Here is an 87,861-nt window from a genome sequence, read left to right as displayed (position 1 = left end):
GTCAGGCCGAGGCACAGGCAGGGGCCGCGGACCAGAGCGCGAGCACCCCGCCACCGACGAGCCCGGCTCAGCCGGTGCCACCTACCCAGCAGACCAAGCCTCCCGCGCCGGCGTCGAAGCCTGCCCCACCACCACCGTCGAAGCCGAAGGAGTGACCCTGCGATGGCACGGAAGCACAGTGACCGCGACCGCCGCAACGAGGGCGGCGAGTTGACGCCGGTGAAGTTCTCCCGCCTGACCCGGCGCGGCGTCCTGCTCGGGCTGTCGTTGCCGCAACTCATCACCCTCGGTGCTGGTGTTCTCTCGGTCGTCGGAGCCCTCTACGCAGGCGGGGGCGTCCTGCTCGCCTACACAGCACCGGTGTGGTTGGCCTGCGCGGTGCTGACCTGGGTGCCCATCGGGGGCAGGAAGCTGATCGAGTGGGTGCCGGTCGCGTTCCGTTGGGTCTGGCGTGTCACGGGCGGACAGCTCTTGTATCGCCGGACGGTGGTCAAGCCGCGCCCCGCCGGAACCCTGGCACTTCCGGGTGATGCCGCGAGCCTGCGGGAGTTCCTGGACCCCGAGACCGGGGCGGCGATGATCCACGACCCCCACGCGAACACCCTCACCGCCATCATCGGGTTGAGTCATCCGGCGTTCGTGCTCCTGGACCCCGGTGAGCAGGAACGCCGCGTCACCGCCTGGGGCCGCGTCCTGGCGACTGCCTGCCGCTCCGGGCGCGTCGCCCGCCTCCAGGTCACCGAACGCACCCTTCCCGACTCCGGAACCGGGCTGGCCGAATGGTGGGCCGAGCACGGCACCGACGACGGCTCCTGGACCGCCACCACCTACAGCGAATTGATCGAACGCGCGGGACCCGCCGGGGAACGCCACGCCACCACGCTCTCGCTGGCATTGGACATGAAGAACAGTTCCCGGCAAATACGCACCGCAGGCGGCGGACTCCGTGGAGCTGCCGCCGTCCTACGCCAGGAGATGACCACCCTGGTCGCCGCGCTGCACGCCGCGGACCTCACACCCTCGGAATGGCTGACACCCGGCGAAGTGGCGGTGATCTTGCGGGGTGCCTATGACCCAGCGATCGCGGCCACCCTGGAGCGCCACGGCGAGCTGGGCCGCGATCTGGCCGCTGCCGGACCGGTCGCGGTCACCGAGAGCTGGGATCACCTGCGCTCGGACTCCGCGCACCACGCGGTGCTGTGGATCAGCGAATGGCCGCGCTCGTTGGTCTACCCCGGCTTCCTCGCACCGCTCCTGCTCTCGACGGGCATTCAGCGCACGTTCTCCCTGGTCTGCACTCCGATCCGCTCCGACCAGGCGGCGCGGGACATCCGTAAGAAGAAGACCGAGTACATCTCCGACGCCGCCCAACGCGCCAAGATCGGCCAGATCGAAGACGCCTCCCAGACCGCCGAGTACCACGACGTGCTCCAGCAGGAAGCCGACCTGACCGCAGGCCACGGGGTGCTGCGCTACACCGGCCTCATCTCCGTCTCCGCACCCAGCATCGACGAGCTGGAGGCCGCCGTCTCAGCCGTCGAGCAGGCTGCGATCCAAGCCTCCTGCGAGACCCGCCGCCTGGTCGGCCAACAAGCCCAGGCATTCGCGGTCGCGGCGCTTCCGTTGGCGCGCACTGTGTGACGTGACAGGGGGCCGTGGGCGCACCTGATGAGCAACCCCGCTCACTCAGGAAGGCGCCCACGATGCCCACATTCGACGACCCCACCGCCGATGCCGTTGAGGCATCGGCGGCGCTGCGCGGCTTGGCCCACGCGACCCGTTCCTTCGATGATCCGGCTGATACCTATGCGGTGATCGGTGACCTGCTGGCTGGTGCGCGGTCGCTGCGTCAAGTGCTCGATCAGCTCGCCGCCGCTCATCTTTCCCATCAGGCTCGTGCGCACAGTGACGACGGTGTCCATGCCGCCGGAGCACGCGATGCCCAGGTGGCAGCCGACGAGCTGCGCCAGGCTGCTGCTCTCGTGGACGGCGCCGAGGGACGCCTGAACCGCGCCTCGCAGGCGTCGGGGCGGATCGCCTGGCACCCCGAGCCCGCACCCGCGGCGGATCAGCGGTGGTTGAGGGTGGTGTTCCTGCAGGGCTCCGAGGCCGACCCGGTGCTGGAGATGATCGACAGCGACGGCACCGCCGCGACCATCGACCACCTCGCCGGGTGGGACTACGGCGAGGAGACCACGCAGGCGGCCCTGGAGAACGGTTACGTCTACGACACCGCGCCAGTCGGCCAGTGGGACCGCACTGCCACCAAGGGCGAGTACGCGTTGACCTACGACTACCTGCACGGCCACGTAGGTCTGCTGCGCACTCATGTCCCCGAGCCCGAACAGGCGAGGCCCGAGACGGCGCGGCCCGCGCCAGCAGCGGCGCTCAGCACTGGCCAGGGGTTCAGTCAGCGCCGGGCACCAGAGCGGGTCGACCACGCCGGTGCGGCGGCCGGTCTCGCGGTCCGAGGCGCGGGGGCTGGGACTGTGAGCGCCGAGCGTGAGCGGCTGCACAGCACGGTGCTGGTCGGCCCCAGTCGTGAGCGTCGTCGGTACCGTAAGGCCCGCCGTCGGGCGGCGGTCGCGATCGAGGCCGACGCCAAACGCGCCCGCGCCACCGAGCTGAAGGCCAAGGCCGAGGCCGAGCGCGCCGAGCGCCGTGCCACGACCTACCTGCCCCGTGCCGGTCAGCCCGGCCCGGCGGCGTTGCGCACACCGGGGCGGTTCGGTCTTCCTCGTCATCAGGACACGTCCGCGACGCTGGCCGGGGCGTATCCGTTCTTGGCCGAGGGCGGACTCGGCTCCGAGGGCGTGTTCGTCGGGCAGGATCTCTACTCGGGCGGCAGCTTTGTCTACGACCCGTGGGTGCTGTATCAGCGCGGCATCATCACCGCCCCCAACGTCGTCCTCGCGGGGATCGTCGGCTCGGGCAAGTCCTCGCTGGCGAAGTCCCTCTACACGCGTTCGATCCCGTTCGGGCGCCGCGTTTATGTCCCCGGTGACCCCAAGGGTGAGCACACGCCGGTCGCCGAACTCGTCGGCGGCAAGGCGATCGTGCTCGGTCACGGGCTGGCGAACCGGCTGAACCCGCTCGATGAGGGGCACCGGCCCTCTGGGGTTTCCGATCTGGAGTGGACCACCCAGGTCGCCTCGCGGCGTCGTGACCTGATCGGGGCGCTGGCTGCGACCGTGTTGGAGCGGTCGCTGTCGCCGTTGGAGCATACCGCGATCGACGTCGCCCTGACGGCAGTCGTCGCGGGCAACGACGTGCCGATTCTGCCGATGGTCGTCGACCACATCCTCGCACCGCGCGACGCCGATGACACCGATGGGCGGCTGGCCGAGGACGGGCGCATGGTCGGCCACGCTCTGCGCAGGCTCGTGGCCGGTGACCTGCAAGGACTGTTCGACGGGCCCTCGACGGTGGCGTTCGATCCCTCGTTGCCGATGATCTCCCTGGACCTGTCCCGAGTCGCGGAGAACTCGACGCTCATCAGTGTGTTGATGACGTGCAGTAGCGCGTGGATGGAGTCGGCGCTGCTGGACCCGGCCGGTGGGCAGCGGTGGGTGATCTACGACGAGGCCTGGCGGCTGATGTCCCATCCCGCGTTGTTGAAGCGGATGGATGCGCAATGGCGGCTGGCACGGCATTACGGGATCGCGAACATGCTGATCTTCCACAAGCTCACCGATCTGGACAACGTCGGCGACCAAGGTTCGGCGATGCGCGCGCTGGCCTCCTCGCTGCTGGCGAACGCGGAGACGCGGATCATCTACCGCCAGGAATCGGACCAGCTCGGCGTCACCGCCTCCACCCTCGCCCTGACCGGCACGGAGCAGAAGCTCCTGCCCGGGTTGGGCACGGGTCAGGGGTTGTGGCGGATCAAGGACAGGTCCTTCGTTTGCCAGCACCAACTCCATCCTGCCGAGTTGGAAGCCTTCGATACTCGGCTCCGCATGACCGGAGGCCAGTCATGAGCCGCCCCCGCTACCGCCGCTCCGGCAACCCCGACGAACCCGATGACGGCCGGACAGAGGATCACGATACGGCGACGCCGCCGGTGGTGTTGCCGCACGTTCTCGTGCGGGTCAACGACGACGGCACACTCACCGTCAGGGTGGACGGGGAGCCGTTCGAGCCCGACGAGTTCGCCCCTCCGTGGCGGCGTTCGACGTTCGGGGCGCTGATCGATGCGGTGACCCAGGATCGGCGGGTGCCGGTGCGCGTGGAGGTCCGTGAGGTCGACGGCACCGCGTTCACCGACATCATCACCCCGGCCAAGCGCCGCCGCCCTCAGCCTGAGCCCGAGGAGAAGCGGCACGAGGCGACGGCAGGGGCCTCGTTGGTGGAGGTCACCGGCGAGGGCTTCGTGCCGGGCGAGGACGTCGCGGTCGCGGTCATCGTGGCCCACACCGGCGCCACACCGACCGGCGACGCCCGCGCGCTGCTCGACACCGCCCACCTCGCCGAGGTGGGGCTGACCAGTACGGGGGCGGGTGAGGTGATCCTGCTCGGCCGGGTCTCCGGGACCCAGGTGATCGCGAGGCCGCGATGAGTGCGCCGCGGACGCCGGGAATGGGTGACGGTCTGGCGAATCTGGCCATCGGCGCCCTGATCGGACTGGCGGGACTGGCGGGGGTGCTGCGCTTGGCGGGCACGATCGCGGCGTTCCTCACCGGCGCACCTCAGCCGAAGGCGGGGGTCGCGACCGGGCTCATGGTCCTGGTGCAGCCCGGCGATCCCGGCGACGCGCTGGATGCTGAGGGGCTGAGCGCAGTGGCGTACTGGATCACCGCCGCGATGCTGCTCGTCGGCTTGGGGGCGCTGGCGTGGTGGGTGTTGGGTCAGGTCCGCGACCATGCCCGCCGGGTCGAAGTCGATCCGCGACGACTGTCGGGCACCGCGACCCGTAGTGAGGTCGCCCGCGCCGCCTCCGGGCGTGCGCTGCTGGGGCGCGCGTCGACGTTGCGACCCTCGCTCGACAAGCCCCAGACCGGGGATGTCGGCTACCTGCTGGGCAGGTCCAAGGGCCGGCAGGTGTGGGCGAGTGTGGAGGACTCGATCCTGCTCGTCGGACCGCCCCGTTCGGGCAAGGGCCTGCACGTGGTCATCAACGCGATCCTCGATGCGCCCGGCGCCGTGGTGACCACGAGCACCCGGCCGGACAACCTCACCGCGACGTTGAAGGCGCGTGAGCGTGATGGGCGGCCGGTGGCGGTGTTCGATCCCCAGCATCTGGCTGAGGGTGTGCCGGCGGGGTTGCGGTGGTCGCCAGTTCGCGGCTGTGAGGACCCGTTGACGGCGATGATCCGCGCCACCGGCCTGGCCTCTGGCACCGGTCTGTCGGCTGGTGGTGTGGAAGGTGGCGGGTTCTGGGAAGGCAAGACCCGCGCCGCGCTGCAAGCGCTCCTGCACGCCGCCGCCCTCGACCACCGGCCAGCGTCGGAGCTGTTCCGGTGGACCCTCGATCCCACTACCGCGGCCGAGGCCGTCAGCATTCTGTCGAACTCCTCGCAGGCCGCGACCGGGTGGGCCGAGTCGTTGGAGGCGATGATCGAGGCCGACCCCCGCACTCGCGACTCGATCTGGCAAGGCGTCTCCCTGTCCCTGGCTGCGCTGGCCGACCCGCGGGTGCTCGACGCGGTGAGCCCACGGGCAGGTGAGCACTTCGACCCCGAGAAGTTCCTGACTGGCTCGGGCACCCTGTATCTGCTGGCCACCGGCGCGGGGGCGGGGGCCTCGTCGGCGTTGGTGGCGGCGTTCGTCGAAGACCTCGTGGAGACCGCCCGCCGGATCGCGGCCCGATCGGCTGGCGCGCGGTTGGACCCGCCGCTGTTGCTGGCGCTGGATGAGGTCGGCAACCTCGCACCCCTGCCGTCGCTGCCGACGTTGATGGCCGAGGGTGGCGGGACCGGGATCACCACCCTGCCCGTCCTGCAGTCCCTCGCCCAAGCGCGGGACAAGTGGAGTGAGAACGCCGCGAATGCGATCTGGGACGCCGCCATCGTCAAAGTCATCCTGGGTGGGGCGTCGAACTCCCGTGATCTGGCGGACTTGTCGACATTGATCGGAGAGCACGACGAGTACACCGACTCCACCACCATCGGCGACCACGGCTCCCGCTCCTCGCAACGCTCGGTGCGGCGGGTGGCGATCCTGCCGCCGGACCGGCTCCGCACGTTGCCGTTCGGCACCGGCATCACCATGCTCCGCTCCGCGCCCCCGATCGTCACCGACCTGCGCCCCTGGACGGCCCGCGCTGACGCCAAGACGTTGAAGACCGACCGGGCCGCGATCGAAGCGCTGCTCGGAAGCGAGCAGACGTGAACCGCGGCTACCGGCGTCAGAGCGGGTGGCACTGATGGCCGCCCGCAGGCGCACGCCCCCGCCGGGTCAGCTTGAGCTGGACCTGTGGGGACTGGATGAGGACACCGCCGCCACCACGATCGCCGACGCGTCGGCCACCGCGGCCGGACAGGCCGCGCCCCCGACAGCGGAAGGAGCCAACGATGAACCATTACGCGATCAGGGTCCGGGATCACTGGACCCAGCACGCCCCGGAACGGATGGCCGCGCTGGAGGACCCGGAGCGGTTCTTCAGCGACCTGGGGGCGCAGATCGCCGCCGAAGTGTCGGACCTGGCGGGCAGACTGGAAGAGAACCCGGCGTTGAGCGTGGAGATGCGGCGCTCTTCGGGGCAGACTTACTTGAAGGACGCATCTCGTCGGATGACGGCGCGGAAGATCGCGGAGGAGGTCATGATGAACCAGCACCTGGCCTGGGCCGGCGATCCGAGCCTGCCGCTGGATCAGGCCCGCGAGGAGTGGGAGCAGACCCGAGCCTCGGACGAGAACCTGATCGCCTGGGCCGAGCGGGCACAGGACTCCCCCTACCCGATGCACTCGACAGTGGAGCTGGAGGACAAGGCGACCGAGTGGGCGTTGCCGACCGAGTTCCTGCTCGGGCTCCTGGAGGCGGAGATCCCCAGGGAGTACCTGGAAGCGAACCGGGAGGTTCTCGCGGAAGCGGCAACGATCCGGTTCCTGCGCGAAGTCCACTAACAGCAGCCGGGGGGCCTGCGGCGGTTGCGCCGCGGTTTGTGCCGTCCTCCCAGGAGGATCTGGCCCCTTCGGGCGCGAAGGCACGGTTTGAGGCGAATGTCGCCGCGATCCGCCTCGCCTGCACACTCACCGAAGAAGACCGCTTGGCGTCGGCCGAGGAGCAGCGGGTGCTGGCCCGGTGGTCCTCGTGGGGTGCGATCCCGGAGGTCTTCGATACGACCAAGACGGCCTGGGAGACCGAGCGCGCCGAGCTGCGTGAGTTGTTGAGCGACGCGGAGTGGGATGCTGCCGCGCGGACGACGATCAACGCCCACTACACCGACCCCCTGATCGCTACCCAGTTGTGGCATGCGCTGGGCGCGCTTGGGTTCGACGGCGGGCAGGTGCTGGAACCCGGCTCGGGCGCGGGCACGTTCATCGGTCTGGCCCCCGAACAGGCACAGGTGACCGGGGTGGAGCTGGACCCGATCACCGCGGCGATCAGCCGAGGCCTGTACCCGCACGCGACGATCCGCGGCGAGTCGTTCACCGACACCCGCTTGCCCGAGGGCCACTTCGACGCGGCGATCGGCACCGTGCCCTTCGCCAATGTGAGGCTGCATGATCCGGTGCACAACCCGACGGGTCAGTCGATGCATAACCACTTCATCCTCAAGTCCCTGCGCCTGGTGCGTCCGGGCGGGGTGGTGGCGGTGCTGACCTCGCACTACACGATGGACGCCCAGAACCCCGGCGCCCGCCGAGAGATGAACGCACTGGCCGATCTGGTGGGCGCGATCCGCCTCCCGTCGTGTGCGCACCGGCGGGCGGCGGGCACCGAGGTCGTCACCGACCTGCTGATCCTGCGCCGCCGCGAAGATGGGCAGCCACCGGCCGATGACCTGTGGGAGAGGGTCACTCCGATCACCCTCGACGGGCAGACCATCAAGGTCAATGCGTACTTCGACCACCACCCCGAGCATGTCCTGGGCGACATCAGCATCGGGCAGGGCATGTACGGCAGCGACAGCCTCATCGTGACGGGGAGCCTCGACCGGCTGGAGGCCGATCTGGCCGATGCGATCGACCAGGTGACCTTCACCGCCCGCCGGGCCGGACTGTCGATGACCCCACGAACGGCGGTGCAGGAGTCGCGGCGTGCGGCGTTCGTGCCCTCGCCGCCGGAGCTGTGGGACGGCAGCATCACCACCACCGAAGGTGGCGGGTTCGGCACCGTGGCCGCTGGGACCGTCGAGCCGCTCTCGGTGCCGAAGTCCGCCGCGAGTGAGCTGCGCGCACTGGTAGGTCTGCGCGATGCCGCCACCCGGCTGTTGACGCTGGAGGCCGCGAGCGTCGATGACACCGACGACATCGCCACCGCCCGCGAACAGCTGCGCCGCGGGTATCAGAAGTACCTCGGCACCTACGGACCCTTGAACCGGTACACGCTGCGGCGCACGGGGCGCACCAATGAGGCCGGGGAGGACACCTACGCGCGGATCGTGCCCACCCCGATCCGGCTACTGCGCACCGACCCCTTCGGGGCGCTCGTGATGGCCCTTGAACAGTTCGACGACACCGACCAGACCGCGACTCCAGCGGCGATCATGACCCGCCGGGTCGTCGCACCCCGCGCCGAAGTCCAGGGGGTGGAGACCCCGGCTGATGCGATCGCGGTCAGCCTCGACAAGACGGGCGGGATCGACCTGCCCCTGATCGCCGACATGCTCGGCATGCCCGACGCGGAAGCCCACGCCGCGTTGGAGGGGCTGGTGTTCACCGACCCCGACACCGACGACCTCATCCACGCCCCGGCCTACCTGTCCGGGGACGTACGCACCAAGCTCGACGCCGCCAAGTCTCGCGCCGCCGACGATCCCGCCTTCGGAACCAATGTGGAGGCACTGACCGGGGTGCTGCCCGAGGCCTTGGGTGTGGAGGACATCACCGCCCGGCTCGGCGCGGTGTGGATCAGTGCGGAGGTCCACGAGCAGTTCCTGAACGAGATGCTGCGCACGAACCAGGTGCGGGTCGAGAACCCGCTGCCGGGGGTGTGGGAGGTCCGCGGCGGACGCCAAGGGCTGCTGGCCACCAGCGAGTGGGGCACCGAACGCCGCCCGGCCCCGGACATCGCCCAGGCCGTGATGGAGCAACGCACCCTGCTGGTCTACGACGAGGTCGAAGACTCCGACGGCCGCAAGCGCCAAGTGCTCAACCCGCTGGAGACCACCGCCGCCCAAGAGAAGGCCGACGCGTTGGCCGAGCGGTTCGCCGAATGGGTGTGGGAAGACCCCGAACGCGCGGCGAGTCTGGTGGCCGAGTACAACCGGCGGTTCAACTCCATCGTGCTCAGGGACTACACCGGCGCCGGAGAATACCTCTCCCTACCCGGGCTGGCGGCGACGTTCACGCCGCGACCGCATCAGCGGGCCGCGGTCGCGCGGATGATCGCCGAACCCTCTGCCGGGTTGTTCCACGAGGTCGGGGCGGGCAAGACCGCGGAGATGATCATGGGCGCGATGGAGATGCGCCGCATGGGCCTGATCGACAAACCCGTGGTCGTCGTCCCGAACCACATGCTGGAGCAGTTCGGCCGCGAATGGCTCCAGATCTACCCGCGGGCACGGATTCTCGCTGCCTCCAGCCAAGACCTGACCGCCGAGAAGCGTCGGCTGTTCGTCGCCAGAGCGTCAGCGAACGAGTGGGACGCGGTGATCCTCACCCAGGGGGCGTTCGCGAAGATCCCGCTGCGCGCCGAAACCCAGGCCGCCTACATCCAGGGCCAGGTCGATCAGGTCAAGCAGGTCCTCGACGACGCCCAGGGCGAGGACCGGATGAGCGTCAAGCGCGTCCAACGCAAGCTGCTCCAGTTGGAGAACAAGGTCAAGGCTCGCGTCGACACCGGACGGGACGCGGGAGTGTGTTTCGAGGACACCGGGATCGACTACGTGATCGTCGACGAGATGCACATGTACAAGAACCTCGCCACCGAATCCAACATTCGCGACGCCTCCATCGAGGGTTCTGCCCGCGCATCCGACCTGCACATGAAACTGGACTACCTGCGCTCGCAAGGTCGCGAACGGGTTGTCACCGGCGCCACCGCGACCCCGATCTCCAACTCGGTGACCGAGGCGTACGTGATGCAGCGCTACTTGCGGCCCGACCTGTTGGAGGCCGCCGGGATCGGGGCGTTCGATGCGTGGGCGGCGACCTTCGGGCAGACCGTCACGAGCATGGAGATGGCACCGGCCGGGAACAACACGTTCCGGATGAAGACCCGGTTCGCGAAGTTCTCCAACGTGCCCGAGATGTTGAAGATGTGGTCGATCTTCGCCGACGTCAAGACCGCCGACGACCTCGACCTGCCCACCCCCGACCTCGCCCTCCGCGACGACGGTAAACGCGCCCCGGCCACCGTCGCAGTGCAGCCGACCGTGGAGTTGGAGCAGTTCATCGACCACCTTGGCGCCCGGGCCGAGAAGGTCGCCAAAAAGAGCGTGTCGCCGGATGAGGACAACATGCTGGTGATCTCCACCGATGGTCGCAAGGCTGCCCTCGATGTCCGCATGATCGTTCCCAACACCCCCTCGGGGCCAACGAAGGTCGACGTCGCCGCCGACGCGATCCACCGGGTCTGGGAGCAGACGAAGGATCACGAGTACCTCGACACCCTCACCGGACAGCCCTCACCCGTCCGCGGTGCGTTGCAGCTGGTGTTCTCCGACATCGGCACCCCCAACCCGGAGCGGTGGAACGCCTACGACGAACTCCATGCCCAGCTCGTCATGCGCGGGATACCTGGCGAGTCGATCAGGTATATGCACGAGGCCAAGACCGACGCCGACAAGGCCAGGTTGTTCGCCGCCGCCCGCGCCGGGCACATCGCAGTCCTGATGGGCTCCACGGAGAAGATGGGTGTCGGCACCAACGTCCAGAACCGGGCCGTGGCCTTGTATCACCTGGACTGCCCCTGGCGACCGTCCGATATCGCCCAGCGGGAGGGTCGCATCCTGCGTCAGGGCAATCAGAACGCCGAGGTCGCGATCGTCCGGTTCGTCACCGAGCGCTCCTTCGACTCCTACATGTGGCAAGGCGTCGAGAGGAAGGCCACCTTCATCGCCCAGCTCATGCGCGGCCGGCTCGACACCCGTGAGATCGAGGAGATCGACTCCTCGGCGTTGTCTGCTGCTGAGGCGAAGGCCATCAGCTCAGGCAACCCGCTACTGCTGGAGCACTCCACCATCACCAACGAGGTCACCCGGCTGCGCCGCCTGGAACGGGCCTACCACCGCAATCAGTCCATGCTCGTCCACACCCGCGACCGCGCCAGTGACGACGCCCGCCGCGCCGAAGCCGACATCACCGCCCTACAAGCCGCGCTCCGGAAAGTGCGCGATACCTCGGGCGACCGCTTCGGCATCGACCTCGCCGAGAAGAGCTACACCTCGCGGGCCGATGCCGCCCATGCGCTGGCCGAGTGGGCACACAGCTCGGACCTGAAATGGGCACCGCGCTACCAGGCCCGTGACCACGGCACCATCGGGACCATCAGCGGATTCGGCATCACGCTGAGTACCCGGCCGGCACTCGGTGGCGACCTGGTCGTGAACGTCGCGCTGGCCGGTGTCCCCCACAGCGGGTTCATCGTCACCCGCGAGGCGTTCCTCGAAGGCGGCGTCGGGCTGATCCAACGCATCGAGAACCGCGTCTCCGGCATCCCTGCGCTCTTGGACGCCGCCCGCACCGACCTTGTCGCCGCTGAGGATGCGATCGGTGAGGCCGAGAAGCGCATCGGCCAACCCTTCCGACACGCCACCGCACTAGCCGAGGCCGAAGAAGACCTCGCCCGTGTCCAGACCCAACTCGCCGTCATACAAGAACAGGACGACCCCGACCAACGCCGTCCCGACTCTCCGGACGCCGAGCTGACGGTCGAGGCGGTGCGCGCGCAACGTCCCGCGCTCGGCGTGCGCGCCAACCCGGTCCGCACCACCGTCCCGCGTTCGAGCGGCTTGAACGACTCCCCGGCACCAGTGCGACGGCGCGGCCCCGGCCTGTAGCCATCCTCAGCCCGCGGGCTGGTTTGCGCACCTGTCTGTCGAGACAGCCCGCACGTATCTGGCGGTCTGTCACCAGACAGAACAGGAGCAGACCGATGGCCATCAGAACGCAGCAGTCCCTGACCGGGTTCATCGCGACCGATCCGCAGCTGACCTACACCGAGAAGGGTGAAGCGCGGTTCTATGCGCGGGTCGGGCAGGAGAACTACCGGCGAGAGCAGGACGGGTCGTTCACCAAGCTGGAGCCGGACTTCCACAACCTGGTGATCTACCGCGCCTCGGCCGAGCGGGCCTTCGAGCGTTTCACCAAGGGCGACAGCTTCGTGGCCGAGGGCTACGCCCACGAGTACTCCTACACCCGCGACGGGCAGCAGATCGAGGGCGAGGAGTTCGTGGCCAAGAAGATCGGCCACGACACCGCCCGCACCACCTACGACGTCGCCCGCACCCGCCGTGGCGAGCCCGCCCCGGAACGGGACGCAGGACGTGACGGCCCAGCACGCAGCGCACCGTCGCGCACCGAGGCCTCCCGCGCGAGCAGCGCGAGTCGGCAGCCTGCGCTCGGACTGTGACCGGAGGACACCCGCAATGAGTGAGCACGCACCACCGGTTGCGCCGGACCTGGATGAGCCCGAGCCCGAGGACCTCCCGACCGAACCCGCTGCTGCGGGTGAGAGCGCGGCTGGGGCGCGGGTGCTGGACGAGCCGCCGCACCCGGTGAACTGGAACCTGCTGACCGCCAAGCAGGCCACGATCGAATGGCGTGAGCTGAACGCCTGGGTCGACTGGCTGCGCCACGCCTACGGCCTGCCCGCCAGCGTGGTGCCGCCGTTCTGGTACCGGCACTCCGAGCTGGTGTGGGAGCTGTCCGCGCTACACGTGCATTGGCTGTGCAGCTACGACCCAGAACAAGACGGGTCCGCCGCGATCGGCTGGCACCACGACTTCGCCGAAGCCAGGCTCCGGCTGCGCGACTGGGTCGCCGCCTCCGGCACCCGGGTGGATCGTGACCGGCCGACCCGCCAGGCCGTCTGGCCCGGCGACGACGCTCCCGAGCCGGTAGAGGAGCAGGTGATCGCCGACCGGGATGCAGACTTCGTGGCCTTCGTCAACGACGACCTCGCCCGCCGGCGGGACGCCGAGGCACGGTTCTACGCCTCCCTCAGCGCCCAAGCACCCGCCGCCGACGAGCCGTCCGAGGCCGACGAGTAGGCGGACGAGCTGATGGTGCGTTCCTATGACCGCAAGACCGACCGGGCAGGCGCCGACCGGCCAGTGCGGGTCCGGTTCGTCCGACGCGAGCAGATCGACGCCGAGAAGGTCGCCGAGGTCCTCATCCGCCTCGCCCTGCGCGCCACCGGTGACGGGACCGCCACCGGACAGGCCGGTGAACGCCTCCGGGACCTGCTGGAACCTCAGCGGTAGAATGGCCAGTACGAACGACGATCACGGCGCTCGTTGGCACCAGCCCTAAACCCCACCGGGGTGTTCTTTTCGCAGACTTTGACGTGACCGCCATCCGGCGCCCCAGCCGCCCGACACCCTGTCGGGCATCTGAAAGGCGGTCACCCGATGACGCTCATCGACCAACCCTCCGGCCTCGACCTACACGCCTTGCGCGCTCTGGCCGCGGGCAACCCCGGACAGTCCTCACAAGCCGGTGAGCCGCTGGCCGACGGCATGGTGCCCGCGGTGTCCTATCTGCGGGTCTCGACCAAGGACCAGGCCACCCGCAACGGCCTCGAAGAAGGCCTGTCCATCCCCGCCCAACGTGATGCCGCCGCCAGGAAGGCCGAGCAGCTCGGCGCGGTCATCGTCAAGGAGTTCATCGAACCGGGCGAGTCCGCCAAGACCGCCCGCAGGCGGGCGTTGCAGGAGATGCTCGACTACCTGGCTGCGAACCCGGTGCAGTACTGCATCATCAACAAGGTCGACCGGCTCGCCCGCAACCGCCTCGACGACGCGATCATCCACGCCACCCTGCGCGGGGCGAACATCACCCTGGTCTCGGTCACCGAGAACATCGACGAGACCCCCTCGGGGATGCTGATGCACGGCATCCTCGCCTCGATGGCCGAGTTCTACTCCCTCAACCTCGCCCAAGAGGTCACCAAGGGCATGGTCCAGAAAGCCACCCTCGGCGGCACCCCCACCAAAGCCCCACTCGGCTACCTCAACGTCCGCACCACCGACACCCAGGGCCGCGAAGTCCGAGACGTGCAGGTCGACCCCGAGCGTGCCGAGCTGGTCCGGTTCGCGTTCACCGCCTACGCCACCGGCGAGCAGTCCCTCTCATCGCTGGCGCGGGAGTTGAAGACCCGCGGCCTGACCACCCGGCCCACCCCATCCCAGCCCGCCCGTCCGGTGACGACCACCGCGTTGCACAAGATCCTGACCAACCCCTACTACCAGGGCACCGTGACCTTCCGCGGCGTCACCTACGACGGCACCCACACCCCGCTGGTGGACTCAGAGACCTGGCTGCGGGTACAGACCCAGCTCGATGCGAAGAACGCCGTCGGCGAGCGCCCGCAGAAGTACGACCACTACCTCAAAGGCAACCTCTACTGCTCCTGCGGAGCCAAGCTCATGATCGAACGCCCCCGCGACAAGAACGGCGACCGGTACGAGTACTTCACCTGCTCCGGCCGCAGGAAGAAGACCGGCTGCACCCGCTCCGCCGTCTTGGCGCCACGGGTAGAGGACCGGATCGACCGGGACTACGGCACCAACGGCCTCACCAAGACTGAGGCCGAGCACGTCGCCTCGGTGCTGCACCGGGTGTTCGACCAGCTCGAAGCCTCCAGCGACGACGAACGCCAGCTCCTCCAAGCCCAGCGAGACAAGCTGGAAGCCGAACGCCTCAAGCTCGTCCAGGCCCACTACGCCGATGCGATCCCCCTCGACCTGCTCAGGGCCGAACAGGACCGCATCCGCACGAGCCTGGACGCGATCACGAACCGTCTCGACGGGCTCGCGACCACCTACCGGGATGCCCACGACGGGCTCGATCAGCTCCTCGGCGTCCTCACCGACCTCGGCGATCTCTACGCCCGATGCGAACCTACTGAACGCCGCATGCTCAACCGCGCCCTCTTCAAGCGCATCGTCGTCGACGAAGACGAGAACGTCACGTTCGTCCCTGCCGAGCCCGCGGCGAGCGTCCTGGCCAACGCTCACAGCGGTGGCACGACCGATCCGGGCCCGGACGCGAAACTGCCCCGCCATCAGACGGGGCAGGTTTCGAATTTCTCAACTTACGTGGAAGGTAGTGGAACCAATCCGAACTCCCGACGTCGTCTGGAGAGGCTGGTAGCCGCTTGGGGACAGGCGGAGCGGGGCGATGGAGATGACTCAGAGTTGACCGCGGAAACGGAGCCAGATGTCGTCTCACACCCTAGTCGCCGTAATCGAACGCCGCTGACGGAGAACGAAGTAGAAGCTATTCGAACTGCTCGTCAGGGCGGTGAGAGCGTGCTGTCGATCGCGAAGCGCTTCGGTATTCACCGGGCGACCGTATGGGAACACACACGACGAAAGTCGAAGTAGGTGCGAAAACCTTGTTGGGCTACTCCACGACCCAGGTTGCGGAGAACATGTATCCGAGGGACTCTAGTTCGCCGACTTACGGATGTTGCAGATCAGGTGCGCGAGGACCGAGTTGCTGCGAGTGTGGTCCCCACCCTTCGACAGGGGAACGACGTGGTCCAAGCTCGCGCTCATGGCATCGGGGTGTAGCACTTGTGGATCGACCTTCCCTCCACAGATGCCGCAAGTCCAAGCGTCTCGTTCGTATACCTCCACTGGATCAAACCGCTCGATGGTGGCTTCTGAACGGGCCCGGCGCTCGTGCTTTGCCGCATTGCTGCTGATTCGGCGGCGACGATCCATCTCCGCTCGGTAGCGCGGCGAGTGCATCGGCTCGGGGTAGGCCGGTGCGTCAACGGGGACGGCGGCGTAGCACTCCCAGAAGAAGTAGTCCACGCCGTCGGGCTGTAGATCCGTGACCCGCTCGCGGCGCCATTGACACAGGACGCCGTTGATGTCGAAGGTGTGGCTGAATAGCTGACCCTCAAGGCGTTCGCCTCCTGGACCGTGCGGTCCGATCACCAGGGACGAGTAGTAGCCTTCATCAGTCGCCCCTGCTACGAACATGTCACCGCTCTCGGCAACGGCTACGACGACGCGCGAGGTGAAGTAGCCATCGGGCATGTCCTGGACGAGGTACTGGGTCAAGATGCCGTAGCGCTCGATCACATCACCTGGATGCGGCCCGTACCCCTCCCACTCGATAGGCAGTTCGGGCGGGCGCGCATCCGGGAGGGTGCGGAAGACACGAGGGCCGCTGGTTCGTGGATTCGGTCGCGGCCCGGTGGCTTCGACCGCTGCCGCCACTCGTTCGGCGTTGATGCTCGCGCTTCCGCGACCGTAGCGGCGACGCAGGAGGTTGTTGCACCGTCCGGAGCACACGTGTCGGTCTCGTTGCACCCAGTGGGCGCTCGCCGGCACCGGTTTGCCACAAATCACGCAGGGCTCTCCGCCCTTGGCTCGGCCATCTGGATGTTTCAGTGCCTCATCCATGACGCGGAAGTGAGCGTCTTGATCTGCCATGAGAGTCTGTCTTTGCGTCGGTGCGGTGATGACGTTCGAGTCGCGTCTACTGCGCGAATCTGAAGTCGCGATAGGTGCTTCTCACGTTGAAGCGGCGTCCTTGTTTCCTGCGTTCCAGGAAGCCCGTGATCGTCTCGATGTCGTTGGGCCGCATCTTCAGTTCACGGCATTTGGCTCGAACTTGCTCAACGGTGATGGGGGCCCATCGTTCCGGGCAGTTCATCATGTCCGCCTTGAGCTTGTCTTCTTCGTTCCACTTCAGACCCGAGTCGTATCCAGCTGCCCAAGCCGCGATGTGCTCCAGGATCTCCCCGACGCCGTTCGGCAACGGCTCGGCCGCTTCCACGGGTGCCGGCTGAGGTGCGGGCTGCACAGTCTCACCGGGCAGAAGTCGCACTGGGTTCGTGTCCTCGATCCACGTCGCAGTCTCGGCCCGCCCCCACTCGATGACGACAAGCGCATCTGCGTCGGCGCCCCAAAGATCGTTGAGGTGCTTCCGGCCCGGCCAGGCATAGAGCACACGGTGATTCGCGAGCGAGCCCGTGAACAAGCCGCGCCAGGTGAGGTGTGTGACTCCTGGACTGGCAGCAACGCGCCGGAGGATGTCGCTGTCGAACTGCTTCTGCGGCGTTACGACAACGATGGAACCGCCACGCTGTTCCAGAAGCCACTGGACGGCGCGGGCGTTCTGAGACTCACGCGAGTCTTGCTCGCCCAGTTGCGACACTGCAACAGGGAAGGGGTACTCGGTCGATGACATGCCGTCGCTCCTTGCTCTATCCCGTGAGCGGGACCTGTCGCTCACCATCAGGTATCACTTCGAGAGGTACTTCCGGACGCGCTTCTGCCACTCGGTCAGGCGTTTCAGTTCGCGTTCGAGGTCCGCCGGTTCGGGCGCGACGTAGTTGGTCTCAGCGGCCTTGTCGTGGCGTCTTCCCCAAAGGGATGTTGCACCGTAGCCGTCTTGGACGTCCTGGTTGTCAGCGTCGGTGATATCAGCGAGCAGGCGGAACTTCATCATCCGCACCTGTGAACGTCCGCGGTCGAATACTTGGTTCATGACCTCAGTGGTCACACTACGTTCCCAGGTCTCAGAGAGGTATCCCGCCCATGTGGCAACACGTTCCTCCCACTCGTCCTGAACGAGGCCAGGACGCTCCTTCTTGAGCTTCGCGAGTTCGCTTGTGAGGTGGGTGACGCGCGAACCAAAGTCCTTCGCCTTCCATGGGAAGCTGTCGATGCAGATGCCGGGATCGACTCCGCGGCGTTCCACAGCGCGCTCGGTAAGAGCAACACCTTCTCGCTCTGCTGCCGCGGCAAGGTCGCCCGTGAAAGCGACATCGTGGGTGAAGACCACCACCTGCCGGTCTTGGGCGAGTTGGGCCAGCCGTTCGGCGACCTTATCCCGCCGAACGTGGTCCAAGGACGTGACTGGGTCATCAAAGATGAGTGCCGACTTTGACTGATCGAAGACTGCCTCCGTAAAAAACCCTGCGAGTCCGAGAGCGGTCTGTTCACCCTCGCTGAGCACGGTGTGTGCAGCTACACTCTTGGCGGCACCCAGCAGGCCCGGTTTCTGGTTCAGCTGCCCCTTACGTCCGCCAAGATCCTGCAACGTCACCTTCTGAAGCCGCAGACGCTCGGCCTCTCGGCTGAAACGGTCCAGGATGCGATCGGTGGCGTGCTCGCGAGTGAGCGCAGATGCCTTCTGTGTGATGCTCTTCGTGTCCGCAGCGGTACGCGCCAACTTCAAGTCCTTTAACTCGCCCAAGCGCTGGACTTCGGCCTTGACCTTATCCACCGACTCTGAGAGTCGAACACGTGCCTGCAGCTCGGCCTTCTCATCTCTCAATTCAGTCACCGCGGCTCGGAACTGCGTCACATCAGTTGCGGCAGCACGCTCCAGGAGCTTCTCAGCACGAGCGGTGAGTTTGTCAGGGACGTCGATCGCCGTGAGTGGTGCGGGAGCGGGATCCTCGCTGGTCAGGTGTAGCACGATGGCATCACGCTGATTCTCAAGCATGGTGAGAAGTGCGGTGGCTGCGACGCCGAGCTGGGTGTCGTGCGCTTCCAAGGCGGTGAGAGCAGAGGTTCGGGCAGGTGTCGCGAACTCCAGTACTTGCAGTTCGCTGAGGCTCGAGGCGAAGTTCTGCTCGGCAGTGACGGCGTCGCGTTCAGTGGTGTCGGTCATGTACTGGTCGAACTGACGGAGGCGGGTCTTAGCCTTATCGTCGAGCGTCTGCTGGCATAGCACGCAGACCGCGCCGTCGTCAGTGACCGGGAACTGGTGGGCGTGGTATGCCTCAGCGATCGAGTAGTTACGCGCTGCGCTCCACAGCAGACGCCAGGTCTCCGAACCCACACCGGCCAGTGGCTCATCCTCGAATGAGGATGCTGCCGCGACCGACGCGGCTGCCCGCGCTGCGGCCGATGCAACTCGGAGTTCTGCCCGTGCGGTCGTCTTCTCTGTCCCCAGAACGTCGAGTAACCGAGCCAGATCGTTGCCCAACGTCTTGACTTCGTTCGCGAGCGTGGTCAGCCGCGTTTTTTCCTTCTGTGGGTCGGTCGCTGCGAGCCTCGCCTCTTCCTTGAGCACCTCGGCCAGCCGCTCGTTCGTCCCCTCGGCCAGGGCGGTAGCGGCCTCGACCTGTGTAGTGGTCATGACTTCGGTAAGAGTTGACAGGAAGGCTCCTGCTGTCGTTGTCGGCGGCAAATCCAGGGCGAGAGCCTTAGCTTCATTGGCTTTGATCCGCGTGGCGATTTCACTTCGCACCTCGTCACACACCTGGATGAGGCCGTCCAGGAGAGTCAGTGCCGAGGGACGGTATGAGATCGTCGATTCTTTGGTGAGATACTCTTCCCCGCAATGCTCGTCGTAGAAGCTCATCTTCAGCAGCTCCGGTGGTGGCGTGGCGGGGAACGCGAGCGTGTGATCCTCGCCAGCAACCCGGTAGTGCAATGCACCGGAAGGTTGGTCTGGTGAGTCCTGAAAGACGTTGGGGAGGATGTCGGACCGGTGTCGGGCGTTTACCATTGCCTTGATCAGCCGTGCATACCCGGACTTACCGCTGCCATTGTCACCATAGATGACGGTGATGCCCGTTGTCGCAAAGCTCAGATGCTGGCCGCTCACGAGAGCGTTCACTCCGCACAGCTCAGCGACCGCCGCGAGGTCGACCTGCTTGACCACAGCGGACTTCACCTGGATGCTTTTGGCCTCTTGGCTCGGCGCATTGTTGTTGCCCGCCAACACCTCATCAACGAGGTCCGTGATTTGCTCCGGCTCGTACTGCTCGCCATTGGCGATAGCGACGAGCACGCCTTGTTGCCATCCAGGGCGGTCCAATGCCCAGGTAATGATGTCACTCTCGATCGTCATAACTCATGATCTCACTCTTTGGGGCCACGCAAGCGTCCCTCGCAGCGGATCCGCGCGCCGGATCCACACGTACCAGCTACGACGCTCCAGCAGGTCGCTCTCAGTGACCTCGGGAGTAAAGGGCACGCTGAGGTCGGATGGGACGGGCAGGCGATGAGATACGAAAGGTTCACGAGGAGGCGTGGTGTGATGGAGGCATGGGGTTCGTCCGTGCGGGATCGTAGCCCGCACCGCAGGTGCGGTGCCGGCATGGGTGAGGCGGGACTGCCCGCGGATCTCACGCCCCGGTCCTGGGAACAGCTTTCCGCGCGGAAAGGGCGGGCCGACAAGCCAGCGCTGCTGGTCGATGCGGTCAGCATGGGCATACTCTCGGATCCACGTGAGTTCCGCATCGCGTTGGAGGACACATGGACCGCCACTGAATGGCCCGGACGAGCAGCGACCACGGAGTTGTGGCTGACGCTCTTCCAGATGGTCCTTGAGCCTGGTACTTATCTTGATGACACCGAGCTGCTTCCGATATCGGAGCTACCGGCGACGCTGCCGGTGTACCGGGCTGCAACCGCCGGGTACGAGGACGGACTCTCGTGGACGACGAGCTTGGAGTGCGCTCACTGGTTCGCTACCCGTCTGGGTGCGGCCTCGGGGCGCTCGCACCGGATCTACGAGATGGACGCGCCCCGGGAGACGGTGCTGGCGTTCTTCCATGCCTCTCGCAACGAGCACGAGTACGTCATTGACACCAGCCGGCTCAAGCCCGCGACGCGGCGGGAGGTGCTGCCCGAGGAATGGGAGTACCTCCTTGGCCGGCCCCTGGAACGGCCGCGGCAGCTGGGCGCCTCCGCGGTCCCCGGGGCGGGAATCTGCAAGCTCGACGACGGTGTCAGCGAGGCCGGACAGGAGGGTCTCACGCGGGCGGAAGCGGTTGGTCTGGTGCTGCGCATGTCCGAAGGACTGACCGAGGAAGCGACGGTGGCGGCGCTGGAATCCGTGGAGAGTCGGTACCGGTTCGACGCTCCTGATCAGCGCGTATCACATGTGACGCTCACCGACACGATCGCGGCGGCACACGAGGGCTACCGGCCCTGACCCCCGAGAACCGATGGGCGGTGAAAGGCTGCGAGCTTTCGGTTCAGTTTCGGGTGGGTCCCTCGGCGGATGCCGGATTCCTGTGTGCGTGCTTACGCGCCGTGGCGAAGCCCTTGAGCCCGTTGATGATTAACTTCGCACCGTCATAGAGGAATAGGAAGAACAGCAGGTACAGCAGTTGGGGCAAGCCGAGGTGCACGAGCAGGCTGACGAACAAGGCGCAGGCTAGGAACGCGACACCGTAGAGCATCACCAGGCTCGGCCAGTGGGCGGGGTGGCGGGTGCGAAGCCAGCGCAGGAACCGGTTCGTAGGCGCGTGGCGTTGCACCAGATCGCGGGTGCGGATGCTGAGGTTCAGGAGTGCGGAGAACATGGTACGGGCCTCACAGGCATGACACGGTTCGGGCATGTCGTACTAAGCGCTGCAGGCCCAATGTGTGTTCGTTCTCCCGTCGGCGAGAGGCCATCCGCCCAGGTCATGTTCGCTAGGTCGGAATCCTGTGTTCTTTCCTGCGCTTACAACGATACGCCGGGCCGCACCAGACTTCTAGCGCGTTATCTCTACCAGGCGCGGGGTCACCAGTCCTCAAGGGGAACAGAGAGCGGTCGGAGCAGAGGTGTCACGTCGATGAGTTGATCGGTGTGATATCGAAAGTCGGCTATCTGGTCGGGCCTTCTCGGTCCACGGTGCTCTCTTGTCCGGCTGGGGGTTCGTCGTTCGGGGTGAAGGTGGCCAGATGTGTGGCGGCGCGTTCATAATCGAGACGCTGCGCGTCCGGGCGGAGACAGGAAGCTCAGCCGCGCACTCAATGTCATCGAGATGGTCCGGATGCTCCACGACCGCGACACTCGTTCCTACGTCCACCGGCGACGCATCGAAGGAAAGACCGACCGCGAGATCGGACGCATCCTCAAGCGTTACCACGCCGCCGCATCTACCGTCACCTCAACGCTGTCTCAAACTCCAAATTGTGGTTTGAGATACAGAAGCTTCACAGAGACACACCCCAAGTTTAGTAGTGGAACTGCTACCTACTCATCAAATCCTACGCAAAGCAGTGGTGGGGTTAGGCAACTCGAACGACGTGCCGATGTCGGCCGGGTAGCCGTAGTCGATGCTAGCCACCGTAATCCGGTTGGAGGTGATTTCGCTGATACGGACTTTCACAGGCTCGGGGTGGTCCTCGAGGTCGAGCATCCAGTCCTCCGCGAGGTAGCTCAGTCCAAGCTCCTCGAGGAGCGCCTCGGCGTCGGTCAACTCCTGTGGACCGCCGATCTCGTTCCACATCAGGTCAATGGGAATAAACCGGTCATCCTCACTCATACGCACGTAGCCCACGTGCTCGCCATCAGAGCCGCGGATGTGGGGGAACGTCGTGTCGTCGGCCATACCTGCAGACTATACCCATACCGCGCCCGGAACTCAGGAGGCGGGGCCGGTGTGCTCAAACCAGCATCTGGTGGGTTGCGAAGTCGCGGTACAGGGTGCACCGGTCCACGAGCTCGTCATGTGTGCCCACATCCTGGACCTGACCAGCGTCGAGCACGATGATTTGGTCAGCAGTGACGACTGTAGAAAGCCGGTGGGCCACGATGAGCGTCGTTCTGCCGCGGGACATCTTATCGAGGGCCTCGCTCAACATGGTCTCGGTGGTCGCGTCTACGCTGGCGGTCGGCTCGTCAAAGAGCAGCAGCCGGGGATCTTGCAGGAGTACACGGGCCCAGGCCAGGCGCTGCCGCTCGCCGCCGGAGAGCGCGGCCCCGTTGTCACCGAGTTCGAGCTGTAGGCCTGCCGCCTGGCGGGCGACCAGTCCCTCCAGACCCACCGCGGACAACACTCGATGCAGGTCCTCATCAGTGGCGTCGGGGGCGGCAATACGCAGATTCTCAGCGAGGCTCCCGCCCAGAGCAGGTGCCCCCTGCTCTACGTAGGCCACCTGTCGCCGGTAGGCCTCAAGGTCGGCGTGCTTCAGGTCCTGGCCAAGGCAGCGGACCGTGCCCTCGTCGGGGTCTACGAACCCTTCGAGCAGCGACAAGATCGTGGACTTGCCGGCCCCCGAGGGGCCGACGATCGCGGTGCGAGACCCGGTGGGCACGGTGAAGGACACGCCGCGCAGTACCGGGGGCTCGCCGTAGCGAAAGTGAACGTCCTCGACTACTACAGCGGGCGCGCCGGACTGCCTACGCCCGGCCGCCTCACTGCTGCCACCGGAGCGCTCCACGGGCCGGTCGAGCACCCGGCGGATGCGATCGTAGGAGGCCAGTCCTAGCTGGATCTGGGTGTAGGCGCCCATCGCCTGGGTAATGGGCATCACTAGGAGAAACAGATACATGATGAACGCCATCAGCTCCCCCACCGTCATGGCGCCATGCGCCACACGCAGCCCACCGACCGCTAGGACCACCAGGAAGGCACCCTGAATGCTCAAGGTCATGATGGGCTGGACCCAAGCCTGGATCCGAGCCATTTCGATCCCGGAGGCTTCCGCTCGGCGGGCGAAGCTGGCGACGTGCTCGGCCTGATCCTGGGTAGCGGCGCTGGAGCGCACTAGTACGATCGAGGACAATGCACGATCGGCGGCCGCCGTCATGCGGGCGATCTCTGCCTGGGTGACCTCGCTGGTGCGGCGCATGCGGGCACCCATGACGGTGACGCCCGCGCCGCCGATTATGACCCCGGCGAGAGTGAGGAGGAATAGCAGAGGATCGAGGGAGAGCATGAGCACGACGGCCGCACCGAACATCAGCACCGCTGAGACGAGCTCGAACAGTCCTGAGGTGACGATTGTGCGCACCTGCCCGGTGTCGGAGCCGAGGCGGCTAATCCACTCGCCCTTCGGAGTCTCAGCATAGTCGCGCATAGGCAGCCGCAAGAGATGGCCGATCAACGACCGTCGTAGCCCACCGACGAAGCCCTCTCCCGTGCGCTGGAGCATATAAGACTGCGCGCCCCGCAAGAGGGCCTCGCCCAGAGTGACGCCGACGAGCCACCACAACCAGGGGTTGTCACCGCCGCGGCCTGTGGCGTCGATCATGTGTTGCATCATCAGCGGCTGGGCCACGCCAAAGACCGTGGCGGTGAGGGAGAGCACGGCAACGATCACCAGCGCGAGACGGTGCGGGGCCACAGCGGCGAGGAAGTCGCGGAAGGCACCCTTGGGGGGGATGGTTCGGGGGTGCTGCGGGAGTGCTCCTAGCGGCGGGGCCCCATGGTCGTCGACCGTGGTCGAGTCCTCCCCGTCTGGTGCCGGTGTTGTCAATTCTCCTCCTCGGAATGGAAGCCGGGCGCAGGCCGGGCTAATAGGTGTGGGGGCAACACATGGTCCAGGTGGGTGCCGCCCAGGACAGTTTGTTCCAGGACGTGCCACTTCACCCGGTCGGGCGGGGTACCAATGGGGCCGGTGCGGTCAGCCACCGTACGGGGCAGCCGCTCGGCGTCCAGGGCTTGGGGATCCTCTACCAAGTAGACAGCGCCCCACACGCCGTACTGGGGGTTCGAGTACCAGGCCTTCAGTACCACGCCCGGCAGCCCGTGGTAAGCGGTTGCGCCGGGGCCCTGAGCCCAGGCACGGAGCTGTTCGAGGGAGGCGTGGTGCCGGTGCAGGTCCCATTCGACGTTGACAAGGAAGTACACGGTCGTGGGTCTCCGTTCAGGGGAAGGGATGGGGTAGCACTGGCTCCGAGGGGTCCGCTCCGGGGCGCAAGCCGAGGCGGGCGGGCACCGTGTCGAGACGGGGGATGCCATCGATCCGGCGCAGGTGGTGGCCGAAGGTCATAGTTAGCGACCCGGTCACGAGTACCTTGACGCAGGACAGGCCGCCAGCCCGATGCTCGTCGGTAGTCTGGTCCACGACCAACACCTCCTGGCCCTCCGCGGTGAAGCGCCCGACCATCTCGAGGAGATCCTCGGCCATGGAAGCGGCGGTGAACTGGTTAGGGTTCCGCTCGGCCGTGGCGAAGGAGACCTCGGGTCCCTCGTCCAGGAAGTCGAGGTAATGGCGCATCCGGGGCGAACCGAAAAGCGTGGAGTGGTCCTCCATGGTCTGTACCAGCGAAAAGTCGTCGACCATCCGTTCGGCCCGCTCGGCGAGGGACGGGAAGCGGGCGATGAAGTCGTTAAGGAAGGGCCCTAGCTCGCTGAGGGCGTTGAGCGCGGCCTTCTCTAGGGAAGGGTGCGCGCCGGCTGCGCAGACCAGGGCCGGACGGCCGGTGGCCGAGGGGTCAGGGTTGCGAGCCAGAGCCCACACGGACGGGATGCCGTTCTCCATGGTCTGGTCGTGGAGCTGGACCCGGTACCCGGTCTCCCGCTCGATCATCCGCAGTTGTGCCTCGACGGGTTGGTACCGAGCTGTGGCAGGCCGCAGTCGGGGCAGCGAGAGGCGCCGGTACCAGGCCAGCAGGAACGCGTCCCGCTCGGCGACCTCGAGCAACCCGTGAAGAGCAGCCTCCTCTGTGGTGGCTCCCAGGGCGCAGCCGTTGGAGACCTCGTAGAGGTAGGGGGCGGTACCCGTGTCGTGGGCTACGTAGTAGTAGGCCTGCGACTCCAGCACGAGTCGGGGACGGTCGTGCAGGAAGGAGTGAGCCCACACCCAGCGGTAGGAGGTATGTGCATCGAAGTCGCGGTAGTGGTTGCCGGTGTCTTCGTAAGTGCTCGCAGGGTGGGCACCGAATAGCCGCGGGTCCACCGCATCCTCGCCTAGCTCGGCGAACGGCGCCTCTACGACGGTGCGCCGTCCCCCGGGTTGGACTCCGCCGTAGCGCTCGAGCGCCTCCAGGATTGCCGTGGCCTCGCTCTCGTCGTAACTGCGGCTGCGGCCGAACCCGGGCTCGACCCACTCGTGGCGGCGCAGCTTCATCAGGGCCCCGGCGACGGCGAGCCCGCCCTGGGTGTCACGGCGCAGGGAGTGCAGCACTCCGCAGAATTCGTCGACATAGAGGTCCTTTAGCTCGTCGAGACGTTGGACGGGGTTCTCATACCGGTAGGACCGGGGGCCGTGCTTGGGCCGGTAGCTGAGGACCAGGTGGGCATCTTCGGCGCGGTCGTCGGGTAGGCCTCCGCAGGTCTGGCACAGGGGGTCGGGCAGGTAGCGATGGGTGGTTGGGGCCAAGGACTGCGAGCTCACCTGGACTACGGGTCGAGCCGGGAAAAGATCATCCCGGGTGATCAGCCCTCGGGCTGCGGCCAGGACAGCCTCGGCGAGGTCGGCAGGTTCGGCGGACCGCGTGAGCGGTGGATCGGCGGCAGTCCACTGCGTCTCGGCTGCTTGGACTTCTAGGTGCTTCGGGTTGGCCAACTGGCGGCGAGTGAGCAGGCACGCTGGGCAGCCGGGCCGGCGGGGGTCATGGGGCACTACCAGTGCGGCACCCGGGAGCAGTACCACCGCGAGCTCGGGTTCGGTCGGCGGCTGTCGGTCGGCGGTGAACTCGTCAGCGGTGCCGACCTGCAGGAACCAGTCGAGCCCGCTCGCCCGGAGGGAGGGGGCTTGTTCCAGCAAGTGCTGCTTCACGACTCGGCGGTAACTGGACCAGGTATGCAGCGTGGGCAGGTTGTCGGTCATGAATCAGGCACCTCTGGGGACGAGAAGGACGAGGGAGCGGTGCGGTAGCGCGGCATCGATGGTCGGACCACCATGCAGGGGAATGACCACGGCAGTGCCGTGTTCACTCATGACGGCGTCGAGGTCTGGGGCGACCCGAGGGTGTGATCCGCTACCGGGAGCGGGGATTGCCCAGGTGCGGGGCGCGGCAGCTTCATTGCCCAGGTCCTGCGCCTGGTGGTAGAGCAGCGCCTGGATGACCGCTTCCTTTACCGCGTCTTGCTCGTCATGCGTCGAGACGCCCGCGACTACTGTGCCGGGAGACACCTGTAATGCTGCCAGAGTGAAGGGCAGCCCGGTGGCGACCAGTAGCTGGGTGCGGTCCTGGTGGAGGGCGAGCAGATCCGCCCCGGGGGTGGCGGACGACAGGGTGGCAGCGCGCCACGAGCCCCAGCCCTGCTGCAGAGTGAGGTCGGCAGCGACGCGCACGGCCGCAGCGCGGACGCTGTCGGCGGCGGTGGCCCCGTGGGCGGCGGCCCCGTGCCCCTTGGCCAGCAGGCGTTCGACGTCCGTGCGGTGAAGCTGTACCGGGGCGTCGGAATCCGATGGCACTGTGTCGTTGTACGGGTGGGCTGAGACTTCCGGGGTTAGCCAGGAGCGACCGTGTTCGAGCACGGCCGCTCCGACGGCCCTTCCGCGGGCCTCCTCCAGGGTCCATCCGTGGCCGGTCACTGTGCGGACCGATCCATCGGCCAGACGCACCCGACAGGCGGAGAGCTGCAGGGGCAGCTGTTGCAGGCCACTCTCAGTGGGCACCCCCAGAGGGCTGGTGACGTCGTCAACGAGCGGGGCGCAGCGGCGCGAGAGCACCAGCGGGTCCGCGGGGTCTTCCGGCAGCTGATCCGGGGCGGAAGGTGCCGGCGTGTTCGCTTCGGCAGGAGCGGAACCGTCGAGCACGAGCCGGTGCTCGTCCAAGCGGTAGGGCATCCAACTGAGCCGGACGCATCGGTACCGATGGGGGGTTTCGACGGCCCCGACGAGCAAGGTCCGTGACAGCCACGGCACCCACGCTTCCCAGGGGCAGTCGGCAGGGTCCGGGGTCGTCCCGGCACCGGCACGCTGCACGTGACGGAGTAGCTCGGCCGCAGCGGCGCGGTGCTGGGCCTCAGGTCCCGGGAATAGCCCCAACCACAGCTCCTCTCCGGTGATGATCACCCGGAAGCCGCTCACCGTCCGGGGATCCGTGCCGTTGCAGACCGTGCCGTCCACGCACTCCGGTTCCATCCATTCACCGACGGCGGGGCTCGCGATGCGGCCCACCAGCCGGCCACTCAGCTGTCGGGCAAGCGCGGCGGCAGCGGGGTGCTCACCGTGGGCCAGCCACACGGTGGGTGCCTCGGACTGTGCCGTGTCCGTGGGCGTGGCAACGACGGCACCGTGGGTAGTCAGGGCGTCGAGCAGTCGGCGCATCCGGTCGTGCGCAGCCAAGGGTAGAGAGGCAAGCAGTTCCTCCCTGGGGATCGGTGATCTCAGCCGGGATCGCAGCCAGTCCACCGGGGGGCCGAGACCAGCACCCTTGAGCTGATGGGCACCGCCCTCGTCGTGGACTAGTATGCCCCAGTCGTGAGTAGTGACGATTGCGGTCGTGGACCACTGCAGTGTCTCGGCGCTCATGCGGGACGCTCCTGAAAGCGCTCGTCGGGATGCGGGGTGCCAAGGAGGAACTCCCCAACGCTGGTGCATTCCAGAGGATCGAGCCCGGTAGCGCGCGAGAAGAGGTCGCTGTCTCCGCTGCCGATTGCGCAGGCAGCCAGGCCCATGTCGGTGGCGACGAGATACATGGTCTGCATGAGCACACCGATGTGCTTGAGCATCACGGCGTAGCCCATCTGCTCGTACTTCCACAGGATACGGCCAAAGCGCGGTGCCATGAGCAAGGTCACCTGCGGGAGGGCATCAACGGTCGAAGAGTGGGCAGCTTCGCGCAGAAGTGCCGCGACGTCCGGGTGCTCGAGTCCCTCCCGGACGGGGGCGAGCCCATGCTCGGTGGGGTCGTAACGCCACAGCCCTGGCGCGAGGTCCCGCACGTGGCGGACAAGTAGATAGATCTCGGTCTCGTAGACCGATCCGCCAGAGGGGTAGGGCTTGCTGCCGTAATCCACGCCTTCTACTTCTTGTACAAGCCGCAACCGGGCGGTGCGGTAGAGGAACTCGCCGAGACGGTCCCGGTCCAGAGGCGCATCGTCGTCATGGCGGCGGATTGAGCGGCGGTCTTCGAGGGCCCGGTGCAAGCTCAGAGAGCGAGCACCGAGGGCTTCGAGGTCCGCGGCGGCGAAGCGGACGGTCACAGCTGGAGCTTCCGCGGGCTGCAGCGGCGGGGGCGGGAAGATGTCGCGGGCCCAGAACGTGCCCCCGAAGCCACGCTCGCGGCCATATCGGCGGGAGCGCTCGTGGAACCACAACTCGTGGGCGGACCACTGGCGGTGACTGAGGCGCTCCTGCTCCTCGCGGGGTTCGACCAGGGCCCCGCCCCACAGCAGGACTTGCTCCTCGAGGCTGGTGCGTCCCGAGGTTTCGAGGCATCGGTGGAGCTGCTCGAGATTCGGAAAGAGGAGGTCGCACCAGGAGTGCGGCGCCTCAAGGTGCCAGCCGCTGTCCGCAGGCACAAGCACGGCGTGCCGGGACAAACGCGGCTCCGAAACGGGGGGAAGCGGTCGCTGCGGGGGCTGGCGACGGGGAAGGACGGTGAACACGGGTTCGAAGCCGCTGACGACGGTGAGGGTGAGCCAGCCGTCGTCGAGCAGCTCATCGGGAAGGTGTGTGCCTGGCAGTGCGGGTCCGCCGTCTAGCAGGCCGGGGTCGACCTCGACGCCCTCGGGGCTGCCGAGGCGGGTGAGCAGATCTTCGGTGGTCGCGTCCCACCGGTCCAGGGTCCGGTGATGTGGCCACCGCACGAGCATGGCTCGATCGGCGGAGCGGGCGAGCCAGACACCCGGGGCGAGGCCCAGGCGTAGCGAGGCCGGGGATAGAGCAGGGGGCAAGGGCTGGGGGACGTTAGCAGTCTCAGGCACGGGAGAGGCCCTTCAGGACATCGGAGGCGGTGGTGCGGGTTAAGTCCTGCGCAGCGCGGGTAAGCAGATGGCAAGTGTAAAAGCGGTGGTGCGGACTCAGGCCGAGCTTGCTCAGGTGCCGGTAGGCGAGGTTGACAACGAGCCGGTACCGGGCGAACCACGCGTTGTAGCGGACCGCGTTCTGCCACCCGTGGTTATGGCTCAGTTCCGTGTGGAACTCGGAGGAGGAAAACGCGCCGGTGGATGCGGGCAGAGCGCTTCCGCCGAAGAGCGCCAGCGGGTCGGTGCTGTCGGCGACTGCGGCGAAGACGTCCGTGACCGCAGCGACGTTGGCAGGCAGGGTGCCTTCCGTCGTTTGGTGGATGCGCTGCTCGAGCAGGCGCACCAAAGACGGCTGGTGACGGGCGTAGGCCTCGTCCCAGCGCTCACGGGTGCCGGGTGTAGCGTCCGTGGCGAGGTAGGCCTCGGCGTGGGAAGCAAAAGATGGGTAGGTGGCACGCAGGTCGGAGTCTGTGAAGCGGGTGGCGACGCTGGCTAGCAGGTCCAGTGCGTGGGCCTCAACGCGCAACTCGCCCCTGGCGATCTGGGCGAAGAGGTCAAGTTCGGCCTCCCGCAGAGCGGTGTGCGCCTGCTGGACCGTGAGGTCGAGCTCGCTGCCGCCGCCGTCCTCACGCGGGGGGAGGGGGCGCAACAGAGCCTGTCCATCGGGCAACCAGGGCTCGAGCGGTCCGGGGCGACGCTCATAGCGGGCCAGCCGTTCATGCAGGTCCTGGTGCTGCGCCGGATTGGTCTCCGGGCCCGGGCCGAGGGAGGTCAGCAGCTCCTGTGCCCGGGCCACCAAGCCTGAGGTGCACAGGGTCTGTGCCTCCTCCGGTGAGGCGGGGAAACACACGGACACGTGCGGACCCTGCCACCAGTCCGTATCAACGTAGGTGGGCCGACCGTCAAGGACGTTTTGGCCGAGCAGCGGGGCGACCACGTGCGCCACGACCTGGGCGTGTTCCCCGCCCCAGCGCACCAGGGCCAGTTCCCACCACGGATACTTCGCCATGCTCACGAGAGCGCCTCCAAGTCCGGGGCCACGGCGCTCGAGGAAAGGGCGGCCCAGGCGCTGTGGCGCACGGCCAGTTCCTGCTCGAGGGTCAATCCCAGTCGGTTGCACAACAGGTGGTGGCAGATGTCGGTACCGGTGCGACGCTGCTCAGGGGAGACGCCCTCGTCAGTGAGGGTGTCTAGCAACCGGTCGAGGGAGTCTCGCCACGAACGCGACCAGGCGTCGGCACCTGCCCGGGCTCGCTCCAGCAGTTCGGTAAGCAGCTCTGGGCGGACCTGGGCGGGTCGGCGGTGGTCCAGGGGCTGGACCGAGCCCCATCGGCTGACTAGCTCGTCATGGGACTGTATGCCCGGACCGAGGTCCGGGCGCGTCCAACCTGTCAATAGGAGTGCCACGGCCAGGGAAAGGACCTGGGTCGGGCCCGGGCGTTGGCGCAGGACACGAGCGGCGAGGGCGGAGGAATCCTGGAAGTGGCGCTCGTAGGCGTGCAAGGAAGCTCCGGAGCCGTACTTGGCGGTCTCCGGCTCGTAGCTCTGCTCCCAGACCCGGCCGTGCGGCTGCCATCTCAGCACGGGCCGGTCTCGTCCTTCGCGGGCGGCCAGCTGCGCGGCGATCTGGTCGTAATAGATCTCAGGCGTCTCGTAGCCGGGGTTGTTGTCGGCCAGCCAGGCCTCGGCGCGTTCGCGGACGGCGCGCCGGGCGGTGGCGTGCTCGTCGGTGGGCAGGAACAGTCGCAACCGCACGTGTGGGCCGCCCTCCCAGTAGCGTAAGTAGAACCAGGAGGTGCCGGGGGCGCGCGCTATGAGCTCCTCGGCGATATCGAGAACGGCGGCGCGGAGGAACTCGTCAGTATCTCCATCGCAGCGCAGATGCAGAGACAGCCAAGTGTATTCCGAGCCAGGAGACGTCGGGTAGGTGCTCATGGGGCGGGGGTTCCTTCGTTGTCTGGCTGGTGCGGGGGGACTTCGGCAAGTAGCTCGGTGACCGGCCTGGCCGGGTCGTGAAGGTAAGGGTCAGGCAGCGCCTCGTCAAGCACCACAAACTTAGCCCCGCCGCTGTGGCGCACTAGCTCCGAGACGGTCCACCACGAGTCAAGGTTGAGCAGCATAGGTTTGCGGGACTTGACCTTGTCTCCGCGCAGATCCTCACCCCAGGCCCGCACGTACGAAGTGGACGGCAGCCCGTGCTCGGCGAACCAGTCGCATAGCTCCTCAAGGTAGGCGGCTCCGGACTGAGCCGGGTTCGGTTGCGGAAGCAGCGCAGCGGGCACCACAAAGCGCCGACGCTGGACGATGATGTCGTCGACCTGCACCCGGGGCAAGCGGGTGATGCCTGTGAGGCGGTTCAAAGGTAGGTCGGAGGCGAAGGGCGGGTTGCTGGGGTGCAATAGGTAAGCGTCACCGAAGACGCGTTCAACGAACCGGGCCAGCGGTGGCAACTGGTAGTCGGCTAGCATGCCAATGTGGGCGGGGGCCAGTACCGTGCCGTCGCGGACATCGATGAGTTCGAGGAGACCTGGAATGGCGCCGCGGCGCACGTGCAGGTGGCCCACCGGAATTCGGTGCTGCCCGGCACCGGGTCCGGTGGTGTGCGGGTAGTCCAGCGCTGTGGGCAGCGTTGGACGCCGGGCGTTGAGTGAGGACCCGTGGGTGCCAGTCCACTCGGCCGCGACCGCTCCGGAGGGGCGGGTCGGATGGACGGGGTGTAGGGGAATGGGGTTGAGTCCGGCACAGCGCATGAGATGGTCCGTCCGGGCGCGGCCGCGGCCGTGGCCGCCGTGCAGGACGTTGATAACCCACCGGCTGCCGGCGGCCTGTGTGGCCTGAATGTAGGCGGCCGCCGGTGCACCAGAGCGTAGCAGTTCGGGTCGCACACGCAGTTGCTCCTTTACGAGCTCCAAGGGGATGCGCGCAATCTGCTGTTCTTCGTCGGTGCAGCGGTCGACGAGCTCGGTCCCGCGTCGCCGCTCATCGTGCAGCCTTTGCAACGTGGCGGTGAGCTCGGTGGCGGGGGTGTCCGGGCCGGGCTGGCGGGGTATGGTGGCGAACCAGGTGCGCAAGTGTGCCGCGAGCGGGCCCGTCCCCTGGCGCAGCTCCTGGTGGACGGACCTATAGAGCTCGAGTAGCGGCAGCGATCCCTTCGTCGGCAACAGGGTCTCGGCGTAAGCGGAGACCGCCAGTCGGCCCGGCCATTTTATGTCGAGCACCGATAACCAGGACCGGGCGGTGCCTATGACGTCTAAGTCCTCGACAGTGGGGGTGCTAGGCAGCAGGAGGGGACGGTCGAGGACAGCCGACTCGTGCACCGGTTTGAGATCGGCACCAAGCTCGGCCGGTTTGTGACCCAGGGCTGCCAGAAGGTCCGCGGCGGTTTGGTCGAGCGCACGACGCTCGGCGCGCAGCGTCGACGCGTCCGTGGGCGTCGGGCTCGGCTCAAGTAGCTCGGCAAGCCGGGCCAGGACCGGGAACCAGGGCACGATCGCGGCTAGTTCATGGTGCTCAAGCCAGTGCACGAGGTCGCCGACGGGGCGGTCCCCGTGTTCTGACACCGGGTCCTCCGGCTGAAGGGCACCGGCGCGCAACAGCATGGACACGAGCCCGTTGTCGTCAGCCTCTAAGCCGAGATCCCGCGCGAGGCGCTGGGTCCAGACCTCCGGGAGCACAGGCTCCGGGGGGCCAGCGAGGACTGCCCGCAGCGCAGGGTGCTCCGGCAACATCCGCAGCTGCTCTTGTGGCGGCGGGCCCAGCAACGCAGCCCGAGACAAAGAAGGGAGCCAGACCAGGGAGGGGTTCGGGCGGACCGGCCACATGGCTGCGAGTGCGTCGCGGCTGCGCAGGTCCTGCATAAGTAGGGCCCAAATCTTGCCGTCAAGCTGGCGAACCAGCCGTACGGAATCCGGCCCGGGCAAGGAAACTGCTGTCGGGTCCTCCGCGGCCCCGGATCGCCCGGTGTAGGTAAAGGTCGAGAAGGGGCTGGTCTTAGCAGTTGCGCGGTGGACAAATTGGGCCATACGGGTCGCGCGTTTGTCCGAACAAAGATACTCAGGCCATTTGGCGGTGTCCATGAGGGCCTCGAGGGTGGGGGCCGATTGAAGAATGCCGGTGCGCAAAAGTGGATCCTCGGCTAGGGAAGCGAGCAAGCGCTGGGTACGGTCGCGGTCGGCGGAGAACGCGACCTCAAGGTGTGCATTGGCCTCTTCATAGTCCGCCTGCGCTGCGGTGACCCGCTGCAGCGCCTCGGCCACCGGGCCCGGGAACCCGGCCATGGCCTCGGCGGAAGGGGTTCGCCCGCGGCCCAGTGCCCGCTTGGCTCGTAGGAACTCCTTCGCCAGTTCACTTGGCGTGGTGGAGGCTCCGATCGCCGCGTAGAGGGCTGCATCAGCCGAACTTGTGCATTGTTCGAGCGTGGAGCGGGTACGAACTCGGGCTTCGAGCGCGGAGCGGGTATCGGTAAAGCGCAGCTGTCGGAGAACCCCGGCTGGCAGGGCGGCTACGCGGACGTCGAGAACTTCGTCGTGCGCAGCGGGCTCGCCGGTGTCATACCTGGGCAACGGACGGCCATCGAGCTGGGGAATGGTCATCTACGGGGTCCTTCAGTCGTCGGCCCCGAGAGGGACGGGAACGAAACCAGGACGGTGGGGTGGGCGCTAGGTGCCCACCCCACCGCATTGGGTCAGGCGCTGCTCGACGGAGCGGAGCAGGAGCAACAGGGGTAGCAGAAGCAGTTGGTCGAGGCGCCAACCTCGGTCATGCCATGACCAGCAGTCAGGGACTTAACGTCCATGCCCTGGTCCTCGAGCTCGAAGACGTCCATCGGGAGGTCGAAGTTGTCTGTGCGTTCCATGGTGATCCGTCCTATCTAGCGATTATCCGGCGCCGCTAGCCAGGGGTCTCCCCGACCAACGACGCTTCGCGACGAGCGGCTGCCCGCCTGCTCTACAGTCTTTTGACGCCTGTGGATCATGTCAAGGGTGGTTTCACGGCAACACTTGTGGTAGGGGTCTGCTGCAAGGATAGACGACATCTTCCCTTGCCCCACGAAATTGGCTCCAGTCACGGTCGCCCATTCGCGGCGGGAATGTTGTTGATGTGAGTGTCTCGTATTCGATCGGCGCGCGGTAGCCGACGGCGGAGTTTCGGCACTGGGGGTGGTGGAAGGTCTCGAAGTATTCGAAGATCGCGTTTACAATTTCGACTATTATTTTCCATTTATTCCGGTTCAGAAGTTCGATCTGCATCGATGACAAAAACTTTTCATCATTGCTTTGTCGAACCCGTCGCCCGGCTGTCCCGAACGAGGGCAGAAGCCTGACGGAGCGGACCTTCTCCCCAAAGTGCCAAGACGTGCGTTGCGTTCCGTGGTCCGCGTGAACTATCACTCCTGGCTCTGGACGATGACTCTGGATGGCCATATCGAGCGCGTTGACGAGAAGCGCGGCGTCTTGCTTGGAGTCGATCGACCAGCCGACCAGCCGACGACTGTAGATGTCGAGAACGGCGGCGCAGTAGAGCCAGCTTTCGCGCGTGCGGTGTTGTGTGATGTCCGTGACCCAGCCCTCATGCGGATGTGGCCGGGAGAACTTCCGGCTCACGAGGGCGTCAGCTATTACGACACCGCGGAGTCGTTTAGCCTCGATCCACCGACGGGCCTTCGGGTGATGGGGTTGGTGCTATCGGCGTGAAGTGATGCGCCGTGGGCAAGGGTGCGTTCCGGGCGTCTCATCCCGGTCGTCCACTGGGTTCTCGGTCGTGCCGCAGTCGCGGCGTTGTTTAGCTGGCCGCTGCCGGTGGTGGCGCATGCGTTGCCGTGAAGAGCTGTCCGAACGCGTCCCGCCAAGACCAGGTTTCGGACAGGTGTAACGTGATGCGACCCGCGGATCGTGCCAGTCGCGCCGGTATTGAGACGAGGGTGCGGCGGATGGTCGCGGTTGTGGGCTTGGCGAGCCGAGCTGTGCGGTTCGCGATGAGTCCGGCAGCGCGGGTGAGGTTGAACGCGATCACCGCGAGGATGAGCCAGGCGCTGTTCGCGGTGAACACCCCAGAGGGGAGATGAGCGAACGGTCCGCCCTTCAGATCGGCGTGAACCTGTTAGATGATCGCGTGCGCCTGGTGGATTTGGTCCGCCGCAGCAACGGCTGGGCACTGCTGGTGGGCTGCAGGCGGTGGAGGGCCGCGAGAGCGTCGCGGACGATCTTAGCGGCTCCTTTCGGCGAACCGGTCTCCCCCTTTAGCAGCGACGCGTCAGCGGCGAGATTCTGAAGGACGCGGGAGGCGACGTCGTCGAGTTGGCGGACATGCCCGAACCGGAACTCGCGCAGGAACGATCCGAGCGTCGACAGTGCACACTTCCGAGTAAACCGGCTCATCGCAGATGACCCTTCTATAGATGTCAAGTGGTGCTCGCTGTCGGGGTCAGGGCGTTGAGTGTTCGATAGACCCGCCTCGCGAGGTAGCGCTTGATGCAGCGGCGGATCTCTTTGACCGTGCGTCCTTCAGCGGATCGTTTCTCGACGTAAGCGCGGGTCTCTGGGTCGTGGGCCATACGGTTGATCGATACCATGTGCAGTGCCTTGTTCAAGCGCCGATCCCCGCCCCGGTTGAGGCGGTGCCGGACCATGTTCCCCGAAGAGGCGGGGATCGGATTCACGCCCGCCAGGGATGCGAACGCGGCCTCGGAGCGCACCCGGTCGGGATGTGACCAGGTGGTGAGGCAGATCGCCGCGGTGACCGGCCCGAATCCTTTCTCCTCGAGTAGTGGACCGGCCTCGCTGACGGCGACGAGCTCTCTGATCTGGGCGAGGTTCACAGCGAGGGTGTCATCGAGCTCGATGATGTGCTGAGCCAGCCGGATCGCCTCGGCGCGGGCCACAGACAGCGCGAGGGGTTCGTCGCGAGAACGCCACCGGGACACCTCGGTGATCTGGGTGCCAGTCAATGACCTGCGAGCGTCAAGACCGAGGTTGTTGGCGCGCAGCAGCGCGGTCAGCGTGTTTACCATCCGGGTGCGCTCATCGGTCATCGTCTCCCGAGCAGACACGAGCACCCGCAATGCCTGCCGGACGCCCTCGTTCAGGCGGGGCCGACGCAGTTGATCCTCGCGCAGCGGGAGGACAGCGGCAGCGATCCGGTGGGCATCGAGCGCATCGGACTTCCCCACACCACGGTGGGCTCGAGCGTTCATCCGTGCGGCCTCGGCAGCCTCGTACCCCTGAGCAGTGACGGCGCTGGTGAGCACGGCCCCGTAGGTGGCGGCGCCCTCGATCACCCACAGTGTGTCGGCATCGCCACCGGTCCTGCGTGCGGTCCAGGAGATCGCGCGGTTGATGCCCGCTTTGGTGCTCGGGAACTCGCGGGTATCGAGCAGTTCGCCGGTCGTGGCGACGATGGCGTAGACGTGGTTGCGGGCGTGGGTATCGACGCCGACGACAAACGAGCGTGAATGCGCGACGATAGTCATAGCGGTCGCAGCCTTCCTCTATCGGGACATATGGTCATGGCCGCTGAGGGCCGGTGCCCAATCCGGGAAGAGGTCACTTCGGAACAGCTCTGTGATGAGTCACGCCCGTCTGAGGCGGACAGCCTTCTGATTAAGTTACCGAGGTGGGCCGGACAGGTACCGGCCGACCGCCTGGTGGGTGGACATGTCATCTGCGAGGCACCAATACTGGGCCAAAGGGTGTATGAGCCACAACCACAGGACGGAACGACCAGTACCTACCCTGCCAGCCAGTCCCAGACTAGCCACTACCAAGACTCACAGAGGGTGTAGGTGGGGTCTGAATCCTCCGGCTTCGAGCAGCGATCTCGCGACATAGTTCGTGAGGTTGCGGAATCCAAGGGCGGAGCCGCGCAGGTGCTCGAGCCGCCCGTTGATCGCCTCCGTTGGGCTGTTGCTGGTGCCCGGTCGGTCGAAGAACGCGAGCACGTCGACGGCGCGTTGCTTGAGGGTGCGGCCGAGTCTGCGGATCTCGATCAGCGCGGCGGGGACGCCGCTGCTGATGGCGTCGATCACATCCCGCATCAGCTGCTTCGCCCTGTTCTTGTCGGGTTCCCGGTAGGCGGCGACGGTGCGCTGATAGATGCCCCAAGTCGCTTCGACCTCGACATGCTCTTCCCTGGCGAACACCGCCTCAAGACGGGCGGTCTGCTTGTCGGTGAGCAGGCTGGCGTCGGTGTGGAGGGTGCGCCGGGCACGGTAGAGCGGGTCGCCGGCTCTGCCGCGGTGCCCGAGGGTGTCCTGCTGGACGCGTTGCCGACAGCGGTCCAGTGCGTCGCCGGCGAGGCGGACGACGTGGAACGGGTCCATGACGGGGACCGCGTCGGGCAGTTCTTCCGCGGTCGCGGTCTTGAACCCGGTGAACCCGTCCATAGCGACCACCTCGATCCCGTCCCGCCACGCCTGCGGGCGACCCGCGAGCCACTGCTTAAAGACAGCCTTCGAGCGCCCCTCGACCATGTCCAGCAGCCTGGCGGGGCCGGTTTCCGCGCCGGGTGAGGTCGATGATCACCGTGACGTACTTGTCACCCAGCCAGGTGTGCCGCCAGACGTGCTCGTCGACGCCGATCGTGGTGACCCCGTTGAACCGGCCCGGAGCGTCGATCAGACGCCGCTTCCCCTCGGCGATGATCGCGCTGTTCGCAGTATGCCAGGACACGCCGAGACCGGCGGCCGCACGCGAGACGGTGAGATGGTCGACCACGATCGCCGTCAGCGCCCAGCTCAGCCCACCGCGGGAGATCTTCGCCCGCGGCGCCGCAGCCGCCGTGGTGTCCTGCCGCCACGTCTTCCCGGTGCGACATCGAAAGTGGGTTATCTGGTCGGGCCTTCTCGGTCCACGGTGCGCGCGCGTCCGGCCTGGTGTTCGTCGTCGATGGTGAAGGTGGCCAGATGGGTGGCGGCGCGTTCATAGTCGAGACGCTGCGTGTCATCGTCCGGGGCGGGCCCGAGAGGGTCGCTCCCGGTGACCTGCCAGCGATCTCGGTAGGCGGCGACCACGACGAGTGCGTGTTCTTGGTCCAGGTCTTGGGGCTCGGGCAGCTGCTGGATCCAGGGCTCCTGCTGGCTGCGTGCTCGGGTGACGAGTTCGCGGGCACGCTGTTCGATGAGGTCTTCGCGCTCATCGAGGGCCTGCCGGTCATCGGGGTTGAGAGTGCCGTAGGCGCGTGGGATGAGTCCAGCGATGAGACCGGGCCGGGCCGGCTGTGCAGGGGTAAACCGGTCGGCGAGCCGGGTGAGGCGATAACGCAGAAGCGAGCCGATGTCCTCCACGTCGTCGAGCCGACCTGCGCGGGTGACGGTGGCCAGGAGCTGGTCGACGTTGTGGCCGACCGCTTCGAGGCGGCGCAGCTCGGCGGAGAGCACACCGAAGCTGTCGGCATCAATGAGCCCGGTGAGCTGTTCGGTGGTGAGCCCGGCTTCGGCGAGCAAGGTGACCCAGCGGCGGGTTTGGGCTTCGACAGCGATGGTCTCGTACTCGCCGACAAGTTGCCCGATCGAAGAGGCGTCCTCGTGTTCGCGGAGGATCGTCTCGTGTGCGGAGATCTCAGCGCCCTCGTGCTGCAGGATCCCGTAGAGCACGGACCGGGCGCTCATCATGAGGTCCTCACGGAGCTGGTGCTCCTCAAGGTGGGCCTGGTCGAGGGCGACATAGACGTGGTTGGCTTTCCGGCCCCGGGTCATCGACACGTACAGGCTCTCCCTTGTCATCTCCGGGGAATGCACGATTGCGTGCGCCGTATCGACAGTGGCGCCCTGAGCGCGGTGCGCGGTCGTGGCGTAGGCGAGCTCGAGATACTCAGAGACGTAGTCGGCAGGCAGAATCATGGCGGTGCGCCACTTCGAGTGCTCTCGACGAACCGTGACGGACCCGTCCTCCCGAGTGCCGGTGACAATCCACCGGTCACCGTTTTTCACCCACCCCCGGCCGAGCGCGAGCCGACGGTCGTTCTTCCGCGTGACCACCACGTCACCTTTGGAGGCCTGGTTCCCGTCATGGAGGCTCACACCAGGTTCGTCGGTGACGTGACCGGAGGCGATGCGGTCAGAACGGGCGCGGGCGTTGAGCGCGGAGACGGTCTCGAGGGTCTCGGCGATGAGCAGGGAGGTCTTCCCGTTGTCCCGATCGGTCCGCCAGGCGAGGTAGGCCTGTTCAAGGATCTTTTCGTAGTCGCCGCCATGGACCCGGTCCTGGCCGATGTAGGTATCGATCGCGTCTGTCTTACCCGTTCGCAACGCCAGCGAAGCCTTCTTCTCCCAGTCGTGGCGGAACCGGTGCAGCTCCGCGAGTCGGGGTGCGTCGGGGCGGTCGCGGACCAGGAGACCGAGCGCGCCACCGGCGTCAACAGCGGAGAGCTGCTGCGGGTCGCCGACCAGCAGGAGTTTCGCTCCGACCTCTGCTGCGTGGGTGGCGATCTCATCGAGGGCGAGGGTCCCGGCGAGGCTTGCCTCATCGACGATGACCAGCTGGCCGGGCGTCAGGTTCCAGGTGCCGTGCGCGTGTTCGTGGCGCCACTTGGCTGTGTTCTCGGTATTGATCTGCAGGTCTTCGGCCAGCACGGCTGCGGCCGCTGCCGAGGGGGCAAGGCCGATGACGGAGCCGGTGCCGTGCTCGGCTTCCCAGGCCCGGCGTAGCGCATGCATGGTCGCGGTCTTTCCCGCGCCTGCAGGGCCGATCAGTGTGTCGACGATCCGTCCGGAGACTCCGATGCGAGAGATGGCTTCGACCTGATCCGGGGAGAGCACTGGCCCGTCGGGACGGGGTGGGGTCGCGGCGGCGTGTTCAATGAGCGCTAGCGACGTCGTCGGTGCGGTGCGGGTGCGGGAGGCGGTCAGTAGACGGTCCTCGGCTGCGAGCACGTGCTCGGAGGAATAGACGGTCGCGTGGCGGGGGCGGAATGCGCTCGAGCCATCGCTGCGACGGAATCGTGTCGGTGTGGAGGCGAGTTCCGGCGGGGTGAGTGCGAGGGAGGCGCGTTCGGCTGCGTCGGTGATGAGGCCGACGATCTGGGTGCGGTCCTCGGCGGATGCGAACCGCCACGGCATCGACTGACGGACCGCTTCGGCGTGCAGGTTCCATCGCCGCCACGTCGAGCGGCGATCACCCACCGCGTCGATCACCATGTCCGCGAGTTCCTTGATGGTGTCTTGCGGGAGATCATCGGTGCGCAACAGGGGTTCGTCCTCGGCCTCTGCGACCATGCTGGTCGCCCAGGCGACAGGATCCTGATCGAGCATCTGCTGCGCGCGCTGTCGCCATCGGTTAGTCAGGTCGGCGAGCGAGTGGCTCTCCTTGGCAGGGCGGGTTTCGAGAGTGGCCTGTTGGCGGATCTGCCACAGCACCTTCTTCGAGGGCTGGCGCCCGTGCTTGGCCACATACTCTTCGACGAGGCGCTCCTTCGCGTCCTCGATATCTCGGGTGCGGGAGGAGAAGGCATCCATGAGCTCCTGCGGGACACCGGCGATCTCCCACGCCGTCGACCGTCCCGGGCCCCGTTCCCTGGCCTCCCACCTTGCGGCAAGCGCGCGTACGAGATGATCGGACAAGACGGCGTTGTAGTGCTCTGAAAGGCCGGTGACGGCGTTATGCAGCGCGCGGGAGTCCAGGGTGCGCCACTTCCCATCCCGGGCAGCCTGGACCCGGTTGGCGATCACCAGATGCGTGTGCAGCTGCGGGTCCGAGGACCTGGAGTCGTAGTGGTCGTACGCTGCGGCGAGTACACCGCGCACCTCGACCTGCGCGACCGCGCCCCTCGGACCAGCCGCGCCGACACGAGTCATCGCAACATCGCGCTCGATGATCTCGAGCACATCGGATATCGCCGCGTGATGCGCCTGCGCAATCAGCGACTGCGTGCCCGCATCCGAGACTGCCCACAGCGTCGACACCGACTTTGGCACCGAGAACGTCAAGTCGAAGCCCGCCGTCGGCGCCACCGAGGGCTTCGCAGCTTCCTCTGCCTGGATCAGCGCCGCGTGCTTCTCCCGCTCTGAGGCGGAAAGCGACTCGGGCAGTTCCTTCAGGCGTGCCGTGACACGCTCGGACTCGGTCGAGAACGACCGGTAGGGCCGACCAAGCTGCTCACCGGTGGTGGGGTCCTGCCCATGCCCGAGGAGACGTTTCAACTGCGCCTCACTCACGTCGGTGCCCGGCTCGATCGGCTGCTCGAGACCTGCGAGGCCGGACCCGTACCAGCGTCCGGGAGGCGTGCCTGTCTGCTCGTAGTACCTCGTCAACGCGGTCGCGGCGTCACGGTCCCCATCACCCACGACGACGCTGTTGAGCAGGTACCGGTAGCCCTGCCCAGCCGTCATCACCCTGATCGAGACCGTCACGCTCTGCAGGTACGCCGAACGAGTACACAGGATTCGGCTGGATACGGCGGTCGTCCTGGCCGAGTGCAACTAAGGCGTGTTGATCAAGTTGGTCTTGATCCAGATCAGCGTGGCGGCGAAGCAGATTGCTGCGCGGTAGTTGCGGGCGAGCTTGTCTGAACGCATCGCAACGCCGCGCCATTGTTTGAGCCGGTTGAAGCACCGCTCGATGACTCGAACGACCTGTTCGTTAGCGCTCGCGTAGAACACACCTCGGGCGCAATACCGGGAGGAATGTAGACGCCCGTCCGGGCCTGGTTGCGCGCGCCCACCGAGTACGGAACCGACGCCATAAGGCGACGTTCGGGGGCGCATGAGTGGAACGGAAGCTAGGTGAACGGTCGACACGACGGACCCACAGCGATCTGCACATCGCTCTTGACGCCGTCACGCCCGGGGTGCCTGGCATGTATGGCGTTGTCCGCGATTCCACCTCACTGCAGTCAGCAGCGACCAGTGTCTGCCGCTGGGGCAGCGCTACTGGACCATTCGCTTGCTCACAGTGCTCGTGGATGCACTGAGTCCGCATCGGTTTGAGTCGACTATAGCGACACACGGTTCCGCGGAGGGCGGCCTGAGCAACGTGTGTTCTTGAGCAGGCCGATCCGTGAGAGGTTAGGGACGTTGCAAGGTGTGCTCAACTTGAGAGAAGGTCATCTCAGCCGTGGAGCGCAATTCATCGGCTGAAGCTCCATCGCGACCCCGTTGGGCCATACCTTGCAATACGGTCCCGACGAAGCCGGCGACGGCCACAGGATCAACTGCTTCGGAAATTCGCCCTGCCTCGAGGTCGGTTCGCAAGACACCTTCAATGCGCCTGATATTTGAGTGACGATGCGCCTCGAGTTTCTCTTCAACATCGCGGTTCGCATCCGTTACACAGGTTGCAGCGCTGACGATCAGGCACCCCCCCGGCCCACTTCTATCGGCATACTCATTCGCTGCCTCAAAAAGCAGTCGGTGAATCAGAGAGAGAGAGTCCTTCTCCTCCTCAAGGGCAAGTGAAGTGAATCGCCCCTTGGTGTTCAAGTAGCGTTCTACAACCTGATCAAAGAGCTGGCGTTTGCCCTCAAAGGCTGCATAAAGACTCGATGCCGTAATCCCGATCGCTCGCGTTAAGTCGGAAATAGAGGTGCCTTCATATCCGTGTCGCCAGAAGACTTCCATCGCATCATCTAGCGCCGCCTGGGTGTCGAACCGTCTACCTTGACCGCGTACGCCGGCCATAAGGGACCGCCTCTCATCGCATGTCATCGAGCGACACAATCATACGCCGCTTCCTTGGAGATGTATGTGATGCCGCCGTAGGGTCAGGATCGTCACACTCCTGTAGCGATCGTCCCACGAATGATGTTAGCCTCGTGCAGGCGGGAGGTTCCTGCGCCAGCCGGACCCCGCTCCCTGAGTAGACAACTGTCGGCGACGTCGTACTACGGCGCCTGAGCACCCCATGCCCCTGGCGTGCGGCGTAGCTCGAACATCAACAGACTTGGAGACCCAGATGGCAGAACATCACTCAGAAGGACTGTCGCGATCGACCACCAGAGACGGCGTCGACCGCTGGACCGTGCGAGCAGTCCACGAGGTCACGTACGACGTAGTCGCCACACAAGCGCTCTTTGACGTCACGAACCCCACACTGGCCACAGCCGGTGCGATCCCCGCCGCCACCGAGCACTCGCGACGACTCATCGTCATCGACGAAACCGTCGAACAGCTCCATGGAAACCAGATCCGCGGCTACTTCACCCACCACGGCGTGCAGGCCACGTACCACGTCCTCGAGGCCCACGAGATGGTCAAAAACTGGGACTCCGTCGACTCGGTGATCCGCACGATGGCCGAGGCTGGGATCGACCGGCGCAGCGAGCCCGTCATCGCAATCGGTGGAGGGGTACTGCTCGACATCGTGGGCTTCGCCGCCAGCATCTACCGCCGGAGCACGCCCTACATCCGTATTCCGACCACATTGATCGGCCTCGTGGACGCCGGCGTCGGTGTGAAAACGGGAGTGAATTTCGGCACGGGAAAGAACAAGATCGGCAGCTACGCCGCCCCGGCCGTGACCTACGTGGATCGTTCCTTTCTGCGCTCACTCAATCGACGGCACCTGTCCAACGGTATGGCAGAGATCCTCAAGATCGCGCTCATCAAGTCCCGCCGCCTGATGTCGCTCCTGGACATGTATGGACGCGCCGTCCTCGACGATGGATTCGTCGGCAGCACCCCTGCCCTCGCAAACGCGGCAGACGACATCATCGGAACATCGATCCATCTGATGCTCGAAGAACTCCAGCCCAACCTGTGGGAAGCAAACCTGGAGCGGTGCGTCGACTATGGCCACACCTTCAGCCCGACCGTGGAGATGAAGGCACTGCCTGAGCTTCTTCACGGGGAAGCTGTCTGCATCGACATGGCGCTGTCCAGCGTCCTGTCGTTCCGCCGCGGACGTATGACGCGCCACGAGTTGGCCCACGTGCTCGCCACGATGCAGGCTCTTGACCTGCCCATTTGGAACAGTTCACTCGAAGAGCCCGGTGTCCTCCACGTCGCTCTGGCCGACACAGTGCGTCACCGCGGCGGACAACAGAGGATCCCGCTTCCCGTCGGAATCGGCGATCACGAGTTCGCCAATGACGTGTCCGCCGACGAAGTTGCGCACGCTCTGCACACGCTGCGAACGGCCGCCGGCATGAAAGCAGGAGAAATCGCCGCAGCGCCAGAGCCCGAGCACGACATGGTCTTGAAGGTATGAGGTGGGACAGCCTCTACATCGGAGGCCTCGGAAGCTACCTGCCCAGCACCCTTGAAACAGCCGTCGACGCTGTCACAGCTGGGCGTCTAGCCCATGAAGAACTGGAGAAATCGCGACAAGTCAGCGCCGCCGTGGGACAGCCCGAGGAGTCCGCTCCGGTGATGGCGGTTCGTGCAGGCCGCGTCGCACTTGAAGAGTACGGCGCAGAGTTCCCAGCAGAAGCGAGCCCGGAGCTCATCGTTCACGCAGTCGCCCTCCATACCGGCCTCGAGGCATGGAACGGGGGTGCCTACATCGGTAATGAGCTCGGCTTCCCCGAGGCTCTCGCTATCGAGATCCGCAACACGTGTGCCGGCTCCATCGTCGGCATCGACCTGCTCGCTAGGCGCCTCGACAACGAAGGCTACGGCCTGCTCACTGCATCAGATGTGTGGCGTCTGCCCTTGTTTGACCGGTGGGCCACAGACTCAGGCCTGGCGTACGGTGATGCCGGCGCTGCCATCGTTCTCTCGAGATCCGCTGGACCGTTCCAGGTGCTGTCGACCGCGCTGACACAGAACTCACGCTTCGAACAGATGCATCGCGGTAATGCTCCGCTAGATCTTCCGGAGTACCGAGAACCGCTCCCGTTCAGCATGCGCGCCAGGTCAGCCGACTACGCACGCATCTATGGCCTCGAATCGTTCTGGAAGGCAAACGCCGAAGGACTCCAACGATCTGTGGACCAGGCCCTTAACGACGCTGGCGTCGACCACGCCGGTATCAGCGCATGGGCGGTCCCGCATTTCGGTGAGACGCTGCTACGCCGACAGTGCCTCGAGCCGCTCGGCCTCGCACCCACGGACACAACCAGCCAGTTCGGCGCTCAGATCGGACACACTGGCGCGGCTGACCCCCTTCTCGGCCTGCAGCACTTGCGGAGCGAGTCCGCACTCACGCCCGGCGACCACGTCGCTCTGATCGGAATTGGCGCAGGTTTCACCTGGGGCTGCGCAGTTCTTCGTTATCACGGATAGGAGAACACATGAACTCACGACCTACCGAGTCCACGACGAGTAAGGCCCCGGTCAATATCAACCTCGCCATTACCTGGATGCTCCTGGGCGTCTTCGGAGTCGGAACCGTCGAGTACCTCGTGGCCGGCGTCCTTCCTCAGATCTCCAGCGATGTCGCCGTCACGGAAGCGACCGCCGGACTCCTCGTGACCGTCTACGCCCTCACTGTGGTCATAGGCGGCCCGCTTCTGACGATCATCACCTCCCGCGTCCGACGCATCCCCCTGGTCCTCGTGCTCATGGCGTTGTTCATCGCCGGCAACATCTTGACAGCCGTTGCCCCGAACTTCCCGGTGTTGGTCATCGCTCGGGTGATGACCGCGCTGCCCCACGCGACGTTCTTCGCACTCTGTCTCGTTCTCGCGACCACGCTTGTGGAGCCGGAGTTCCAGGGGCGTGTCATCTCCCGCATCACGCTCGGACTCAATCTCGCGACGGTGCTGGGCGTTCCTCTGGGGACACTGATTGGCAACCAGTACGGATGGCGGTCGTCGTTCCTCATAATCGCTGGCATTCAGACGCTCGTCACTGTCGCCCTGGTGCTGACGACGCGGCGAGCACCAGAGCGTACCTCCGGCAGCATCTCGGCCGAAGTGCGAGTCTTCGGGCAGGGCGAGGTCCTCAAGGCTCTCGGCCTGACCATGTTGAGCCAGTCCGGGCTCTTCGTGCTCTTCACCTTCATCGCACCGTACCTCGGGCAGCATGCTGGATTCAGCCCCAATGCCATCACCGTTCTCCTCTTCGTGTTCGGCGTGGGTTCCATCGTTGGCAACATGCTCGGCGGCTACTTCTCAGACCGAAACATGAGTGCGACGCTGTACATCGCGTTGGGTTCGCTCGCGCTTTCCCTGCTCCTCCTCTTCCTCTTCGGCAACCATGCCTGGTTCGCCGCACCGTGGATGTTCGTGGTCGGGGCAGCCGGGTTCTCCATCATTCCACCGCTGACGTCGAAGCTGATCGGTGCGGCAAGCAATGCCCCGAACCTTGCCACCACGGTGAACATCGCCGGGTTCCAGCTCGCGAACGCCGCGGGAGCCTGGATTGGCTCCACCGCTCTGTCATTCGGATTCGGGATCGGTGTGCTCCCGGCCCTCGGCGCCGTCCTCGCACTCGCAGCTGCGGCGCTTCTATGGATCACCAATCGTGCGGGCACCTCTCGTCTGAGTGACGGGAGCGCAGAATGAAGGCGGCGCTCCTCACGGGCATGCGAGCTGCAGTACCGCGCGAGATTCCAGATGCTGTGTCGGCGAGCGCAGATGAAGCGCTGATACGGATTGCCTACGTGGGTCTCTGTGGCTCCGATCTCGAGCTCTACCACGGGACGTCGAAGTACCTCCGCACCGGGCAGGCCGCTTACCCGCACCACTTCGGTCACGAGTGGGTCGGCACCATCGAAGAGCCCCCGACCGGTTCGAACGCAGAACACCTCACGCGCGGCACGGTCGTCACCGGTAGCACCATGCTGTCCTGCCACACCTGTACCGCATGCCGATCCGGCCACAAGAATCTCTGCCTTCGTGTCAGAGAGGTCGGTTTGTACGGTCACGCCGGCGCCGCGGCAGAACTCCTCACGATGCCGGCACCCGCACTCACGGTCCTCGACGACACGGAGACCGCAGAACCCCGCCCTGGCCACGTCCTCGTCGAACCACTGGTCACTGTCCTCGAAGGAGCCGTGAAACTGTGCCCCTCACCGGGCAGCCGCATCCTGATCATCGGTGGAGGAACCATGGGCAGCCTCGCTGCGCTCGTGCTCGCGAGCTACCCCGTCGAGGTTGCCGTCCTCGATCCTGCATCACCACCCCACCTCGCGCGTCTCGGCATCAAGACCGTTGCCAACCTACCCAGCACCGACGACGGCCTTTACGACGCGGTGTGGGAATGCTCAGGAGCCCAGAGCGCAACAGAAGAGGCACTGAAATACCTCAAGGTCGGCGGCCGTGCCGTGTTCATCGGTGTCCCGTCCGCAGGCACGCGGCTCAACGTCTCCGAACTCGCGCTCAACGGTCAGAGCATTCTTGGCATCCGGCACGGCGTCGACCACTATCCCGCGGCAGCCGAGTTCATCCGAGAGCATCCACAGCAGATCGACCAGCTCGTTGACCGCGTCTATCCGCTCACCGAGGTCAGCGCGGCATTCGATCGGCTCGAGCAGCCTCGCGAACGCCCGAAGGTGGTGCTGAAGATTGGATGAGCAGCGTACGGCACTCGTCACAGGAGCGAGCAGCGGGATCGGAAGTGCCATCGCCCGACGACTCGTTCACGACGGCGCCCGAGTGCTGGTTGGCTACCATTCTGGACGCGCGCGGGCGGAGCAGCTCTGCGACACCCTGAATACCAGCGACGTGGATCAGGCAGTTCCGATACACATCGATCTGACCGACCCGCAGAGCATTCCGGGTCGATTTGACGAGCTCACGACAATACACGGACCTATTCACCACCTCGTCAACAATGCAGGGATTAATGACCGCTCGCCAGCGCTGGCGCTCGACCACGTCCGCCTGGAAGAGGTCATAGCCGTCAACCTCTCCTCGCCCCTTCTACTGTCCTCGGCAGCAGCACGCTATTTCGTGGCCAACAACGTCGGCGGCTCCATCGTCACCGTCACATCAGTGCACGACCAGATCCCTATAACGGGAGGTGCACTGTACTGCGCTTCCAAGGGCGGGCTGGCAGTAGCGTCGCGTGCCCTGGCTCTCGAGTTCGCCGAGCATGGCATCCGCCTGAATCTGGTGGCGCCCGGAGAAACAGCGACCCCGATGAACGGAATCCCGCACGGCGCTGACAATGAAATCGTCGAACGCCCGGCAATCCCGATGAGGCGAGCTGGCCAACCGGCCGAGATCGCCAACACAGTCGCGTGGCTCCTCAGCCCCGAGGCGTCTTACATGACCGGAGCGACGCTCTACGTCGATGGGGGCCTCATGCTCACCGCCGCGGAAGAAAACGCTAAGGCCGCACCCCACACCGGTCACTTCCTCGAAAGGTCACTCTCATGAAAGCAGCAACAATCCACCGCACAGGATCCGCCTCGGAGATCCAGATCACCGACATCCCGACACGGGACGTCGGCCCCGGAGACATCCGAGTGAAGGTTGCGGCGGCGGCCGTCAACCCCGTCGACGTGAAGACCCGATCCGGGTTCCTGAACATGGACCTGGACTTTCCTGTCATTCTCGGCTGGGATGTGGCCGGAACTGTCGATGCTGTCGGTACCGACGTGTCACGGTTCCGTGAAGGAGACCAGGTCATGGGTATGGTCGCGCAACCGGCGCGGGGCCAGGGAACATACGCCGAGTACGTGAGCGCACCCCAGGAGCTGTTTGCGCCCGTCCCCGCCGGGGTCAGCATGCAGCAGGCCGCCGCTGCGCCCCTGACCGTGCTCACGGCCGCGCAGATGCTGAGCAAGCTCGATCTGCCTGATAAGGCACGCGTTCTCGTCACGGGGGCGGCCGGAGCGGTCGGACGAGTCGCTGTGCAATGGCTACTGCAGGCTGGACACCAGGTGGCCGGACTGGCGCGTCTCAGCGACACCGCTGATCTCACGGCCCTCGGCACCGAGGCTGTCTACGACTCCACGGACAGCCTCCCTGACGCTACATTCGACGCGGTAGTCGACACCGCCGGAATCGCAGATGCCATCGCGAGCGTGCGCGATGACGGTCAGTTCATCTCCATTGCCGACAACACCCAGCCCCAGCCCGAGCGCGGAATCGCCCCGACGAAGAGTTACGTCCAGGAAAACGGTCGACAGCTCGCCGAAATCGCTGATCAGCTGGCGCAGGGGACACTTTCTGTGCCCGTGGGCCGGACTTATCCACTCTCGCAAGCTGCCGCCGCTCATAGCGATTTCGAGCGTGGCGGGCTCCGCGGAAAGGTGCTGCTGATCCCATGAGCCAATCGCAGCAGATCACGCTGGCCGTTCCTGATGTCGACGCCGCCGCTAGGTGGTTGGCCTCCATCGTCGGAGAACCAACAGGTAGTGGACCCGTCTTTGTGTTCGATCCGGGCGTGGAAGTCAGGCTCACGGCCTGCCTAGCAGCACACAGAACACCGCCGTCGATCACCGATCTGGGAACGCTCCACCTATGCTTCCGTGTCGACGCGATCACCGAGGTCGTGGACCGGCTCAATGAGCTCCCCGGCACCGAGGTGCTCGGCGACATCATCGAGACACCCGACGGTCCGATCCAGGGCAATAAGTGGATCTACTTCCGGTCGCCCTGGGGAAGCCTCTTCGAGCTACAGGAGTGGCCGGACCCACCCGCCTACACGCGAGACAGCGACGTGCGTCTTTATCACGAGCACCCGCGACAGCGGGTCGGGGCGCTGCCCGGCGTCCGCGGTCTCGACCATGCCGGATACAGCGTCGCGAATCTCGACTCCACCATCGCCAACCTGACGGAGAAGGCCGGTGCCCAGTACGTGCTCGGCACCGCACTGACAGTGGACGAAGCGTTCACCCGTCGCCAGTTCGGCATCGAAGTGGCCTGCACGTCGACCATGGCCATGGTCGCCGCTGGCGGTCTCAACATCGAGCTCTTCGAACACGGTGTGGGCGAACAAGAGCCCCCTCGAGGCATCGATGAGGTCGGTGGACACTCACTCGTGCTCTCCGGCACACCGTGGGCGACAGACGTTGCAGACGTGAAGGCGATATAGCTCCGATGACCCATTTGGAATGCTCTGCGCTACTGTTTGACCTCGACGACACACTTGTTCTTTCAACACCGTCTATCGAAGCAGCGTGGTGCGGGTTCGCAAAACGGCACGGCCTCGACTTCGATAAGGTCCGCACGCTGTTACCCGGGCGGCGAGGCCGCGACATCCTAGCTGCCGTCATGCCGAGGATGACCGATGCCCAGGCCGCCAACGAGCTCGACATCATCCGCCAAAGCGAGATCGCTGCATCCGAGACGATCATGCCGGTGCCGGGAGCAGAAGCCCTCACGCATATGCTTCCCAAGAATCGGTGGGCAGTCGTGACAGCGGCTCCAAGAATGGTGATGGAAGCCCGGCTCCGCGGCGCAGGGCTGCCTACCCCCGCAGTCACGATCTGCGCCGAGGACGTAGTCGACGGGAAACCATCGCCGGAAGGCTTCCTTGCGGCCGCGGGCGGCCTCGAATTCGACCCTCGACACTGCCTGGGCTTCGAAGATTCGACCGCAGGATTCCAAGCACTGACGGAAGCGGGAATCAAGACGGTCGCAATCGCTAGACACATGACCGTCTATGAAGGGACGGTCGTTTGCTCCATTGGGGACTACGAAGACGTAACCATCGAAGTAGCGGGCGACCGCATTCGAATCGAGATCCCATGAACGCCTTCCTTGTTGACATCGGAGGGACCTGGACCCGGTTCCGGAACGGTTCCAACGTCGAGCGGGTTGCAACGCCCAGCAAGCTGCGTCATCCTCATCGCGCCAGCAGCGCGCTCGCCCGGGAACTGGTTCTCCTCCTAGCAGAACGCGTGCCGACGAATACCGATGCACATGTTTCACTCGGCGCAGCCTACGACCCGGAAACCGATATCGCCTACGGCTCTGGACCCCTTTGGGGAACAGGACGCCACGATATCCCCTTCCGTCGCCTCCTCGAACGACAGCGTCCCGATGTGCGGTGGACAGTCACCAACGACGTCACAGCCGGCCTTGCACACTTTACGAAGATGTACGCTCGGTCAGCGGACCGACAGGTAATGTACGTAACAATCAGCAGCGGCATCGCGCTCCGAACCGCGCAGCTCCCCTCACGGCGCATCCACGTTAACGCGGAAGGTCTCCAGGGTGAAGTCGGACATCTGCCCGCTACCTCAACTGCAATTGAAGCAGTCCGCGGACTGACCTGTGAATGCGGAGGATTAGGACACATCGCCGCAATATCTGCCGGCCCTGCCATACCGCACGTGGCCGAAAAGCTCGGCCTCGACGGTTACAACCAGCCGAGAAACTCAGAGGATGGTGCGCCCACCGAACTGGACGAAAGACTACTCAGAGTCATCGTTGAGCCGATCGCGAATCTCATTCGTACGGCAGTGGCTCTTCAGCCTCATATTGATCTGATTGGAATCGGTGGTGGAGTTCCCTCTGGAATTGGAACTCGCTATAAGCATGAACTCCATCGCCAGCTTTCCACAGCTCAGTCGTATGTGGACAGACAGCCCAACGAGGGCCCAAGGCTGCTTTTAGTTTCCCCGGACCAAGTCCGCCCTGAGAATGGCGCGGCTCTAATGGCGCAGGGATACCTCGAAAACGTGAAGTAGGAGAAAGGTCTTCAGGCCCATGATGAAGCACAAGGCCATTGTTCGGCGTGGCAATCAATGCGCACTCGAGTACTTGCATGAAGGCGCAGCTGGTATTGGGGAACTTATTGTCGCGCCGGAGAAAGTCAGCATTTGTGGCACCGACATCCAGATCCTCCGAGGCCTGCGTGATGATCCGGCACTGGTCGTCGGTCACGAAGGGCTTGCAAAGGTCGTTGAAGTCGGTGCGGGAGCAGTCGGGTTCGCGGTGGGCGACCGCGTCACCATCAATCCTACTCACCCGTTTGATCCGGACTTCCTGCTGGGTCACAACATCAACGGTCTCCTTCAGCAGCGGGTTCGCATACCTAGGACGGCCGTGTCTGGCGGCTTAGTTTCCCACGTTTCGCCGCGAATTCCCGCAGCGCGCGGAACCCTTATCGAGCCTTTAGCGGTGGTCACGTACGCACTGGAGTGTCTCCGCCTCGAAGACCCCGACAGTCTTCTAGTCGTGGGAGATGGCCTCATAGGAAATCTTGCAGCGATCACCGCACCTCGCGTGCTTGGAGAACAAGTGCCGATCGGCATGGTGCACCGGACAGAACTCGGTCGCGAGTGGACGCAGACCCATGAGCCGCGCGTCGCCAACGGCCGTACAGTCAGGGAACTCGAACCCGCCCTAGGGAAACGCATCGCAGTGCTGTCAGCGACGCATCGGGCCGGAACAGCACTGGGATTGACCGAGGCGGCACAGACGCTCGGCGCACGTGTCGTCGCCGCACATCTCGTGGGCGGACTCGCCTCCGGGACTATCAGCCCGGAACTCCCTGGTGTCGATCTACACGGCGTGCGCGCCGCGAACACGGGCGGCCCTTGGCCTCCGGCGCGAGTTAGCTTCTCCAGTTCAGAGCGTTCAACGGCCGTAACTGGAAACCGTGGTGTGCCCAATAGGAGACTGGAAGCAGCAGCGATTCTGCTTGAAGAACCTGATTTCGGCGATAGAGCTGATCACCTTATTACCCATGATCAGCCGCTTTCGAAGGGTGTCGAAACTCTCAATAGCATGCTGTCAACCGGAAGTCGAGTGGTGGACGGCGAACTGGTGATTCGCCTCGTGATCGGCATGTCTTGAAGTTGTGAAGGAACTTTGGCCTCACCCCCAATCCCTCCCGCGAAATGCGTGCATTTATACCATCTCAGGGCACGGCCCCCCATTTCCCCTCCCGTCAGTCTGATCGCCGCCTCGCTGTGACTGACCGGATTCGGAAATGGCCTGGTCCTCCCGATGCTCATCGGCCTCGCCCCTCTAATGTCCCTCCGATGAAGGCCGGGCTTGGCAGTGGAATCGTCACCGAGGATGAACATCTTCTCAATGATCCGAAGGCATACTCTGGCGTGGCCGACGCAATCTACCCCTACGGGGACGGCCACGCGACGGCCCCCTCGATCGATGCCATCGCCGAGTTTCTGGCCGTGCCGCAGCCAAGCTCTAACGCCCCGGTCACGCTGCGCCTGACGCGCGGTGTGCGGAGACGGGACACCACCGGTTCCGCAGACTGCGACTGGATCCACTAGCAGGCGCCGTTGGGACAGACGGGCACAGAGACTGCCTGCACACGGGGGAACTGCCACCGTGAGAATTGTCCTGCCCTCGTCGGCAACCCCCAAGAGACAACGAACGGGGAACAAAGTCGCCGTCTCTGTCAGCCGCTCGGCCTACCATGGAATGAGGGTGCTGATGCCATCCGGTCGACATTCGTGAGTAAGCTGCAGCTGCAGAAGTCGAGCAATCACGTCCGGACACCGGTGATCGTGCGCGAACGCACCGATTTCACCGCCACCGGGGCCGGGCCTGACGAAAGGGTGCGCGTTGTCTTCGTCCTCAACGGATGGGCGTACCTCGACGCGGAGGCACGAAGCGAGAGGCTCTGCTGCGGCAGCGTCGTGACTATCCCGGCTGACACTGCACCATGGCTCCGCCCCCATGGCTTGGTTCGGACCGCAGTCTTCCACCTGCACCGGACCTATGTCGCAGATCAACTACGATGGTTGTCGCGCCACCATCCGCTCGTGCACCATCTGCATCGCAGCTTGCAAGACCCCTTGACGCTGGGCCACATCAAGATACCTTCGCACACCATGCAGGCGCTGACCCCGCTGCTGCTGCGCGCCACACAACTGGCCTGCACGAGCGAGAGCGAGTTCGCACTACTGGCGACAGTCTCCAAAGTGTTCGACGCTGTCGGGAAGGCCAGCGGCAGCAACACCTTCACTGGCAATCTCGGCGGCCGGTTCCCACGTCGTGAGACCGCTGCTGCGATGCAATTGCTGCAGTCGCACCCAGATCACGGCTGGACGGTTGGTGATCTCGCTCGGACCGTTCTCGTTTCCACGGCACAGCTCAACCGTGCTTTTCGGGCGGATCTTGGGGTCTCGCCCGCAGCTTACTTACGTCAGATCCGGGTAGACCGGATGGCAGAACTCTTGAGTACGACGACGATCGGCGTCAGCGAGGCCGCGAGCGCGGCAGGCTGGTCGAATCCGACGGTCGCCTCTCGTGCCTTCAAGAAACGGTACGGAGTCAGCCCGCGTGCCTTTGCTGCCGCGTATCCCGGAGTCTGACTGCAAGTCGTCGTATAGGCGCAGGACGTCTCTGTCGGCTCCGGAGTGTCTTCGGCCCGCAGGGGTGTCAACACGGAGTGGGCTCGGGATGGTTTACTGGCGCAGGGGTCGTATTCGATTAGCACGAATAGGGCCGACACGACCTGGCCGGGGCCCGGTGATCGACGCTCCGGGAGCTCGGCGATAGCCTGAGTTGATGACGACGTTGATCTCGGTGGCGACTCCGCGGTTCTGGTGGCGGACGACGGCGAAGCAGGCGCGGAGTTGGGTCCCGCAGGACCCTGACGCCGAGGATGGTGGGCAGCGTCACTCCGATCGTGACGCTCAGCGCTGGCCTCTCATCGCCGCTGTCGTGGCGCGGGTGGGTGATGCGTTGGCGGAAGGCGCGTGGACGGTCGATCCGGACCTCGAGGATCGGGGGTTGGTCGAGGTCGATGGCTATCCGGGCGAGCTCACGCGAACGGAGCAGGACATCGTTTCGGCCTGGTTCAGGTCGTCAGAGGCGGTGCGGTTCGATCCGTGGTTCGAGCCGCTGACCAATGGGCGTCATCGGCTATGGGCCACGATGCCGCATTTCGGCGCAGCGTTGATCCCGATCCTTGGTGACGCGCTTGGTTATGCCAATCCTGCAGATACTGAGGTGCTCGGCGAGGGCTGGCCGAGCCTGTATGCGGTGAACGTCGAGGAGCTTGACGCTCTGGAGTGGTTCGACGCGGGAGACCCGCTGAATGCGTCGTTCAAGGCATCGCTGGTCACCGCGGCGTCCGGCGAGTTGCCCTCACCTGTCGAGCCTCTGCCTTCTGACCTTCGACCGGTGCCGGAGAGCGCACGTCCGTGGTGGCGTTTCTGGGCGTAAACGACTCGGTCATTGAGCAGCGCGGTGTGGGATGTATCCGGACCAGTCTCGCGCGGCGAGGGCTGCCCAGGTGATCGCGTTAGTATGTGAGATCCCGAGAGTCTGGGCGAGGATCATGTGCGGAACCTCGGTGGCCAGGGAGAACAGCGCGGCGTGCCGGGCCGAGTGCGGGTGAATGCTGAGGTCGACGAGGGCGCCGCGGAAGTTCTCCGTGAGCAGGTGGCGGCCAGGTCTGCCGCCGGGGAAGAGCCAGCCGTTGTCGCGGGAGGCGTAGGAGGCGTGCGCGCGGCGGGTGAGTTGCTCGCGCAGGAGCGCGCCGAGAGGCTCGGGCATCTGGACGGGCTCGTGGCGGAAGGCCACTGTCACGCGGTCGGGGTTGGTGATGTCGATCTGGTCGGCCCGCATACGGGAGATGCTGGTCAGGCTCTGGGCGAATAGCAGCATGAACAGGCCGCCGATGCGGACGTAGAGCCTGATGCTGTCGTCGTGAAGCAAGGTGCGGACGTGCCGCCATCGTTCGTCGTCGGTCATGGTCACAGCCGCTTTCGATGGGGGCAGCGACGCGACGCTGACGTGGGTGTTGGTGCCGGTGTCGGCGAGCCAGCGGGTGAACTGGGCGATGATCGTGACGGTCGACGTCGTCGTCGAGTCCAGGTATGCCTCGATGTGCGTCTGGGTGGCGTCGGTGATCGTGGTGTCGCGATGTTCGAGCCAGGCCAGCAGCTCGATGGTCTTCTTGATCTGGTATCGCGCGCCTTGGACGGCGCCCTTAGTGAGCTGGTCTCGGTCGGCGGCGTGGCGTAGGCGACGGATCACCGACCAGTGCGCGAATTGCTCGATCGTCTGCCTGTGCGCCGGCGTCAAGGGTGTGGTCTGCTCGGTCAGCCAGGGCGTGATCCGTTCGATCCGCGGCTCGTAGGGTTCCAGCACGCCGACGGCGGCGAGGAGGTCGCGCAGGTAGTAGTGAGCGCGATCGGATGGCAGGTCGTGGAACGTCTCGTGTGAGATCGCGGCCTGGCCGGTCGCCATTCGCCGTAGCAGCGCCGGCCCGATCCCGGGCGGGCGAGAGAGCCACTAGATCGCGGTCTGCGGACGTTCGGAGGAGGTCATCGCCTCGAACAACGGCTGGAGCTGGGGGCGGATACGCCCGGTGGCTGGGTCGGTGAGTAGGCCGGTGAGCCGCTCGGAGAGGACGCAGCGTGCGCAACGCTGCCCGCCGTAAGGATGGTCCTCTCGCCCGCATTGGGCGCAGGCGAAGATCGAGGGTTCCTCGGCGCATGAGGCGCAGACCAACACGTTGTAGCTGCTCAACGACGGGTAGGCGATCGGGCGGACTTCGAAGCACTCCGGACAAACGGCCGGATGGTAGGCGAGGTAGCGGCGGCAGTTCGCGCAGACCGGCCCGGTCGGCAGTACGAACGTCGCCCCCGTACCGCCGCATCGTGCGCAGTCCGCTGCCCGCGCGGGGCTCACTCGACGGTGCCCTCGGGGCGTCGCACCCGTGCCCGGACCGGACGCAGGTCACCGATACCCGGCCCGTGGTCGTTCACAGCCTTCAGACGCTGCTCCTCGACGCGCAGTTCGAGGAGGTCGTTCGGGGTGCAGTCGAGGATGTCGCAGAGCGCGGCGAGCAGATCGGTGTTGATGCGTTGTGGCGTCTTCGTCACCACCCGGTGCACCATCTGCCGGGACAGCTCGACCCCACGCTCGTGCAACGGTTCGAGCAGATCGGTGGTCTGGAACATGCCCTTGGCGGCCATGAGCTGGCGCAGGTTCCACCGCATTGTCACTTTCCGGGTCATTGCTGCTCCTCTTGATAGACACGGGCCAGCGCGGCCTGCAACGTCTTGTTCTTGAAATCGTTGGACACCGAGGTGTAGATCGCCGTCGTGGACGCATAAGAGTGCCCGACTTGCTCGGTGACGAACCGTTCCGGGTAGCCGAACTCAATCAGATGCGTCACATACGAGTGCCGCAGGCAATGCAGCGTCAGATCCGAATCCAAGCCGGCCTGCTCTCGCAGCCATGCGAAGCGGTGATCCATCGACTTCACCGATATTCGCTGACCGCGTTCGGTCAGCCACAGCGCCTCCACCCGGTCACGACCCAGGATTGGGCGAACCTCTTCAACCCATTGGCGCATCCCTGCAACAACCCAGTCGAACTCCGGGGCCGTCAGCACGGTCCTGCGGCGTGGAACCTTGCCCCGACCAGCCTTGCCGAAGCGGACATGCACGGCCCCGTAGGTGTCCCACTGGCGCATCTTCGGATTCGGGCGCAGATCGGGCAGGTCCAGGGTGCAGAGCTCGCGGCGGCGCAACCCATAGGCATAGCAGGTCTTGACCATCTGCGCGTCGCGCATCGCGGCCCACGCACCCTTGCGTCCCGAGCGTTGCACCTGCACAACCCGGGTATCGAGAAAGTCGAACAGGTGCTGCAACTCGTCGTAGGTGAACGGGCGCCGCTGCGGCCTGCCCTCGTACTCGGCCAGATGCGCAACCGTGTTGAAGTCACGGCACACCTGCGACGGGATTGCATCGAAGCGCTCCTCGCATTGCGCGACCCAACCGTAGCGTGCATCGAGCAGGAAGTCGCCGAACATCCGCAACGTCAGGTGATAGCCCCGGATCGTCGACGGCGCCAGTCGCTGCGTCCCCGTCATGAGCGACACTGTGAAGTCCTCGACGTCTCCCGGCGTCCACTGCCACGGGAACGAGCCCGCGAACTCCGTGAACCGGCGCAGCAACCGGACCCTGGCCGTCACCGTGTCCTCCGACAACAGCCGGGATCGCTGCTGCCGCCCCCAGCCGGTCAGCATCGCTTCGAACACAGCCCGCTCCTCGTCCAGATGAACGACCCCAGAGACCAGCTCCAACGGCGCAGCTCCGGGAATCTCGACCACCAACCCACCACCCATACTGTCTACTTAGATTTGACGACGACAACTCTAAGTTACCATGATGACAGGAAGGCAACGGGCACGGCAGTGGCGAGTGCGACCCGGCGGCACTCAGTCCTCGCGCGGGTCCAAGGATGTCAAATCTGAGTGGACTCGGGATTGTTGCTCGTTGATTGCCGGTCGTGTGGACCACCTCATTGACGGCAGAAGCCCCTCGCTGCTCTGGCAGCTCTGACTCCAGCTGGTGGGCTTCTTGTGGCTGGCACGTCCTCGTCGTGATACCGATTGCGCAGATCCGCGCTTGGGAGATTGACGGCCCCTCACGAGGGCGGTGGCGAAGAAGCGCACCTGGCAGGTGCCGTATGTCTCGCGAATTCCCGTGAGCCGGCTGACTGCCAGGAGGTTCTCTCGTGTCGATCCCGCCGTCCTCGTCTGCCAACACGCCTGCACCGAAGATCGACCGCGGCTGTGCTCAGATCTATCTGGGTGACGCGGTCGCTCTCTTGCCCGCGCTGCCAGCACACAGCGTGGATTCACTGGTCACCGACCCACCCTATGGGCTCGCGTTCAACGGGCAAGACTGGGACGACGTGACGGGATTCCGCGAGTCCCTGACGGATATCGATACCACCGATATGAGTGCTGCGGAGGTGTTCGAGGAGTGGTGCAGGGCGTGGGGTGCTGGCGCCGTGCACGCCTTGAAGCCGGGCGCGCATGTTGCAGCATTCGGGGGCGCACGCACGTGGCATCGAATGGTGCGTGGTCTCGAACGTGCAGGACTACAGATCCGTGACCAGGTCGCTTGGCTCCACTCGACTGGCATGCCCAAGAGCACGGACATCTCGCACGCGATCGACAAGCACCACGGCATCACCCGCACCGATCGCGTCGTGCAGTACAGCGATGCCGAAGGGATCCTCGGGGCGACTCGTTCGGTCACCGAGCCTGGCTCCCCGGTCACTGAGGATGCGAAGACGTGGGAAGGGTGGGGCACCGCTCTGCGTCCGGCTTTCGAACCGATCATCATCGCGCGAGCCCCGACGATCGGAAGCACTGTGGCAAATGTGCTCGAGCATGGCACCGGAGCGATTCATGTGGACGCCGGTAGGTTCGGTCATGGCAAATGGCCCACGAATGTCGCCCTCGACCAGAGCCAGGCAGATGCCCTGGACGCGCTCACAGGCAGCTGGGATGCGGAGTCACCGACCTCCTCTCGCTTCCCGATCTTCCGGTTCGCTGCCAAGCCCAGCGCTGAGGAACGCCCCCGCGCGTTTGGTATCTCACACACCACAGTGAAGCCCTTGGCGTTGATGCAGTGGCTGATCGAGCTGCTCACTCCTGCCGGTGGACGGGTGTTGGAGCCTTTCGCGGGGTCGGGAGCGACAGTAGAAGCCGCGGTACGGGCGGGGTTCCAGGTTGTCGCCGTCGAGCGCGAAGCGTCGTACCTGCCGTTGATCGAGTCCCGCCTCGACCGAATCGCCCCGGGATGGACCACTTGAGATCGCGAGACCTGGGTCACATCGTGTGCCGACGTGGTCGAGTCAGAGCCAACTTTAGGCGGCGGCTGCACTCTGCGGGCGGTGCATGTCGCCACGCGCAAGCAGCATCGAGAGGCACCGAAGCGTCCCCGGGCTCGGGCAGGTGTGAGACGACGCTGGTCAGTTGAGAACGGTTCATGAAGAAGCGACCATCAACACCGCCGCAGGCACGCAGGGATCACTCTCCGGACGCAAGGCCTACCTCACGGAAGAGCGCCCTGCCCGAGCCGGGATCGAGTGCAGGCGTGAGAGATGAGGAGGCTGTGATGGTCGATCTAACCCGACCCGATGACGATGAGCTCGTGAACGACTTCCGGGTGGGAGTGGACTTCTTCGTCGGCGCCCGCGATTTCGGGGAGGCGCGAGTGCTCATTGAGCGCGCGCTGCACGGCGAGACCGGCGGGGTACCGGAGGTGGAGGGCGGCCACGTCCGCCCCACCGCTGACCAGGTGTGGGGTGTGAGGGGCTGGCAACAGGTGCCCCCGCGACCCTCGCAAGCCGCGCTGATGCAGAATCAGTATCCGGGTTTGGTCAACGACGCCGCGGCGATGGAAGTGCTGCAAGCGCTCATACGCGCCGGGGACCGGCCCCTGGCTGTCTCGGATCTGGCACCAGAGGCGACACGGCAGCGCGTGGCGCAGATCGTGGGCGAGCTGAACCGGGACGTGCTCGTCGACGACCCGGACGCGCCAGGCAGGCTGGTCTACCACGGACCCGCGGACGAGGCAGCCATGTACCTCGCGGAGGGCACCTATCGCGCCTTCGACGGCGACGACCGTGAGTACGCGCTGGTCGTCGCCCCCTCAGAATTAGCCTCCTCGGGGCGGATCTCCCAGGCGATCCCGCGAGACCGCCACGATTCCCGCACGCTCGACGAGATCGCCCAGCTTCTCCAGGATCACAGGCCCGATCAGTCGCTGACAGAGTTGTTCCGCCAGGTCAATCGTCGCCTCGAGACCACCCGACGCACCGGGTTTCCCTCCTGGATGCCCCTCGACGCAAAGCCCGAGAATGCACCCGACCCGGTAACGGAACCGACACAGGTGCACGTCGGGGTGATCATCTGGACGGATCTGGAGAACCAGGAACCGACAATCCTCGTCGATACCAACCCAGTCCGGCTCACACGTAACCTCGCCACCACACTGCACGAAAGCCTCGACGGGGATCCTGGATTCGAGGGCGCCGCAGAGTTCCTCGACCACCACCCCTCACCCCAGGAATGGAAGACCCCGGAGGACGTCGACGTGTGGCTAGACGCCCTGAGCGCCTCTACTCCGTATCCGGCCGTATCGATTCAGCGCCGCGAGATCGGCACCCCAAACCCCGCCGCCGGGCCTGCCGAGGCGCCCGTCACCGACCACGCCGCACCTGCGACGGAAGCAGGTGGGGCAGCGAAGGGCACAGTTCACGGCGAGCCGGTGTTCACCTACGAAGTGCCGGTCCATTTCAGCGTCTCAGCGCGCACGGCAGCAGAAGCACGGCGGATGATCGATGACGCCCTGACCGGTGGTGCCGAGCCCGCGACCCCGGCGAGGGTCCAACGCGGCCAACTGGTGCGCGTCGACGGCGATGTAGAAGGCGTACTGGGATGGCACCACGACGACGAGGAGGCCGCCTCCTCGGACCTTGGCACCGAGACCAATCCCGTCACCGTCGTGTTACGAGAACGCGCCCATGACCTCGACACGGAAACGGAACGCACAAACCTCCCGCCTGCAGGGCCAGGCAGCGAACCTCAGGCGCGGGAGCCGAGGTGACGCTCTCGCGCAAATACATGACTTTGCCGTGCATTTTCGCCTCGCAGGGATGCACTCGTCGCACTGCGATGGGTACGCACGAGGTGGAAGGACCTTATCTCTTTCAACACCGCTATGAGCACGAAAGGACCTCTCTGCCATGAGTGATATCGAGCGCCCCGCTGGACACTCGACGCCGGCTGCAACGCAGACGGTGCGCGTGCGGTTCACCGTGGACACCTCTTCGGGCGAACACGCGAACAGCACGGTGCGATATCTGCTGCGTGCCCTGATCGAGGGCCGGGAACGAAACCCCGACCTCGACGAGCTCCGCTCCCGTGTCTCGGGCTGGTCGCTGACCGATGGCGCCCAGTTCCGGGCATGGGAACCTTTCGAGGACTCCGGGATTCCGGAGCTGGTCGCCGAGATGTTTCCTCCTGAACCGGACCGAAACGCCTTCCGCACCCGCGGCGGCAGCGTCGATGAGGATGCCTTCGAAGACGCGCACGCCGACTGGCGCGAGCAATGCCTGACCCTGGCGGCGCAGGCCTCACGTCTTCCCGAGTTGCTCGCCGGCCTCGAGCAGGCTGAACGCAAGGCCGACGCCATCGCAAGCGCCTTGGACCGTCATCGGCTGCCGCCTCGCCCGTTCGCATCAGAGAGCCCCTCGTGGGTGCTGACCGGCCAAGGTGAGAAGCAGGTGATCTCCGTGGAGCTCGGTCGCTGGTACGAGGAGTTTGAAGATGCGGTCCATCAGCGCGAGACCGCGCTGAAGACCGCACTGAACCAAGGCAGGACACATACCGTGTCCGGGCCGGAGCACACCGACCGGGACTGGATGCCTCGGGACCTGATCGCTGTGAGCACACTACGCAGGATCCTAGAAGCCGATCCCGCCGTGACCGGCACGTTCCTGGACCCTGATACGCGCCAGCGCCTGGAGGCGACACTGGCAGCAGACAACCCTGACGTGCGAGTTCCCGACCCCGATGACCCGGACGGGCCCGAGCTCTACGAAGGGCCAGCAGACGAGGCACACCGCTGGCTGCATGCTGGAGTGTTCGACGCGACCGGCATCGACGGGCAGGGCAGCTTCCGCGTCGTCGTCGGCCGCACGCCGGGCGGTGACGGAGGAACCGCCTCGGCTGCGTTCCCTCCATCTGAGCACGACACGTCGACCCTGAACAAGATCTCCCACATCCTCGAGACCTCCACCCCTGACACTTCTGCGCAAACGGTCTTGGAGCAGGTGAACAACCTGGTGATGAGCACCGGCCGTGAGGGGCGTGAAAGCGCGGCAACGCTGCTGGAACGCGGCGCGCTTCTCTCGGAGCTGCTGGCCGAACGCGACCGTGACCTCGGCCACCCTCAGCCCCGCCAGCACCCGGAACAGGGCCCCGATGACCCGGGCCTGACACGATGACCACACCCACCCCGCACGCCCTGCCTGTGAGCCGGGGGCGAATACCACACGTCGCGGCGTATTCCACGCACCGAAGTTGACGATGTCGCGCATGTTTCTGACTCTGCGGCGCATCCTCACCCCCAGACGGTTGCCTGCCCGGATTTTTCGGGCGTAATGGATAGCACGTAGGACTCCCGGTCCAGCCGCTTGGCCACCCGCCGAGCAGGCCCCGGACCGAGCAGGCTCCCACCGAGCAAGGGGCGCTGCCGCACCTTCAGGTGAGAAGGCCTGAAATCCCGTCTCCCGCACCCCGGGAGACACCACGGAGGTGCGAAGATGCCCAACCCCACCAGACAGCCACTCCTCCCGCTGGAGGAGACCTCGGGGCTGTCGTTGCGCGAGGCAGCGCACACCTACGCCGACGCGGGCCTGGCAGTGTTCCCCTGCTGGCCCGGCACGAAGCGACCCGCTGTCAGCGGCAGCTTCTACGATGCCACCGACGACCACCAACAGATCAACCGCTGGTGGTCCTGGCAACCCGAGGCAAACATCGCCCTGCCCACCGGGCATGGGATCGAGGTCCTCGACATCGATGTTCACGCCTCCGGCACCGGCTTCGAGGAGCTACGACGCGTCTTCGACACCGGCCTGGGCAGGCAGTGGGCCCACGCCGTGCGCACCCCCTCCGGGGGCCTGCACCTGTACTACCCGTCCGACCCGGACAACCCACAAAGCAGTTGGAGCCGCGAGAAGGCACACATGGACTTCCGCGGCACCGGCGGCTACATCATCACCGTGCCCTCACAGATCCACCTGGCAGGTCAGCCACACCGCTATCAGCCGATCGGCCCCGCCTACCGCGGCGCTCCGATCGAAGGCGAACAGGTTCGCGAGCTCCTCACCCCGCTACGGCCCGAGGCTCCCGACTGGTGGGTCCCCGATGGAGATCTCACCGAACATGCCCAGCGCATCAACGGATGGCTTGCCCGCTACGAAGGCTCAAACCGCAGCGAAGCACTGTTCTGGTCGGCCTGCCGGCTCGTCGAAGCCGGCGCGAACGAGACCGATAGCTACGCCTTCCTTGCCGAGACTGCCACGAACCTGGGGATGCGGGAGCGGGAGATCCTCGCAACGATCCGCCGCGCCCACCTGCACGCGAGCCCCCTGTCGGATCAGCCGACCCCTGTATCCAGGAGCCGTCCGGCCGGATGGAGCCTGTCATGACCGGGGCGCCCACGCGGTCACGACGCAGCCAGGCAACCGTGCCGGTGATGATCGCAGTGACTGGAACCCTGGGCCTGGCAGGGGCAGCATTCGTGCTCTCGTTCACCGCGTTGCGCGACCTTGCCGTGCTGGCCGGGATCCCAGCCCAGCAGGCGTGGCTGTGGCCGTTGGTCGTTGACGGGGTGATCCTGGAGGCGACCATCAGCGTTGTCGCCCTCCGAGATGGGACTGGTCCGGCGCGGCGGTTCGCGTGGTTGCTGCTGACCGGCGGCGCCGGGATCTCGGTGGCAGCAAACATCACCCACGCGATCGTCATCGCAGATGACCGCGTCCCGGCGATCATCGCCGCGTTCGTCGCTTCCGTGCCCCCACTGACGCTGGTGGCGATGACACACCTGACCGTCGAGCTCATCCGCAACACCGCCCCGCCTTCCCCTCAGCCGACCAGCCCTGTGACGCCATCGACAAACCCCCGCCCGGGTGAGGAACCAGCGAACGAGAACGGTGCCGGCCCCAAGCCGCGTCTGGTGGACAGGCCAGAGGAACCGCCAATTGCCTCTTCAGTACCGCGGTCACGTGAGGAACGGCGTGCCCTGGCGATCGCTCTGGCCACAGATCCAGACCGGGACCTCTCGCTCCGGCAGGTCGCTGAGCGAGTCGGAGTGCATCCGACCACGGTGGGCCGGTGGGTCGCCGCACCTGACAGGCAGCCACCTGTACCAGCAGGTGCGACAGCCAAGGGAAGGAACGACGATGAGCCCGACACCTGACCCCCAAACGTTGAAGGAGGACGCCGCGACTCTGCAGGCCGGGCGCATTGAACGCGCCGACTTTGCCCAGGAGTCCGCGGCTGAAGCCACCGAGGCCGAGCGGTCACGACTGGCGACCGACCCGGACCCGACGCTCACCGAGGGCAGGATCCCGCGCGGGCGTACCGAGGTGGAGTGGGTGCGGCCGACAGACCTCGCCGCCCGCGGTGCAGGCGGGGCACTGGGCCGCAGCACGGAACTGGCCCCACAGCTTCACGCCGCAGTCACCCAGTTCGCTCAGCAGCAGCGGGGAAAGCTGCAGCAGCGCCTGGCCGAACGCGGTGCCGAACTTGAACCCACCACGGTCGAGCAGCCCCGCACGCCGGTTGTGGGACGAGACGGGGTGAGCCGATGAACACAGCTCAGCCCGGCATCCCTCGTGGCGCCGACTGAACACACCGCACACCTTTTCGACTCGTACCGCTTCACGTACCGCCCCACGGGGCTGGTCTCGTGCTCGGCACCGCTGTAGTCCCCTTTTTTTCTCCGTCACCTGCAGGCCCGGCCTGCAGGGCGTGGCTTCGTGCGTCCGTACGCACGGCCTCGGTGGCCGACCGGTTCGGGTCCGTACCTAACCCACACCATGACCGAGAAGTGCTGAGGACATCGCCATGAACACCACCGATCTGACCCTGAACCGCCAGCCTGGCGAAGGTATCGACTTCACCACCGGGGAGGGGTTGCGCCAGGTCATCACCGAACTCGATGCTGCAGGCGCCTGGGCGACCAGCCCTGTCGCTGCCGAGCTGATGATCTATGCCACCAGAAAGTACACGCCCATCGCCAAAGCCTGGCATCGCAGTGCCGAAGATGCCGCGGCCGAGGCGTTCTTCGCCATGCGTACCCGCTCCACCGTGCGCGCAGCGGACCCCTGGGCCGTGGTCACCGACGCTGTCGCGAAGTCCATTCGCGCCGAGACCGAAGCCGAACGCGGGATCATCTCCTCCGATGCTGCCCGCCGTCCTGAGCTGCGTCCGCCCGACCATCCGGTGCGCGCGGGCGATTACACAGAGTTCCTCTTCGATATCCATCCTCGCAGCGACGATGTGGATGGCAGCGACGGCGGGGTCGATCGGGTGGTGCGCACCGCGGCGGTGTTCCTGGTCGCCACCGGCTGGCAGGCTCGTCCCATCAAGCAGGCCGTGGACTATCTCGTCCATCGGGTGTGCGGGCTGTCCTCCCGTGAGGCGGCCTCGGAGACCGCCTCTGGCGACATCCACATCGCCACCCGTCTCGGGTTCCGCCCCGATGCCTGGCGGGGCCTGGTCCGCCTCACCGTTGGCCGCACGCCCCGCCGCGGTGAGCCCGAACGGGGCCTGTTCGCACGCGTTCTGCTCGGAGACCAGCTCGCTGACCTGCTGAGCGACATCGACTTGGTGGACGCCTCAAAGCGCCTGACCGGGCAGGGGCTGCCATGAGCCGCGGGCACCTCGTGCTCGAGCACGCGATCGGCCAGATCGTGCGTGGCCGCGCCTACCGGCGCGATGTCGAGGAGGATATCGAGGAGCTGTGCGAGTCGATCCAGCGTGTCGGGATCATCACCCCGCCGTCGGTGACCGAGGATTACGTGCTCATCTCTGGGCACCGCCGGCTGGCGGCCCTGGAGAAGCTCGGGTACAAGGTCACCCCGATCTGGATCGTCCACGGCGTGTCCACTGAACTTTCTCGTGTGCTGGCTATCCGTGATGAGCAGACGCTGCGCAAGGCCCTCAAACCCGTCGAACAGGCCTCCCTGTACGAGGAGCTCAAAGCCCTCTACGCCGAAGAAGCCGAACGCCGCGACCAGAAGACCCGCTTCGGCTCGCCCGAGCGCGAGGCACACCTCGCCAACGAGGATCAGGGGCACGGGGGTGCCGATTCGGCACCCCCGGCAACCGGCAACAGCACGAAGTCACGTGTGCAGGCGGCGAAGGCCGTCACCGGGAGGGACTCCCGCACCATGCTCGAACAGGTCTCCGAGCTCAAACGCATCGCCGCCAGCGACGACGAAGACCCCCTGGTGCGCCAACAGGCCGCCGAAGCGCTGCTGGCGTTAAACGAAGACGGGAAGGTCAACGGCCGCTACCAGCAGGTCAAAACCGCCCAGCACCTCGCCCGCCTGCAGAAGTGGGCAGAGCACCCCGACACGCCTGAACCCGTCCGTGAGGCCGCGAAGAAAGAACGCGACGGACTCGACGCGAACCTGCCGGCGGCAGAGATGGTCAAAGAAGCCGGCCTCGCCGTCGCCCGGGTCACACAACTGGCCGAGGCCGAAGCGGGCAAGGACGCCGGGAAGCGTGTCGGCTGGTCAGACGTCGATCCGCTGCTGCGGCAGAAGCATGCGATCCGTCGGCTCGTGGACCTGCTGCGTCGCGAACACGGCTGGTGGGAGCGCATCAACCCGACCGATGTCGGCCGGTACGCCGACGCCGACCAATGGGAGATCATCGCCACCTACATCCAGGGCGCCACGGCCTTCTTCGAGACCGCCACTGCCGCACGAGAGGACCCCAGTCATGCTGCCGAGCAGTGACGACCCCGCCCAGGCAGCCGAAGCGTTCGGCACCGCGGTGGCCGACTTCGCCCTGGCCAGTCGCAGCATCGACAACCCCGAGGACAGCTATCAGGTCCTCGGGGAACTCCAGGCCGGGCTGACGGCGCTGGTCCAGGTGCTCTCACAGATGTCGAGCTTCCACGACCGGGAACGCGGCCGCGCCGTGACCGATCACGGTGATGCCGCGCTCGGCGCCGAACACGCTGAAACCGCCGCTTACCACCTCAAGCAGGCGTCCCGGTTTATCTCCCGGGCCACCGACGAGGTAATCGCCGGCTTCGCCTGCAACGGTCAGATCGCTTGGCGCCGCGGACCCCTCGCCGAGACGCTCGCCGAGCGAGAGAACACGCTGCCGGCCTCTCCAGAGGCCAGGAGAGACCGGAGCAGATCGCCTGGATCGTTCGGTCGTTGACTGCGCCGATGCTGCGCCCAGCCCTCATCGGGTGGGGCGCTTTCCTGTGTGCGGGCACCTACCTGCCTGGCAGGACCCACCGGAAGGAGAACGCGAGATGCCCGAACTGACACCGTACGACCGCGGCGATCGCCTTGAGCCCCACGTGTGGGCGCAGGGCCAGACCGCGAGTCCGGAGGGACGACCGCGCGAGGAGAGGGAGGCTGACTTCGGTCGGGTGGATTTCGACAACGACGAGGGCGCCACCATCGCCACGCTCTACATCGAACGCACCGAGCACGGGTACGCGATGCGCATCGATCAGCACAGCGACGACTATCTGCTCGTCACCGGGGCCCTCCAGCCGCCGGCTCTTGAGCCAGCGGCCTACGAGATGGATGAGGAGTACCGCGCCCAGCAGATGATGCTCCTGCACGAAGGCCTTCACGAGGTGCGCCGCGAGTATGCCGAGCACGTCTTCTTCTACGACGAGGGCGACCCGTTCGCCTTCGACCCCGGCAACTACGTCTTCATGCCGGCCGCTGGCCGGGATGGCTCCTGCTTCGCCATCGAAGAGCGTTACGCCCGCGGCACCGACTGGGAGGACGACGAGCGGGTGCCCATCGGGTGGGACTGGGTCGAGAAAGGCCCGGCGCTCATGCCCGACGGGTCCACGCAGATGCGCCCGCAAGCCGAAGGTACCTCGCTGCCCTCAGACATCGAGCGCCTCATCGACCGTGCCCGCACCTGGGCACGAGAGCAGTCCGAGCGAGCCGCCGCCGAGGAAGCGGTCGAACGGGAGCTTTTCCAGGCCCGGCTGCGGGAAGGCCGGGGGCGCAGCATCTGAGAGGTGCCCGGCGGGAGGGCGGCGTACCTGTGCTTGCGACCCGTAACGCTCATCTGGAAGGACACCTGGACCATGGCCCGTCCCACCACCAGCAACCGCAAGACCGGCCTGATGATCGCCGCTGCGATCACCGGCGGCCTCGTCCTGCTCATCGTCGCGACCGGCGTCTACGGCCTGATCATCGGCCCACCCGAGCGCAGCTCCGACGAGGCGCCACCGGCAGCGACCAGTCAGCCACCGAGCCCGCCGGCGCCGGTGGTGCACCCGGTACCGGAGACGAACGATCCGGAAGAGTTCGCCACCGGCGCCGCCCACGCCCTGTTCACCTGGGACACCCACACCACCCTGATGCCGGGCGACTACCGGCAGGCGCTGCTCGAGGTCGCAGACCCCACCGGGGAGGAAACCAACGGGCTGGTTGCCGACTTGGAGAACTATCTGCCCGACCAGGAGACCTGGATCGCGCTGCAGGAGTTCAAGACGCGGCAGTGGCTCGAGATCGACGAGGTCTACGTCCCCGAGGCTTGGGATGAAGCCGTCGCGGTGGGCGGTGATGCGCTGGAGGAGGGCACGGTCGCCTACACGGTCACCGGCACCCGTCACCGCGAAGGCGTCTGGTACGGAGAGCCCGAGACCTCCGCCCACCAGGTCGCTTTCACCATGTTCTTGACCTGCCCGCCCGACGGGGAGGATTGTCACCTGCTGCGGCTGTCCCTTCTCGATCAGCCGCTGCAGTGAGCGGAGCGGAGGCCGGTCATGAAGAAGATCCTCACCGCTGTCCTCGTCCTGGCCCTCTTCGCGCCCATGCTGCTCGTTGTTGGGGTCGGCGTGGTCGCCAACCCTGCCTCCAGCCAGCAGGGCATGTGCACGCCTGTGGACCTGAACGTGGGACCGATCCCTGACGAGCTGGTCTCCGAGACCGCGAACGGGGAGCCCGTCCGCCTGGGTCGGACCCAGCTGGAACATGCGGGGTCGATCATCACCGGCGGTAGCCGCATCGAGGGCATCAACCGGGAGGCGATCATCATCGCTCTGATGGCCGCACTGACCGAGTCGACCCTGCGGCAACTGGCCAACACCGGTGCCTACCCCGAGTCGCAGGACTACGACAACGACGGTAACGGCTCCGACCACGACAGCCTTGGTCTGTTTCAGATGCGACCGCAATCCGGGTGGGGCACGGTCGAAGAACTCATGGACGTGAGCTACCAGGTCGAGGCGTTCTTCGGCGGCCCCACCGGCCCGAACTACCCCTCACCGCGGGGGCTGCTGGATATTCCCGGCTGGGAAGACATGGAGCGCGGCGAGGTCGCCCAGGCGGTGGAAGTCTCGGCCCACCCTGACCGGTATGCGAACTGGGAGCCGGTCGCCCTCGACATCATCGACACGCTGGTCACCGAGGAACCTGGTGGCGATGGTCCACCGCCGGACCCCGATGTCCCCGAGACCTCCCGGCTGGTATTCCCGCTTCCTGAGGGCACGTACGTGCGTACCTCTGGATTCGGATGGCGCATCCACCCGGTCACCGGTGAGCGGCGCATTCACGCGGGCGTCGACTACGCCGCGCCCGACGGGACGCCGCTGTTCGCGATCGCCGATGGCGTCGTCGTCTCCGCGGGCATGGTCGGCGGGTCTTCCGGAGAGATCACCATCGAGCACACCATCGACGGGGAACGCATCGCCACCCGCTACATCCACATGTGGGAACACGGGATCCACGTCGCCACCGGGGACCGGGTCGAGGCTGGAGACCACATCGGCGATGTCGGCTCCAGCGGGCAATCGACCGGCCCCCACCTGCACCTGGAGGTCCGGCCCGGGGGCGCCGACGGCGCCCCGATCGATCCGGAGCCCTGGCTGGCCTCCCACGATCTCGAAGACGGTGAAGCACCGACCGACCCTGGGCCCGGGGGCATGTGCGCCTAACACCTGGTGGAGGCCTCGCACCTGATGCACATCGCGACACCGCCGAACCCGTGCATTGGAGGCCCCGCTCATGACCACACCGCCACTGGCGCCCATGCTCTCGCCCACCTCTTCGATGCGGTTGCTGACGGGGGTGGGCGCGTCGGTGTTCCCGGACTTCGACGCCGTCGGCGGCAGCGATCTGATCCTCGAGGTCCTCGGTGCATTGCTGACGGTGGTGCTGGTGTTCTCACTGCTGATGCTGCTGATCAGCATCATCGCCTGGGCACTCGGCGCCTCCAGTGGCAATGCTCAGGTCGCCACCCGTGGCCGCACTGGCGTCCTGGTCGCCCTCGGCGGCGCCGCCCTGTCGGGCGGGGCGGTCGTGTGGATGAACTTCCTCATCGACGTCGGCGGCACCATCTAGCAGCCGGGTTGGCCACCCCACCTGAACGGTCGAGCCCGCGAGATGCGCGGGCACGCAACCGATGAGGAGGCCACCAGCATGTCCGTGCTGCTCGAACTCGCACCCACCCTGTCTACCGTCCTGGTGCCGATGAACGTCGACGTCACCCCCAACGACGACGGCCTGCCCGGCATCGCCGCACTGCGCAACATCGTCGGCGCGGTGATGACCATCGCGCTCATCCTCTCCGTCCTGGCCCTGCTGATCAGTGCGATCGTATGGGGCTTCGGCTCCAATAGCTCCAACCCGCACCTCGCCTCAAGGGGAAAGGTGGGCGTCCTCGTGTCCTGTGCCGCCGCCGTGATCACCGGCGCGGCGGTCACGCTGATCAACTTCTTCTGGAACGTCGGCCAGACCGTCTCCTGACCACCGGCCACCCCGACAAGAGGAAGGAGGTTGGTCATGGCTGGCGTCTGCGACATCCCGATCATCAGCAACGTCTGCGACAGCGCCGGCGACGCCGTCGCCGCGGTCGTCATCGCACCATTCGAGTGGATGGCCGATGCAATGGGCTCGACCGCGCAATGGCTCTTCGAAGGCATCTGGGAGCTGTTCTCCACCACCACCCTGGTCGACATCACCAGCCCGGAGTACCTGTCGATCTACAACATCGTCTTCGGCATCGCGGTGCTGATCACCTTCGCGTTCTTCTGCCTCCAGCTCATCGGCGGACTCATCCGCCGCGAACCCGGAGCACTGGGCAGAGCTGCGACCGGGATGGCGAAATCCATCCTGGGCGCGTTCATCCTCGTCACGATCACCGCGACCCTGCTGGAGATCACCGACCAGCTCACCCTGGGCCTGATCAACGCCTCCGGCAACACCCTCGACGAGATGGGTGGACGGCTCGCCGCGCTGGTCACCGGGCTGAGCGTGGCGAGCATCGCTTCTCCTGGGGTGGGGATCCTGGTGACGATCTTTCTCGGGTTCCTCGCGATCTGCGGGGCACTGATCGTGTGGTTCAGCCTCCTCATCCGCAAGGCCCTGCTGCTGATCCTCATCGTGCTCGGCCCGATCGCGCTGGCCGGTGCGGGGTGGGAGGTCACCCGTGGATGGTTCGCGAAATGGGCGAGCTTCGTGATCGCACTGATCGTGTCGAAGCTGATCGTGGCCCTGGTGTTCCTGGTTGCGATCACGCAGGTGGCGGCACCGATCGAAATGGACCTCGCCTCCATCTCTGACCCGATCGCCGGGATCGTGTTGATGCTGGTCGCCGGGTTCGCACCGTATCTGGCCTACAAGCTGCTCGCCTTCGCCGGTGCGGACATGTACCACCTCTCCAGCACCGAGCAGGAAGCCAAGCAGGCGGTCAACCGGCCCGTACCCGTCCCGCACGCCCCGAAGGGCCAGGGCCCGCAGAAGGTCCTCGACGGCGGCGACGGCGGCGGTGGTGGCGACAAGGGCCAGAAGACACCGGGTGGCGAAAAGCCCACCGGTGGACCCCCGAAACCGACCGGCTCGGAGGGTGCACCGGCCGGCACCGCGAGTGCAGGTGGCGGCGATTCTGCTGCCAGCGGCGGAGGTTCGGCTGCTGGCGGTGGCGGTGCGGCAGCAGGGGCGGCAGGCGGTGCGGTCATCGGTGGCGCGGTTGTGGTTGCCGCGACGGCGAAGGCCGGCAAGGACACCGGTGAGGGCGTCGGCCAGGCCGCCGAGGAGCACGGCTCTCAGGTCTCCGACCGTGCTGGCAGCGGGGCTGCCGCCCCGCCTTCGGCGAAGCCGCAGACTCCGGACGCGCCGCCGCCGCGGACCTCCCAATCACCGGATGTGCAGCAGCCACCGGCTCCGAAGCAGAACCCACCTCAGCCGCCACCGAGCCGCTGAGCCGGCCCCCGAAGACCTCAGCCGACTCGCAGAAGGGAGGTGACCCCCGCGCGTGCAGGCGGCGGAACCCAGCCGGCCACTGGTGGGAATGGCGACCCGCCACCAGGCCGGACGGTTCCGCCGCCTGTCTCTTTCCGGTCAGCGGCCCTACCTGACAGCCGAGCGCCACAGACGGCCTCGTCCCCGCTGTCTCGTCGAAAAGGAACTCCTGATGCCTGCCGCTAACGAATCCGACACGGGCCTGTCCCCGGTCAAGCTCTCCCGACTGTCCAAGCGCGGTGTCCTGCTTGGCCTCTCTGTAGCGCAGCTGATCGCTCTGGCCATCGGCGTGGCTTCTTTCATTGCCGGGATGATGAGCGGGGGCACGTGGATGCTCTACTCCGCAGCCCTCTGGGCACCAGCAGTGCTCATCGGGTTCGTGCCCCTCGGTGGACGCCCGATCGTGGAATGGCTGCCGGTAGCACTGCACTGGACGTGGCGGACAATGCTCGGACAGACCCGCTACCGGGCACGCATCACCCGGCCCAGACCGGCAGGCACCCTCGCGCTGCCCGGTGATGCCGCCGCGCTGCGCCAGTACGCCGACCCGGTAACTAAAGCGGTCATGGTGCACGACCCCCACGCCCAGACCCTGACCGCGCTGCTGGAAGTCCACCACTCCTCGTTCGTGCTCCTTGACCCCGGTGAGCAGGAACGCCGCGTCCAGGTCTGGGGGCGGGCACTGGCGACCGGGTGCCGTTCCGGACGCATCGCCCGTCTCCAGATCCTCGAACGCGCTATCCCCGACTCCGGATCCGGGCTAGCCAAGTGGTGGGCCGAACAGGGCAACGACGACGGCTCCTGGGTCTCCGAGACCTACAAGCAGCTCATCGACCGGGCAGGCCCCGCCGGTGAACGCCACATCTCCACCATCTCGGTCAGCCTGGACATGAAGGCCGCTGCCCGGCAGATCCGTGCAGCCGGCCGGGGCCTGAAAGGTGCCGCCGAGGTGCTGCGGCAAGAGATGCGCACCCTGGTGACCGCGCTGCGTGCCGCGGACCTCGAACCCTCCGACTGGTACGGGCCCGGCCAGCTGTCGATCATGCTGCGCAGCGCCTACGACCCGGAAGTCTCTGTCGCGCTAGAGCGGGCCGGCGGGCTCGGACAGGACCTCGCGACCGCCGGCCCGGTGGCCGTCGAAGAATTCTGGGACCGGCTGCGCACCGACTCCGGCTGGCATGCCGTGCTCTGGATCTCCGAGTGGCCCCGCAGCCTCACCTTCCCCGGCTTCCTCTCACCAGTCCTCCTCGCCGGCGGAGTCCGGCGCGCCTTCACACTGCTGTGCGACCCGATGCGCGCCGACCAGGCAGCCCGCGACGTACGCAAGCGCAAGACCGAGCACATCTCCGACCGCACCCAACGCCAGCGCATCGGGCAGATCGAAGACGCCACCCAGTCTGCAGAGCTCGCCGACGTCCTCCAGCAGGAGGCCGACCTCGTCTCCGGACACGGGGCGCTGCGCTACACGGGCCTGATCGCGATTACCGCACCCACCTCCGATGAGCTCGACACCGCTGTCTCGACGATCGAACAAGCCGCGGTACAGGCATCATGCGAGACCCGCCGCCTGGTTGGACAGCAAGCCAGTGCCTTCGCTGCCGCCGCCCTGCCGCTGTGCCGGGGCCTGTGACCGACACCATCACACGCCGAAAGGAGATCCAGGATGGCACCGGAAGAACCCCGCCGACTCCACACCAGCGTCCTGCCCGGGACAGGGAAGACCCCTCGTAAGGCACGCAAAGCACGGGCGAAAGCCGCCGCACAACGCCGCAAGAACGACGCCGCCGAACGCAAGGCCGCCCGTGACGCACAAGCCCGCCTCGAACGCGAAGAAGCCCGCAACACCCACTACCTACCCCGATCCGGCGAACCCGGCCCGGCCGCGCTACGCACCCCGATGCGATTCCGTGCCCGGCCCCATCAAGACACCTCCGCGGCCCTGCGCGGGGCGTACCCCTTCTTGGCCGAAGGCGGGATCGGCACCAACGGAGTCCTCATCGGACAGGACATGTACTCCGGGGGAAGTTTTGTCTTCGATGCCTTCGAGCTCTACCGGCAAGGCGTGATCACCGCACCCAACATGACCATTGCAGGCATCGTCGGGGCTGGCAAGAGCGCACTGATCAAGTCGCTCTACACCCGTTCCGTCGCGTTCGGACGCAAGGTCTACCTGCCCTGTGACCCCAAGGGCGAGCACAGCGCCATCGCCGAAGCCATCGGAGGCAAAGCGATTCAACTCGCCCATGGCTCAGGCGCCCGCCTCAATCCACTCGACGAAGGCCACCGGCCCGCGGGCACGCCCGATGAGACCTGGAGGCAGATGCTCTCGGCCCGCCGCCGTGACCTGCTCGGCGCGCTTGCCGCCGTCGTCCTCGAACGGCACCTGACCGCCCTGGAACACACCGCGATCGATCTCGCCCTCCAAGAGACCGTCCGTGATGCCGATGTGCCGATCCTGCCGATGGTCGTCGACCGGATCCTCGACCCGCGTCCCGATCGGGACGGGGACATCACCGCCGAGGACGGGCGGGAAGTCGGCCATGCCCTGCGCCGCCTCGTCTCCGGAGATCTGTCGGGCTTGTTCGACGGTCCCTCCACAGTGCGGTTCGATCCGTCGCTGCCGATGATGAGCCTGGACATGTCCCAGGTCGTCGAGAACGCTTCCCTGGTCTCGGTATTGATGACCTGCGCCAGCGCGTGGATGGAAGCCTCTCTGCTCGATCCGTCCGCCGGCAAGCGCCTCGTCGTCTATGACGAGGCCTGGCGTGTGATCAGCGAACCTGCGCTGCTGCGTCGCATGGACAGCCAATGGCGCATGTCCCGGCACCTGGGCATCAGCAACGTGTTGATCTTCCACAAGATCAGCGACTTGGAGACCGTTGGCGACCAAGGCACCGCTATGCGAGCATTGGCGAACTCCCTGCTGGCCAACGCCGAGATCCGCGTGATCTACCGGCAAGCCTCCGACCAGCTCTCCAGCGCAGCGACAGCTCTCGGCCTGACCGGCACCGAGCAGAGCCTGCTCCCGGGCCTGGGCATCGGACAAGGGCTGTGGCGCATCAAGGACCATGCCTACCTGGTCCAGCACCAGCTGCACCCGGACGAGCTGGAGATGTTCGACACCCGCAGCCGCCTCATGTAAAACGTCTAGAAGTTCGCGTGAATATTGACGGTTTTGGCGGGAACTTCAAGGTTCATGACGCCTACAGGCTACGTCGGGGTGGATGTTCCGGGAACATCATCTCGCACCCTGGCGAGGTCGGGGTGTTCGAGCGTGTCGAGATAGCGATTCGTGCTCTCGATGCCCAGTCCGAACAGGTCGCTGATGCGGCGGGCGTCGCCGCCGGTGGCGTGGACCTCGGCGAGGATGCGGTCTTCGCGGAGCTTCTGCGGGCGGATACCGCCCTGCTGCCAGGGATAGGTCCGGTTGGCGGCCATGAGCCGGGGCGCGGAGCGCTGGTTGATGATCAGGTGCGGGTTCTGCGTGTTCGGCCATTTCGTCTGCCGGTAGTCGAGCCATCGAGCCAGGCGCTCGCGCACCGGGTCGGCGAGGGGGATGCTGCGCCCGTCGAGGGTGAGGCGTCCGTCGGCGATGTCGGTGAGCAGCAACTCGGAGACCTGTTTCGCGGTGAGCGCGTGGAAGGCGACGAGCGCGACGGCCAGCGCGATCACGGGCTGCGGCGAGTTCAGTTTCTCGCGCACCAGCGCGGTGTCCAATGGCATCGGCACGTTCGAGTTCTGCCGGGTGCCTTTCATGCCGCGCGTCGGGTTGGCGAAGATGAGCTTGCGGGCTTTGAGGGTCTTGAACAGCGACCGCAGGCCTTGCTCGGCGAGGACGCGCTGGGAGCCGTTCTCGGGAAGCGCGGCGCGCACTTGCGCAGCGGTGATCTCGGCCAGGGACTGGTGCCCGGCCTCGGCCCATGCGGTGACGGCGGGCACGACGGATCGGATACGGATGCGGATCGTCAGCGGGTCGCGGGCGCGTTGCCTCGGCGCGATCGTAGCTCCGTCGAGCAGGATCGTCATCCAGACCTCGAGTTGCTCGCGCATCGTCGGCGGCAAGCCCGCGGCCTTCTTGGTGAAGTAAGCCTCGATGGGGCGGGGCCGGTCTTCGATGAGCAGACCCGCAGCTTCGAGCACGTCGATGGTCGAGACGATGTTGCCGTCATAGCGGGGCAGCTGGAGCACGTCGGAGGCGCGGATCTTCGCGGTCGGGGAATCGCGGAGGGTCTGGAGCAGGCGCAGCGAGCGGATCACGTCGTTGCGTTGCCGTTTGGACCATCCGAACCGTTCGGCGTGCTCGCCCACGATCGCGGCGCAGTATCGGGTCAACTCGCTGTTCTCGATGAGGGCCTTCTGGCGCACCATCTCGGGGTCGGGTGGCACGTCGACGAGGACGGGCTGAACCCACTCGGCCAGGGCCAGCTTCTTCGGCGGCGGGCCGGGGCGACCCCATCCGCCGGGTGTCTTCCAGCCGTTCGCGGGCTTGAGACGACGAGTCTTGCGGCGCTGGAAGTGCATGTTGGCGAAGAAGAGCTGCTGACCATACCTGTTCGCCCCGTCGAGGTCGAGTGCACGGCCGGGCTCTTGCAGCATCCGTGCTTGTTCGAGGCAAAGGCGACAGGCACCCTGGTCGCCGACCGTGGTCTGACGGCCGCAGTAGTCGCACACGCCTTGCGGGTAGTGCTGCCGCCACCAACGGCACGTCCAGCACAGGAAGTTGTGTTGCGGGAACACGCCCCATGCGAGGCAGTCTTTGCAAGGGCCGATCCGCTCGGGACTGCGCGGATGGCACCGCTCGCACAGGCCCTGGCTGAAGTAGTCCGTCGTCGTTCCGCACCGAGAGCACGGCGGCGGAGTGAACGGGCCTCCGGGCAGGCAGTCGTAACAGAAGTCCACGCGGGGCTTGCTCCACGCGACCCTGTTGCGCTGGCAACTGTTGCACAGCGGCGGCACCCGCAGCGGCGCGTCATCGCCTGCCGCCGGGCTCATACCGGAGGCTCGGAACGAGGTTTCCCGAACCGGGGCGCGACCCTGGGCGGGGTGTCGTTCTGCCCGTTGATCGTCTCGACGTTCTGCGGCCTCCGGGCGGCGACCTTCTCCGGCTCGGGCACCATCAGATCAGATGGGCTGCACTCCAGCACCACGCAGATCACGTCGAGTTCTTCCAGCCGGATCGTTGGCGGGGTTCCGGCCCACCACGACGACATCTTCCCGGCGCTGATCTCCAAGCCTTCTGCGGCGAGGCGGCGGCGCATCTCGGCGGACTTCCAGATGCCGCGCTCGGCGGCTCTCATCCTCAGATTCCACTGCACGGTCTCATCACCCTTCTTCCGCGAAACGGGCCTCGACCCGCTGATTGGCGCTGCGCCAAGCCAGCTCGACGTGCTCGCTGCGCACATGGATATAGCCCGACGTCGTCGACAGCCACTGATGACCCAGCAACTCCTGGATCGCTTTCAAGTCCATCCCCGACCCATACAACGAGGAGGCACAGTAATGCCGCAGCACATGAGGCGTCAGCCGGCCCGACCACGCCGGCAGGAACCGATCGGTCTGGACCGACAATCCCCGCCGCAACGAAAAGTCGCTCACGCGCCCGCACCGGCCCAGGTCTTCATCGAACCGTTCGGACGGGAGCATCGGCGCGTCCGGGTTGTCCCAGTCCTCGCCGAACTGGTGACGCACCTCGGCCAGCCACCAGTCGATGAGCTGATCGGCACCGTTGATCGCCAGGACCAGGCGGGCCTTGAAGCCGCGCCCGCGCGAGCCCTTCCCGAACCGCACATGCAGCTTCCCGAACCCACCCAGGTCAGGGCGCCAGTCGCGGATGTCGAGCATCACCGTCTCGGTGATCCGCAGCCCGAGCCTGCGCCACAGCGACGCGGCGAAGTAGTCTCGCGCGGCGGGCAGGTACTTCCGCGCCTCGGGGATCGAACCCCGCCACGAGGCGAACAGTCCGTCGACCTCGGCGTCAGACGGCGGCACCCGCACCTTGCCCAGCGACGCACCCGACTGCCGGTTGAACTCGTCAATCGGCTGGTCGACCACGACGCCGGTCATCCGGTGAATCTGGCCCTGATAGCGAGCAACGATGAACTCGTAGAACAGGGCCAGCGCGCCCGCCTTGCCCGCCCGAGTGCTCACAGCATGGCCCATGCGCCGCTGCTCGGCCAAGAACCTGTCCGCGTCAGCGAACGACGCCTCCCACAGCGGCCCGGTCAACGTCCGGGCAAACTCGATGATCGTCGCTCTCGTGGATCGGATATGCCCATCGCTCAGCCCAGCGGCAGCCATCGCGATCGCGTACTCGTCGACGATCTCCTGCTCGAAGTCCTCGACATCCTGAGCCGTCCGCAGCACCTCATCGTCACCCGAGCCACCACGCAACGCAACGAGCTTCATGAGCTCGCACGTTCATCCTGGCCGACCATGCGTCAATCATACCGACGAACCGTCACCCACAGTGACGCTTCGTCATCGCGAGTCGGACGCGCGCAGAACCTGCAACAGCAAGGGAACGCGGCTCAATCCGGGCCGAGACGGAGAGCGGAACTTCAATGCATGGAGATTCAAATACCCAGGTCAGAGGCCATTACCTGTCTTCACCCTAGTGGACCGCTAGGAACTCGAGGGCGACATTTCTGGGTACGGGGTTCCGATCCTTCTGCGGTCAGGTCGGCACGGGTGACCGTGCTTAATATGCACTCTCTAGAACAGGGCCGGGAAGGAGGAAGCGGCGTCTTTGGGTGAGTCGATCCGTTCGACCTGAGCGCTGAGCTCGTCGGACGCGGCGAGGACGTCCGCGATCAACTGCGAGTCGCCCGGGACTCCCGGGTGGAGCCAGTGGCCCTGGAGCTCGCGGGGCACGATCAACGGCATCCGCGGGTGAGTGCGGGCGGCGACACCGATAGCCTCGCGGGTCACGATCGAATAGGTGAGCAGATCGGATCCGTCCGGTTGCCTCGCAGTGGTGGTGATCGCCGCCAGAGCGAAGGCTTGACCGCCGAGCCCGAAGGAATGGCCTTTCTCCACGTACCAGGTCGCCGGCGCCAGTCCACGCTGAGCCAGCCCTGGGCGCCACGTGGAGGTGAGAGCCTCAGCACGAGAGTTGAACGCCGCGAACTTCGCCGGCTGGTTCCCGAGGTGGAGCCACCACCAGGCGAACTCGAGAACTCGATGGTCGCCGTAGTCGACGATGAGCGGGTTGAGATTGCGCTCGTGCCGACCGGTGATTTTTGCAGTGTGGTTCTGTACGCGCATCCACTCGGTCAAGCGCTGGGCGGGCACCTGCTCGTCCAGTGGCGGCAGGTCGAATGCTGGCTCCTCACCCTCATCGGGGTAGGGGCCTCCTCCAAGACCGTAGCTGGCGCACACGACCCAGAATAGTCCCACAGCTGCAGCCAGAGCCAGGGCCTGGACAACAGGCGCAGAGAGCCCATCGACAGCGGCGTCCACGCTGAGGCCCAAACTCCGCGCAAGGGCTCTCGGCGTTTCCCCGGTCGGGTCAGTCAAAGGGGCACGCGAGGCTCACCCAAGTCACCGTGCCGTGATGTCATCAGGTGTTGCCGCGTATTCAGGGGCGATGGGGTGCGTACCTGGTGGGCATGACCACGCATGAAGAGAACGCAGAGGCGCGAGTCCGTTTTGACCCGGTCGTGCCCGGCTGGATGGTCGCGACCGTCGAAGGGGTGCGACTGGCATCAGCTCCAGTACGGGAGACGGAGATCGACCTGGCGGCACGAGAACTTACCCGCATTCTCGGCATAGCGCTGAGCGTCGATATCTACGACGGTGCCGGGCATGCCACGCGCATGGTCGTCGGCCCGCCGACGGAGCAGGAGCGGCCAGGGTGCGGCTGATGTCGTGGCCGGTGCGTCGTCATCACGGTTGGGACGCGGGCGGGGGCGCGTACCTGGGTGGATGTGAAACGACGTGAGAGCTTCCGCAGATCAGACCAGACCCCGCCGGTCGAGACCACCGACCGTAACAGAGGTCGACGTGCCAAGCAGCAGACCCGTGACGTCGCGCCGGTGCCACCTGTATTACCGGTGGTCGTCGCTGAAGCGCGCGGTGAAGATCTCGTGCTCACCGTCGGCGATGACAAGGACGACATCCAGACTGTGCCACGAGGCGAGGTCGGCGCGGCCCTGGCCAGGATCGTCAGCGAGCTGGGTGTCCCAACCCGGGTCGAGGTCCACGAAGCCGACGGCCGGGTCCTGGTCGACATCCTCGATCCACCGCACGAACCCGAACCCGAGCACACGAAGGCGGACGCGCTGACCGAGGGTGAAGCCGCTGAGATCGCGGGGCTTGTGGATGTCAGCGGCGATGGGTTCAGACCCGGTGAGGCTGTCGCCGTTGCGGTGATCCTGCGGCACATCTCGGCCGACAGCGAAGGGGTGGCACGCACACTCGTCGACCCAGCGCTGGTGCCCGGTGCCGGCGGCGCAGAAGTCGTGATGATCGGTCGCATCTCGGACGCGGTGGCGGTGCGGCCACTCACCTGACCTTCACGCTGCGGCACCGGGCCGCGGCGCAGGAAGGGTCATCGTGCAGAACCGTCCACCCAACGACCAGTTCGTCAGCCTCGTCCTCGTCGGGCTTGCAGGGCTCGCGGCCCTGGCGTTGCTGCTGCGGTATGCAGGCAACCTCGCCGCATTCCTCACCGGCCACCCAGCTCCATCGGCCACTGCCGCCTCCGGGCTCGGCGTGCTCGCCGATCCCATGGACCCCGGAGCGGCGATCGGTGCGGCCGGGCTCAACCCGGTCGTCTACTGGCTGATCATCATCCTGATCCTCGCCGGCCTGGGAATCGGTGTCTTCTTCATCTGGCAGCTCGTCCAGAGAGGGAAGGACAATGCCAGGTTCCAGAACCTCATGGGCACGGCGACAGCGAGTGAGGTGGCCCAGGTCGCTTCCCGGAAGGCGCTGCTGTCTCGGGCGAGCACTCTGCGTCCTTCCGTCGCCGGGCGGAAGCCTGACCCGCGTGAGGTTGGCTACCTGCTGGGCACCGCGAAGGGCAAGGAGGTCTGGGCGACGGTCGAGGACTCCATGCTGCTCGTAGGCCCGCCGAGATCAGGGAAGGGACTCAATGTCGTCATCAACGCGATCCTTGATGCTCCCGGTCCGGTCGTGACCACCAGCACCCGGCCTGACAACCTGACCGTGACGTTGCGGGCGAGGGAACGCAAAGGGCCGGTGGCGGTCTTCGACCCGCAGTCGCTGGCCAAAGGCCTGCCCGCCGGCATGCGTTGGTCGATCGTGCGTGGCTGCGCCGACCCGCTGACCGCGATGATCCGTTCCAAGGGCCTGGCGACCGCAACCGGGTTCGGTGGTGTCAGCGATGCCGGCTTCTGGGAAGGCAAGACCACCGCCGCGATCCAGACGATGCTCCACGCCGCCGCTTTGGATGGGCGGGACTCGAAGTCGGTCTACCAGTGGTCGCTGAGCCCGGCAGCGGCCGCCGACGCGGTGCAGATCCTGTCCACGCATCCCGATGCCGCTGAGGGCTGGGCGGAATCACTGGAGGCGATGCTCCAGTCCGATCCGCGCACCCGGGATTCGATCTGGCAGGGGGTGAGCCTGGCCTTCGGGGCCCTGGCTGACCCGCGGGTCCTCGACGCGGTCTCGCCCGGTCCCGACGAGGTCTTCGATCCCGAACAGTTCCTCCGCGACAACGGCACCTTGTACCTTCTGGCCACCGGCGCTGGAGCGGGCGCGTCGGCCTCGCTCGTCTCGGCATTCATCGAAGACCTCGTCGAGACAGCTCGGAAGATCGCCGCACGCTCGCCCGGGGCGCGCATGGACCCCGCACTGCTGTTGGCGTTGGATGAGATCGGGAACCTCGCCCCGCTTCCCGCACTCCCGGTGCTGATGGCCGAAGGCGGCGGCACAGGCATCACCTGTCTGCCGGTGCTCCAGTCTCTGGCCCAAGCACGGGAGAAGTGGGGTGAGAACAACGCCAACGCACTCTGGGACGCCTCGATCGTGAAGATCCTCCTCGGCGGCGGCAGCAACTCCAAAGACCTCCAGGACCTCTCCTCGCTCATCGGAGAACGCGATGAGACCACTGACTCGGTGACCACGGACGCCTACGGGACACACTCCAATCAGCGCAGCGTGCGCCGGGTTCCGATCATGCCGCCGGAGCTGTTGCGCACGATGCCATTCGGCACCGGAGTGGTCATGCTGCGCACCGCCCGGCCCATCATCACGACGCTGCGGCCATGGACATCCCGCGCCGACGCTAGCGCGTTGAAAACCGACCGGAGCAAGGTCGAGGAGCTCTTACACGCCGGGCACGCCTGAGCGCAGCGGCCGGGATGCGGCCCGTACCTGCCCAGTAGCCCGGTGAACAGTCCGGGACGGATCGGAAAGGACGGCCCACCATGGACATCCCCACGAAGCCCTCACTCTCGGGGTTCATCAAGAGCACCCCGCGGCTGACCCGCACCAACAACGGCAACCCCCGTTTCTTCGCCTGGACCGGTGTGCCGCGCTCGGAGTACCTCGGCGACGGCACCTATCGCGAGCTTGAGCCGGTCGATGTGCCCCTGGTGATGTTCGGCGCCTCCGCCGAGCGGGCGCACGAGCAGTTCCGCAAGGGTGACAACTTCATCGCCGAGGGCAAAGCCGACACCTGGACACGCCAGGTCGACGGGCAGCAGATCGAGGAACAGCAGTTCGTGGCCTCCCGTATCGGCCACGACAACAACATCACCACCTACAGCGTCGAGCGGCGGGCTCCCGAACAGCAGGTCGAACGTGACACCGCCGCCCGTGACGCCGTCGGGGCTCAGGTCGACGGCGCGGAGGCCACACGGGCAACGTCCGCGCCCACCGCAACAGCAGCAGCCGCACCGGTGCCAGCCACCGGCAATGTCACAGCCGAACCCCCTGCGGCAGGTGCCCCCGGCGATGCTCGTGAGCCGACCGGCGTCCAGGCACAAGTCGCCGAGGTGCTCGCCCAGCGCGAAGCACAGGTCGCCGCCGAGCCCGAAGCCATGCCGGGTCCGGCTCAGCCGGCCCGCGAGTCGGTCAGCAGGTAACCGCACCCGAGACCGTGTGGCGGTCAGCGCCCCCGCCCTCCTTGCGCTGACCGCCGCGCTTCTTCTTCTGACGCATCGAGATAGGAGCCCGTCATGACGTCCTCGAACGATCCCGAGAAGGCGGTCAACCTCGACAGCCTGCCCCCGGAAGTCCTGCAGCAAGTGCGACGGATAGTGCAGGCCGAATACGCCAAGGATCTGCGTAAACAGCTTGGCGCCGTCCCCAGAGCGATCAACTGGCGCACCCTCACGCCGGAAGATCTCGAGCACGAACTCCTCGAACTCAACGCCTGGGTCGACTGGCTCCGCCACGAATACGGCTTGCCCGCCCAGGTCATCCCACCCATGTGGCACCGCCACGCAGAGCTCCGATGGGAGCTTTCCGCGCTACGCCAGCACTGGTTGACCTGCTACGACCAGCAGGCCAAGGGCAACATGGGTGTGGTCTGGCACGGCGAGTTCGCCCTCGCCCGGGAACGCCTGCGCGACTGGGTCTCCATCTCCGGGACTCGCCTCGACCGGGATCGAGCAACACGCATCACCGAATGGCCTGGCGGTGAGGCCGAGGACTTCAGCGCCCCCGACACAACAGAACGGCCGGTCACAGATAGGAACGAGGACTTCGTCGCGTTCGTCACCGAGTCCGTGCGTGCCCGCCAGGCTGAACAGGACGCCGCGATGCAAGAGATCCTCGAGGACGAGCGGGAGGAGTGATGCCCGCACGACGCCAGAGCGCCAGCAGTTCTGGACGGCGCCTCTACGCGGAGCCGGCACTGCGCCCCACCCCGGACATGGAGCGGCTGATGGACCTGGTGCTCCACCTCGCCGAGACCGAGCACCGCAATGCCTGTCGTGCACGACCCGAGACAGCAACCGAGGCGCCAAGTACGCCGGTCGAGAACGACACCGCAGAAGGACTCGCCGGCGGCGCCGAACCCAAGGAACACTAGAGTAACCCCGCTGCGATCCTCACGCGGATCGTTCAATCCTGCGGGGGTGGGAGGAATGAGAACAATGACGATCACCGCACTCACCCCACGGGCTCTCCCAGGCGGCAAGCTGGTCACCGCGGTCACTTACCAGCGAGTCTCCACCCGTGAACAGGCCGCCAAGGGTGGGCAACGAGAAGGCTTCTCCATACCCGCCCAGCGCACGGCCAACCAACGCAAAGCCGCCGACCTCGGCGCGGAAATCGTCGCCGAGTTCAGCGACCCCGGCTACTCCGCCCGAACGATGAACCGGCCCGACCTGCAGCGCATGCTCCGCTATATCAAGACCCATCAGGTCACCTACTGCATCGTCCACAAGGTCGACCGGCTCGCCCGCGACCGCCTGGTGGATCTCCAGATCCACAGCGCGTTGATCGAAGCCGGAGTCGCGCTGGTCTCAGTCACAGAGAGCATCGATGAGACTCCCTCGGGCACCCTCGTTCACGGCGTCATGTCCTCCATCGCCGAGTTCTACTCAAAGAACCTCGCCGCCGAAGTCACCAAGGGAATGACCCAGAAAATCGCCTCAGGCGGCACCCCCGGTAGGGCACCCATCGGTTACCTCAACGTACGCAAGCAAGACGAGCAGGGCCGCGAATACCGCACAGTCGAGGTCGACCCCGAACGCGCACCACTGATCCGGTGGGCTTTCGGCGCCTATGCCGCCGGCGACACCTCCGTCGAGCGGGTCGTCGCTGACGTCACCGCTCGCGGACTGACCACGGTCCCCACTCCGCAGCGGCCATCGAAGCCAGTCACCACGTCAGGATTCTTCAAGCTACTGCGCAACCCCTACTACATCGGCCAGATCCGGTACAACGGCGCCGTGCACGAAGGCAGCCACGAAGCGATCGTCGATGTCGAGACCTGGCAGCGGGTCCAACGGCTCCTGGACTCACGCGCGAGAGACGAGGTGCGGTTCCGAAAGCACGAGCACCACCTCAAAGGTCTGCTCTACTGTGCGACCTGCAAGTCCAGGCTGCAGTTGACCCTGGCCCGCAACAAGCAGGGCAATCGGTATGCGTACTACGTGTGCTCAGGCAAGACCAGCAAGCGAACGAACTGCACCCGCAAAGCCGTGCCGGTTGGGATCGCCGAGGAACTCGTCGCTGCCTGCTACAAACGCATCGGGATCGACGAAGCCACCTACAACGCCCTCGCGCAACAAGTCGACACCGCCTTCGATGAGCGCCTGGCCTCACGCTCGCAGGAACTCGCCGAGCTGGTGAGCAACCGGAAGCGGCTCGAGGCCGAACGCGAGAAGCTCATCAACGCCCACTTCGCCGACGCCATCGACCTCGAGACCCTCAAACGACACCAAGATCGCATCCGCGCCGGACTGGCCGACATCGACAGGAAACTTGAGAACGACCACGAAGAACAGGCCGGCCAACGCCAGCACCTCGGCAGCGCTCTCAAAGCACTGACCTACTGCGCCAGCATGTACGAGCGCTCCGACGACCAGGCCCGACGCCTGGCGAACCAGACGTTCTTCGAACGCATCTACATCGGCGAGGACGAGGAACCCCATGCAAAACTCGCCAAGCCATTCGCCTCACTCGCCCCGGCAAGCTCTTCGCTTGTCGGGTGTTCGAGTAAGACGACTACGGTGGAGGCTAGGGGACTCGAACCCCTGACATCCAGCTTGCAAAGCTGGCGCTCTACCAACTGAGCTAAGCCCCCGTAATGGGTATTCAATTCTGTACTGAGTCGGTGGCCTGGTTCCAGACCTGCCGCGTCTCCTCAGACTTCTTCCACTCGCGGTACACCACGAATCCGGCCACCGCGGCTGCTGCGAGGATCAGTCGCTTCATGGTTTCTCCCGTGAGAGGTAATCGGAGGCGTTCGCGGCATCTCACTGCCGCTCACGCCCGGCACTCCGCTCGAGTGGTCAAAGCCGAAAGCGAGCCTTCGCTTTGACCACTCTCACTACGTGCTGTGGGCGTACGTGGACTTGAACCACGGACCTTCACATTATCAGTGTGACGCTCTAACCGCCTGAGCTATACGCCCGAAACCTCTTCGTAGAATCGCCCCGGACAGCGACCACTACACATTACACCAGCACTCCCGCGCCCAACAAATCAGTCGTCGGTCAGGGTCAGGCCGATGCCGCCGACCAGGGATGCCGAGAGGTTGTAGAGCACTGCGGCGAGCATGGACAGCACGGTTAGCAGCACCACATTGACCACGGCGATGATGGTGGCGAAGGAGGCGATCTGCCCCACAGTGACCATCTCCTCGAGCCGGAAGGAACCGCCGGGACCATCGGCCCCCAGCACCTGCTGGGCCAGATCGTTGACGCGGTCGAAGATGCCGGTCAGATCCATCATGGACCACAGGGTCACCGCGCAGACCACCAGCATGATGCCCAGGGCCACAGAGAGCAGGAAGCTCATCTTCAGCACGGACCATGGATCCACCTTTGAGATCAGCAGCCGGGCTTTGCGGACCTT

77 protein-coding genes, 2 tRNA genes and 4 pseudogenes are annotated in these 87,861 nt (G+C 66.1%); 49 read left to right on the top strand and 34 right to left on the bottom strand.

Annotation, left to right across the window (positions count from 1 at the left end; all coding sequences use genetic code 11):
- The 11 genes from GNZ21_RS15805 to GNZ21_RS01880 form a co-directional block, all read left to right on the top strand.
- Positions 1 to 214: hypothetical protein (locus tag GNZ21_RS15805; protein WP_232532618.1), on the top strand; the 214-nt coding region annotated here is incomplete at its 5' end.
- On the top strand, positions 163 to 1,641 hold the full coding sequence (locus GNZ21_RS01925; protein ID WP_157320833.1) for an SCO6880 family protein: 1,479 nt from the start codon (positions 163 to 165) through the stop codon (positions 1,639 to 1,641). The genes GNZ21_RS15805 and GNZ21_RS01925, both read left to right, overlap by 52 nt.
- 848 nt (positions 1,642 to 2,489) lie before the next feature.
- Positions 2,490 to 3,980 (top strand): TraC family protein, encoded by a 1,491-nt coding sequence (locus tag GNZ21_RS01920; RefSeq protein WP_188503518.1) that lies wholly within the window; start codon positions 2,490 to 2,492, stop codon positions 3,978 to 3,980.
- A gap of 86 nt (positions 3,981 to 4,066) precedes the next feature.
- The gene (locus GNZ21_RS01915) at positions 4,067 to 4,558 is read left to right on the top strand and encodes a hypothetical protein (RefSeq protein ID WP_229659413.1); all 492 of its coding nucleotides are present in this window, start codon (positions 4,067 to 4,069) and stop codon (positions 4,556 to 4,558) included.
- On the top strand, positions 4,555 to 6,330 hold the full coding sequence (locus GNZ21_RS01910) for a type IV secretory system conjugative DNA transfer family protein (protein ID WP_157320831.1): 1,776 nt from the start codon (positions 4,555 to 4,557) through the stop codon (positions 6,328 to 6,330). Before GNZ21_RS01915 ends, GNZ21_RS01910 begins: the two co-directional genes overlap by 4 nt.
- A gap of 182 nt (positions 6,331 to 6,512) precedes the next feature.
- Positions 6,513 to 7,064: a hypothetical protein gene (locus GNZ21_RS01905; protein WP_157320830.1), complete on the top strand. Its 552-nt coding sequence runs from the start codon at positions 6,513 to 6,515 to the stop codon at positions 7,062 to 7,064.
- Positions 7,065 to 7,102: 38 nt separating this feature from the next.
- Positions 7,103 to 12,106 (top strand): helicase-related protein, encoded by a 5,004-nt coding sequence (locus GNZ21_RS01900; RefSeq protein WP_188503504.1) that lies wholly within the window; start codon positions 7,103 to 7,105, stop codon positions 12,104 to 12,106.
- Positions 12,107 to 12,201: 95 nt separating this feature from the next.
- Positions 12,202 to 12,678 carry a single-stranded DNA-binding protein gene (locus GNZ21_RS01895; RefSeq protein ID WP_157320829.1) on the top strand — a complete coding sequence of 159 codons (477 nt, stop codon included), beginning with the start codon at positions 12,202 to 12,204 and terminating at the stop codon, positions 12,676 to 12,678.
- Positions 12,679 to 12,694: 16 nt separating this feature from the next.
- A complete protein-coding gene (locus GNZ21_RS01890) occupies positions 12,695 to 13,318 on the top strand; it encodes a hypothetical protein (RefSeq protein WP_157320828.1) in 624 nt (207 codons plus the stop codon).
- Between the two features lie 12 nt (positions 13,319 to 13,330).
- On the top strand, positions 13,331 to 13,531 hold the full coding sequence (locus GNZ21_RS01885) for a hypothetical protein (protein WP_157320826.1): 201 nt from the start codon (positions 13,331 to 13,333) through the stop codon (positions 13,529 to 13,531).
- A gap of 147 nt (positions 13,532 to 13,678) precedes the next feature.
- Positions 13,679 to 15,655, top strand: coding sequence for a recombinase family protein (locus tag GNZ21_RS01880; protein WP_157320824.1), 1,977 nt, complete (start codon positions 13,679 to 13,681; stop codon positions 15,653 to 15,655).
- A gap of 63 nt (positions 15,656 to 15,718) precedes the next feature.
- On the opposite strand, the gene GNZ21_RS16150 is transcribed toward GNZ21_RS01880, so the two are convergent.
- The 3 genes from GNZ21_RS16150 to GNZ21_RS01865 all read right to left on the bottom strand — a co-directional run bounded on the left by GNZ21_RS16150 (position 15,719) and on the right by GNZ21_RS01865 (position 20,096).
- Entirely contained in the window at positions 15,719 to 16,363 is a 645-nt protein-coding gene (locus GNZ21_RS16150; protein ID WP_157320823.1) for an HNH endonuclease, read from the bottom strand.
- A gap of 400 nt (positions 16,364 to 16,763) precedes the next feature.
- Entirely contained in the window at positions 16,764 to 17,477 is a 714-nt protein-coding gene (locus GNZ21_RS01870) for a hypothetical protein (RefSeq protein ID WP_157320822.1), read from the bottom strand.
- Between the two features lie 54 nt (positions 17,478 to 17,531).
- Positions 17,532 to 20,096: an AAA family ATPase gene (locus GNZ21_RS01865; protein ID WP_157320821.1), complete on the bottom strand. Its 2,565-nt coding sequence runs from the start codon at positions 20,094 to 20,096 to the stop codon at positions 17,532 to 17,534.
- 249 nt (positions 20,097 to 20,345) lie between these two features.
- Between GNZ21_RS01865 and GNZ21_RS01860 the strand changes: the two genes are divergently transcribed.
- Positions 20,346 to 21,185 carry a hypothetical protein gene (locus tag GNZ21_RS01860; RefSeq protein ID WP_157320819.1) on the top strand — a complete coding sequence of 280 codons (840 nt, stop codon included), beginning with the start codon at positions 20,346 to 20,348 and terminating at the stop codon, positions 21,183 to 21,185.
- Between the two features lie 43 nt (positions 21,186 to 21,228).
- Here the strand turns inward: GNZ21_RS01860 and GNZ21_RS01855 are convergent, their stop codons facing one another.
- From GNZ21_RS01855 to GNZ21_RS01770, 18 genes and pseudogenes are all read right to left on the bottom strand, one after another.
- On the bottom strand, positions 21,229 to 21,558 hold the full coding sequence (locus GNZ21_RS01855) for a hypothetical protein (RefSeq protein WP_157320818.1): 330 nt from the start codon (positions 21,556 to 21,558) through the stop codon (positions 21,229 to 21,231).
- Positions 21,559 to 22,224: 666 nt separating this feature from the next.
- Entirely contained in the window at positions 22,225 to 22,575 is a 351-nt protein-coding gene (locus GNZ21_RS01850; RefSeq protein WP_157320816.1) for a serine/threonine protein phosphatase, read from the bottom strand.
- A 55-nt stretch (positions 22,576 to 22,630) separates the two neighbouring features.
- Entirely contained in the window at positions 22,631 to 24,445 is a 1,815-nt protein-coding gene (locus GNZ21_RS01845; RefSeq protein ID WP_157320815.1) for an ABC transporter ATP-binding protein, read from the bottom strand.
- Entirely contained in the window at positions 24,442 to 24,819 is a 378-nt protein-coding gene (locus tag GNZ21_RS01840; RefSeq protein WP_157320813.1) for a hypothetical protein, read from the bottom strand. The genes GNZ21_RS01845 and GNZ21_RS01840 overlap by 4 nt, the downstream gene beginning before the upstream one ends.
- Before the next feature lie 16 nt (positions 24,820 to 24,835).
- Complete coding sequence (locus tag GNZ21_RS01835; RefSeq protein ID WP_157320812.1) at positions 24,836 to 26,743, bottom strand: TOMM precursor leader peptide-binding protein; 1,908 nt, start codon at positions 26,741 to 26,743, stop codon at positions 24,836 to 24,838.
- A gap of 3 nt (positions 26,744 to 26,746) precedes the next feature.
- Positions 26,747 to 28,396, bottom strand: coding sequence for a hypothetical protein (locus tag GNZ21_RS01830; RefSeq protein WP_157320811.1), 1,650 nt, complete (start codon positions 28,394 to 28,396; stop codon positions 26,747 to 26,749).
- The gene (locus GNZ21_RS01825; protein WP_157320810.1) at positions 28,393 to 29,682 is read right to left on the bottom strand and encodes a SagB/ThcOx family dehydrogenase; all 1,290 of its coding nucleotides are present in this window, start codon (positions 29,680 to 29,682) and stop codon (positions 28,393 to 28,395) included. The genes GNZ21_RS01830 and GNZ21_RS01825 overlap by 4 nt, the downstream gene beginning before the upstream one ends.
- Positions 29,683 to 29,785: 103 nt before the next feature.
- Positions 29,786 to 30,844 (bottom strand): lantibiotic dehydratase C-terminal domain-containing protein, encoded by a 1,059-nt coding sequence (locus GNZ21_RS01820; RefSeq protein ID WP_157320809.1) that lies wholly within the window; start codon positions 30,842 to 30,844, stop codon positions 29,786 to 29,788.
- Positions 30,845 to 30,846: 2 nt separating this feature from the next.
- Entirely contained in the window at positions 30,847 to 31,770 is a 924-nt protein-coding gene (locus GNZ21_RS01815) for a lantibiotic dehydratase C-terminal domain-containing protein (RefSeq protein WP_157320808.1), read from the bottom strand.
- Positions 31,767 to 34,427, bottom strand: a complete 2,661-nt coding sequence (locus GNZ21_RS01810; RefSeq protein ID WP_157320807.1) for a hypothetical protein — start codon at positions 34,425 to 34,427, stop codon at positions 31,767 to 31,769. Before GNZ21_RS01810 ends, GNZ21_RS01815 begins: the two co-directional genes overlap by 4 nt.
- Positions 34,428 to 34,519: 92 nt before the next feature.
- Positions 34,520 to 34,660: a thiomuracin/GE37468 family thiazolyl RiPP peptide gene (locus GNZ21_RS15790; protein WP_268234812.1), complete on the bottom strand. Its 141-nt coding sequence runs from the start codon at positions 34,658 to 34,660 to the stop codon at positions 34,520 to 34,522.
- Between the two features lie 163 nt (positions 34,661 to 34,823).
- Complete coding sequence (locus tag GNZ21_RS01800; protein WP_157320805.1) at positions 34,824 to 35,438, bottom strand: DDE-type integrase/transposase/recombinase; 615 nt, start codon at positions 35,436 to 35,438, stop codon at positions 34,824 to 34,826.
- A 178-nt stretch (positions 35,439 to 35,616) separates the two neighbouring features.
- A pseudogene (locus GNZ21_RS15635) lies at positions 35,617 to 35,976 on the bottom strand (transposase); the annotation flags it as partial.
- A 259-nt stretch (positions 35,977 to 36,235) separates the two neighbouring features.
- Positions 36,236 to 37,303, bottom strand: coding sequence for an IS110 family RNA-guided transposase (locus GNZ21_RS01790; protein WP_157320804.1), 1,068 nt, complete (start codon positions 37,301 to 37,303; stop codon positions 36,236 to 36,238).
- 297 nt (positions 37,304 to 37,600) lie between these two features.
- Positions 37,601 to 38,645: pseudogene (locus GNZ21_RS01785) on the bottom strand (ISL3 family transposase); the annotation flags it as partial.
- A gap of 11 nt (positions 38,646 to 38,656) precedes the next feature.
- Entirely contained in the window at positions 38,657 to 42,157 is a 3,501-nt protein-coding gene (mobF, locus tag GNZ21_RS01780) for a MobF family relaxase (protein WP_157320847.1), read from the bottom strand.
- Positions 42,158 to 42,247: 90 nt separating this feature from the next.
- Positions 42,248 to 42,391 (bottom strand): annotated as a pseudogene (locus tag GNZ21_RS16245) (IS5/IS1182 family transposase); the annotation flags it as partial.
- 441 nt (positions 42,392 to 42,832) lie between these two features.
- Positions 42,833 to 43,444 carry a TetR/AcrR family transcriptional regulator gene (locus GNZ21_RS01770; protein ID WP_157320802.1) on the bottom strand — a complete coding sequence of 204 codons (612 nt, stop codon included), beginning with the start codon at positions 43,442 to 43,444 and terminating at the stop codon, positions 42,833 to 42,835.
- Positions 43,445 to 43,718: 274 nt separating this feature from the next.
- Here GNZ21_RS01770 and GNZ21_RS01765 point away from each other — a divergent pair, with 274 nt between their 5' ends.
- From GNZ21_RS01765 to GNZ21_RS01705, 13 genes are all read left to right on the top strand, one after another.
- On the top strand, positions 43,719 to 44,972 hold the full coding sequence (locus GNZ21_RS01765; protein WP_157320801.1) for a sedoheptulose 7-phosphate cyclase: 1,254 nt from the start codon (positions 43,719 to 43,721) through the stop codon (positions 44,970 to 44,972).
- Entirely contained in the window at positions 44,969 to 45,988 is a 1,020-nt protein-coding gene (locus tag GNZ21_RS01760) for a ketoacyl-ACP synthase III family protein (protein WP_157320800.1), read from the top strand. The genes GNZ21_RS01765 and GNZ21_RS01760 overlap by 4 nt, the downstream gene beginning before the upstream one ends.
- 8 nt (positions 45,989 to 45,996) lie before the next feature.
- Positions 45,997 to 47,211 carry an MFS transporter gene (locus GNZ21_RS01755; RefSeq protein ID WP_157320799.1) on the top strand — a complete coding sequence of 405 codons (1,215 nt, stop codon included), beginning with the start codon at positions 45,997 to 45,999 and terminating at the stop codon, positions 47,209 to 47,211.
- Positions 47,208 to 48,221 (top strand): zinc-dependent alcohol dehydrogenase, encoded by a 1,014-nt coding sequence (locus tag GNZ21_RS01750; protein ID WP_157320798.1) that lies wholly within the window; start codon positions 47,208 to 47,210, stop codon positions 48,219 to 48,221. The genes GNZ21_RS01755 and GNZ21_RS01750 overlap by 4 nt, the downstream gene beginning before the upstream one ends.
- A complete protein-coding gene (locus GNZ21_RS01745) occupies positions 48,214 to 49,029 on the top strand; it encodes an SDR family NAD(P)-dependent oxidoreductase (protein ID WP_157320797.1) in 816 nt (271 codons plus the stop codon). The genes GNZ21_RS01750 and GNZ21_RS01745 overlap by 8 nt, the downstream gene beginning before the upstream one ends.
- Positions 49,026 to 49,925: an NADP-dependent oxidoreductase gene (locus GNZ21_RS01740; protein ID WP_157320796.1), complete on the top strand. Its 900-nt coding sequence runs from the start codon at positions 49,026 to 49,028 to the stop codon at positions 49,923 to 49,925. Before GNZ21_RS01745 ends, GNZ21_RS01740 begins: the two co-directional genes overlap by 4 nt.
- Positions 49,922 to 50,692 (top strand): VOC family protein, encoded by a 771-nt coding sequence (locus GNZ21_RS01735; protein ID WP_157320795.1) that lies wholly within the window; start codon positions 49,922 to 49,924, stop codon positions 50,690 to 50,692. Before GNZ21_RS01740 ends, GNZ21_RS01735 begins: the two co-directional genes overlap by 4 nt.
- Positions 50,693 to 50,697: 5 nt before the next feature.
- A complete protein-coding gene (locus GNZ21_RS01730; protein ID WP_157320793.1) occupies positions 50,698 to 51,351 on the top strand; it encodes an HAD-IA family hydrolase in 654 nt (217 codons plus the stop codon).
- Positions 51,348 to 52,292, top strand: a complete 945-nt coding sequence (locus GNZ21_RS01725; RefSeq protein ID WP_157320791.1) for an ROK family protein — start codon at positions 51,348 to 51,350, stop codon at positions 52,290 to 52,292. Before GNZ21_RS01730 ends, GNZ21_RS01725 begins: the two co-directional genes overlap by 4 nt.
- Positions 52,293 to 52,311: 19 nt before the next feature.
- Complete coding sequence (locus GNZ21_RS01720; RefSeq protein WP_157320788.1) at positions 52,312 to 53,403, top strand: alcohol dehydrogenase catalytic domain-containing protein; 1,092 nt, start codon at positions 52,312 to 52,314, stop codon at positions 53,401 to 53,403.
- Between the two features lie 188 nt (positions 53,404 to 53,591).
- Positions 53,592 to 53,846, top strand: a complete 255-nt coding sequence (locus GNZ21_RS01715; protein ID WP_157320786.1) for a hypothetical protein — start codon at positions 53,592 to 53,594, stop codon at positions 53,844 to 53,846.
- A gap of 183 nt (positions 53,847 to 54,029) precedes the next feature.
- Positions 54,030 to 54,893 (top strand): helix-turn-helix transcriptional regulator, encoded by an 864-nt coding sequence (locus GNZ21_RS01710; RefSeq protein WP_157320784.1) that lies wholly within the window; start codon positions 54,030 to 54,032, stop codon positions 54,891 to 54,893.
- A 196-nt stretch (positions 54,894 to 55,089) separates the two neighbouring features.
- Positions 55,090 to 55,749 carry a hypothetical protein gene (locus tag GNZ21_RS01705; RefSeq protein WP_157320782.1) on the top strand — a complete coding sequence of 220 codons (660 nt, stop codon included), beginning with the start codon at positions 55,090 to 55,092 and terminating at the stop codon, positions 55,747 to 55,749.
- 9 nt (positions 55,750 to 55,758) lie between these two features.
- Here GNZ21_RS01705 and GNZ21_RS01700 read toward each other — a convergent pair whose 3' ends face one another.
- Genes GNZ21_RS01700 through GNZ21_RS01685 form a run of 4 tightly spaced genes read right to left on the bottom strand, consistent with a single transcriptional unit; the run spans position 55,759 to position 58,651 of the window.
- On the bottom strand, positions 55,759 to 56,778 hold the full coding sequence (locus GNZ21_RS01700; RefSeq protein ID WP_157320780.1) for a site-specific integrase: 1,020 nt from the start codon (positions 56,776 to 56,778) through the stop codon (positions 55,759 to 55,761).
- A gap of 45 nt (positions 56,779 to 56,823) precedes the next feature.
- Positions 56,824 to 57,222, bottom strand: coding sequence for a hypothetical protein (locus GNZ21_RS15630; RefSeq protein WP_198345943.1), 399 nt, complete (start codon positions 57,220 to 57,222; stop codon positions 56,824 to 56,826).
- Positions 57,219 to 57,551, bottom strand: coding sequence for a helix-turn-helix domain-containing protein (locus GNZ21_RS01690; RefSeq protein WP_157320776.1), 333 nt, complete (start codon positions 57,549 to 57,551; stop codon positions 57,219 to 57,221). Before GNZ21_RS01690 ends, GNZ21_RS15630 begins: the two co-directional genes overlap by 4 nt.
- Positions 57,548 to 58,651: a tyrosine-type recombinase/integrase gene (locus tag GNZ21_RS01685; RefSeq protein ID WP_229659402.1), complete on the bottom strand. Its 1,104-nt coding sequence runs from the start codon at positions 58,649 to 58,651 to the stop codon at positions 57,548 to 57,550. Before GNZ21_RS01685 ends, GNZ21_RS01690 begins: the two co-directional genes overlap by 4 nt.
- A gap of 407 nt (positions 58,652 to 59,058) precedes the next feature.
- Between GNZ21_RS01685 and GNZ21_RS01680 the strand changes: the two genes are divergently transcribed.
- The 17 genes from GNZ21_RS01680 to GNZ21_RS01600 all read left to right on the top strand — a co-directional run bounded on the left by GNZ21_RS01680 (position 59,059) and on the right by GNZ21_RS01600 (position 76,507).
- Positions 59,059 to 60,147, top strand: a complete 1,089-nt coding sequence (locus GNZ21_RS01680) for a DNA-methyltransferase (protein WP_198345942.1) — start codon at positions 59,059 to 59,061, stop codon at positions 60,145 to 60,147.
- 305 nt (positions 60,148 to 60,452) lie between these two features.
- Positions 60,453 to 61,946, top strand: coding sequence for a hypothetical protein (locus GNZ21_RS01675; RefSeq protein WP_157320772.1), 1,494 nt, complete (start codon positions 60,453 to 60,455; stop codon positions 61,944 to 61,946).
- 139 nt (positions 61,947 to 62,085) lie between these two features.
- The gene (locus tag GNZ21_RS01670; protein ID WP_157320770.1) at positions 62,086 to 63,348 is read left to right on the top strand and encodes a hypothetical protein; all 1,263 of its coding nucleotides are present in this window, start codon (positions 62,086 to 62,088) and stop codon (positions 63,346 to 63,348) included.
- A 318-nt stretch (positions 63,349 to 63,666) separates the two neighbouring features.
- Entirely contained in the window at positions 63,667 to 64,554 is an 888-nt protein-coding gene (locus GNZ21_RS01665; RefSeq protein WP_157320768.1) for a bifunctional DNA primase/polymerase, read from the top strand.
- Positions 64,551 to 65,324 (top strand): DUF2637 domain-containing protein, encoded by a 774-nt coding sequence (locus GNZ21_RS01660; protein ID WP_229659403.1) that lies wholly within the window; start codon positions 64,551 to 64,553, stop codon positions 65,322 to 65,324. The genes GNZ21_RS01665 and GNZ21_RS01660 overlap by 4 nt, the downstream gene beginning before the upstream one ends.
- Entirely contained in the window at positions 65,308 to 65,718 is a 411-nt protein-coding gene (locus tag GNZ21_RS01655; RefSeq protein WP_157320766.1) for a hypothetical protein, read from the top strand. The genes GNZ21_RS01660 and GNZ21_RS01655 overlap by 17 nt, the downstream gene beginning before the upstream one ends.
- 256 nt (positions 65,719 to 65,974) lie before the next feature.
- Positions 65,975 to 66,781 (top strand): hypothetical protein, encoded by an 807-nt coding sequence (locus GNZ21_RS01650; protein ID WP_157320764.1) that lies wholly within the window; start codon positions 65,975 to 65,977, stop codon positions 66,779 to 66,781.
- The gene (locus tag GNZ21_RS01645) at positions 66,778 to 67,875 is read left to right on the top strand and encodes a ParB/RepB/Spo0J family partition protein (protein WP_157320762.1); all 1,098 of its coding nucleotides are present in this window, start codon (positions 66,778 to 66,780) and stop codon (positions 67,873 to 67,875) included. The genes GNZ21_RS01650 and GNZ21_RS01645 overlap by 4 nt, the downstream gene beginning before the upstream one ends.
- Positions 67,859 to 68,308: a hypothetical protein gene (locus GNZ21_RS01640; protein ID WP_157320760.1), complete on the top strand. Its 450-nt coding sequence runs from the start codon at positions 67,859 to 67,861 to the stop codon at positions 68,306 to 68,308. Before GNZ21_RS01645 ends, GNZ21_RS01640 begins: the two co-directional genes overlap by 17 nt.
- Before the next feature lie 217 nt (positions 68,309 to 68,525).
- On the top strand, positions 68,526 to 69,134 hold the full coding sequence (locus GNZ21_RS01635) for a hypothetical protein (RefSeq protein WP_157320758.1): 609 nt from the start codon (positions 68,526 to 68,528) through the stop codon (positions 69,132 to 69,134).
- Between the two features lie 72 nt (positions 69,135 to 69,206).
- The gene (locus GNZ21_RS01630; RefSeq protein ID WP_229659404.1) at positions 69,207 to 69,872 is read left to right on the top strand and encodes a hypothetical protein; all 666 of its coding nucleotides are present in this window, start codon (positions 69,207 to 69,209) and stop codon (positions 69,870 to 69,872) included.
- Between the two features lie 18 nt (positions 69,873 to 69,890).
- The gene (locus GNZ21_RS01625) at positions 69,891 to 71,060 is read left to right on the top strand and encodes a M23 family metallopeptidase (protein WP_157320756.1); all 1,170 of its coding nucleotides are present in this window, start codon (positions 69,891 to 69,893) and stop codon (positions 71,058 to 71,060) included.
- Positions 71,061 to 71,130: 70 nt separating this feature from the next.
- The gene (locus tag GNZ21_RS01620; protein WP_308805451.1) at positions 71,131 to 71,466 is read left to right on the top strand and encodes a DUF6112 family protein; all 336 of its coding nucleotides are present in this window, start codon (positions 71,131 to 71,133) and stop codon (positions 71,464 to 71,466) included.
- Between the two features lie 78 nt (positions 71,467 to 71,544).
- The gene (locus GNZ21_RS01615) at positions 71,545 to 71,871 is read left to right on the top strand and encodes a DUF6112 family protein (protein ID WP_157320837.1); all 327 of its coding nucleotides are present in this window, start codon (positions 71,545 to 71,547) and stop codon (positions 71,869 to 71,871) included.
- Positions 71,872 to 71,907: 36 nt separating this feature from the next.
- Positions 71,908 to 73,326: a type IV secretion system protein gene (locus GNZ21_RS01610; RefSeq protein WP_157320754.1), complete on the top strand. Its 1,419-nt coding sequence runs from the start codon at positions 71,908 to 71,910 to the stop codon at positions 73,324 to 73,326.
- A 211-nt stretch (positions 73,327 to 73,537) separates the two neighbouring features.
- Positions 73,538 to 74,995: an SCO6880 family protein gene (locus GNZ21_RS01605; RefSeq protein WP_157320752.1), complete on the top strand. Its 1,458-nt coding sequence runs from the start codon at positions 73,538 to 73,540 to the stop codon at positions 74,993 to 74,995.
- A gap of 33 nt (positions 74,996 to 75,028) precedes the next feature.
- Complete coding sequence (locus GNZ21_RS01600; RefSeq protein WP_157320751.1) at positions 75,029 to 76,507, top strand: ATP-binding protein; 1,479 nt, start codon at positions 75,029 to 75,031, stop codon at positions 76,505 to 76,507.
- Positions 76,508 to 76,575: 68 nt separating this feature from the next.
- On the opposite strand, the gene GNZ21_RS01595 is transcribed toward GNZ21_RS01600, so the two are convergent.
- From GNZ21_RS01595 to GNZ21_RS01580, 4 genes are all read right to left on the bottom strand, one after another.
- Positions 76,576 to 78,357 carry a site-specific integrase gene (locus tag GNZ21_RS01595; protein ID WP_229659405.1) on the bottom strand — a complete coding sequence of 594 codons (1,782 nt, stop codon included), beginning with the start codon at positions 78,355 to 78,357 and terminating at the stop codon, positions 76,576 to 76,578.
- A complete protein-coding gene (locus tag GNZ21_RS01590) occupies positions 78,354 to 78,662 on the bottom strand; it encodes a helix-turn-helix domain-containing protein (protein ID WP_157320750.1) in 309 nt (102 codons plus the stop codon). The genes GNZ21_RS01595 and GNZ21_RS01590 overlap by 4 nt, the downstream gene beginning before the upstream one ends.
- Before the next feature lie 25 nt (positions 78,663 to 78,687).
- Positions 78,688 to 79,770, bottom strand: a complete 1,083-nt coding sequence (locus GNZ21_RS01585; protein WP_157320749.1) for a tyrosine-type recombinase/integrase — start codon at positions 79,768 to 79,770, stop codon at positions 78,688 to 78,690.
- Between the two features lie 306 nt (positions 79,771 to 80,076).
- Entirely contained in the window at positions 80,077 to 80,823 is a 747-nt protein-coding gene (locus GNZ21_RS01580; protein WP_157320748.1) for an SOS response-associated peptidase family protein, read from the bottom strand.
- Between the two features lie 149 nt (positions 80,824 to 80,972).
- On the opposite strand from GNZ21_RS01580, the gene GNZ21_RS01575 reads away from it, so the two are divergent.
- The 7 genes and pseudogenes from GNZ21_RS01575 to GNZ21_RS15785 form a co-directional block, all read left to right on the top strand.
- Entirely contained in the window at positions 80,973 to 81,227 is a 255-nt protein-coding gene (locus tag GNZ21_RS01575; RefSeq protein ID WP_157320747.1) for a hypothetical protein, read from the top strand.
- 63 nt (positions 81,228 to 81,290) lie between these two features.
- Positions 81,291 to 81,875, top strand: a complete 585-nt coding sequence (locus GNZ21_RS01570) for a hypothetical protein (protein WP_157320746.1) — start codon at positions 81,291 to 81,293, stop codon at positions 81,873 to 81,875.
- Positions 81,876 to 81,918: 43 nt separating this feature from the next.
- Complete coding sequence (locus tag GNZ21_RS01565; protein WP_229659406.1) at positions 81,919 to 83,676, top strand: type IV secretory system conjugative DNA transfer family protein; 1,758 nt, start codon at positions 81,919 to 81,921, stop codon at positions 83,674 to 83,676.
- Between the two features lie 80 nt (positions 83,677 to 83,756).
- Positions 83,757 to 84,416, top strand: coding sequence for a single-stranded DNA-binding protein (locus GNZ21_RS01560; RefSeq protein WP_157320745.1), 660 nt, complete (start codon positions 83,757 to 83,759; stop codon positions 84,414 to 84,416).
- A gap of 93 nt (positions 84,417 to 84,509) precedes the next feature.
- Positions 84,510 to 85,130 carry a hypothetical protein gene (locus tag GNZ21_RS01555; RefSeq protein WP_157320744.1) on the top strand — a complete coding sequence of 207 codons (621 nt, stop codon included), beginning with the start codon at positions 84,510 to 84,512 and terminating at the stop codon, positions 85,128 to 85,130.
- Entirely contained in the window at positions 85,130 to 85,366 is a 237-nt protein-coding gene (locus tag GNZ21_RS01550; RefSeq protein ID WP_157320742.1) for a hypothetical protein, read from the top strand. The genes GNZ21_RS01555 and GNZ21_RS01550 overlap by 1 nt, the downstream gene beginning before the upstream one ends.
- Positions 85,260 to 86,504, top strand: a pseudogene (locus tag GNZ21_RS15785) (recombinase family protein); the annotation flags it as partial. The gene GNZ21_RS01550 and the pseudogene GNZ21_RS15785, both read left to right, overlap by 107 nt.
- A 99-nt stretch (positions 86,505 to 86,603) precedes the next feature.
- Here GNZ21_RS15785 and GNZ21_RS15780 read toward each other — a convergent pair.
- The 5 genes from GNZ21_RS15780 to GNZ21_RS01530 all read right to left on the bottom strand — a co-directional run.
- On the bottom strand, positions 86,604 to 86,936 hold the full coding sequence (locus GNZ21_RS15780) for a hypothetical protein (RefSeq protein ID WP_229659407.1): 333 nt from the start codon (positions 86,934 to 86,936) through the stop codon (positions 86,604 to 86,606).
- Between the two features lie 79 nt (positions 86,937 to 87,015).
- Positions 87,016 to 87,088 (bottom strand) — tRNA-Ala (locus GNZ21_RS01540).
- 11 nt (positions 87,089 to 87,099) lie between these two features.
- Complete coding sequence (locus GNZ21_RS15775; RefSeq protein WP_229659408.1) at positions 87,100 to 87,219, bottom strand: DLW-39 family protein; 120 nt, start codon at positions 87,217 to 87,219, stop codon at positions 87,100 to 87,102.
- A 125-nt stretch (positions 87,220 to 87,344) separates the two neighbouring features.
- A tRNA-Ile gene (locus GNZ21_RS01535) sits at positions 87,345 to 87,418 on the bottom strand.
- Positions 87,419 to 87,489: 71 nt separating this feature from the next.
- Positions 87,490 to 87,861: DUF3566 domain-containing protein (locus GNZ21_RS01530; RefSeq protein WP_198345941.1), on the bottom strand; the 372-nt coding region annotated here is incomplete at its 5' end.

The organism is Nesterenkonia alkaliphila (assembly GCF_009758175.1).
In the GTDB taxonomy this organism is placed as follows: domain Bacteria; phylum Actinomycetota; class Actinomycetes; order Actinomycetales; family Micrococcaceae; genus Nesterenkonia; species Nesterenkonia alkaliphila.
This window is presented reverse-complemented; position numbering and strand designations above follow the sequence as displayed.

Bases quoted from the DNA above. Each gene is read 5' to 3' on its own strand.
- GNZ21_RS01725 (WP_157320791.1), top strand. From the start codon at position 51,348: ATGAACGCCTTCCTTGTTGACATCGGAGGGACCTGGACCCGGTTCCGG.
- GNZ21_RS01750 (WP_157320798.1), top strand. From the start codon at position 47,208: ATGAAGGCGGCGCTCCTCACGGGCATGCGAGCTGCAGTACCGCGCGAG.
- GNZ21_RS01605 (WP_157320752.1), top strand. From the start codon at position 73,538: ATGCCTGCCGCTAACGAATCCGACACGGGCCTGTCCCCGGTCAAGCTC.
- GNZ21_RS01885 (WP_157320826.1), top strand. From the start codon at position 13,331: ATGGTGCGTTCCTATGACCGCAAGACCGACCGGGCAGGCGCCGACCGG.
- GNZ21_RS01560 (WP_157320745.1), top strand. From the start codon at position 83,757: ATGGACATCCCCACGAAGCCCTCACTCTCGGGGTTCATCAAGAGCACC.
- GNZ21_RS01690 (WP_157320776.1), bottom strand. From the start codon at position 57,551: ATGACCCGGAAAGTGACAATGCGGTGGAACCTGCGCCAGCTCATGGCC.
- GNZ21_RS01740 (WP_157320796.1), top strand. From the start codon at position 49,026: ATGAAAGCAGCAACAATCCACCGCACAGGATCCGCCTCGGAGATCCAG.
- GNZ21_RS01825 (WP_157320810.1), bottom strand. From the start codon at position 29,682: ATGCTCGTGCGGTGGCCACATCACCGGACCCTGGACCGGTGGGACGCG.
- GNZ21_RS01820 (WP_157320809.1), bottom strand. From the start codon at position 30,844: ATGGCGAAGTATCCGTGGTGGGAACTGGCCCTGGTGCGCTGGGGCGGG.
- GNZ21_RS01660 (WP_229659403.1), top strand. From the start codon at position 64,551: ATGACCGGGGCGCCCACGCGGTCACGACGCAGCCAGGCAACCGTGCCG.
- GNZ21_RS01670 (WP_157320770.1), top strand. From the start codon at position 62,086: ATGAGTGATATCGAGCGCCCCGCTGGACACTCGACGCCGGCTGCAACG.
- GNZ21_RS01895 (WP_157320829.1), top strand. From the start codon at position 12,202: ATGGCCATCAGAACGCAGCAGTCCCTGACCGGGTTCATCGCGACCGAT.
- GNZ21_RS01910 (WP_157320831.1), top strand. From the start codon at position 4,555: ATGAGTGCGCCGCGGACGCCGGGAATGGGTGACGGTCTGGCGAATCTG.
- GNZ21_RS01610 (WP_157320754.1), top strand. From the start codon at position 71,908: ATGGCTGGCGTCTGCGACATCCCGATCATCAGCAACGTCTGCGACAGC.
- GNZ21_RS01640 (WP_157320760.1), top strand. From the start codon at position 67,859: ATGCTGCCGAGCAGTGACGACCCCGCCCAGGCAGCCGAAGCGTTCGGC.
- GNZ21_RS01760 (WP_157320800.1), top strand. From the start codon at position 44,969: ATGAGGTGGGACAGCCTCTACATCGGAGGCCTCGGAAGCTACCTGCCC.
- GNZ21_RS01615 (WP_157320837.1), top strand. From the start codon at position 71,545: ATGTCCGTGCTGCTCGAACTCGCACCCACCCTGTCTACCGTCCTGGTG.
- GNZ21_RS01890 (WP_157320828.1), top strand. From the start codon at position 12,695: ATGAGTGAGCACGCACCACCGGTTGCGCCGGACCTGGATGAGCCCGAG.
- GNZ21_RS01620 (WP_308805451.1), top strand. From the start codon at position 71,131: ATGACCACACCGCCACTGGCGCCCATGCTCTCGCCCACCTCTTCGATG.
- GNZ21_RS01625 (WP_157320756.1), top strand. From the start codon at position 69,891: ATGAAGAAGATCCTCACCGCTGTCCTCGTCCTGGCCCTCTTCGCGCCC.
- GNZ21_RS01865 (WP_157320821.1), bottom strand. From the start codon at position 20,096: ATGACGATCGAGAGTGACATCATTACCTGGGCATTGGACCGCCCTGGA.
- GNZ21_RS01755 (WP_157320799.1), top strand. From the start codon at position 45,997: ATGAACTCACGACCTACCGAGTCCACGACGAGTAAGGCCCCGGTCAAT.
- GNZ21_RS01650 (WP_157320764.1), top strand. From the start codon at position 65,975: ATGAACACCACCGATCTGACCCTGAACCGCCAGCCTGGCGAAGGTATC.
- GNZ21_RS01880 (WP_157320824.1), top strand. From the start codon at position 13,679: ATGACGCTCATCGACCAACCCTCCGGCCTCGACCTACACGCCTTGCGC.
- GNZ21_RS01730 (WP_157320793.1), top strand. From the start codon at position 50,698: ATGACCCATTTGGAATGCTCTGCGCTACTGTTTGACCTCGACGACACA.
- GNZ21_RS01705 (WP_157320782.1), top strand. From the start codon at position 55,090: ATGACGACGTTGATCTCGGTGGCGACTCCGCGGTTCTGGTGGCGGACG.
- GNZ21_RS15775 (WP_229659408.1), bottom strand. From the start codon at position 87,219: ATGAAGCGACTGATCCTCGCAGCAGCCGCGGTGGCCGGATTCGTGGTG.
- GNZ21_RS01770 (WP_157320802.1), bottom strand. From the start codon at position 43,444: ATGGCCGGCGTACGCGGTCAAGGTAGACGGTTCGACACCCAGGCGGCG.
- GNZ21_RS01675 (WP_157320772.1), top strand. From the start codon at position 60,453: ATGGTCGATCTAACCCGACCCGATGACGATGAGCTCGTGAACGACTTC.
- GNZ21_RS01555 (WP_157320744.1), top strand. From the start codon at position 84,510: ATGACGTCCTCGAACGATCCCGAGAAGGCGGTCAACCTCGACAGCCTG.
- GNZ21_RS01765 (WP_157320801.1), top strand. From the start codon at position 43,719: ATGGCAGAACATCACTCAGAAGGACTGTCGCGATCGACCACCAGAGAC.
- GNZ21_RS01830 (WP_157320811.1), bottom strand. From the start codon at position 28,396: ATGAGCGCCGAGACACTGCAGTGGTCCACGACCGCAATCGTCACTACT.
- GNZ21_RS01790 (WP_157320804.1), bottom strand. From the start codon at position 37,303: ATGACTATCGTCGCGCATTCACGCTCGTTTGTCGTCGGCGTCGATACC.
- GNZ21_RS01870 (WP_157320822.1), bottom strand. From the start codon at position 17,477: ATGTCATCGACCGAGTACCCCTTCCCTGTTGCAGTGTCGCAACTGGGC.
- GNZ21_RS15790 (WP_268234812.1), bottom strand. From the start codon at position 34,660: ATGGACGTCTTCGAGCTCGAGGACCAGGGCATGGACGTTAAGTCCCTG.
- GNZ21_RS01720 (WP_157320788.1), top strand. From the start codon at position 52,312: ATGATGAAGCACAAGGCCATTGTTCGGCGTGGCAATCAATGCGCACTC.
- GNZ21_RS01600 (WP_157320751.1), top strand. From the start codon at position 75,029: ATGGCACCGGAAGAACCCCGCCGACTCCACACCAGCGTCCTGCCCGGG.
- GNZ21_RS01595 (WP_229659405.1), bottom strand. From the start codon at position 78,357: ATGAGCCCGGCGGCAGGCGATGACGCGCCGCTGCGGGTGCCGCCGCTG.
- GNZ21_RS01630 (WP_229659404.1), top strand. From the start codon at position 69,207: ATGGCCCGTCCCACCACCAGCAACCGCAAGACCGGCCTGATGATCGCC.
- GNZ21_RS01925 (WP_157320833.1), top strand. From the start codon at position 163: ATGGCACGGAAGCACAGTGACCGCGACCGCCGCAACGAGGGCGGCGAG.
- GNZ21_RS01815 (WP_157320808.1), bottom strand. From the start codon at position 31,770: ATGAGCACCTACCCGACGTCTCCTGGCTCGGAATACACTTGGCTGTCT.
- GNZ21_RS01835 (WP_157320812.1), bottom strand. From the start codon at position 26,743: ATGACCGACAACCTGCCCACGCTGCATACCTGGTCCAGTTACCGCCGA.
- GNZ21_RS01715 (WP_157320786.1), top strand. From the start codon at position 53,592: ATGAAGGCCGGGCTTGGCAGTGGAATCGTCACCGAGGATGAACATCTT.
- GNZ21_RS01655 (WP_157320766.1), top strand. From the start codon at position 65,308: ATGAGCCCGACACCTGACCCCCAAACGTTGAAGGAGGACGCCGCGACT.
- GNZ21_RS01550 (WP_157320742.1), top strand. From the start codon at position 85,130: ATGCCCGCACGACGCCAGAGCGCCAGCAGTTCTGGACGGCGCCTCTAC.
- GNZ21_RS01855 (WP_157320818.1), bottom strand. From the start codon at position 21,558: ATGTTCTCCGCACTCCTGAACCTCAGCATCCGCACCCGCGATCTGGTG.
- GNZ21_RS01590 (WP_157320750.1), bottom strand. From the start codon at position 78,662: ATGAGAGCCGCCGAGCGCGGCATCTGGAAGTCCGCCGAGATGCGCCGC.
- GNZ21_RS01585 (WP_157320749.1), bottom strand. From the start codon at position 79,770: ATGAAGCTCGTTGCGTTGCGTGGTGGCTCGGGTGACGATGAGGTGCTG.
- GNZ21_RS01575 (WP_157320747.1), top strand. From the start codon at position 80,973: ATGACCACGCATGAAGAGAACGCAGAGGCGCGAGTCCGTTTTGACCCG.
- GNZ21_RS01665 (WP_157320768.1), top strand. From the start codon at position 63,667: ATGCCCAACCCCACCAGACAGCCACTCCTCCCGCTGGAGGAGACCTCG.
- GNZ21_RS01905 (WP_157320830.1), top strand. From the start codon at position 6,513: ATGAACCATTACGCGATCAGGGTCCGGGATCACTGGACCCAGCACGCC.
- GNZ21_RS01810 (WP_157320807.1), bottom strand. From the start codon at position 34,427: ATGACCATTCCCCAGCTCGATGGCCGTCCGTTGCCCAGGTATGACACC.
- mobF (WP_157320847.1), bottom strand. From the start codon at position 42,157: ATGACGGCTGGGCAGGGCTACCGGTACCTGCTCAACAGCGTCGTCGTG.
- GNZ21_RS01735 (WP_157320795.1), top strand. From the start codon at position 49,922: ATGAGCCAATCGCAGCAGATCACGCTGGCCGTTCCTGATGTCGACGCC.
- GNZ21_RS01850 (WP_157320816.1), bottom strand. From the start codon at position 22,575: ATGGCCGACGACACGACGTTCCCCCACATCCGCGGCTCTGATGGCGAG.
- GNZ21_RS01700 (WP_157320780.1), bottom strand. From the start codon at position 56,778: ATGGCGACCGGCCAGGCCGCGATCTCACACGAGACGTTCCACGACCTG.
- GNZ21_RS15780 (WP_229659407.1), bottom strand. From the start codon at position 86,936: ATGGGGTTCCTCGTCCTCGCCGATGTAGATGCGTTCGAAGAACGTCTG.
- GNZ21_RS01860 (WP_157320819.1), top strand. From the start codon at position 20,346: ATGGGTGAGGCGGGACTGCCCGCGGATCTCACGCCCCGGTCCTGGGAA.
- GNZ21_RS01645 (WP_157320762.1), top strand. From the start codon at position 66,778: ATGAGCCGCGGGCACCTCGTGCTCGAGCACGCGATCGGCCAGATCGTG.